Below are 115343 nucleotides of genomic sequence, written 5' to 3'. Positions count from 1 at the left end.
CTGACCGTCGTGCCGTACCAGAACGAGCCGAACCGCAAGTTCACCGGCCGCGTCAGCGGCGGGAACCTCAACTTCACCAACACGGCGGGCCAGCAGGTCGCGTCGTTCCAGCAGCCGTCCACACGTGACGTCTTCAACTGCGACGGGCGACTCGCGGCGCCGAACAACGACGTCGGCGCGATCTCGCGTTCGCTGTGCGCCGGGCTCAACCGCTCGACGTTCGGCTTCATCCACACCCAGCCGACCTACAACGCGGGCGACTTCTACACCCGCGCGACCACGAACCACTTCTCGAAGATCGTGCACCAGAACATGGCCGACGGGAAGGCTTACGGGTTCGCGTTCGATGACGTCGGCGCGTTCGAGTCACTTGTTCACGAACCGAACCCGCGTTCGGCGAAAGTCACGCTGACCGGATTTTAAACCGAAGCAATCTTGCTTTTGATCGACTTTCACTCCACTGTGTGAGACGCCGTCGCCGCGGCTCTCACACAGTGGAGTCGTTGTGTGCGTACGGGTCCTGCTGGTCGAAGACGACGAGCGAATCCGGCAGGCGTTGAGCCTTGCCTTGTCCGATGAGGGTTTCACCGTTGACGAGGCAGGTTCGGGCGAAGAGGCGTTACAACGTTTGGAGACGGAATCTTTTGACGTGGTGCTGGTCGACCTCACGTTGCCCGGCATGGACGGCCTGGAGGTCGTGCAGGCTCTCCGATCACGCGGTGACCTGCCGATAATCGTGGTGACGGCGCGAACGGACGCCCGTGACGTGATCGCCGGGCTGGAGGCGGGAGCGGACGACTACGTCACGAAACCGTTGATGGCCGGAGTTCTCGCCGCCCGCATCCGCGCGTTGTTGCGCCGACGCGGGCCGGGGCGTGAAGCCGTTCGGATCGGGGAACTGGAAATCCGTCCGCAGGAAGGGCTCGTGCACCGAGCGGGGGAACGCGTTCATCTCACCAGGACGGAATTCCGGCTGTTGCTGGAACTCGCTGGTGCGAGCGGGCGAATCGTCACCAGGGAACAGTTGCTGCAAAAGGTTTGGGGATACGACTACTTCGGTGACACCCGGCTGCTCGACGTGCACATAAGGAGACTTCGCCGCAAGATCGAGGCCAACCCGGACGATCCCGAGCTGGTGCTCACCGTGCGCGGCACCGGCTATCGGATCCGCTCGTGAGACTCACGCTGCGCTGCCGGGTCACCCTCTCGTTCGGTTTCGGCCTGCTGGTCGTCACGAGCGTGCTGGCGTTCGCGACCTGGAACCTCGCCTCCGGCTACATGCTGCGGCAACGGGAGGCGAGTGCGACCAGGCAGGCCGAGGTCAACGTGCGGCTGGTCGAGCGGTCGCTGGCCTCGCCGGGTTTCGACGAGCTGCTGACCGGCCTCACCACCGGGCCAGACTCGTCGATCCTGGTGATGAGCCCGGAGGGCCTGGTGACGGCGGGCCGCAAGGTCGAGCCGTCGCAGCTGCCGTCCGGGCTGGTGGAGCACCCGCCGGGCAAGGAGCGGATCACCGTGGACGGTCTGCCGATGCTCGCCGTCGCACGGCCGGTGGCGGGCAACGCCGTCTACGTCGAACTGTTCGGGCTGCAGCAGCTCAACCGGACGTTCGCGTTCCTGAGCGCGGTGCTGATCGCCGGGACGATCGGCTCGGCGCTGCTCGGGGCGGCGCTGGGGTCGTGGGCGTCGAAGCGGGCGCTGAAACCGTTGACGGAGCTGAACTGCGCGGCGGGCAGGATCGCCGGCGGTGATCTGCACGCCCGGCTGCCCGACCAGGACGACCCGGATCTCGCGGCGCTGGCGGCGAAGTTCAACTCGACGGCACAGGCGCTGGAGCAGAGAGCCCTGCGGGACGCCCGGTTCGCGTCGGACGTCTCGCACGAGCTTCGGTCGCCGTTGACGACGATGGTGAACGCGGGCGCGGTGCTGCGCCGGCGTCGTGAGCACCTGCCCGGCACGGCGGGAACGGCGCTGGAACTGCTGACCTCGGAGGTCGACAGGTTCGCGCGGATGGTCGTGGACCTGCTCGAGATCTCCCGGGCGGACCAGACCGACGACCCCGCGCCGGAGGAGATCGCGCTGGACGCATTGGTGCGCAATGTGATCGCGACCCGCACTCCCGTACCCCTGGACCTGGAACCCGTCGTCGTGCTGGGCGACCGGCGCAGGCTGGACCGGGTGCTGACCAACCTGCTGGACAACGCCGAGCGGCACGCCGGTGGCGCGGTGCTGGTGTCCGTGCGGACCGTTGGTTCTTTCGCGCGACTGGTGGTGGAGGACGCCGGGCCTGGCGTGCCAGAGGGGTTGCGGGAGGAGATCTTCGAACGGTTCGCGCGCGGGGTGATGGCGGGCAGCCGGGGTGACGACACCGGCAGCGGGCTGGGGCTGGCGCTGGTCCGCGACCACGTGCACCGGCTGGGCGGCCGGGTCTGGGTGGAGGACCGTGCGCCGTGCGGCTCCCGGTTCGTCGTCGAAATGGTCTTACGGAGTTCTGACGGCTGACGCCTGGGGCACGCCGGGGCGTCACAAGAGTCCTACGGTCGGTGGATGCGAGTACTGATCACCGGCGGGGCCGGGTTCATCGGGTCGCACGTCGCGGACGAGCTGACCTCCCAGGGCCACGAATGCGTGGTGCTCGACGCGTTGCTGCCCGAGGCGCACAGCGCTGTTCCTTTGCTGGACCACGAACTTGTCATCGGCGACGTGACCTCGCCCAACGTGCTGCGGCCGTTGCTGTCCACTGTGGACGCGGTGTGCCATCAGGCGGCGATGGTCGGGCACGGCGTGGATCCGTTCGACGCGCCCTCCTACGCGCGTCACAACGACCTGGGCACGGCGGTGTTGCTGGCCGAGATGTACCGGGCCAAGGTGTCGCGGCTGGTGCTGGCGTCGTCGATGGTCGTCTACGGCGAGGGGCGCTATCGATGCCTCTCCCACGGGATCGTGCGGGCCGAACGGACTGCCGCCGACCTCGCTGCGGGCATGTACGAGCCGCGGTGCTTCTGCGGCGACTTCGTGGTCTCCGAACTGGTGCCCGAGGACGCTCCGCTGGAGCCTCGCAGCACCTACGCGGCCACGAAGCTGGCGCAGGAGCACCTGGCGGTGGCGTGGGCCCGGCAGACCGGCGGGAGCGTGTGGGCGTTGCGCTACCACAACGTCTACGGCCCGCGGATGCCGCGCGACACCCCGTACGCCGGGGTCGCGTCGATCTTCCGGTCGGCGCTGCAGAACGGCGTCGCGCCTCGGGTGATGGAGGACGGGCGGCAGCGGCGCGACTTCGTGCACGTCACGGATGTGGCTCGGGCCAACGTCCTCGCTCTGTCGTCACCGCGTCCTGGCTTCGAGGCCGTGAACGTCTGCTCCGGCACCCCGCACACCATCGGCGACCTGGCGTTCGCGCTGGCCGACGCGTGCGACGGGCCGACGCCCGAGATCGTCGGCGGGGCGCGGCCGGGCGACGTCCGGCACGTCGTCGCCTCGCCCGCGAAAGCCTTGGACGTGCTGGGTTTCGAGGCTCAGGTCGGGTTCGAGGAGGGCGTGCGGGAGTTCGCCTTCGCCTCGCAACGGGAGTCAGTCACCAGTTCGTGAGCACGAGGTGGTTCACCGCCAGGGCTGTGATCGCCTGGGCGGTGAGCCACCTCTTGCGGTGGTCCAGCTTCGCGGTGCCGACCATGAGCCACACCGCGAACGGCAGCCAGATCCGTTCGGTCTCGGCCTTGCTCAGCCCGGACAGGTCGGCGGCCAGGATCGCGATGCCGGCCGCAACGACCCACTTGTCCTTGCGCAGCCCTTTGATGCCCGCCGGGCCGATGACCAGCGCGAGTGCCGCGAGGTTCGCCCACACCCAGTACCAGTACGGCCTGGTGGCTCCGATGCCCTGGTAGTAGCGGAGTTTCACGAGCTCGTAGCCGTCGAGCCACCAGAACCCGCTCAGTACGAACGCTCCCACGACCGCGAGCGCGCCCGCGACGGCCCAGCCGATCCTCCAGCCGGCCTTCCAGCCGACCGCGACGATCGCGAGCGGTGCCAGCAACACCAGTCCGTAGGACAGGAACAGGCACCAGCCCAGTACGACGCCGCCCAGCACCGGCCACCGGGTGAGCAGGTAGAGGCCGACGGCCGCGACGCCCATGAACATGCCGTCCGCCGACGCGCCGACCCACACCGCGCCGGGGAACAGCACCAGGAACGGCAGCACGGCGTTGTTGTCGATGGCCTTGGGAATCGCGACGACCGCGAGCGACCCGACCAGGACGCAGAAGATCGACGCCGCTGCCCCTCCCCCGAGCCCGACGCGGTCGAGTGCGACGAAGGTGAGCAACGCGCCCGGCGGGTGACCGGAGACGTGCGTGGTCCACGAGTCGGGCTGGAAGTCGGGGATGCGCGCGGCGAACCCGCGCAGCATCGCCGGGATGTCGGTGACGCCGGGGACCTCGTGCAGGTACTCGTCCTCGGTCGTCAGCCTGGTGACGAACCGGCCCCAGCCGTCGATCATCGCGAGCGAGAAGGTGAACGCCACCGAGGCCGCGTAGGCGATCGGCAGCGCGAACCTGTGCCCGGTGAGCTCGCGACCTTTGGCGACGACGAGGAACGCGATCAGGACCGCGAGCGGCGTGCCGGGGCCGACGTGCGGATCCCAGTTGCCGAAGATCGGTGCCGCCGAGGCGTAGAGGAGGTCCGGGTCGTGGGCGTTGACGACGATCCCGACGATGATGGCGGCAACGACGAGCAGTCCTGCGATGACTAGACGCACCGCGCCCAACCTAGGGGGTGTCGCGGGGGTCTCGCGGACCCCGCAAGACAATCGTAAGAACTCTTTCGTGCGTCATAATTCCGTAAGCACCACAACACTTTCCGATGGTCCAGGGTGGACACATGGATGTCGTGTTGCCCTGCCTGGACGAGGCCGCCGCACTACCCGCGGTCCTCGCCTCCCTTCCTACCGGATACCGCGCGATCATCGTGGACAACGGTTCTGTGGACGGCTCTCCTGCGGTCGCCGCTGCTCACGGCGCGCTGGTCGTGCACGAGCCCAAGCGCGGCTACGGCGCAGCCGTGCACACCGGTCTGCTCGCGGCCACCTCCGGCCTGGTGGCGTTCGCCGACGCGGACGGTTCGCTGGACCTGGCCGAACTGCCCGCGATGGCCGCTCTGCTGGCCGACGCCGACCTCGTCGTCGGACGACGAAGGCCCGTGCAACCGGGCGTCTGGCCGTGGCACGCGCGGGCCGGCAACGCCGTGATCGCGTCCCTGTTGCGGCGCAGGGGTTTGGACGTGCACGACATCGCGCCGCTGCGGGTGTGCCGGCGCGAAGCGTTGCTGGCACTGGACCTCCAGGACCGCGCCTTCGGCTACCCGCTGGAACTCCTGGTGCGCGCGGCCGAGGCGGGCTGGCGGGTGCACGAGGTCGACGTCTCCTACGGCCCGCGGGCGGCCGGCACGCGGTCGAAGGTGTCGGGTTCGGTGCGCGGCACGATGCGCGCCGCGCGGGACATGGCGGGGGTGCTGCGATGAGGTTCTGCCTGCTGATCATGGCCAAGTCGCCGATCCCCGGCCAGGTGAAGACCCGCCTGTGCCCGCCGCTGACCCCCGAGGAGGCCGCCGACGTGGCGGCAGCCGCGTTGCTCGACACGGTGGAGGCCGCACTGGCCACCCCCGGCGCCGTGCCGGTGGTGGCGCTGGCCGGAGTGGTGCGGCGCGAGGACGTGCGGGACGCGCTGGCGGAGTGCGTGGTGATCCCGCAGCGCGGCCTGACCTTCGCCGAACGCCTGGTGCACGCGCACGCCGACGTGGCGCGGTTCGGGATGCCGGTGCTGCAGATCGGCATGGACACGCCGCAGGTGACGCCCTCGCTGCTGGAGTCGTGTGCCGAGTTCGACGAGGCCGCGCTCGGGTTCGCGCTGGACGGCGGGTGGTGGGCGCTCGGGTTGCGGGATCCGCTGCGAGCCGAGGTGTTGCGGGACGTGCCGATGTCCCGCGCGGACACCGGGGCGCGGACGCTGGAGGCGTTGCAGGGCTGGAGGACGCTGGACGCGCCGGCTCCACACGAGGGCGGGACGACGCGGCCGCCGGACGCGCCCGACGGGATGCGGGTGCGCACGCTGCCGACCCTGTCCGATGTGGACACCATGGTTGACGCTCGCGCGGTGGCGGCCCAGGCACCGGGCAGCCGGTTCGCCGCGACGCTGATGGAGATCGCGGCGGTGCCCCGATGAGGCAGGCTCACGCAAGCGTCCCCGCGGAAGTCCTTCCGCTGCTGCTGTTCTCCCAGACAGCACCGACACTTCGCGGCCGCGAGCCGCGCGGTGGTCACGCGATGACGGACGATCGGCAGGCTCGCGCAAGGGTCCCCTCCGGAGGGGTCCCCTGGTTCAATTCTCCCAGCCGGCACCGACAGTTTTCGGCCGCGAGCCGCCCGGCGGTGGCGCGATGATGTTCGACCAGGCCCTCCAGGGCCGTCCCAGCTGGCTCGACCTCCCCGGCACCGCCCCTCGCGAGCTGAGCGTCGCCCGCTGGCAGGCGGACGCGGACGGCGGCGACTCCGTCCTCCTCGACGCCTGCTCCGGCCCCACTCTCGACGTCGGCTGCGGCCCCGGCCGTCTCGTGGCGGCTCTGCTGAGCCGCCAGATCCAGGCACTCGGCGTCGACGTGTCACCGGAGGCGATCCGGCGCACCACCGAACGCGGCGGCATCGCGATCCGCCGCGACGTGTTCGACCTGTTGCCCGGCGAGGGTCGCTGGCAGCACGTGCTGCTGGCCGACGGCAACATCGGCATCGGTGGTGACCCGGCCGCGTTGCTCCGGCGCGTGCATCAGCTGCTCAAGCCCAGCGGGACCGTCGTCGTGGAGGTCGAGCAGCCGGGTTCCGGGCTGACCATCGGCCAGGCGCGGGTGCGGACGGAAGGCACCAGGGGCGACTGGTTCCCGTGGGCCTGGAGCGACGCGGAGTCCCTGACCGCCGACGGGTTCTTCCTGCTGTGGCAGGTCGAACGCGCCGGGCGCTGGTTCGCGTGCTGGGAGCGGCTGTGAAGACCCCGGCGTTCAAATCCCCCGCGCACCACACCGGTGTGACCAGCCGGATCGGCACGTGGCTCGGCATCGCGTTCGGGCTCTGCTTCGTCACCGGGCTGCTCAGCCACGGCGTGCAGCACGACTGGGTGTGGCCGACCCGTCCGGTCGACCTCTACCGCGTCACCCAGGGGGTGCACGTGATCTCCGGGGTGGCGTCGGTTCCGTTGCTGCTGGCCAAGTTGTGGAGCGTCTACCCGAAGCTGTTCGAACGGCCGCTGGTCAAGAACGTGCCGCACGCTCTGGAACGCGGCACGATCTTCGTGCTGATCGCGGCGTCGTTCTTCGAGCTGATCACCGGGCTGTTCAACGCGGCGCAGAACTACCCGTGGTCGTTCTACTTCCCGACCGCCCACTACGCGGTGGCGTGGATCGTGATCGGCGCGCTGCTCGTGCACATCGCGGTGAAGATCCCCGTCATCCGGCGCACCCTCGAACCGAAGTCCGACGAACGGACCATCCTGTCCCGCAGGGCTTTCCTGCGCACGACCGCGCTGACCACGGGTGTCGCGGTCGTCGCGACGGCGGGCGTCACGGTGCCGTGGCTGCGCAAGATCTCCGTGCTGGCCTGGCGGTCGGACGGCGACCTGCCGGTCAACCGGACCGCGCAAGCCGCGAAAGTCGTGGTGCCACAGGACTGGCGGCTCAAAGCAGGCGCGAAGAGCTACTCGCTGAAGGAACTGCAGGCGCTGCCGCAGACCACAGTGGACCTGCCGATCGCGTGTGTCGAGGGCTGGAGCCAGAACGCGACCTGGACCGGCGTCCGCGTCTCCGAACTCGTCAACGGCGGCGACGTGCGGGTCGAGTCGCTGGAGAAGGACGGCCTGTACCGGGCGACCACGCTGCCCGAGGCGTTCGCCCAGGACCCGCTGACGTTGCTGGCACTCCAGCTCAACGGCGAGGAGCTCAGTCCGGACCACGGCTATCCGTGCCGGCTCATCGCCCCGAACCGGCCGGGTGTGCTGCAGACGAAGTGGGTCACGTCGCTGGAGGTCGAGAAGTGAGCACCACGACCGGCATGAGGTTCGCGCTCGGCGCGGCCGGAGTGGGGCTGGGAGCCTGGGGCGCCTGGCTCCTGCTCCCTCAGATCACCCTCGAACTGCTGCTGTGGCTGGGCGGGGGCGTGGTGCTGCACGACTTCCTGATCGCCCCGCTCGTCGGCGCCTCCGGACTCGTGATCAAGCGGCCGTCCATCGGCGTCGGCCTGACCGTCTCCGGAGTCATCACGCTGATCGCGGTCCCGTTGCTGTGGCGGGAGCACAGCGGTCCGGTCAACCCAGGCCTGCACGACCGCGACTACCCCACCGGAGTCGCGGTCGCACTGGGCGTGACCTGGGCCGCCGTGGCCCTATACGAGGTCGCGGCGCACCTTCAGAAGCGTCGCCGCGCCCACGAAGAACACGACGTACCCGGCGAGGAACAGCGCCGCGGTGGTGCCGCTGAGATCGGTCAGCACACCGGGAGCACCCGATCCGCCGACGGCACCGGCGAGGTTGCCGGCCGAACCACCGGGCAGGACCTCGGTCAGCGACTCGACCGGTCCGAGCAGGGAACCCACGCCCCGCAACAGGTTCTCCGTCACGATCGCCCACATCAGCCCGAGTCCGACGGCCAGCGCGGGCCCCTTGGTGACGACGCCGAGGAACACCCCGAACGCCGTCCACATGGCGGCGATCAGCAGTGACGCGCTCAACGCCTTGAAGACGCCGAGACCCGGCAGGCTCCAGTCCCAGCCCTCCAGCGACGCCACCGTGATGGACGCGCCGAGGTTCACGGCGAACGTCAGCGCCACCAGCAGCACCACGACGATCCCCAACGCGCCGAGCGTGCCGGCCATCGCCGAGACCCGGCGCGGGCCGGCGGTCAGCGTCGTCTTCCAGGTGCCCCAGCCATATCCGCTGCCGACCGCCAGCGCCGCGAGCACCAGGATGATCGACCCGCCGAACATGGGCAGGCCGCGCACCACGGCCGCGCCCACGTTCTCCGGCTGCATCGCGCTGATCAACTGCTGCTGCGAGAAGTCACGCGTGTTGGTGCCGCCGTTCAGAGCGAGGTAGTTGAACACGTAGCCGAACGTCAGCGTCATCACCAGCCAGACACCGATCAGCACCCAGGTCGCCGGCCACTTCCACAGTCGCAGCAGCTCCGCCTTCACGCTGCCCATCACGCCGCTCCCGTCATCTCGAAGAAGACCTCTTCCAGGGTCCGGCGCAGTGGCCGGACCTCCTGCACGTCCACGTCGGCGTGCACCAGCGTGCGCACCAACGCCCCCGCGTCCGTCTCGTTCACGTGCAACACGTCGCCGTGCACCGTGCTGCCCTCGATCAGCACGTGCGCCTTCTCGATCGGGTCGGCGCGGATCAGCAGCACGGTGTCACCGCGCAACTGGTCGACCGTGCTCTCCGCGATCAGCCGTCCCTGAGAGATCACCCCGACCCGGTCGCAGATCTCCTCGACCTCACCGAGCAGGTGGCTCGACAGCAACACGGTCTGGCCCTGTGCCGCCAAAGCCCGCACCAGGTCGCGCATGTCGGCCATGCCCGCCGGGTCGAGGCCGTTGGTCGGCTCGTCGAGGATCAGCAGCTCTGGCCGGCCGAGCAGGGCCGCGGCGACGCCGAGCCGTTGCTTCATGCCGAGCGAGTACCGGCGGAACTTCTCGCCGGCGGCACCGACGAGGTCGACCTGCTCCAGCGCCGCTTCCACATGGGTCCTGCCGACGCCCCGGCGAGCGGCGTGGACGCGCAGGTTGTCGCGACCGGACAGGTAGGGGTAGAAACCGGGCCCCTCGATCAGCGACCCGACCTTGAGCAACGCCTTGGGGGTGCCGGGCGTCTCGCCCAGCACCGAGGCGGAACCGCTCGTGGGCCTCACGAGCCCCAGCAGCATGCGGATCGTGGTCGTCTTGCCCGCGCCGTTGGGACCGAGGAACCCGTAGACCTCGCCCCGCCGCACGGACAGACTGACCTCGTCCACCACGGCGCGGTCGCCGTAGCGCTTCGTCAGCTGCTCCGTCGTCACGATCATGGCGACAATCGTGTTCCCGCGAGAGCCCCGGGTCGTCCGCTCCGGAGCGTCATGAAGATACGCACATCTGCGTACGTCCCGGGTCGTATGGTCGGCTTCATGCGCTTCAAATGGCAGGACATCGCGCTGACCGCGGCGCTGCTGTTCTTCGGACTCGCCGGGACGCGGTTCGCCGCGCGTCTCCAGACCGGGGAGTCACTCGACGTCCTCGCCTACGTGCTCATCGTCGTGGCGGCCTGCGGCCTGCTGTTCCGCTCGGTTCGTCCGCTGTGGACGGTGGCGGTCACGACCGTCGCCATCGCCGTCTACCTGGCTCAGGGCTATCCGTTCGGCCCGATCCTGATGAGCGGTGTCGCGGCCATGTACGCGGTGGCGGTGTACGCGCGCATCGAACTGGCTGCCGCGTCCGCGCTGGTCTACGCGCTGGCGATCCTGCCGTGGTGGAACGACTCGATCACCTCGTGGATCACCTGGTCGGCTGGCTGGATCCTGCTGCCGGTCGCGGCCGGCGTGCTGATGAAGCTGCGCAGGAAGTCCGCTGTGGACGTTCGCGAACGTGCCGTGATCTCCGAACGGCTGCGGCTCGCCCAGGAGGTCCACGACGTCGTCGGCCACGGCCTGAGCGTGATCGCGATGCAGGCGGGCGTCGCGCTCTACGTGCTGGACAAGGACCCGGCGAAGGCCCGCGCCTCACTGGAGGCCATCCGCGACACGTCGAAGGAGGCGCTGGACGGCCTGCGGTCCGAACTGGACACTCTGCGCGGCTCGGCTCCGCTGACACCGACGATCACCCTCGACGACATCCCTGCACTGGCCGCACGGATGCGCGAGGCAGGGCTTGAGGTGTCGGTCGAGGTCGCGGAAGTCGAACTGCCGGACACCTACCAACTCGCCGTGTACCGGATCGTGCAGGAGTCGCTGACCAACGTCCTGCGCCACTCCTCCCCCGGCGTCACCGCGTCCGTACGCGTCTACGTCGTGCGCGGCGAACTCGTCGTGCACGTGACCGACACCGGCACGCCCAGCACGTTCACGGAAGGCCACGGCATCACCGGCATGCGTTCACGGGCCGAAACACTCGGCGGCACGCTCCAAACAGACGCATCGCACGGCTTCGCGGTGATCGCCCGGATACCGTTGCCAGCATGATTCGCGTGGTGGTGGCCGACGACCAGCCGCTGGTCCGGATGGGACTGCGGACGTTGATCGAGACCGAGGACGGCGTCCAGTTCGCCGGAGAGGCCGCCGACGGCCGCGAGGCGTTGTCGCTGATCCAGTCCACCAAACCGGACGTGGTGTTCCTCGACATCCGCATGCCGGTGATGGACGGCCTGGAGGTGCTGCGCCGCGTCTCGGCCAACCCCGAACTGGGTGACGTGCGGATCGTCATGCTCACGACGTTCGACCTCGACGAGTACGTGTTCGAGGCGCTGCGGACCGGCGCGTCCGGGTTCCTGGTGAAGGACTCCGACCCGACCGACCTGCTGCGCGCGGTGCACGTGGTGGCCGATGGCGGTTCGCTGCTCTCGCCATCCGTCACGCGCCGGGTGATCGACCGGTTCGCGTCCGGTGCGTCGGCCAGGCCCGTGCCGCACCTGGACAAGCTGACCGAACGCGAGCGGGAGATCATGCGGCACGTGGCGTCCGGCGCGTCCAACGACGAGATCGCCGCCGTGCTGGTGATCTCGCCCGCGACGGTGCGCACGCACGTGTCGCGGGCGATGGTGAAGCTGGGCGCACGCGATCGCGCCCAGCTCGTCGTGTTCGCCGTTCAGTCAGGCCTCACCTGACCTGCAGATCGACCCCCGAGGTCTCCTGGCCCTCCTGGACGTGGACGAGGTCCGGGTGGATCTGGATCTCGTCCTCGAAGTTGCCGTGGAACTGCAGCTGCACGTCCTGAGTGGCGTAGCCCTTCATCCAGTACTCGTACTTGCTGTTGCGCGACGCCGACGGCCCGGCGTAGTCACCGGTCACGGGGTTCACCGCGAGCACCGTCGTGTACTCGAACGGCCTGGTGGCGTTCACGAGCTTGCCGCTGATCCTGCCGGGCTTCTTCAGCCGTGCGTCGACCGTGGCGGTGCCGCCGGATGTGACCTGGACCGGCGTCGCGCCGAAGCGGTCCGCCGCCCCACCCGACCACTGCCAGGCGTGGTCGCCGTACTCCGACGGGAACTGCACCTTCCACGCGTACGGGCCCAGACCGCTGATCTCGTAGCGGCCCTCGGTGTAGGTGCACTTCACGTTGCGCCCCTGGGAGACGTAGTAGTGAGACGGCGTCACCGACGGGCACAGGCCCGACACCGCGGCACCCGACTCGTCGTCGACGACGGAACCGCTGATGGTGCCCGCGCCGTCGAACTTCACCTGCACGGACGTCGTCTCGCCGCTGACGAACTCGAACCACTTGGCCTGATCGACGTCACCCGTGCCGCCGTTCTCCCCCACCCACTGGCTGCCGTGCGAGGCAGAGGTGCGCGGGTAGACGAAGAACCGCTCCCGGCCGGGCCAGTAGCCGTTCACCCGGAGCTTGCCGGTGCCGTCGTAGCCGCAGTGGCTCTGGTACCAGTCGACGACGTTGTGACGGTCGGGGTACACGGAGATGTAGCAGCCGTCGACCGGGGCGCCCGTGGCGACGTCGGTGAAGGTCAGCTCGAAGACGGCCTCGCGCTGCACCGTGTCGGTGGCGACCGCGGTCTCGTCCACCTTGACCTCGACGTCCTCGATCGTCTCGGACAGGTAACCCTCCGGCGGCGAGATCAGGAAGCGCCACTTGCCGGTGACCAGGTCCGAGTACCGCGCCTTGCCCTGCGCGTCGGTGGTGGCGCCGACCCCGCCGTACAGCCCTGAGGCGTCGACCCGCACGTTCGGCATCGGCTCGCCGGTCTCCCGGTCGCGGATGGTGATCTCGGCGCTGCCCATCGGCCGGGCGACCTGCTCGACGACGGTCTCCTCTCCGTCCCGCACGGTCAGCTGCTCGGACCAGTGGTCGGACGAGTACGGGAAGTAGAAGCGGAGCTTGCGCTCGCCGGTGCGCACGTGGTCGAAGCGGAACGTGCCGTCCGCCGCGGTGATCGTCCTGTCCTTGACGTCGTTGCCGTTGAGGTCGGTCAGCTGCACGCCGACGTTCGCGATCGGCTCACCGGGCTTGCGCAGGTACGTGCCGCGCACCGTGCCGTACGTGAACGGCTTCATCGCGATCGACACGGAGCCAGGCGCGGTCACCGGTTCGCTCAGGTGTTCTTCGTGCTCGCTGGCGTGGGCGAAGATCCGGTACTGCCGGCCCGCCGTGAGCGGGATGTCGAACTTGCCCTCGGCGTTGGTGAAGCCATCGCGCACCCAGCCGCCATCAGGCGTTTTCGCGATGACCTGGATCCCCTTCATCGGCAGCCCGGTCGCCGCGGACGTGACTGTCCCGTCGATCCCCGTCGGGCTGGCCGAGGCCGGTGTGCCGGAAATGAGCAGGCTGAAGACGGCCGCCAGCGCGGCCACTGTTCTGAACATCGTTCCCCCTAGAACGGACGGCTCCCCCTGAGCCGTCCGCTCGACCATAGGGCTTCGAAGTCAGGCCCGGATAGCGTCGAAAGCCTGTTTCAGGCCCTGCGCGATCTCCGGCGGGATCGAGTCGTAGGCGCGCGGCGGCTGCGGGTCGTACTCGATGCCGACCTGCACGGCCTGCGCGACCATCTCGCCGAACTCGGCCTCGACCAGCCGCAACGCCATGTCGATGCCCGCCGAGACGCCCGCGCCGCTGACGACCTTGCCGTCGAACACCACCCGGTCCGTCGACACCTCGACGCCGCGCACCTCCAGGTCCTCGCGCGCGGCCCAGTGCGTCGTGGCCTTCGAGACCAGCCCGGCCTCGGCGAGCAGCGTCGAGCCGGTGCACACCGACGTCGTCCACTTCGTCGTCGGGTGGACCTCCTGAAGCCACTCGACGACGCCGCCGGAGTCCCTGAGCAGCTCCTTCCAGTGCCCGGAGCCCGGCACGACCACGATGTCCGTCGACTTCAGCGAGTCGAACGTGTCGGTCGGCACGACGCTCAGCCCGTTGTCGGACTTCACCGGGTCGAGCGTGGCGGCGACGAACCGCGCCGTGATGATCGGCACGCTGCCGAGCACCTCGAACGGGCCGACGAAGTCGAGCGCGGTCATGTTCGGGTAGAGCACGAACGTGGCATCCATCAGGCAACCCCAGTGGTCCGGAAACGGGCGCGGTAACTGCCCGGCGACACGCCGAGCACGCGCAGGAAGGCCCTTCGCAGGGTCTCGGCTGAGCCGAACCCCGACTGGCGGGCGACGAGGTCGAGCGAGTCGCCGGTGCTGGCCAGCCGGTCGGCGGCGGCCTCGACGCGGGCTCGTTCGACGTACTGCGCGGGCGAGACGCCCACGTTGCGGGAGAAGACGCGGGCGAAGTGCCGCACGCTCATCATGGCCTTGCGCGCCATGACCGGCACCGTCCACTCCCGCGTCGGATCGGCGTGGATGTCGTCGAGCAACGCGCGCAGCGAGCCGTCCCGCACCGGCTTCGAGCGGGTGTGCACGCTGAACTGCGACTGGCCGCCCGAGCGCTGCAGGAAGACGACCAGGTACTGCGCGATCCTGCGGGCGAGCGCGGGCCCGTGGTCCTGCTCGACCATGGCCAGGGCCAGGTCGATGCCCGCCGTCACGCCCGCGGACGTGGACACCTCGCCGTCGCACACGAAGATCGCGTCCGGCTCCACGTCGACGCCGCGGTTCTCCAGCTCGCCGGTGAACGCCCAGTGCGTCGTCGCCTTCTTGCCCTTCAGCAGCCCGGCGCTCGCCAGCACCACGGATCCGGTGCAGACACCGGCGACCCGGCGCGACTTCAGCGCGAGCCGCCGCAGGTTGGTCATGAGCACCGCGTCGGACGCGGCCTCGTCGTAGCCCCAGCCGCCGACCACGATCAACGTGTCGATCGGACGGTCCAGCTCGCGCAGATCGGCGCCCGCCTCGATGCGCACGCCCGCGGTCGCGGTGAACGGTTCTCCCCCGAGCGTGGCGAGCGTGACCTCGTACCGCGGCTCGCCGTAGTTGGCTGCCTGGAACACCTCTATCGGTCCCGCCAGGTCCAGCAGCGCCGTGCGGTCGTAGGCGACCACGACCATCTCCCTCAGATTCCCCACACCTCCACTTTCCTCACCCCCGCCTGAGGCGGCAACGCCATATGCCCCTCGCATTCGGCCACCCACGTAAACTGGTGCGCGATGCGCAAAGTGCTCTTCTTCGCGGCGATCGGCCTGCTCACGATCCTGCTGGTCGTGAGCGACCACGTGTTCCCGCCACCCTCGGAGCCCGATCGCGAGACCAGGACCGCGGTCGTGGCGCTCGGCGACAGCACGATGTCCGGTGAGGGCGCCGGCGACTACGAGCCGGGAACCGACGGCGAGGACGGCGGCGACTGGTGCCATCGCTCGCGCGAGTCCGAGATCATGAAGACCGAGTTCCAGGCCGACCAGAAGATCAACCTGGCGTGCTCCGGCGCGAACTCGGACAAGCTGCGCAACGAGCAGTTGCCGAAGCTGCGCGCGATCGCCGGATCGAACCAGGTCGTCGCGATCGTCGTGGCCATCGGCGCGAACGACGACCCGAGGTTCTCCGAGATCCTCAACAAGTGCTTCGAGGCGTGGGGCAAGCGCAGTGACTGCACGTCGTCCGTGGCGCCGGAGTGGACCAAGCGCGTGCGGCGGATGATCCCCAAGGTCGAGAACACGCTCAACGCCATCCGCCAGACCATGCGCGACTCCGGCTACCTCGACTCCTCCTACCAGCTGGTCGTGCAGTCGTACGCGGCGCCGGTGTCGCCGAAGATGCCGCAGTCGCTGCAGAACCTGTCCGGCTGCCCGCTGCGCACGGCCGACCTGGAGTGGGTCGTGGAGGAGGCCGTGCCGGAGCTGTCGAACGGCCTGCGCACCGCCGCGGCGAAGGTCAACGCCCGTTTCCTCGACCTGGCACGGGCCGGTGAGGGTCACGAGGCGTGCGTGGGCGGCAGCAAGCCCGAGACGGAGTGGTTCACGCGGTTGACGGTCGACTTCGACGGCCTGAAGGACCAGAGGCGCGCGTCGCACGCGTTGCAGGAGTCGTTCCACCCCAACGCCCGCGGTCACGAGCAGATCGGCCGGTGTCTCACCGAGTTCCTGGCTTCGGACAAGCGCGACGGGGCGTGCGTGCCGCGGTTGAACGGCACGCTCGGTCTCACGACTGAAAGCTAGACCCAGCGCTTGAGTTCTGTGGCCGGCCAGCCGGGATTGCCCGTGCGGGCGAACCTCGCCCACGCCCGCGCGATGTCGCCGCGGAACATGTCCGGGACGTCGGCGCCGTGGTGTGCCGGCGTGCGGGCGTAGATCGAACGGAACGCACCGCCGTGCTCGTCGGCCAGCCGCATCGTCGGGCGCTGGAACAGTTCGGCGTCCTCATCGGCCGTGTGGCAGACCATCAGGTCCACGTCGTACGGGCCTTCCAACGGGCTGCGCGGCAGCGTGTCGCCGTCGACGATCGGCTGGTACAGCACGACTTCCGGGTCGGCTTGCCGTTGTGTTCGAACAGCTTCCTCGGGCGTGAAGAACCTTCCGGCGAGGCTGTGCGCGATCGCGCGGTGGAACAGGCCCTTCGCGGTGGGCATGACCATCAGGCTCGCGACCGTCTGCGCGCCGGACGACTGTCCGGCGACGGTCACGTTGGCCGGATCTCCGCCGTAACGCGCGATGTTGCGCTGGATCCAGCGCAGCGCCGAGACGACGTCGAGCAGCCCGCGGTTGTGCGGAAACCCTTCCAGGGCACCATAACCGTCGACCGCGAGCCGGTAGTCGCAGCTGACGAACACGATCCCGTTCGACGCGAGGAAGTCGCCCGCGTACTCCGGTTGTGCCGAGGTGCCGACGGTGTTCGCGCCGCCGTGGATCCAGAGGATCACCGGCGCCGGACCGTCCGTTGCAGACCAGACGTTCAGCGTGTGCCGGTCACCGAAAGCGCCCGCCGGCTCGCCGTCGCAGTCCACCGGTGGGTGGAGGCGCAGCGGGCCGACGGGCGGTTCGGCGTAACGGATTCCGAGGTTCAGGCCGTCACCTGGTGCGAGACCGGCAGCACGCGCAGGTTCGCGGCCGCCCGTTCCAGCTGGGAGAGCACGCTCGGCCGCATCCCCGCGATCTCCTGTTCCGACGCCGGCCCGGAGATCTCCTGCAACAGCACCTGCTGCGGGTGATCACCCTCGGCCTCGGCGACCGCGAGCACGCGGAACGGCGTGCCGGGAGCGAAGATCACGCGTTCCTCGGTGGCCACGGCGACTCGGTCGGTCACCTCGACCACGCGGCCGGTGACCGACCAGATCAGGTACTCGGTGACGCCCTCGATGCGCTGGGACGGGTTCGCGACGGCGTCCAGCAGGCCGTGCTCCACCAGGACCTCGCCGTGGCGGTAGCGCCGCGGACCCGTGGGGCCGCTCATGCCCCACACCGCCGCGATGCCGTTGTGCACGGGCAGGCGGTTCAGGCCGGAGACGATGCACGCGACGTACGGGCGCAAGCGGCCCAGACGTCCCATGCGGAGCGTTTCGACGACCATCTCCTCGTCCTGCGACACGCACGCCAGCAACGCCGTGAGGTCGGTGACCATGGCCTCGAACGCGGCCGGGTCCTCCTCCGCGTCCGGGCGCTGGGAGAGCAGGCGGACGACCGTCGCCGCGTGCACGCCGTAGCGTTCGCCGAGCGCACGGCGGACCGTGTCGCGTTCGGCGTCCGAACTGCTGTGGTCCACGGAGACCGTCTCGCGCTCGCCGTCGTTCTCCGGCGGGATCTCCCACAGGGCCAGCGGCTGCAACGGCAGCGGGCCGTCCACGCGGAACCTCACCGGGGCGGAGTCCGGGTCGTCCGAGGGGAACGCGGCCTCGTCCGGGTCGTCCAGCGCGTGCGACGTCACGGTCGCCATCGCCGGACCGGCGCCGATGCTCGCGTACGCGGACCGTTCCGTCTCGGGCTCGGCCGGCGTGACGGCGGTGAAGAAGCCGGCGCCGTTGTCCGACGAGTCACGCGTCGACAACGCGTGTGCCGGGGCTGCGGGAGGCTGAGCGGGCGGAGGAGGCGGCGGCGCGGTCACCTTGGAGTCGCAGAACACCAGCCGCAGGAGCTTGCGCACCTCGGGCTCCAGGCGTTCGACGAGGGCTGCGCCGTGCACCGCGACCGCGCCAGGCGTCGTGCGCCCAGGCGTGCCCACGGTCAGACGGGCCCACTCCGGGTCGAGAGGCTGAGTGCGCACTTCGGCCGCGTTGTAGGGCTCGTCCTGCTCACGCACCCACAGGCCGGAGGGCACGACTTCGAGCACGACACCGTCGCCGAGGGTGAACACACCGGGTGAGACCTCGGTCAGGCCCTGCACCGGCGTCCGGTAGCCCGACACGACGGGCACGGACTCGTTCGGCACGCACAGCACCTCGGTGACGAACGGCCGCCACGTCTGCTGCCCGCGCGGGTCGACCGCGATGACCGCGGGCCCGCCACTGCGCAGGTTGCCCACCGGCAGGCCGGTGAACATGGCGATCGGCTCGCCGATCTGGTCCGCGACCAGGCTTCCGATGCTCGCGTCGATGCCGTACGGGACGAGCCGCACGCGCGACCGGGCCGCCTGGGGCAGCGCCGTGAGCAGGCGGCACACCTCGTCGATCGGGATCGACGACTGGCCGGGGCCGCCGACGACGACCGTCAGCACGTTGTCGCGGCACGGCAGCGCCACGATCGGCCGTGAGTCCTGGGCGGCCGGCTCGAACGGCGGCTGCTGCGCGCGCAGCCAGAGTCCGCTCGGAATCGGCTCGGAGATGCCGATCTCGCCCGTCGGCCACGGCGAGTTCGGGTCCATCGCCTCCCACTGCGGCACCGGGAAACGGCGGCCGAACGGCATCGGGGACGCGTTCGGCTGGAACTTCACCCAGCTGCCGTAGCCCTGCGTGCCGACGACGAACGCGGCACCGGGCACCGTGGTCAGCACGCCGTCCGGCGCCACGACCTCGGTCTGGAGCTGCTCGGCGAGCCACTGGGCGGGCGCGGTCGGCCGCATCGTCCCGGCGTGCGACACCGCGAGCCGGAGGGGCCCACGGCCGTGCAACGCCGTCACGACGTGCGGCCAGAAAGTGCTTTGGTCTCCGCCGGGGAAGTCGACCACGACCACGGTCCGGCCGGTGTCGGCGGGAAGGGCGCGCGCGAGTCCCGTGGCGCCCTGACTGGGGCCTTCGGGATTGGAGACGACGAGCGTCGACCCCACCAGGTTCGCCGCGAACGGCGTCCTCTGGGGTACCGGCTCCGGCGGCGGCGCTGCTGCCGGGGGCTGCTCGACGGGATACAGATCCATGTCCTGCTCGGTGCTCGTAATCGTCTGAACCCCGAAAACGCTCTGGGCAGAACTCTGGGTCTGTGGTTGCTGGTCGCCATGGGCGGCGGCACGTCGGCCCATCAAGCGCCTGATCACCTCCGTGCCATCCCGGTCACTCGCCCTTTCGGCTTAATCGGGCAACGAGCGTGCACGCTATCAAGACGCACCGCACACTTGTCACCCAGTCGGGTTATTTGGCGTCATCCGATCGAGACCCACACGGCGCGTGCTCGTCCGCACACTCCGTCAGGGCCGATGATCGCGGACGCGGAGTAGGCCTTGCGTCCGTCCCGGCCAAGTTCCCACGCCAGGAGCACGTGGTCCACGCCCAGTTTCACCGGCTGCTCGGTTCGGGCCACGAAGGTGCCGAGCACGAACGCCGGTCCCCCGTCCGGTGCGACGGGCTGCGCGGACGGACAGTCGAGCGCCGCCCAGACGATCTCCGGCAGCACGCTGACCCCGTCGTTGGGCAGCACACCGGTCGGCGTCCAGACCCCGGCCCACTCGGTGCGGCCGTCGAGCGGGCCCAGCAGCGCGGCGATGCCGTCTTCCCTGTTGGGACCGCATCCGAAGCACGTCGGGAACGGGTGCCTGTCGCGCCACGGCACCTTCGCCGAGGCCTTCAGCGCCTCGTCCAGCGTCGGCGCGGCGGGAACCTCCAGGTCGAGCGTGGCGGGCTCGGCAGAGGCGATCACCGTCTCCCCGTCGAACAACTGCCCGTCGCGGACCTCCATCCCGCGGTCCAGCGGCACCGGTTTGCGCAACCGGACGCTCACCGTTTCCGCGTCGACGTGCGCGGCGAGCAGACCGGCGGAGTACCCGCCGTTGCCCATGCCGGGAGGCCCGTTGAACCTGCTCGCGACCGTCACCGTGCTCATTCCAGGCCCTCCGCGTACACCCACTGGCCGTTCTCCCTGATGAACTTGCTCCGCTCGTGCACCACGCCCCCGACGTAGTGCGCACGGAACTCCACCACACCCACGCTCTGCAGCAGACCGCCGTTCTCGGTCGCCAGAATTTCGAGCTTGAGCCAGCGGTCGGTCGAGTCGAGTCCGGCGCTCTTGGGGCGGTGCTTCGCCGCCCACGTGCGCAGCAGGTAGTCCTCATCGGACACCGCGAAAGCGCTGTAACGCGAACGCATCAGCTGCTCGGCCGTGGCCGCTTTGCGGGCTCCGGAGTGCAGCGCACCACAACAGTCCACATAGGACTGACCAGTACCACAGGGGCACAGTTTGTTGTTCACGCCGACATTGTGCCTGGTAAACCCATTAGAACCGATGCCGCACCCCGTACGTACCCCTTGTCAAGACTGACTTCGCGGGAGGCAGAGGAGACGGCAGTGAGTGTCGACAGCAGGACTGAGCTCGTACCGCTGCGAACGTGGTTCGGGCTCCGATGGCGCGGCTACGACCGCGACGAGGTGGACGACTACGTCGCCGAGCTGGAAGCCGAGCTTCGCCTGGTCACAGCCGACCGCGACGCCTCGGAGGCCCGCGCGGAGGCCCTGGCGAGCAGACTGGTCTCGGTCCAGGAGGAGAACGCCGCCCTGCAGGACGGCCTGCACCGAATCTGCCTGACCCCGATCGACCCGAAGGGCCTGCCCGAACGGCTCGCCCGCATGGTCGCCCTGGCCGAGGAAGAACGCCGTGACGTCGTCAGGGACGCGCAGCTCAAGGCGTTGATGATCGTGGGCGAGGCCGAGCAACGAGCCCGCCGCCTGGACGAGGAGGCGGCAGCGAAACGCGACGGGATCCGCGAGGACTTCCGGCTCGCGATGTCGGCCCGCCGCGCCGAGGCGATGCGCGCCCTGGCCGAACTGCGCAACGTGGCCCGTGACGAGGCCGAGCGCATCGTCGCGGAGGCGAAGGTGCAGAACCTGCACATCACGTAGGTCGCGAGATCTCGCGCGAAGCCCGGCCCGGGACCCCCCGAAAGTCCCAGGCCGGGCCTTCCCCCGTCGGCAACCTTGCACCGGTCGATCCGGGACCTGTCCCAACGCCACACGCAACGGGAGAATCAGGCAAGAGGACGAGAGCTTCGGTCTCCTACTCACCCTGCTCCCGCTGGTCTTATTGGTTCATCAGAAACCAAAGCAGACCAGAACAGGCGGTAGGAACATGTCAGTCGCAATCGTGACCGGTGGCAGCTCGGGCATCGGCTGGAGCACGGCCGTCGAACTGGCCCGGCGAGGCGCCGCGGTGATCCTCACCTACGGCTCCAACGAGACCGGCGCCAAGCAGGCCGTCTCCGTCATCGAGCAGAACGGCGGCAAGGCCGTCGCCCTCCCGCTGGACCTGGGCCGCAGCGACACCTTCCCGGCGTTCCGCGACCAGGTCACCGAGGTGCTCGGGGGCTGGGGCCGCGACACGTTCGACGTCCTCGTGAACAACGCGGGCTTCGCCCAGACCGCCCTGTTCCCCGACACCACCGAGGAACTGTTCGACAAGTTCTACCGCGTCCTGCTCAAGGGCCCGTTCTTCCTCACCCAGACCCTGCTCCCGCTCCTCGCGGACGGCGGCGCGGTGGTCAACACGACGAGCAGTTCCACCGAACAGGCCGAGCCCGGCTACTCCGGCTACGCCACCATGAAGGGCGCCCTGGTCGTGCTGACGCGCTACCTGGCCAAGGAGCTGAGCCCGCGCCGCATCCGCGTCAACTCCGTCTCCCCCGGCGCCACCCGGACCAGGCTGGGCGACGACGCCTTCGAGAAGTTCCCGGAGTTCATCCCGGCGCTGGCCGCGAAGACCGCGCTGGGCCGCGTCGGCGAGCCCGACGACGTGGCGGTGGCGATCGCGGCGCTCGCCGGTGAGGACGGCCGGTGGATCACCGCGCAGAACGTCGAGGTGTCCGGCGGATTCGGGCTCTGACCAGCGCGCTACTGCATGTTCGTGACGTGTCCGTGCTCGGGGAACGCGACGCACGTGTAGAGCTGCAGGTGGTAGCCGCGGCCGATCATCAGCATCGTCGGCTCGTGCGGAGCCGGGAACGGCGGATGGTCCGTCCCGGCGTCCTCGATCGGCTGCCAGCTCTGGTTGCCGTCCCACTCCGAGCTGGCGATGGTGAGCAACGGTTCGACGTCCGCGCCGCAGTCCGGGCAGGACATCGGGTACGGGTCGGAGAAACTCCACGGCGCGTGCCCGCCGACCTTGCAGCCGGTGGCGACGGACAGCTCGTACTGGTACTTCTGCTCTTCCCGCTTCTCCCACTCGTGCACCTGCCCGGCCAGTTCCTCGGGCAGGCAGTGCGGAGCCGGGTACTCCACGACCGTCTCCGGGTGCAGCACGCACGGCTGCGGCAGGTAGTTGTCCTCGACCGCGACCGGCAGCGGCGGTGCTGCCAGCGGGTCGGTCACCTCGGCGGCGACCCGCCAGCGCACCACGGTGCTCGGCACGTAGCCGTCGTCCTCGTGGTCGAACGGGCACCACAGCACCTGCACCAGGTCCGCGCCGTCCGGGCTGGGAAGACCGGGGACGTCCCGCGCGTACAGCTGCGCCACCGGCACCATCGGCGACGGTCCGTCCTGCGCGATCTCCGCACCGTCGTCCACGCGGTCGACGACGGCCTTCTCGTCCTCGGTCAGCAGGTTCGTGCCGCGCTCCCGCGGCCTGGCCCACGCCTGCGTCAGGATCCGCCGCCGCGCCATCACGTCGGGCACGCTCGCGCCTTCGAGAAACGGGCCGGCGTGCTCGGCGCACGTCGGCCACGGTTCCCGCGCCGGCCACAGCAACGGGCCGCCGATCGAGCTGTCCGACGTGGTCGGCTCGCCGGGCCGCGGGTGCAGCCGCACCGCGGTGCGGGCCAGTGAGGTGAAGGCGGGCAGGTGCGCTGTCAGGTCGACCGGGCGCGGTGGAGTGGTGCGGACCATGACGGGATCGTATTGGCAGCTTCAGTTCGCCGGACCTTCACTCCGCCGGACCTTCACTCCGCCGGACCGAATGCGCGGCGTGGAAACGGCTGGCGGACTACCAGATGAGTGCCATCACCGACACGATCGCGAAATGGCCTCCAGTGCAAGCGCCAGATTCACCCGATCCGCTCCCCCGAGCCTCGGCAATGGCACCAGTTTCTGCCCGACTCCTCAAGCATCGCGGTGACAAGGCCGTCCGTGAGGACGCGTTCGAGCCTGCCCAAGGTGGCCAGACGGATCGAACCGAACTCGTCGTTCCCTGCGCTGAATGACAGCCGCGGCGGTGAGGTCGCCCCCCTCTCGCTCAGCTCCGACCAGCAAGATGCGGGAGATCCTTGTGATGTCACCTGGTTGACCGGGTCCTAACCTGGTGTCCCGCTGAATCTACTCGTACGCCTCGATGCGCCCGCGCTGCAAGAGAGGGCGATGCGGACGGCGCAACGGTCCGCACCCCCGGTTGCGCCTTTCAAGACCGCAGGCCGACGACCAGCTCATCCGCGACCAGATCGTGCCGTTCAGAGGCGGACAGCCATCTGGCGCTGCTCGCCCCGCGTGTCTTCTCGACCATAAAAATGTTGCCGAAGTTGATCGCAACATCCCGCATGTGACTGATCACCGCAACCAGCCGACCGTCACCCGCGTTCCTGTGCAGCTCCTGCAAGGCCCAGCTCAACACGTTCGTGTCGAGCGTGCCGAACCCTCGTCGAAGAACAGCGCCTCGACCAGTGCGAGCGCGAGGCTCGCAAGGAACGTCTCGCCTCCGGACGGGGTCATGACGTCCCGCGCCTGGCCCGTGCTCATGTCGATGATCCGGAAGTCCTCCGCGAAGCCGAAGTGGTCGTCCGTCATCTTCCCGAAGATGGTTTTCGCCACCGCGAGCACCCGACGTTGTCTCTTGCGCACGACGCTGTTGACGAACTTCCCATCCGCGAGCTAGGTGGCCAGCTCGCGGAGCCCGTTCACGACGGCCGTGCTGCGCCGAGCCGTTCGTCCAGCTCCTGAGACACCGGCAGCGCGAGGTCAGCCGTCCGGCGATCGCGTTTGGCCAACGCCACGGCCACGTCGTTCTCGCGGATCAGCGACGCCGGCGCTTCGACGTCAGCCACGTCGACCTTGTCGTATGCCGCGGCGATTTCCTCCTGCGCCGCAACGATCTGAGCGTCCAATGCCTGTGCCTCGTCGAGGCAGGCCTTCATGGCCCACCTCGCGAACGCCCACACCTCAGCGGCCCATTTCGGGTCGTCGACGAGAGCAGGTTGCTGCGGACGAACCGGAACCTCACCCTGGTTCAGCAGCTCGGTCGCGGCCGACGTCCGTTCTGCGAGAACGTGCAGTTGCTGAACCAGATCGCCTCTTGGGCGTTCCACTTCGGCACGGTGTCGCTGTTCAAGCGCTCTGAACTCCTCGAGCAACGGTGCCGCTTTGCGGAGGAGACCCTTTCTGGCCTCGTCCAACTCATTCAGTTTGGTCTCCTGCGCCGCAGCCTGTCCGATCGCCGCCGCGATCGCCTCGGTGGACACGTCCTCGCCATCGTGAAACGTGACAGAAAGCCCACCGAAACCGGCCTCGATCGTCTGCCACCGGGCCGCGAGCGTGTTCGCCGCCGCCACCGCCTTCTCCGCGCTCTCAATCGCCTCCTTCGAGGCTTCGATGCGAGCCAACAGCTTCTCGTGAGCGGCGCGCGCCCGCTCGGTCTCTTCCTAGCGCGGACGTGGGAACGTTGGAGAAGTCCTTCGGGCACAACAGAACCACGTCGTGCGACACCACATCGGGATCGAGTCCCAACCGGCGTACGAAGTCCCGCATGGCCATCACGTACACAGCGGACTGGATCGCCGCTGCGGCGACTTTGCCTGGATCCGCGCTCCGGTCGATCACCGGGAACGACTTGATCTCCACTACGTGGAAGCGGTGCCTGCTCCGGAACGCGATCAGGTCGGGTTCGAGGTAGACGGCCCGGCTACCGACGTCCATGCGCAGCAACGGTTGGTCAAACAGGGTGCCGGCGTCCTCAGCGGACCGCGCGGCGCGGATAAGCAGTTGGGCGGACCGCTGGTGCCTCGTCTCGAGCGATTCACGCCCGGCGGCGGAATTCAGGTCGTCGTAGGCCACCTCGGGCAGTGGCAGGTCCAACTGCTCGCGCAGTACCCGGACCAGTTCCGCACAACCGTTGGCCTTGACGACGGCCTCGAACGCGTTGCCGCGTGCGAGAGCGAACGGGGACGCACCGAACGAGGCGAGCGCGCCCAGGTGCTCGGCGAGAGCTTTCTTATCGACACCTGCGGTGTCGAGGACGCGCCGGCGGGTGCAGCCGAGGTTGCTGATCAACGCGGCGATCGTCCTGGCGTTGTGCTTCGTCGGCTCGACCGGCCCCCGAATACCGTCCAAGCGCGACTTCTGTTCTGTCACCGTGCTTCTTTCTCGGGGACGCTCCGTGGGAGGTGCTTCAGAAGTCGGTCGCGGTACGACGCACGACCTTCAAACTGGAGCCGAACAGCTGACGGGTCTCGTCGAGCTAGGTACGGGCTCGTTCGGCCGCGGCCTCGCGGTGTGCGCGGTCCGCGTCCTCGTGGACACTCAGCTCAGCAGCAGCAGCAGCAGCGGCGGCGACTGCGGGCTGCATCACGTCGAAAGTGGCTGCGGCATCAGGGATGTTCGCAGCGAACTGCCACAGCAGCCGCAGCACCGGTGTGGTCGGCGCGACCATCCGCCCGACCTGTTCGGCAAGTGCGATGCCCGATCTCAGGAAGTCGACGCGCGCACTCAAAGGCCCCACCACACGACAAGCCATCGGCCACGTGGACACCGCGAGCAGGCCACGGACCGGAACCAGCAGATCAGCTGTGAGCGCGCTGCAAAGGTAGTACGGCCGGGCGTGGGGTGACGACTGGAACGACCGCCCTTCGTCACGCTTCAGACTGGTCAGCTTCGAACTCGTCAGGTCACCGGAGAACACGACCTTGTGCACCGAAGCGATCAGCTTCGGCGCGGACGGGACACCCAGCAACACGAGCGCCTGGTGGACCTGTTCCCGCACTGGGAGGATCGACTCGGGCTCCGGAACCTCGTCGAGGTCAGCGGTGGGCGCGGTCATCGCAGCCAGCGCCTGGTCCCACGCGTTCTCCGCCTTACGGAGTTCTCGCACCCGCACCGGATCCCCGGCCATCGCCGCGCGACGCACCTCGGTGCGAAGTTGCTCGATGTGCCGTTCGAGATCTTCCGGTGCCTCCGCCATGAGCAAGACCGCACCACGTCTTCCAGTAAATTCCAGCAGCTACCACGCTTATTGAGCTCCGTTTACTCGGCGTGTCAGACGCTGATCACCGGAATAACCGTCTGACCTGCGTGGATGTAGTGCCGCAACAGCCGAGCCGTCGTCCGCGCATCAGCCAGCGCGCTGTGCTGCCGACCGTCCTGCTCAAAGTCCCCGACGCCCACTGCCCGGCAGCAGTCGCGCAACGAGCGCCGCCCCGACCGGTGCACGTACTCGTCAATTTGCATGGTGCACAACGAGGGGCCGCCGCCGAACTTCTTGCCAGCACGGGAGAACTCCGCATCGAGGAACCCCCGGTCGAACGGCAGGTTGTGACCGACGAGAACCGCACCGTCGAGTTGCTCCGCGACGAGCACCGCGATGTCGGCGAACCGTGGTGCGCCCCGGAGATCCTCTCCGCGCAGACCGTGCACGGACGTGGCGCCGGGGCCACGTTCCGGGTTGACGAGGCTGCTCCACTCCCCCTGCACAGTTCCGTCCTGGGCAAGCCGGATCACAGCGATCTCGACGATGCGGTCGCGGCGCCGGGCCGCGAAGCCCGTCGTCTCGACGTCCACCACAGCGAACGGCATCCCTTCTACACCAGCGGCATCCGGTACCGGCCTGCCCGCGATCGGGTCGAGGTCGGCGGACGGCAGCGTCTCCTGGAGCTCGGACAGGACTTCGGCCGCTCTGGCAATGTCGAGGTGGCCGTGGGAATAAGCGAGGTGCCGCAACGCGTCGCCGAGATAGGGGTCGTACTTCTCGACGGTCGTGTTGGGCACCGCGGCGGCCAGTTCGAGGCCGGACGGGACGCCACTGTCGAGCATCTCCCAGATCGCGCGGCCGAGCTGTGCAGGCGTGCAATGAGAGATGGTGAGTGCCACGCCGTCTCGGCCGGTCTGGAAACCGGCGGTCGTCAGCCATACGGCCAGGGTGTCGAGCAAGCGGTCGCCGAGCCATGGGAACAGGACGGTGTCGTCGCCCCAGGCGAGTGCGGGGACGGTGCCGAGTTCCAGGCGCCGGTAACTGCTGCGCCCTTCCTCCAAAAGCCTGCGCGCTGTGGCGTCGAGATATGCCGGCACCTCGTCCGATTCGTACCAGGTTCGCATCCTGCGCCGCACGACGTCGCTGATCTGTGCGGGCGTCCCTGCGAACAAGGGTGCCCGGCCACCGCCTGCCAGGGAGAGCTCAATCAGCTTCGCGCGGTCGTCAACGACCCGGACCTGCCAGCGGCGGCCCGCGAAGATCATCATCTGACCGGGGAGCACGGGGTGCAGGATCGGGATCGTGCCCAGCGTTCGGCTGCCGCTGACCATGCGGTACTCCTCGGACGTCGCGAACGCCGCGTAGAAGCTGTAGTGGTTGACGATGCCCTCGCCGACGCGGCCGAGGAGCATCAGACCGTCGGGTTCCTGCTGGATCAGCTCTGCGCGGCCGAGGTCACGCAAGACGTCGCCGAACATGCGCTGGTCGACGTGCGCGAATGGCCCGCCCTGGCACAGCACCCGCCAAATCTGGACGGGCTGGGCACCCTGCTGCTGGGCGATGATCGACAGCACCTGCTGGATCAACGTCGAGAGGTGCAGCGACGACGAGTCCGGAGGCTCGTACCAGCGTTCGAGCAGCAGGTCGACCATGGCGACCGTCTGGAACAGCTCGGCGCGCAGCTGATCGGAGGGCGGGGTGTCCGCGGTGATCTCCGGTTCCGCCACGTACATCCGCAGCACCGCCGCCTCGCCGCGACGACCGGACCTGCCGAGGCGCTGCCGCAGACCGGACACCGTCGGCGGCGCCCCGATCTGAGCCACGGAGGCCACCGAACCGATGTCGATGCCCATCTCCAGCGTGGAGGTGCAGATCGCGGTCGTTGGTCTGGTGCTCTTGAGCTGTTGCTCGACGTGCTCGCGAACGTCCTTGGCGAGGTTGCCGTGGTGTGGGAAGAACTCGTTGGGAACGTTGACTTTCTCGCTCATCAGCCGGAGCCGGTCGGCATAGCGCTCAGCTTCCCCGCGACGATTGACGAAGACCAGGTGGTTCTTCCCGCGCAGGGTTGTGAACAGGTGCTGAGCGATCGCCAGTGAACTCTCCGCGGCGTCGTCCTCCTGCTCGTTGGTGGGCACCGAGTCGTCCAGGTAGCCGCGCACCTGGAGCCTGAGCTCGCCCCTGTCGTCGTTCGACTCGACGACTGTGACCGAGTTCCCGCTGCCGGGCCTCAGGAACTCGGCCGCACCGCCCATGTCACTCAGCGTCGCGGACAAACCGACACGGGGCACCTTCCTGCGCAACGACAGCTCTAGCCGATGCATCAGCGACTGGAGCTGGGCACCGCGGGGAGTGCCGATGAACGAGTGCATCTCGTCCACCACCACCCAGTCAAGGCCCGCGAACACCCTCGCGATCTCCAGGCCGCGCAGCACGAACAACGCTTCCAGCGACTCGGGTGTGATCAGCAGAATGCCGTCCGGCCGCGCGAGCACCTTCGCCTTGCCCGCGCTCGCCACGTCGCCGTGCCAGCGGTGCACCGGCACGCCGAGGTGCTCGCACAGCTCGTCGAGCCTGCGGTGCTGATCGTTGATGAGCGCCTTCAGCGGAGACACGTAGAGCGCTCGAACACCCGCCTTCTCCTCGTGCTGCAACAACGTCGAGCAGATGGGCAGGAACGCGGCCTCGGTCTTGCCCGATGCGGTGGCCGCGGCGATGATCACGTCACGGTCCGCCGCCGTGATCTCCGGGATCGCACGTTCCTGGGCGTCGCGCAGCTCCGGCCAGCCCTGCGCCCAGACCCATCGCTGCACCTTGTGGTGCAACAGGTCGAAGCTGGACGACCGGGCGTGCTCAGAGCCGGAACGAGGCGAGGTCGTCATCGCTTGCCCTGGGTTGTTCCTGGACCTCGTCCAGCGGTTCGAGGTCGGGGTTGGTCTCAGCTTCCAGCCGGACGGCGCCGAGCAGGTGCCGCCAGTCCTCCCCCGGGTTGCTCTCCAGGATCGCCAGCAGGTTGAGGAACTCCTTGATGGTCGTGCGCGGCGTGCGGAAGTAGGCGTCGCCGATGCGCTGCGAGCAATGCTGCATGAACGCGGTCAGGGCGTCGTCAGGCACCAGGTGCGCGGCGGGGTCCCCGGAGGCGAACACGTCGCGCAGCTTGGTGAGCAGGACGTAGAAGTCCTCCTGGCTGAGGCCGGCCAGCCGCAGCACCGGACCGGAGTTGTCGACCAGACCGTTGGTGGCAAAGGTGTTCTCGGCCAGCCTCGACTGCAGGGCCTCGTAGGAGTAGAGACCCCGGCGGGTGTCCATGAGGAACTCCGGGGTGCCTCCGAACAGGAAGCCGAGGTGAGCGGAGGTGCCCTGCAGGCTGTCGTTGACGATGCGCAGGATCTGCTCGTAGTTGGCCGAGCGCGCCTGGGCGGAGGTGAGCTTGTAGAGGTTCACCATCTCGTCGAGGCACACCAGCAGGCCGGTGTAGCCCGCCATCCTGACGAACCGGGACAGCAGCTTGAGCTGGTCGTAGAAGTTCGCGTCGTCGACGATCGTCCGGACCCCGAGCGCGGCGCGGGCGTCGGTCTTCGTGCTGAACTCGCCGCGCAACCAGCGCACCGCGTCCGACTTGAGCTGCTCGTTGCCGGTGTCGTGCCCACGCCAGTACGCGGCGACAACCTCGGCGAAGTCGTAGCCGCCCACGAGTTCCGACAGCTCACCGAGGCGTTGGCGGATAACGGCTTCCGTGCTCGTGCTCCGCTCCCTGGCGGTGGTGAGAGACTGCGACACGAACCGTTCCACGACCGCACCGAGCGCTCCGCCGTCCGGTTTCGCCTGTGTCGAAGTGTTCCTGGTGAGCTCGGCGTACAGGCTGCGTGCCTGTCCGCCGGTCGCGTGCAGCCTGCGGTCAGGTGCGAGGTCGGCGTGCATCGTGACGAGCTTCTGCTTGAGCGCCACGGATCGGATGAGGTGCAGGAAGAACGTCTTGCCCGCGCCGTACTCGCCGATGACGAACCTGGTGGTGGCTCCGCCGTCCACGACGCGTTCGATGTCGCGCACCAGCGCGCCCACCTCCTGCGCCCGCCCGACCTGGACGTGCTGCTGCCCGCTGCGCGGCACCACACCGGCCCGCAGCGACTGGATGATCGCGTCGCGCTCGCGCGGGCGAATTCGGTTGGAGGCGGTCGTCATACCAGCAGTTCTCCTCGCGCGTACTCGTTCAGACGGTAGTCGTCGCCGTCGTCTTCGATCAGTGGTTCTCCGGCGACGTCCACGGCCGCCTCGTTCACAGTGTCCAGCGCACCTTCCACCAGCAGGTGCAACTCACCGCAGAGCAGTTCCAGCTCCGACCGCGTCCAGAAGGGACGTTCGGCCAGCGTGCGAGCGAGGTTTGAGTGCGGTCCGTCCAGTCCTTCGACCGACGCGACGTCCGGAACGGAGGGCGCTACGACGGCCACGATCTCCTCTTCCTCCTCGGCGAACAGGTCGGCGAGCAACGCGGACACCGCCGCCGTCTCCGCGAGTTTCGCCTCGATGAGGGCTCGGTCGAGCTCAAGGCCATCGGTCCGTTCTTCCTTGGACGGCGAAGGGATCGCGAAACCCGCCGGTCCTGGTGCGGCCGCACGGACGGTGACGGGCTCGGACGCAGGCTGGGCCAGCGACCGGTGCAGGCTGGTGTGCACCGTGTCCGGGTCGAGCTCCAACAGCGAGTAGATCTTGCGCAGCGTCTTCACCTCGCCCGGCGAGATGTGCCCGTCGATGGCCGCCACCGTGGTGAGGAAGTCCGCGACCGCGCGCCGCTGCGGGATGGTGAGCGCCGCGAGCCGCTTCTTGAGGCTGGTCAGCTTGAGCTCCGAGGCGAGCAGCCAGAGCAGGTGCGCGGTCAGCCGCTCCCGCTCGCCCGCCGACAGGTGCAGGGCGGACTCGAGGTGGTCGGCGAGGTGCGTCCGTTCGACCTCGGACACCTCGTCGTCGGCCGCGCTGACCACGGCGGCGAGGTGGAGCAACGTGGTCGCCGCCGCGTATTCGGCGCTGGCCGAGGTGGGCGGCGCCTGCGTGATGGGGAAGAGCACCGCGGGTCCGGTGCCGAGCACGGCTCCTCCCATCCGGACGTCCGGTTCGACCCCGACATCGAGCCGATGCAGGAGCTGGGCGAACGCGACGGCGTCGGCTTTGCCGAACTTGCCTGGAGTCCGCTCCGGCCACAACGCCGCGAGCTCTTGCCCGTCGACCACGGCTGGCCCTGCGGCCAAGTGCTTTGCCACGAACTCACGAACCGGCATCAGCTCAGGAAGATCCGGGTCGAGCAGTTCGGCGGGCAGGACCGCAGCAGCCGCCAGCGTGCCTGCCGCGTCCGGTTGCCGGCCCAGCAACCTGCTGTAGGCGTCCAGGTCGTTGGTACAGCTCTCCACCAGCGTGGCCAAGGCCTTCGTCGGGACGGCCGCAGTGAGCACGTCCGGGATACTGGTCGGAATCTCGATCTCGCTATAGCGGAACGCCGAGCTCGCCGGGCCGTACTCGGCCGTGACCGTGCGCTTCAGCGGCCGCACGACCATCCCGTCGCCGTACTTGTGCCGGTAGCGCGCGGTGAAGAGCCGCCGGAACTCCTCTGGGCACCGCTCCGCCGGTGTGCGCGGGTAAATCTCCGGGTGCAGCACTGCCCAGCTGTACGCCCAGTCCGCGGGCACCGGCCGAGCGTCACGAGCAAGCTCCCCGATTCCGAGCTTCAGCATCAGCGGCGGATCCCAGCGGTCCTGCTCCGCCGGGTCCGGTGGGCGGCTGTCGCACACCAGCCGTTGCTCGACCAACAGGATCCTCAGCGTGTCGCAGAACTTCGTGGCATACGAACGGAACGAGTTGTTGTCACCGTAGATGTGCAGCAATCGGGTCACCTCGGCGAAGATCTGCCGCAGTTCCCTTTGCGCCGCCATGAGGCTGGCGCGCGCATCGACCAGCGCTCGCCTTTCCAGGCCGTAGAAGTAAAGGAACACGTAACCAATACACGCGTCCGGCGCGTTCTTCCCGCTCGCGAGCCAGTACAGGTAGGCGCTGCGGGAGCCGGGCGGGATCGAGTGGTACGAAGGCCAGTACTCCATGCCCTGCCCGGCGTGGTCCGGGTTTCGACTGTCGACGGGCAGGCGCGGGTCAATGCACTCGACCCGTTCATCGCCACCAGGCTCGTCCCACGACGGCGATCCGACGTAGATCAACCCACCAGGGATCGTGTACCCGTGCACCGTGACAACGACACCTGCCGGCATCCACGTCGGAGGCGACCAGTTCCTGAGCGGCGATAGCGGCGGCGAGGACCGCGCCACGTAGCCGGGTGCCGGCGGAGCGGCGGAACCGGGCATCGGCGCTGGACTCACCGCACGCCGGAGCCGATCGAACAGACTCACCCGCTGGTCCCCCTTGAGTTGTCTCGCGCCCGACGGGCACTACGTCGCACCCGCCGCCTCGCGCGTTACGCCCATTCGCCCGATCAGGTAATCTCAGCGAAGCGCACTCGCTCACCGCTGCTCAGCGGCCAGTTCCTCTTTGCGTGTGACCGATTCGGTAGATTCACCGTCCGCCGCCCGGAACATGTTCTTCACGACCATGAGCCACAACGACTGGGCCTCGCTCTCGCCCAGTCCAGCCACGAACGGCCGTGCCGCAGTCATCGCGAGATAGATGGTTCTGGCCTTCCTCGACTCCCCTGCGGTGCTGACTGGCCCAGCGAGTGGCGTAGCAGAAAGTGAAAGTGGGCGCCATCGCGAGCGTGAGGAGCGCTTTGAGCATCGTGGACGCGGCGGCCAGCCCGTGTCTGGCGACCAGCGTGTCCGCAGCTCGAGCCCAGTGGCGCAGGCACACGCCGACGAGCAGGTCGGGATGATCGACCGCGGCGCCGAGCAGTCGGGTTCGGCGGCCGAGCTCGTCGAGCGCCACCTCGACCTCGGCCGCGAGGGCGTAGTCGCCAGCGATTTCTCATGAGTGTTCACGTCCGGCGACTCCACCGACGTGCTCGTCGTCCATGCGAATTGCACCGAAGAACACCACGTACGCCTGCGCCAGGATCCGCCGCCGCGCCATCACGTCGGGCACGCCGACGCCGTGCAGCGTCGGGCCCGCGTGCTCAGCGCAGGCCGGCAACGGTTCCCCCGCCAGCCACAGCAACGGGCCGCGGGTGCAACCGCACCGCGGTACGGGCCAGCAAGCCCATGGCGGGCAGGTGCGCCGCGATGTCGACCGAGCGCTGCGGAGCGGCACGGACCATGGCGGAATCGTAGTGGCGGCGAGTGGTCGCCCTCGCCGACGCGGGCGGTCGGTCCCGCGGAACCGGCGGGGTCTTCCGCCTCGCTCAGAGGTAGATCGCCAGCGCGACGGTCACCACCCAGGCGAGTCCCAGCGACTGCAGGACCCGGTCGGAGCGCGCCAGGTCGTCCGGTGCGCCCGCCTTGCCGCTGTCCACGTCGACGGCGTAACGGAGAACGGCGATGACGAACGGGACCATGGACAGCGCGGCCCACGGGCTGCCGGTGCGCTGACCGAGTTCGAACGCCCACAGGCCGTAGGTCATGTTCATGACCGCGGCCGACGTGGCCCAGACGAACCGGAGGTAGGTCTCCGAGTACCTGGTCAGCGAGTGGCGGATCGCGGCGCCGGTCTCGTGGAAGAGCTTGATCTCGGCGTACCGCTTGCCCGCCACGATGAACAGCGACCCGAACGCCGTGACGAGCAGGAACCACTGGCTGGGCTCGATGTTCGCGCCCATGCCGCCCGCGATGGCGCGCAGCAGGAACCCGGAGGCGACCACGCACAGTTCGAGGACGGGCTGGTGCTTCAGGCCGAAGCAGTAGCCGAGCTGGACCGCCAGGTAGACGGCCATGAGCACGAGCAGCTTCCAGCCCGCCACCGCGCCGATCGACAACGACGCGGCCATCAGCACACCGGCGGTGCCGAACGCGAGAGGAACGGGGACGATGCCGGCCGCGATCGGGCGGTGGCGCTTCTTCGGGTGGGCCCGGTCGGCTTCCGCGTCCTTCGCGTCGTTGACCAGGTACACCGCCGAGGCCGCGCAGCAGAACGCCGCGAACGCCAGCGCCGCCGACCGCAGCACGACGGGTTCCGTGATCCTGCTCGACGCGAAGGGCGCGGCCAGCACCAGGACGTTCTTCACCCACTGGTGCGGCCGGGCGGTCCTGATCAGTCCTCGAACGACCGATGGCCGTGTCTCGGCCGCCACGGTCATCGACGACCCCACACCACGCGCCGCACGCCGCGTGCCACCACGGCGCCCAGCACGGCACCCGCCAGCACGTCGGTCGGGTAGTGCACGCCCAGCACCAGCCTGCTGACCATCATGGGCGGCACCAGAAGCGGCACCAGCGGCTGGTTCGTCAACGCGCCGTATGCCACCGCGGCGGCCGTGGTGGAGGACGCGTGCGACGACGGGAAACTCAGTTTGCTCGGGGTTCCCGCCAGCACCTGGACCTCCGCGTGGTGCGGACGCCGCCGCCGCACCACGCGTTTCACCACGATCGACGCGGCGTGCGCGGCGACGACCGACGTGGCCGCGACCGTCCACTCAGGACGACGCCGCCGGTCCACCGCGGCGCCGGCCAAGCCCAGCAACAGCCATCCGGCGCTGTGCTCGCCGAAGAACGACAGCAGCCGGGCCACGTGCACCACGGGTGGTCTCGCCAGCGCCGTCTGCACGGCCACCAGCGCCTCCGCTTCACGATCGCTCATCGAACGCCTTCCCAACCCATGCGGGTCTGGGTGTCGCGGGTGGTGGTGTACCGACCGGCCTCGTAGAGCGGGGTGGCCCGGTAGACCTGGATCGGGTACGGGCGGGTGGAGTCCCGCAGCCGTGCCGGCAACGCGGTGACCTCGTGCGTGGTGAGGACGTCCCCGAACAGCGCCCCACGAACGGGTTGCCAGGTCGCGTCGGACAGGCCCAGCGCCTGCGTGTCGCCCCACTGCACGGCGTAGGAGACCGGTTCGATCACGCCGTCCTGGACGCGCGGCTGACGCTGGCAGGGGAACAGGAACGCGATCTGCCACGCCACCGCGACCGCCGGTTCGCGGGGCAGGAACTCCCGCAGCCGCACGTACTTCTGCGCGGCCGGCTGGGTGAACTCCCCCTCGCCGGTGAGCCGAACCTGCGTCGCGCCGGCCGGTGCCGGTGGCAGCAGGAGGGTGCGCCGCCACGTGCTGTCCACGTTGTCGGTGATCTTGCCGGTGCCGAGCACCTTCGCGTCCGAGGTCGCGTACTCGTAGGTGACGGGCGCCGGCCTGCCGGTGACGACGGTCGCGATCGGGTCGGTCTGGATCGCGAACCACCTGTCCGGCAATGAGACCAGCGGCTGTGGCGCCGCGACCTCGACCGCGTCCGCCGCGACGCACCGTTGCGCCAGCGGGTCCTGGACGTTCGCGGCCCACGGCGACCACGTGTCCAGCGTGTTCACGGTCGCGACGGTGAAACCGCCCACCAGATAAGCGATGTTGGCGACGAAGAACATCACGACCACGACCGGTATCGCGATGACCGGCGCGAGAGAACCCTTGCCCCGCCGGTACAACACGACCGCCACGATCACGATCAGCACGAGCCACCAGTACGGCTTGTCGAACTTGAGAACCGACACGTGCGGTGGAACACCGGTGGACGGCAGTCCGAGGTGCCACGAGTACGGCCACAGGTTGGCGCCGTGCCCCGCGAGACCCAGCATCGCGACGACGCTGACGATGCCGCCCAGCAGCACCGGAACCGGCATGCGGCGGTCGCTGGTCAGCTCACGCACCAACGGCACGGAGCACAGCAGCATCAACGCGACGAACACCGAGCCGATCCCCGCCAGACTGCCGAAGTGGTGCGTCCACTTGCTGGGTGTCAGCCACAGCAGGAAGAACGCGAACAACGTCGACCAGCCCGCCAGCGCAAGCCTTGATGGCACGTCGATACGGCGCGCCCGTGCGGCCGTGACGAGCACGACGAACCAGACCAGCGCGACGACACACACCAGCACCGGCGCGCGTTTGGCGTAGTTCGCCATGGCGTCGCCCTGGTTCAGCAGGAACATCCACCGCGCGAACTCCGTGTACCAGGACTCCGACCCGGCCATCTTCTTGAAGATCTCCTGTGCGTACAGGAAATCGCGCAGGGTTCCGTCACCGAACGCCATGATCATCGCGATCGCACCGGGAGAGAGCACGGCGAGCGTCCTCGCCACGACCGTGCGCCAGCCCGCGTCCTTCGTGAGCAGCTTCCACGCGAACGGCAGGCCCGCCAGCAGCGGCGCGAGAGTCGTGAAACCCGTGGGGTGCGCGAAGAAACCGATGCCCGCGACACCCACGGCCGCACCCAGCAACGCCAGCCGCCCACGTTCGACCGCGGCCGTCACCGCCAGCAGCGTGAGCATGCCGCACATGGTCACGACACCCTCCGGCCGCACACCCATGTCGAGCGGCAGCCACCACGCCAGGAACGCCGCGCCGAGCACGACCCCGCTGAACTTTCCCGACACGTAACGACGTGCGGCGAACCACGTCACCAGGCCGAACAGCAACGCGGGGATGCGCAGAACCACGGGGGCGAAGCCGAAGACCTGCCACTTGGCCAGGAAGTAGTAGAACCAGGAGAACGGCGTGAAGCCCTGGTTGAGGATCTGGTAGTAGTTCCCGACATAGCCCTCGAACGGCACGTTCCTGGCCATCGCGCTGTAGTAGCCGTCGTCGTCGGACATCGGCGCCAGGAACAACCAGAGGATCATGATCGCGGGGACGACCAGGTCGACGAGGCTCAGCCGCCACCGGAACCTGGCCGGCTCACGGGACACGCGCCGATCCAGCAGCACGAGACAGGCGAACGCGGTCGCCGCGCACAGCGCGAGAAGCACCATCAGCACGATCTTGAACGGCGCCGGGCTGGTGCTGAACTGGTCGTCCACCCTGATCCGCACGGACAGGTCGGCGGCCGTGGTGATCGAGGTCGCGAGCACGTGCACGTCCGGCATGGTCGCGGACCGGCCGATCTCCTTGCCGTCACGCAGGATGCTCAGTCCGTCGCGGTCGCCGCGGATCTCGTACGAGCAGTCGCCCGCGGGCACCGGCTCGTCCAGCGTGGCGACACCACTCACCAGCAGGCGGTCGTTCTCCACCTTCACGACGAGACCGCGCGCCGGGGCCGACGGCGTGATGGTCGAGAACACCACACCACCACTGGCCTGCGCGGCACGTGCGGTGGCGCAACCGAAGCGCGCGTCCATCTCAAATGGACGGTAGGCGCTCAGCGCGAGCATCGTGGACCGCGGCGCCGACGCGTTCTCCGGCCAGGTCACGGTGGGATCGTTGATCGTCACGGGCGCGAGCGGCATCAGCGCCGACAGCAGCACCGTGAGCGCACCGGACACGACGGCGACGGCCAGCAGCCGTCGTCTCCTCCCCGGCGCAGGCCCAGTGGTGATGGCAGGCGTTTCAGGAGCGAGCGAAATCGTTTCTGTCGTCACGCGCCGATGTCCTAAGGGGGTTCGGAATGGGCGAGGCGTCAGAAGCTAGCGACCGCCCGTTACGCGAAGAGCCCAGGCGACCCGCGCATTGCTACGTCTGCGTTGCCATACCCCGGAATCGTGTTACGGAGGCGAAAATCGGCACACCGCGGCCGATATGGTCCCGCCCATGGTTCGTGCGCTCGGTTTCGTCGGGGTGTGCATCGTCCTGTCCGGACTGCTGGTCAACGCCTACCTCGCGATCGTCGCGCGCAACGTCTCGCCCGCCGAGTACAGCGACTTCGGCGCGTTCTGGTCGATCGCCCTGCTGGTCGGGTTCGGTGCTTTCCTTCCTGTGGAACAGGAACTGGCCCGCCTCGGCCCTCGCGCGCTGCGTTCGGCCGCCGTCGTCGCGGCCTGCATGGCGGTCGTCGAGTGCGCGCTGGCCGTGTTCGTCTCCCCCGCCGTCGTGGTGCTGTGCTTCCTGTCCGCGGCGCAGTTCCTGGTGCGCGGCGCGTTGATCGGCAGCGGGAGACTGACGTGGCACGGCGGCCTGCTGGTCGCCGACACCACCCTGCGCGTGGTGTTCGCGCTGCTCGCCGGCTGGCTCGGAGCCACCACGAGCGCCCAGTTCGAATGGACGCTCGTGGCGGCGGTCGCGGTGGCGCACCTGCCCGTGCTGGCCGCCATCTGGTGGCAGGGAGAGGGCGAAGTGCCCGTGCGCGAGTTCGCCCGCGCGGTCTCCCCGTTGCTCGTCGGTTCCCTGTGCGCGCAACTGCTGCTCAACGGCATCCCCGTGCTGGTGACCGCGATCGCCACACCGGCCGAACGGGCTCAGGCCGGGGTGTTCCTCGCGGCCTTCCTGCTCGCCAGGGTCCCGCTCTTCGTCGCGGTTCCGTTGCAGACAGCGCTGTTGCCCGTGCTCGCGGGCAAGCAGAGGCGCACCGTCGTGACCCGTCTCGCCGCCGTGCTCGCGGCGGCGGCAGGTGCCGGCGTCGCCGTGGCGGTCACGATCGGACCGTGGCTGGTGCGACTGGTGTTCGGTCCTCTCTACGTCGTGTCCGCCGCGGACCTGACGCTCATCGCGCTCGGCGTCGTCGCCCACCTCGGGTTGATCGTCACCACCCAGGCCCTGGTCGCGGACGCCCTGCACAGCCGGGTCGCGTGGAGCTGGGTCGTGGGCGTCCTGACGGCGGCGGCGACGTTCGCCCTCATCCCAGATCTGTTGCTGCGCGCCGAGATCGCGTTCCTCACCGGGTCCCTCGCCGGACTGCTCGTCGGGCTCCGGCTGCTCACTTCCCCACGACAGGAGAGCGAACTGTGCTCGACGACCTCGTCATCGCCCTGACCTACTACTCGCCTTACGTGTCAGGGCTGACCAACTTCGCGCGGGACGTCGCGGAGGGGCTCGCCGAGCGCGGCAAACGCGTCCGCGTGATCACCACCCGCCACGACCCCTCGCTGCCGCACGAGGAGACGATCAACGGCGTGCGCGTGAGCCGCGCACCCGTGCTCGCCCGGTTCGGCAAGGGAGTGATCAGCCCGGCGTTCGCCTCGATGGTGCGCGAGGCGTCGGCGAACGCCCGAGTGCTCAACCTCCACCTGCCCATGCTGGAAGCCGGCCCGGTGGCCGCGCTGGCGAAGTGCCCGGTCGTCGTGACCTACCACTGCGACGTAAGCCTGCCTCCCGGCCTGGTGAACACGGTGCAGGGCAAGGTGATCGACGCGTCCAGCCGCCTCGCGATGCGCCGCGCGGTGGCCGTCGCGGTGACGAGCGAGGACTACGCGCGGGAAAGCAGGCTGTGGCCGTCCATCCAGCCGCACATGGCCGCCGTACCCCCGCCCTGCCGCCCGGTTCCCCCTGGCACGCCACGGTTCCGCGACGGCGACGGCCCGCACGTCGGATTCCTCGGCCGCATCGTCGAGGAGAAGGGCGTCGAGCACCTGGTCGACGGATTCCGCGCACTGGAGGATCCCTCGGCACGACTGCTGATCGGCGGCGACTTCGGCAACGTCGCCGGCGGCAGCGTCATCTCCCGCGTCCGCGAACGCATCGCGGACGACCCGCGGATCAAGCTGCTCGGCTTCGTGCCCGACGAGGACCTCGGCGACTTCTACGCCTCCCTCGACGTGTTCGCCCTGCCGTCGGTGAACGCGTTCGAGGCCTTCGGCATCGTGCAGGTCGTCGCGATGCTAGCGGGCGTACCGGTGCTGGCGAGCGACCTGCCCGGCGTGCGCATCCCGGTGCGGGAGACGGGTTTCGGCATCATCGTGCCACCCGGCGACGCGGCGGCCATCACCGCCGGACTGCGGTCCCTGCGCGACGAACCACCGGTCCCGGACGGAACGGCCGCGGCGAAGTTCAGCGTCCCGGCCGTGCTCGACGCCTTCGAGGCGCTCTTCGAGAAGCACGCCCGGTAGCGGCACGCGGGGACCGGTACCGAACGGTTCTGCCAGGCTCGGCGGATGAGTCGACGGATCACCTCGGCGTTGCTCGTCATGGGACTGCTCAGCGGGTGCACCACCGCGAAGGCCGCGCCGAACGTGATCGTGCTGGAGGTGACGGGAACGGCCACCATCTCGTCGCTGACTCTCATCGTCGACGGAACTTCCAGCGAGGAGACGTCCGTAGCGCTCCCGTGGAACAGGACTCTTGAGTTCCCGGCAGAGAGCGGCGGCCACGAGTGGAAGCTCGTCCTGCGGCACAGCGGCGGGAGCGTGCTCGCGACCTGCACGGCGAACGGAGAGTTGCTGACGCAGACCGCCGGAAGCAGCTCACCCGGCAGCGACAGCTCCGCCCAGGTGTCCGGCAGCATCTCTCCATGACCCCGGTGAGGACGTGGCCCGTCCTCACCGGCGCCGCATTAGTCCCGTTCGATCAGGTGCCCGATGACGTCCGGGCCCGGATGCGCGTGACCGGAGCCGTCCCGGCGCGGGTCCACCTCCGGCAACTCCACCGGCGTGCCCTTGTCGTCCGCACCCGCCGGCCTGCTGCCGATCCACGCGAGCACCAGATGGTCCTCGCCCTTGAGGAAGCGCTGCGACCGCACACCGCCCGTCGCGCGGCCCTTGGCCGGGTACTCGCTGAACGGCGTGACCTTGACGCTCTGCCCGGACGAGGTGACGACCATCGGTTCCCCGTGCTCGTCGTCATCCGTGCGGATCGCACCGAAGAACACCACGTACGCGTCGCCACTCAGGTTGATACCCGCCATACCGCCGCCCTTGAGACCCTGCGGCCGCACGAGCTTCGCGTCGTAGCGCAGCAGTGACGAGTCGGAACTGACGAACGCGATCGTCTCGCTGCCGTCCGTGAGCCAGGTGCAGCCGACGATCTCGTCGCCGTCCTTGAGCGAGATGACCTCGAACTCGTCCGAACGGACCGGCCACTCCGGCACGCACACCTTCACCGTGCCGAGCTTCGTGCCCAGCGCCATACCGGGTGAGTCCTTCGGGTCGAGCGGCGCGATGCCGACGACCTTCTCGCCCTTCTCCAGCGGCACCAACTCACTCGCCGCCATGCCGCCGCGCAACGACACCGTGCCGCTCTGTTCCGGCAGCACGGGTAGTGGGAGCACGTCCGTCTTGAACGCACGGCCCAAGTTCGTGATCAGGATGACCTGACCTCGCGCCGTGGAGTGCGCCACGGCCAACACGGCGTCGTGCTTCACCCGGCCTGCCCGCCGTTTGCCCTCGGACGCCTCCTCCGACTCCGCCGCGGTGCGCGCGACGAGTCCGGCGGCACTCAGGATGACCTGGCACGGGTCGTCCGCCACCTCCAGCGGCCCGGCGGGCTTCGACGCCGCCAGCACCTCCTTGAGGTCGCCGTCGATGAGACTCGTCCTGCGCTCGCCGCCCAGTTCCTTCGCCACGTCCGCGAGCTCGGTCGACACGAGCTTCTTGAGCACGCCCTCGTCGTCCAGGATCGCGCTGAGCTCGGCGATCTCCTTGCGGAGCTTGTCCTGCTCGTTCTCGAGCTCGAGCTTGTCGTACCGGGTCAGGCGGCGCAGCGGCGTGTCGAGGATGTAGGTGGCCTGGATCTCCGACAGCTTGAACTGCTTCATCAGGCCGTCCTTGGCGGCAGCCGCGTTCTCGCTGCCCCGGATCAGCTTGATGACCTTGTCGATGTCGAGCAGCGCCAGCAGCAGGCCCTCGACCAGGTGCAGCCGTTCCTCACGCTTGCGGCGCCGGAACTTCGTGCGCCGCGTGACAACCTCGTAGCGGTGCCTGAGGAAGACCTCCAGCAACTGCTTGAGCCCCAGCGTCTGCGGCTGGCCGTCGACCAGCACCAGGTTGTTGATGCCGAACGACTGCTCCATCGGCGTAAGCCGGTACAGGTCCGCGAGCAGCGCCTGCGGGTTCACGCCGACCTTGCACTCGATGACGAGCCGGATGCCGTTCTCACGGTCCGTGAGGTCCTTGACGTCCGCGATGCCGGTGAGCCGCTTGGACTTGTTGACCTCGTCGGTGATCTTCTCGACGATCCGCTCGGAGCCCACGCCGTACGGCAGCTCGGTGACCGTGATGGCCTGCCGGCCCCTGGAACCCTCCAGCGGCCCGATCTCGACCTTGGCGCGCATCCTGACCACGCCGCGCCCGGTCTCGTAGGCCTTCCGGACCTCGTCAAGGCCGAGCAGGATGCCGCCGGTCGGCAGGTCAGGGCCGGGAATGAACTCCATGAGCTTGTCGAGGCTCGCGTCCGGGTGCGTGATCAGCCACCGCGCCGCACCCACGACCTCGCGCAGGTTGTGCGGAATCATGTTCGTGGCCATGCCGACCGCGATGCCGGACGTGCCGTTGACCAGCAGGTTCGGGAACGCCGCCGGCAGCACGACCGGCTCCTGCAGCGAGCCGTCGTAGTTGGGACGGAAGTCGACCGTGTCCTCGTTCAGCTCGCCGACGAGCTGCATGGCGACCGGGGACATGCGGCACTCGGTGTAGCGGCTCGCGGCCGGGCCATCGTCTGGGCTACCGAAGTTGCCGTGTCCGTCGATGAGCGGCTCGTTGAGGCTGAAGTCCTGGGCGAGGCGGACCAACGCGTCGTAGATCGCCGTGTCGCCGTGAGGATGGTATTTACCCATGCAGTTGTGCACGACCTGGCCGTCAACGACGAACGCGTGCTCCTCGGTCGCGACCTGGATGTCGTAGGTCGTGTCCGGCGTGACCGGCTCGACCGACGTCACCTCGAGGAAGCTGAAGCCTGACAACGCTTCCAGACGTGCGGCCAGCGGCGAGCCGATCCGGCGCAGCTTGTCGGCCCAACCGTTCTCGTGGGCTCGCGCGAGCGGGAAGAAACGGTCCGCGAGCGCCTTGCCGTGGCGATCCTTGCCGTACCGGACGTCCTCGCCCAACGAGGCGCGGAAGGCCACGCCGTCGGTGTCACGGAACCAGCCGCCGCCCTGGTGCGCGGCGGAGAACTCCGCCATCACCGGTGCGCACGGCAGCCTGTCGTTGCCCTGCTTGCCGCCGTAGCGGTAGCCGATGGACAGCACCTGCCGCAAGCCGTCCTGCTTGTAACCGATCTTCGTCCACGGCAGCAGCGCCAGCGCGAGCGCGGCGGCGTCACGACCCGAGATCGACAACCCCAGCAACGTATTGTTCCCGGCCGGGCTGACGCGCGACCAGTGGTGGCCGTGGATGCCGGCGTCCGCGAGCATGCCGTGCAACTGGCCGATCAACCGCTGGCTGGTGCTGACCAGCACGATCTCGCGGTTCTGCTTGCGCACGTAGCCATCGCCGTCGAAGAACCCGGCGATGAACGGCGCCCACGCGGACCGGTCGGCCAGCACCCCCGGCGGCACGGTCTTCTGGTCACTGCGAGGAGTCGCCACCTCCAGCAGCGCCTCGTGGCGCGCGAACGTGAGAATGTGCTGGTCCTTGTGCTTCGGGTTCTTCGCCACGCGCTTGCCGCGCGAGACGTTGACCCCGTTGAGGATCGCCCAGCCGTGTGCGACGTCGAGCGGCTCTTCATCGACCATGTGGATGCGCACCCGGCCATCGGCGGCACGCTTGCGATCGACGGCGAACCCTTCGGCGACGATGAGGCCCTGCACGTAGGCGGCGACGTCACCACCGTCCGACGCGAGGCCTGCCTGCCGATCCGCGCCGTAGGCGATCGTCTGCCGCCCGGCCAGGTCCGTCGCCGCGGTCCAGCCGATCGACAGGTCTGACTCGACGGTCCGGAACCGCTGCCCCGGCGTGACGAGCATCGTGCGACCGTTCGACCAGGTGACCCGCACGAGGTCCGAGACCGGGTTCTCGTACACCTCGCTCACCCGCACCGGAGTGCCGTGACCGTCGAGCACGAGATCACCGATCTCGATGTCCTCGATCGGCCGCAGCCCGCTCGGCGTCGACACGAGCGCACCGCGAACGAAGCAGTCGCCTACGACGCGTGACGACTTCACGTACGCGTGGTTCGGCCGGTACCCCTGCTCGTGCATCGAGTAGAGGATGCGGCGGTGCACCGGCTTGAGGCCGTCCCGCGCGTCCGGCAGTGCCCGCGAGTGGATGACCGAGTACGCGTACTCCAGGTACGAGTCCTCGATCTCCGTCTTCAGCGAGTTGTCGAGCACCTTGGCGCCGGCCCGGTCGAACGCGGCTGGGTCGACCTTGGTCGTGGGTCCCTTGCGGCGTGCCATGACTTCGTGACTCCGTCTGTCTGTTGAGGCTTAGAGGTCGATGGCCGACTGGTCGACCCGTGCGGCGGACTCGACGAGCCAGTTGCGGCGCGGCTCGACCTTCTCGCCCATCAGGAGTTCGAGGGCTTCCTCGGCGGCTTCGACGTCGTCCATCGTGATGCGCCGCACGGAGCGGGTGGACGGGTTCATCGTGGTGTCCCACAACTCGTCCGCGTCCATCTCGCCCAGGCCCTTGAACCGCGGCACCGGTGTGACCACCGTCTTGCCGGCCTTCTCCAGCCGCGCGACGGTCTGTTCCATCTGGCGCTGGGTGAAGGTGAAGTGCGTTTCGGCGTTGCGGCCGCGCGTCATGACCTTGTGCAACGGGGGCATGGCCGCGTAGAGGCGGCCGTCCTCGATCACCGGGCGCATGTACTTGGCGAACAACGTGATCAGCAACGTCCGGATGTGGCTGCCGTCGACGTCGGCGTCGGCCATCAGGATCACGCGGCCGTACCGCATCTGCGGGAGGTCGAACGTGCGGCCGGTGCCGGCGCCCAGCACCTGGACGATGGAGGCGATCTCGGCGTTGCGCAGCGTGTCGGCGAGCGAGGCCTTCTGGACGTTGAGGATCTTGCCGCGCAAGGGAAGCAGCGCCTGGTACTCGGAGACGCGCGCCATGCGGGCGCTGTTGTGGACGAACACGCCGGCTTCGAGCGCGAAGTTGTGGTAGCCGTCGACGGTCAGGTCGTAGACGTCTTCCCGCTCCGGCAACGCCTCGACGGACGCGACGGAGTGGTTCACCATCGACGCCGCCTCGCGCAACCGCGCGAAGTCGTCGTCGTAGTGCGCCAGCACCTTCAGGAACTTCAGCCCGGTCTTGGCGTTCTCCCGGCGGTCGAGCTCGTAGGACAACGCAAGCTCGAAGTTCGACGGCGTGTCCAGCATCGGCGCCATGCGCTTGAGTGCGGCGGTCCGGCGGCCTTCGACCTGCCTGGCGACCCGCTCCGCGCGTGGCGTCGACTCCACGTACCGGCGACGGCCCTCCTGGATCCTCTCCAGGTGGCCGGTGGCGGCGTCGGCCATGCGATGCTTCATCCGGGACGAGTGCTCGCGGCCGAACTCCGGGTTGTTCTCGTGCCACGCGAGGACCGCGTCACGCTGGCGCTGACGCTCCGCGGGGTCTGAGAACTGGTCGATCGTGGTGCGGGAACGCCAGGCGAGCAGCTCTTCGTCCTGCCATTGCGCCAGGGACCGCTCGCTCCACTCTTCGCGCTTGCCAGGCTGCGCGAAGAACGCGCGCACCCGCTCGGCGGCGGCCTCGCGGTGCTCGGGCTTGGCCCAGTACTCGGCCTGCAGCGCGCGCAGGCGTTCGGCGTAGGCGGCCTTCTCGTCCTCGCTCAGTGCCGAGTACCAGTCGAGGAAGCCCTGCTCGATGCGAGCGCGGAATTCCGGGTCCTGGTTGCGTTCGGCGAGCCGGGCGAGGCAGGAGGCGCGGAACTCCGGGTTCTTCCACTGCTCGGACAGCATCGCGGACTTGAACTCGGTGCCTCCGGCCACCAGCCATGCGCGGTAGCCCTCGTGCACGTGCTCGCCCATCATCGCGGCGTGCAGTGCCGAGTGGGCTTCCCACGTCATGCGCTTGAGGTTGCGCGGGTCGTTGTTCCGCTTGTCGACGTCGACGTGGTGGCGGACGTTGCCGTCCTCGGTGCTGTCGAAGCCGTGGCGCAGGTTGTACGCGTCGGCCAGGTAGTGGGTGTAGACCCATTCCTGGCGGTCGTTCATCCAGACCCGTTCGTAGCCGTCGAGCTTGTGGCCTTCCGCCTTCGAGGACACCGACCGGTACAGCGGCATCAGCGAGTCGCCGGCCTGCAGGGCGTCCGCACGGTGGTAGGAGCCGTCACGCAGCCGGAACAGGTGGTCCGGCGTGCACCGCACGGACTCGCCGTTGTCCAGGGTGACGCGGACGAGCGGGGCGTTCTTCTTCGTCAGCCGCGGCTCGACCAACGGAACGACGACGACACGACCAGCCTTGTTGGTGGCGTAACCGAAGTGCGAGACACCGCGCTGCCAGTCCTCCACCAGTTCCAGGAACGACAACGACCTGCCTGAAGCCAATGCGACCCGAGTTTCGCCAACAAAACAACCCAACGCGCTGTCGCCCTCGACGAGGAAAAGCTCAGAACGAGCCACCCCGGTGGTGCGGCAGTCGACGAGCTTCGCGGGCATCGCCGCGCCCTCGAGCGCGGTCTTGCGGCGCGCCGCGTCCTTCTGCTGCTTCTGCGTGAGCCGGACGCGGGAGGCGTCGACGACCTTCTGCAGGACGGTCTTGGCTTCCATCTTGGACTTGCGGTCTTCTGTCCACGCGCGGATCTGCTGGTCGACGATGCCCTGCAGGACCTTGGTGATGCCGGCGGTGGAGAGTTCGTCCTTGGTCTGCGAGGTGAACTGCGGTTCGGGGATGCGGACGTGGATGACGGCCGTCATGCCCTCGAGCACGTCGTCGAGGGTCGGCATCTCCTCCTTGGGCTTCAGGAGCCCTCGGGTCTTCGAGATGGCGTCCTGGATCGACTTCACGACCGCGCGGTCGAAGCCGCGGCGGTGGGTGCCGCCGTGCACGTTGCGGATGGTGTTGGTGAAGCATTCGACGGTGCGTTCGTAGCCGGTGCCCCAGCGGAGGGCGACCTCGATCTCGGCCTGACGCTCCACTTTGGACCGCATCACGCCGTTCTCGTCGGCGGCGTTCTCGAAGTAGGTGCCGTTGCCGGTGATCACCAACGTGCCGGAGACCGCGCGGTCGCCGTTGGGGGCCAGGAAGTCGACCATGTCCGTCAGGCCGTGCGGGTAGTGGAAGACCTCTTCGGAGATGGTCTCTTCCAGCGCCGAACGAAGAACGTAGGTCACGCCGGGGACCAGGAAGGCGGTGTTGCGCATCTTCTGGCGGACGACGTCCACGTCCAGGACGGCGCCGTTCTCGAAGTAACGGGCGTCGTACCAGTAACGGGTCGAGGTGCCGGTCGACTCGTTGCGCTTCATCTTGCCGACGATGCTCAACCCGTTCTGGCGGGTGAACTTGGCCTTGGGGCCGGGGCCGTCGAAGACGCCGGGAACGCCGTGGGCGAACGACATCTCGTGGACCTTGCCGCCGCGGCGCACGGTGACGTCGTAGCGGTGGGAGAGGGCGTTGACGGCGGAGGCGCCGACGCCGTGCAGGCCGCCGGAGGTCTTGTAGCCGGAGCCGCCGAACTTGCCGCCGGCGTGCAGCTTCGTGAGCACCAGTTCCACACCGGACAGACCGGACTTCGCGTGCACGTCGGTGGGGATGCCCCTGCCGTCGTCGTCGACCTGGACGCTGCTGTCCGCGTGCAGGGTGACCACGATCTTCGTCGCGTGTCCCGCGACGCCCTCGTCGGTCGAGTTGTCGACGATCTCGCTGAAGAGGTGGTTGATGCCCCGGCTGTCGGTCGACCCGATGTACATGCCTGGCCGTTTGCGTACGGCCTCCAGACCTTCCAGATGGGTGAGGTCGTCGGCCCCGTACAGGGTCTCTGCGGTCACGGGTACTGCTCCCTGATTGTGTGCGGACTGCCAGCAGGGTATCCGTCCCGACCGACAATTTTTCGCAGGACGCCCGTCACGGAAGTGGAAACCGCCCTGAATGGTGCGTCACACCTGCGCGTCAGGCACCCGCGCAGCCCTGCTGACCTGCGGAAGCGTCCACAACTGTCCCAAACGAGATCGGTCACGCGAGCGGTTGGCCTACATCACGCGCGCGAGCGGGACTCGAGGCCGGGTACCCGGGCACGTGCGCGGCCAATCCCAGAGGCCGGATCAGGTCAGTTCTTCTGTCCTAAGTGGACGCGAGGCCGCCGGAGAGGCAGGTCGGCGACGGCACAGGCCGAGGTTGCGCGCGAGACCGTTCCGAGACCTTCCCGAAACGGACCCGTGAACCGGGATGAACGTCGGCACGTATGCCCCGGTGTCGGAACCGGATCGAAGGACGGAGTGGTCGCGTGCGGCATGGTGTGGACTCGGGTCTCTTCCAGCAGACCGCGCACAGCCCGTCCTACTTCGAGTTGTCGCGGACGGGTGCGGGTGAGCTCGTCGACTTCTGCATCCCGTGCAATCCGTACTTCCCGACGCCGGAGATGTTCGAAGAACTGTCGAAGAACCTGGAGTCGATCCTCAAGTTCTACCCGAGCGATTCCAGCAAGATCGCGGACCAGCTCTCCAAGGTGCTGGGGCTGAACCCGGCGACGCTCGCGATGTCGAACGGCTCGACCGAGCTCATCACGTGGATGGACCACCTGTGGATCCACGAGAGCGTCGCCATCCCGATCCCCACCTTCGGCCGCTGGACCGACCAGCCGATGGAGAGCAACAAGCGCGTCGACATGTTCCTGCTCCAGGAGAGCAACAACTTCGAGCTCGACATCGACGAGTACATCAAGTTCATCCGCACGCGGGGCAGCAGGGTCGCGGTCATCTGCAACCCGAACAATCCGGACGGCGGCTACCTGCCGCGCCGGGAGATCATCCGGTTCATGGACGAGCTGTCCGACCTCGATCTGATCGTGATCGACGAGTCGTTCATCGACTTCGTCGAGGTCGAGCGCAATCCGTCGGTCGCGGCCGAGGCGTCCATCCGGCCCAACGTGGTCGTGTTGAAGAGCCTCGGCAAGAACTTCGGCCTGCACGGCATCCGGTTCGGCTATCTGGTCGCGAACCCGGGACTGGCCGGGAAGATGCGCAAGACGCTGCCGAAGTGGAACCTCAATTCTCTCGCGGAAACCGTCGTGTTCATGCTGGCCGAGCACGAGGCGGAGTACGCCGAGAGCCTGCGGCTGCTGAGCCGCGACCGGTACCGCATGGGCATGGAGCTCTCGCGCATCCCGGACCTGACCGTCTACTCGTCGCAGGCGAACTTCCTGTTCGTGAAGCTCGGCGGAGGCATGGACGGCCGCGAACTGCGCGACCACCTGCTGGCCAAGCACCAGGTCTTCATCCGCGAATGCGGCAACAAGCTCGGCATGACCAGCAAGTTCGCCCGGCTGGTCGTCCGCCCCGAACAGGACGTGGAACGGCTCGTCGAGGGCATCCGCGACTTCACCCAGGCGAGGTGGACAAGCCACGCCGTTCATTCCAGCCATTCCAGCGAACCGTCGCTGCTCATGCACAGCGCCTGAACGAACGCACAGCACCCTGTATTCATCTCCGAAAGGTTGCCCACAAATGTCATCACCGCACGCCCTCAGCGGTCGGCGCGGCCAGGTGGCTGCGGCCGCGCTGGTGGCCGCCACACTGCTGAACGCGGCCATGTTCGGCGGTACGAACGCCACGGCGTCGTCTCACCGTGAGGCTCCGCTCATCGCGGGCGACCCGGCAGTGGACAACACCGACCTGTACGCGTTCGTGAGTCCGGACCACAAGGACACCGTGACGCTGGTCGGCAACTGGTCCGGGTTCCAGGAACCCAACGGTGGCCCCAACTTCTTCCCGTGGGCCGAGGACGCGCAGTACGACTTCAACGTCGACAGCGACGGCGACGCCAAGCCTGACGTCACCCTGCGGTTCACGTTCGAGAACGACGACCGGCGCAAGAACAACACGTTCCTGTACTCCAACGGTGTCGTGGACTCGCTCGACGACGAGAACCTGCTGTTCCGTCAGCGCTACGACCTCGAGGCGATCTACCAGAACGGCCAGAAGGTCAAGCTCGCCGACAACGCCCCGGTGGCGCCGTCCCCGAACGGCCCGGCGTCGATGCCGGACTTCAAGAAGCTGCGCGACCAGGCGATCACGCAGGTCGCCGGTGGCGGCAAGATCTACGTGGGCCCGTCGGAGGACGCGTTCTTCGCCGACCTGCGGGTGTTCGACCTGCTCTACGGCGGCAACCTGAGCGAGGTCGGCCAGGACACGCTGCGCGGTTACAACGTCAACACGATCGCGATCCAGCTGCCCAAGCAGGCGCTGGCGTTGCGCAACGACGTGCACCGCAACCCGAACATCGGCATCTGGAGCACCACGCAGAAGCGGAGCCTGAAGCTCTCGCCGGGCAAGGCGGAGCCGCAGGGCGACTTCGTGCAGGTCTCGCGTCTGGGCAACCCGCTGGTGAACGAGGTCGTGGCCCCCGCGGGTCTCAAGGACGCGTTCAACGGCCTGCGCCCCGACCAGGACGCCGGCGTGAAGGAGCTCGTCGACCGGGTGGTGAACCCGGAGCTGCCGAAGCTCATCGAGGCGATCTACAAGATCCCGGCACCGCAGGGTCAGCGCGACGACCTGGCCGAGATCTTCCTGACCGGCATCACGAAGAAGCTCGGCGCGCAGATCAACGCCGACCTGAACTCGCAGGTCAACAACGCGGACGTGGACGCGCGGCGGTTCCGCCCGTCCGAGATGCTGCGGCTGAACATGATGATCGACCCGAACGCCAACCCGAACCGCCTGGGCCTGCTCGCGGGTGACACGCAGGGCTTCCCGAACGGCCGGCGGCTGACCGACGACGTGGTGGACATCGCTGTTCAGGCGATGGAGGGTGCTGCGGCGTCCGGCAAGCTCGTCGACGCGCTCGCCACGGGTGACAAGGTGGACGCGAACGACCAGCCTTTCGAGGCGAACTTCCCGTACGTCGGCCTGCCGCGCAACGGCACCGCCGTCAACGCCTCCGGCACCACGGCCGAGGTCGCGGTCAACCCGGTCGGCAAGATCGGCAACATCGACCCGATGGCCATGACCACCGCGGTGGGCTCGGCGTTCGTGTTCGGCGCCGGTTTCTTCCTGTGGCGCAAGCGCCAGGCATCGATCCGCAAGTACGGGTCGCACTCGAAGTGAAGTACCAGCAACGGCAGGCCGTCGCGGTGGTTCTCCTGGTCACCGCGGCGCTTGCCTACCTCGCCGCCTCCGGTCCTGCCGACAGCAGGGCCGGGGGCGCGCCCCCTGCTCCCCCTGTTCCGGCGGTGGCGCAGCAGAACCAGATGCACCGCGTGGTGCACCAGCTGCAGCAGCGGCTGCACGAGCTTCCGCAGGACAAGGACTCCTGGGCCAGGCTCGGTTCGTCCTATGTGGAACTGGCACGGGTCACGGCCGATCCGGCGTACTACGCGAAAGCCGAAGGCGCTTTGAAGAACGCGGGTGACACGGGCCTGGCCGCGATCGGCATGGGCACGCTGGCCAACTCCCGCCACGACTTCCCCACGGCCCGCGACTGGGCTCAGAAGGCCATCACCGCATTGCCGTCCTCCTCGGAGGCGTACGGCGTGCTGGCGGACGCGTTGACGCAACTGGGCGACGACGCGGGCGCGCAGGACGCGGTGCAGAAGATGCTGGATCTCAAGCCCAACACGGCGTCGTTCGCCCGCGCTTCCTTCCACTTCGAACTCCACGGTGACGTCGACGGCGCCCGCGACGCGATGCAGCGCGCGCTGAAGGCCGCCACGACGCCCGAGGAGATCGCGTTCTGCCGTTACCGGCTGGGCGAACTCGCGTTCGACCACAACCGGCTCGACGAAGCCGCTCAGCACTACGAGCAGGGACTGGCGGCGAGAGGAGACGACATGACTCTCACTCAAGGCATGGCCAAGATCACGGCGGCACGGGGCGAGATCCCGGTGGCGATCGAGAGCTACCGCAGGCTGGTGGCCCGCGCTCCCCTGCCCCAGTACCTGCAGGAGTACGCGGAACTGCTGGAGGCCAACGGCCGCACCGATGAGGCCGCGCGGCAGTACGACGTCCTTTCCGAGCAGCAACGGCTGATGGAGTCCCAGGGTGCTTCCGACGATCTGGCCGCGGCCCTCGTCGCCGCGGACCGCGGTGATGGCATGCAGGCGCTGCGCCGTGCGGAAACCGAGTGGAGCCGCCGGCAGAGCGTTTTCGTGGCCGACGCGATGGCCTGGGCGTTGCACGTGAACGGCAGGGACGCCGAGGCGTTGGACTACTCCGACCGCGCGGTGGCGATGGGCTGGCAGAACGCCACGTTCTCCTACCACCGCGGCATGATCCTGGCCGCTCTCGGCCGCGTCGCTGAGGCCCAGGAGGCTCTGGTGCAGGCGCTGCGGCTGAACGCGAACTTCTCCCCGTTGCAGGCGCTCAAGGCCGGCCGCAAGCTCGCGGAGCTTCGAGGCGGCCGGTGAGTCTGTCCAACTGGGTGGTGCGGCCCGTCCTGGTGGCGGCGCTGCTGCTCGCCGGCATCTTCTTCATCAACGGCGAGGCGTCCGCCCACCCGTTGGGCAACTTCAGCGTCAACCACTACCACGGGCTGCACCTGCACCCGGACCGGATCGATCTCAGATCCGTGGTCGACGTGGCGGAGATCCCGACGCTGCAGGAGAACCTGAAGACCCGCGACGCGAAGCAGTGGTGCGACGAGGTGTCCCGCACCGATCGCTCCACTGTGGACGGGCGGCAGATCTCCTGGACGCTGGCGAGTTCCACCAAGGAGCATCCGGTCGGCCAGGCCGATCTCAGCACGACCCGGCTGGTCTGCGAGTTCACCGCCAGGGTGGACCTGGACCGGCCGGCCAGGCTCGAGTTCCACGACGAGTCGAACGCCGACCGGGTCGGCTGGCGTGAGATCACCGCCGCCGGCACCGGGATCAGGATCGCGGACTCTCCGGTGCCGACCGAGAGCATCAGCGACGAGTTGCGGACGTACCCGGAGGACCTGCTCAGCAGTCCGATGGACGTCCGCTCCGTCGCGTTCAGCGCCGAACCGGGCACCGGGTCCGAGCCGAAGAAGGCCACCGGCTCCCCCATCCAGTCCTTCAGCGTCACGGCGGCCAAGCTCAACGACATCCTGGGCAGCGACGACCTCACGCCGTGGCTCGGGTTTTTGGCGTTGTTGCTGTCGTTGGTGCTCGGCGCGTCGCACGCGGCGTTGCCCGGTCACGGCAAGACGCTCATCGCGGCCTATCTGGCCGGTCGTCAGGGCACGCCGAAGGACGCGTTCATCGTCGGTGCGTCGGTCACGGCCACGCACACCGGTGGCGTGCTGATCCTCGGCTTGATCATCAGTGCCTCCAGCGCGTTCGCCGGTGAACAGGTGCTGCGCTGGCTCGGGCTGGTCAGCGGCCTGCTGATCGCGGTGATCGGCGTGATGCTGCTGCGCTCGGCCCTGTCGACGACCCGCGAACCCGCGCTCGCCGGTGCTCTGACCGGTCATGGGCACGGCCACGGACATGGGCACGGTCATGGCCACGGACACGGTCATGGGCACGGCCACGGGTACAGCCGCGCGAGCCTCATCGGCATGGGCGCGGCCAACGGCCTGGTCCCCTCGCCGTCCGCACTGGTGGTCCTGCTGGGCGCGATGGCCCTGGGCCGCACGTGGTTCGGCGTCCTGCTGGTCCTCGGCTACGGAATCGGCATGGCCGGCACGCTCACCGCGGTCGGCCTGCTGCTCGTGAAGGCGCGGGAACGCGTCGAGAGAATCCTGGACGGCCGTGCCACCCGCATGTTGTCGCATTACGCACCTGTCGGCACAGCCGCGATGGTCATCGTCGTCGGCGCCTGGCTGACATTGCAGGCGGTCTAATTACACCAATGCAAGTCGAAGGCCCCGGATTCTTGAAGAATCCGGGGCCTTCGTCCGTTTCCGTCCTTACAGGTTCGCCACCACGAACTGCTTGCCCTCGGTGTTCTCGACCGCGATCGACTGCACCTGGTCCGGCGGGACGCTCACCACGCCTCGCACGGTGGCACCCTCGGCCTTCGCCTTCTCGGACGAGGTCCAGGCGAACGCCTCCGTCTTGGAGCCGTCCTTGCCGATCACGACCAGCTTGCACTTCTGGAGTGCGGGCAGGCCGTTGACCTCGGCCGTGACCATGTACCGGTCCTGAGACGAAGGCGCGATGTTCGCCTTCAGCTCGATGCCGCCGTTCGCCTTGCCCTCGCCCGTGCGAGGTCCGGCGATCGTCGACTGCGGTGCCTGGTTCTGCATGAACACCGCCGCACCCCCGAACGCGACCACCGCGGCGACAGCCGCGGCGACGAGATAGCCCGGCCAGCGCCGTGGCCTGGCGTGCTGCGGTTCGGGGAGGTCCTCCACTGGCAGTGGAGGACTCGCTCTCGGGCGTGGGGCGGACTCCCGCTGCTGCGGAATGACCGACTCCTGCCTGATCTGCCGCAGCGTGCGCTGCAGCAGCAGGTCCGAAGGCATGGGCAGGTCGTCCTCGAGCTCGTGCAGAAATGCCTCACGTGGCACGTCGTCAAGTGCTGTGCGGATCCGATGGAAGTCGGCGACCTGCGCACGGCAGGACGGACAGCCCCGAAGGTGCTGCTCCACGCCAAGACTCTCGTGCGCGTCCAGAACGCCGAGCGCGTAGCAGCCAAGGGTGACCGCGTCGTGCGCGCCAGCTGTCATACGACCTCCTCGTCGTCCCGATTCGACCCCCGCGGCGAAACGGTGTCACGAAGGAAAACGGGCAGATAGGAGTGGTCGGTTCAGCTTGCGAACGAGTTCATTCTGATTGCGCATAACAATGGCATTACGTAACCGCCCAACTACGGTTCCGGCCCTGCCTGAGCTGCGCTTTTCACTCGATCGGACGACTCAAGGTGTCTCGAATGCTACAGGCACGTCTGTGGACGAACCAGCGGCCGGTCCTCCGTCTCAATGAACACCGCGAGGCCGTCCAGGACCCTGGCGAGACCGAACTCGAAGTCGTCGAGCATCCGCTCGAAGCCGCCCGAGTTCCAGATGTGGGTCATCATCGGCAGCCGGTCAGGCGTGAAGTGCTCCCAGAGCGCCTCCCTGCCGTTCCACCAGTCCTCCTCGGACACGCCGGTCTCCCGTTCGGCCTGGACGCGGTCCGCCATCGTCCGGCCGACGCCGACGACGAAGTGGGACACCGCCGTCGCCACCGCCACGATCTCCTCGGTCGCCAGCCCCAACTCGGACACCACGGCGTAGGCGGCGTCCTGGCGCGTCATGGCCTGCGGGCCGGGCATCCGCCGCGACGCCGTCAGCTGGAGCATCCACGGGTGCGCGCGGTACATCGCCCACATCTGCCGTGCGAAGAACTCCAGCCCGGCCCGCCATGGGCCCCGCGGCGTGTGCTCGGTCTCGCCCCACACCGCGTCGACCATCAGGTCCAGCAACTCGGACTTGCCCGGCACGTGCCGGTAGAGCGACATGGTGGTGAAGCCCAGCGTCTCGGCGACCCGGCGCATGGTGAGCGCCTCGACCCCCTCGGCGTCGGCCACCTTGATGGCCGCCTCGACCACCCGTGACTGACTCAGCGCGGCCTTCGGCCCCCTGGTCGGCTCGGCCGGCGGCTCCCACAGCAGCCGCACGCTCCGGTCCCGATCGCTCTTCACCCAACCCCCTCGTTCACAACCGCTTGCATGTGAATCCTAGAACCGTGTACAACGTACACCCGGTGTACAACATAAGCAGTTAGCTGTGGGGGTGAAGGCGTGGGACACGCGGTGCTCGCGGAAGGCCTGCGGAAGATGTTCGACAAGAAGGCGGCGCTCGACGGGTTCGACCTGGCCGTGCCGGCCGGAACGGTCTGCGGGCTGCTCGGCCCGAACGGCGCCGGCAAGACCACGGCGGTGCGCATCCTCGCGACGTTGCTGCGCCTGGACGGCGGCCGCGCCGAGGTCGCGGGCCACGACGTGGCACGGGAGGCGCCGGCGGTGCGCCGGCAGGTGGCGTTGAACGGTCAGCAGTCCACCGTCGACGACGTGCTGACCGGCAGGGAGAACCTGGTCATGTGGGGGCGGCTCTACCACCTGGGCAAGCGCCAGGCCGAAGTCCGGGCGGACGAGTTGCTGGAGCAGTTCGGGCTCACCGACGCGGCCGGCAAGCGGGCCAAGCTGTACTCGGGCGGCATGCGGCGGCGCCTCGACCTGGCGTCGAGCTTCATCACGAGGCCGTCGGTGCTGTTCCTGGACGAACCGACGACCGGCCTCGACCCGCGCAACCGCGGCGAGGTGTGGCGGGAGGTGAAGCGGGTCGTCGCGGAGGGGACGACGGTGCTGCTGACCACGCAGTACCTGGACGAGGCCGACCAGCTCGCCGACCAGATCGTCGTGATGGACACCGGCCGGGTGGCGGCGCAGGGCACGCCGGACCAGCTCAAGTCCAAGCTCGGCGGCGACCGGATCGAGGTCGTGGTCCGCAACGCCGACGAACTGCCGGTGGTGCGGGACGTCCTCGGACCGGACGCCGAGGTGGACGCCGACACGTTCCGGGTCAGCGCGGCGGTGGCCGACCAGGTGGCGGCGCTGACGCGGGTGACGTCGGCGCTGGCCGCGCACGGTGTCGAGGCCGAGGACATCGCGCTGCGGCGACCGACGCTGGACGACGTCTTCCTCGCCATCACCGGCCACAAGGCAGTCTCGGAGGTGCGGGCATGAGGTACGCGGCCGTCGACTCGTGGATCGTCGCCAGGCGGGACCTGATCCACTGGGTGCGCGAGCCCGTCAGGGTGTTCGCGAACCTCGCCTACCCGATCATCTCGGTGCTGATCTTCGGGCTGGTGTTCGGCAGCGCGATGAACGTCTTCGGCGGCGGCGACTACATCGAGTTCCTGCTGCCGGGCATGTTCGGCCAGACCATCGCGTTCGGCGTCGCGAGCACGATCATGATGGTGTCGATGGACGCCGACCGCGGCGTCACGGATCGGTTCCGCGCCTCGCCGATGTCGCAGACCGGCGTCGTGGCCGGGCGCAGCATCGCGGACCTGGTGAACTCGTCGCTGGAACTGCTGGTGCTCGCGCTGTGCGGGCTGGTGATCGGCTGGTCGTTCCACGACGGGCTGTTCAACGCGCTGCTGGCGTTCGCGCTGTTCCTGTGGCTGCGGTTCGCGCTGGTCTGGGTGGGCATCTACCTCGGCCTGCTGGTCAAGCCGGAGGCGGCGCAGGCGTCGTGGATGTTCCTGTTCCCGCTGACGATGTTCGCGAACACGTTCGTCTCGCCGGAGCTGATGCCGGGCTGGCTGCGGGTCGTCGCGGAGTGGAACCCGCTGTCGTCGACGGTGGCGGCGGCGCGGGAGCTGTTCGGCAACCCCGGTGTCGGCGGCGACTCGTGGGCCGCGCAGAACTCGTTGCTACTCGCTGTGCTGTGGCCTGCGGTGTTCGTGGCGATCTTCTGGCCGCTGTCGGTGCTGAAGTACCGCAACCTCAGTCGCTAGACCGTCACTTTCCAGGATGGCGGTCCGGAGCTGGTCGGCGAGCCACTGCGCGAGCAGTCGCCGCCAGTTCCGGACCCTGGCCAGCAACTCGGGCCGGAGTGTCCGGTCGTCCTCCCACTCCTGCCAGTCCTCGCTCGCGAGCCAGCCGATGCAGCCCGCGATCCGGTGCACCCGCAGCAGGGCAGGGTCCGGCCGGGTCCCGTAACCGATCCAGAACGCCTGGGGCAGCACGGTTCCGTGCAGGTAGAGGTGCTCCTCGAACGCCGCGAGCTCGTCGAGCGGGTTGCCCTGGCCGGGGTTGTCCCAGTCGATCAGCGTGGCTTTGCCTTCTCCGACAATGATGTTGTGGAGGTTCACGTCGTTGTGCAGCAGGCCGACGTGGTGGATCTTCCGGAACGCCAGGCCGATGCTGTGCCAGACCTCTTCGGACACCGGCAGGGCGTCCGCGAGCGTCCGGCCCTCGACATACTCGACCAGCACGTCACCGCGTCCGTTGTGCGCAAGGACCTCCGGCGCGCCGGGCACGACGAACTTCGGCAGGTCGCGCGCGACCTTGGGTTGCCGCAGCACGGCTTTGCGCCCGTCGGCCAGGGTGACGAGGTGCAGGACGTTGGTGAGCCCCTCCCCGTGGAGGGGCTCGACGCGGACGGCTGTCCGCAGCAACGGGAACATGGGCTCACCTCCGAATGGCCCATGGTCTAACACGCGACGGGTCAGGCCGCGGTTAACGCCAGAGGTCGCATCGGTGATCGATCGGTGCAACCGGCTCGGTCGCGAAGAGCCGGACGTCCTGGCGTGCCCAGCCGGGATGTCCGGTCCGCGCGAACCGGGTCCACACCCGCACCATCTCCTCGGAGAGCTTCTGCTGCTTCCCGGCGAGCTCGACGCCGGCGTACCGCATCAGGAACGGCAGCTCCGAGCCGTGGTAGGCGCCGTACGGGAAGTCCGGCATGCCCGGGAAGATCATCGGCGGCTCGGGTTCGGCGAACTCGTAGCCGAACGCGTGCGTCTGCGCGCGCAGTTCGGCGGTCGGGCAGGCCGAGGTCATGTCCGAGAGCGCAGCGGACAACGGCACTCGTTCGTCGCCACCGCGCGGTGGGTAGGCGGCCAGGATCCGCTGCGCCTTGGCCGCGCCGAAGCCGTCGACCAGCGCCTGCTCGTATCCGGCGGCGTCCAGCGGTGGGTAGAACATCGCGGCGAACACCGAGAACTCGTCGCGCGCGGTGCCCGCGAGCACCGGGATCCGGTGGAAGCGGCCTTCGCGGAGCGCCGTGATCGGGTTCTCCGGCAACGCTTCCGTGCCGTACGCGGGCGATGAGAACTGCGGTGTCAGCGCTCTGACCTTCTCGACCGTGAGCCGGCGCAGGCACGCGATGTCGGCACAGCCCGATGCCTGGGCACCGGCCCGTTCGACGTCCTCGCGTTTGGCCCAGGTGTGCTGGACGTTGTTCTCGCCCGCCGGGACGCCGAACTGGCACGGTCCACTTTGGATGATCGCCCGGTGGAACAGGCCGCGAGCCTTAGGCGAGGTCAGCTGCGCGCAGGTCGACAGCCCGCCCGCCGACGCGCCGAACAGCGTGACGTTGTGCGGGTCGCCACCGAACTGGCGGATGTTGCGCTGGACCCAGCCGAGAGCGGCCTGCTGGTCGCGCAGGCCGAACGCGCCGGAGCCGTCGAGTCCCGGGAAGCCGAAGTACCCGAACGCGCCGAGCCGGTAGTTGAGGGTGACGACGACAGAACCGTTGCGCGCCAACTGGTCTGCGCCGTAGTCGGAGCCGGCGCCGCTGGTGAAGCTGCCGCCGTGGATCCAGACCATGACCGGGCGGTTCGTGGCGTGGGCCGGCGCGGTGACGTTGAGGTACAGGCAGTCTTCGTCGGTCTCGCAACGAGGACCGGGCCTGTCTGCCTTGAGGACGCCCTGCCAGGGCTTCGCGGGCTGCGGATCGCGCCAGCGGTTCTCCCCGATCGGCGGTGCGGCGAACGGGATGCCCTGGAACGAGCGCTGGGCGTCGATGATGGTTCCCGACACAGATCCGGTGTCGGTGCGGACGATTCCCGCGGCGTGGGCGGGAACAGCGGTTGCGGCAACGAGCACGGCCGCCATCAGTGTGGTTGAGGTTGAACGCATGTCACGATCAACCTAACCACCACCGCAACAGCTTTAGACGACAGCCTTGGTGCGGGACAACAACCGTGCCGCCACCGCCGCCGGCAGGTACATCAGCACCCCGTACACGGCGGGCGGGATCGCCATCGTCTCGTCGTTCAGCACGGTCAGCGCCAGCGTGATCGCGATCGTGGCGTTGTGGATGCCGATCTCCATCGCCGACGCGATCGCCTGCTTGCGCTCGACCTTGAACGCCTTGGGCACGTAGTAGCCGATCAGCAGGCTGAAGATGCTCAGCAGCAGTGCCACCGGGCCGAGCGTGCCGATGTTGTCGATCAGCTGCTGGTAGGCCTGTGCGATCGCCGCGATGATGACGAGCACCAGCACCACGACGGACGCGATGCGCACCGGGTCGTTCATCTTCAAGGCCCACGCCTCGAACTTGCGCCGCACCAGCATGCCGATCGCCACCGGCACCAGCACGATCGCGAACACCTGCACGAACTTGGCCGGCTGCAACCCGACCTCGGCGCTGTCCGCCATGAAGTGCGCCATGCTCAGGCCGACGACCAGCGGCAGCGTGAACACCGCGAGCACCGAGTTGATCGCGGTGAGCGTGATGTTGAGCGCCACGTCCCCGCCTGCGAGGTGGCTGAAGAGGTTCGCCGACGTGCCGCCCGGCGACGCGACGAGCAGCATCATGCCGACCGCGAGCACGCCCTTGAGCCCGAACGCGAGCACCAGCCCGAGGCAGATCGCGGGCAGGATGATCACCTGGCAGGTGAGCGCGATGACCGCGGCCTTGGGGTACTTGGCGACCCTGGCGAAGTCCGCGACCGTGAGGGTGAGACCGAGTCCGAACATCACCAGGCCCAGTGCCAGCGGCAGGAAGATCTGTACGACTAGCACGGTGGCCTCCGCGGATGTCCAGCTTGTGCAGTTTGATCTGTTCGGAAGATCCTGGCGTTACGCCCGGCCCGATGGAATCGGCCAGGTGGCGGCACCGCCCCCGGATCCGTGATAGTTCTGTAGAAAACCTTCTGGGGGCAGAAATGATCGCGGCGGTGCTCGGGGCGACCGGCAAACAGGGCGGTGCCGTGACGCGGCACCTCGTCGCGGCGGGCTGGGAGGTCCGCGCGGTGAGCCGCGACCCTTCGGCACAGATACCCGGCGCCTCGACCGTCGTCGCTGATCAGGGCTCTCCGGACTCGTTGACGCGGGCCTTCGCCGGTGCCGGTGCGGTGTTCAGCGTGCAGCCCGCGCCGCACGACCCGCGCTCTCCGCAGGGCTACTCCCCCGCCGTGGAGACCCGATGGGGCCGCAACGTCGCCGACGCCGCGCTGGCCGCCGGTGTCCCGCACCTCGTGTACGCGTCGCTGGTGGACGCGGCCACTGAGACGGGCGTCGCGTCGTTCGACAGCAAGTGGGAGGTCGAGCGGCACATCGCGGACGTCGGCCAGCCCGTGACGGTGCTGCGGCCGACGACGTTCATGGACGGGCTGTACGCGCCGGGCCTGCCGAAGCTGAGGCACCTGCTGCACCCGTCGGTCCGCTACCACCTGATCGCGGTGGACGACATCGGCGCGATCGCCGCACACGTCTTCGCCGACCCGGCGCGGTTCGTCGGCTCGTCGCTGACGCTGGCCGGGGACCTGCTGACACCGGTGGAGATCGCCGGGCTGATGGGTGTCGAGTACGAACAGTTCCAGGTGGACGATCCGGAGTTGCGGAAGGTGTTCCGCGACCGCGCCGAACCGCCCGTCGACATCGAGGCGTTGCGCGCCCTCCACCCGGGTCTGCGTTCGTTCGCCGACTTCCTGCGAGCACACTGAGGAACGTGCAGATCGGCGTCTTCACCGCGGGCGGCCTCCAGCCTTCGGAGATCGTCACCCTGGCGATCGCGGCCGAGGAGGCAGGTCTCGACGTCTTCGCGGTCGGCGAGCACCACAACCCGCCCTACAACTCGTCCTGTCCCGCCACGCTCCTCGCCCACATCGCGGCTCGGACGACTCTGCGACTGTCCACCGCCACCACGCTGATCACCACGAACGACCCGGCCCGGCTCGCCGCCGAGTACGCCACGCTCGCCCTCCTCGCCCCCGCCAGGACCGACCTGGTGCTCGGCCGCGGCAACACCGCGAGGGTGTTCGGCTGGTTCGGCAAGGAGATCGAGTACAGCCTGCCGTTGACGGTCGAGCACTACCTGGCTTTGAAGGCGCTGTGGCCCGACCGGCCCTACCTCTGGCACGCCTGCACGCGGTCGCCCGAGATCGCCGATCTGGCCGCGGAGCACGACGACGGGCTGTTCGTGTTCGCCGACCAGACCGAGCACGTCGCCCGGTACCGCGACCAGGCCGCGCATCCCAGGATCGGCGTGCTGGCGACCGGACTCGACGAGGGTCTGGCGTGGCAACCCGACCGCCTGCTCGTGAAAGTCAGCAGCACCGCGGACGTCGAAAAGCTAGGGTCGGCGGCGTGTTCAGCCTTGCCACACCGCCGCTCTTCGCCAGACTCCACGCCGCACAGAACGTCCTGATCGCCGGGGCGGGCGGCGGCTTCGACGTGTTCGCCGGCATCCCGCTCGGCGTCGCGTTGCGCGGCCAGGGCAAGCGCGTGCACTACGCCAGCCTCAGCTTCAGCGACCTCGAACGCCTCGACCTCGACGCGTGGCTGGAGCGCGGACTTGCCGCCGTCGCACCGGAAACCTCCGGCGAGGACGCGTACTTCCCCGAACGCGAGCTCGCGCGATTCCTCAACGACACCGTCTACGCGTTCCCGCGCATGGGCGTGCGCCCGTTGCGCAGCGCCTACCGCACGATCATCGAGAAGCACGCCATCGACGCGGTCGTGCTCGTCGACGGTGGCACGGACATCCTGCTGCGCGGCGACGAACAGCACCTCGGCACGCCCACCGAGGACATGACGAGCCTTGCCGCCGTGACAGGCATCGACGGCATCGTGAAGATCGTGACCAGCCTCGGGTTCGGCATCGACGCGCACCACGGCGTGTGCCACGCGCACGTGCTGGAGAACCTGGCGGCACTGGACAAGCAGGGCTCCTACCTCGGCGCGTTGTCGATCCCGTCGGACAGCCACGAGGCCCGCGCCTACACGACCGCGGTGCAGCAGGCGCAGGACGCGACACCGTTGTCGCCGAGCATCGTGAACGGGCAGATCGCGGCCTCGTTGCGCGGCGAGTTCGGGAACGTGCAGTTCACCACCCGCACCGAGGGCAGCGAGCTGTTCGTGAACCCGTTGATGGGCGTGTACTTCAGCGTGGATCTGGACGCGCTGGCCCGTGGCGTGCACTACCTGCCGGCGTTGGAGAACACGCGGACGGCGTTCGACGTGGCGCTCGCGATCGAGGAGTACCGCGAGGGCATCGATGACCGACGCCCTCGCCGCGCACTCCCCCACTGAGCCTCATCGGCGTCGGATCACCACCGCCACCACCAGGACCAGCACACCGATGGCGATGGCCGAGCCCAGCACCCACAGTCCGTAGACCGCGAACGCCACGAACTCCGAGCCGATCGCGGCCACGGACGTGACAGTCGCACGGGAATCGGACTCGATCCGGTGCTGGAGCTCGGTTTCCACGTGCACCAGCACGAACCGGTACAGGCCGTAGAACAGTCCCAGCAGGACGATCGCCGGCGGCACCGCCAGCCACGCGGCCACGATCAGCAGCGCACCGGAGGCGAACAGCACCCAGCCGCGGAAGGGCAGTCGTCCAGCCAGCGAGGCGCCGGCCGCACCCATCAGCGGTATGCCGATCGTCGCCATCGGCACCCACACCGTCGGCACGTCCCAGTCCTGGGCCAGCAGCGTGAAGTACTCCTCGAACGCGTCGAGCGCGTACACCAGAGCCACTGCCAGCACGGCACGTCTGATCGGAATGGCCTCGCGCAGACCGGTTCTCAGCGTCGCGAAGTAGCCGGGCTCGTCATCGTCCTCGGAGCCGCGTTCAGGTTCGGGGAACCTCAACGCGATCACCGACGACGCGAGGCACATCGCGACGGACGCCCAGCCCGCCAACTCGTAGCCACCGAAGGAGAACAGCGCGGTGGCCACGACCGCGACCGGTACCTGAGCGATCAGCTCGATCGTGTCGACACGGGCGTTGAGCCGTCCGTACCGGTCCTCGTCGCCGTTGGCCGCCAGCCCGTCGTACAGCAGGGCTTCGAACGCGCCCGAGGTCAGCGTTCCGCCGAGACCCCACAGCACGAAACCGGCCGCGAAGCCCCAGAAAGACGGGAACAGCACCCAGGCGCCGTACCCGGCGGCCTGCAGCACACCGGCGACCACCAGGGAACCGCGCCGCGAGAACCGGTCGGCGAGAGCGCCGGACGGCACCTCGAAGACCACCGCGGTCAGCGACCAGATGGCGAGCAGCACCGAGATCTGGGCGTCGGACAGCCCGCGGTCGGCGAAGAGCAACGCGTACAGCGCGTAGATGGGGATGAGGTGCGAACACCACGCATACGCCGTCGCGGTTCGGGTCAGATCAGTTGAAGATCAATGTCGTCGTCGCATGGCACCAGACTAGGCCGCCAGTGCCACCGATTAAATGGCACTGACGGCCCGTAGCCGGTCACCTACCTGACGTGGCTAGAAACCAGCGGTGATCTTCGTGAACGCCAGGTCGGCCTGCTGGATGCCGGAGCAGCCCGCGGACACCTGGCCGTCGCAGCCGCCGCGGTCGCGGTTGACCGACCAGAAGGCCAGTCGTCCGAGGCCGTTGGCCTTCGACCAGTCGCGGATCGCGGTCCAGTCGTCGACCGTGGTCAGCTCGCGCTGGTCCGACAGGCCGTTCATGCCCGAGATGCCGACGTGCTTGAACGCCTCGGCGTCGCTCCAGCCGAAGGTCGACTTGAGCTTGTTCTTCAGCCCCGTGGCCGCGCCGATGGTGTCGGTGCGGATGTTGGAGCTGCCGAAGTCGAACGGCATGAGCGTGAACACGTCGATGTTCGCGTTCAGCGCCTTGGACTGGTCGATCAGCCGGTTGCCGTAGAAGTTCGGGCCGGTGGTCGACGTGCCGAAGGTGACGATCGTCTGGATGCCGGGGTTGTTCTGCTTGACGATCTTCAGGGCCGTGATGATCCGGTCCTGCACGACGGTGTTCTCGAACTCGTCGGAGTTCTCGATGTCGATGTCGATCGCCTTGAGCCCGTAGGCGTTGATGACCTGCTGGTACGCGCCGGCCAGCGCCTCGGGGGTCGAGCAGTTCGGGCCCAGCTTGTTGCCGCTCCAGCCACCGAACGACGGCACGATGTCACCACCGGCCGCGCGGATGGCGTTGATCGTCGTCTGGTCGGCGCCACCGGTCAGCGGACGCTGACCGTCCCACGCCGGGTTGCAGCCGCCGCTCGACAGCACGAACGCGAGCGTGAACCACTTGACGCCGGTGTCCTTCATGACCTGCGTCGCGTTCTGCGGGTCGCCCCAGCCCAGGTACAGGTAGGGCGCGCCCCGTCCGTTGCCGGGCAACGGCGGGTTCGACGTCGTCGTGGTGGTGGTGGTGGTCGTCGGCGGGTTACCGGTGCCGTCGCACGAACCGCCGTTGACCGTGCAGTTGGACGGGCTCGCGCCGGAACCCTTCACGGTGAAGCCGAAACTGGTGCTGCCACCGACCGGAACGTTGCCGTTCCACGTGCTGCGGACGGTGATGTTCTGGCCATTGGCGGCATAGCTGCCGTCCCACAGCGACGCGATCGACTGCCCACTGGGCAGCGTGAACTCGACGGTCCACGACGAGAGCGCGGACCCGCCGCTGTTGGAGATCGTGTACTTGGCCTCGTAGCCGCTGCCCCAGTCCGACGTCTTGGTGAACGCCGCCGTCACGCCCGACGCGCCACTCGCGGGCGCGGCGACAACGCCTCCGACCACGGTGGCTATCGCCAGGCCGAGGGTCAGGATCTGCCAGCGAAACTTCTTCATGGTGCTCCATTCACGTGCAGGGGGTACGTGATGGCAGGCACGTTAACTGGTCTAAACCACCTGTTCAAGGGGATGAACCGGACATCGTTCGCCCTCGTCAGGGCGTTTCGAGGGAACGCTCTCACGCTCAGTCCACTTGACATGGTTGTCAGTTGACCACTGACGAAAGTCCCTGACGTGGGCGAAACCGGTACCGCGACCGGGACCGCCTCAGGTGGCTCGTTCGAGGTGTTCGCGGGCGGTCGTCCAGACACGTTCGAACTCGCCGGCGGAGATCTCCTCGACGCCGGGCCAGGCTCCCACTTCCTCCTCGGACGCGGCGCCCTCGGCCAGGACGCCGAACCTCTTCTCGTACGCGATCACCGCTTCAAGGCCACCGGTGTCCCGTGCGTGCAGCACCTCGGCCAGCGTCGCCGCTGTCAGCGGGCTCAGGTCCGTGCCGCGCAGATCGACCTGACGGCAGACCCACCCCTCGTCGTCCACCTCGTAGTGGAACCAGACGTCCTCGTCGGCGAAGTAGTGCCGAAACCACCCGATCACGCCGGAATCATCGCAGGCGGCTAGACCCGCTCCGCCCGTTCCCGGTCGCGCTCCTCCAGCAACTGCAGAAGTGCGTAGGTCGCCTGCCGCTGCTCCTCGACGAGCTTCGTGAGCCACGATCCGAAGTAGAGGAACCCGCCGACCCCGATCAGCCCGACCCCGAGGATCCCGCCTGACACGACGTAAGGGATCTGCTCGAACGTGTACCCGGTGTGCGCGACGCCCCACCAGGCGAAGAGGATCGCCGCGATGCCCGCCGTCATCAGCATCGTGCCGACGAGGCCGAGTCCGCTGCGCATCTTCGCGCGGCGCCGGTCCTGGATCGTCATGGGTTCACCCGCAGGTCGGGGACACCGGTCGGGTGTCCGGAGGGACAGGGGGCGCCGCCCAGCAGGAAGGTGCCGAACGACTTCATGCCGAACGCTCCCGCCGCGGCGACCCCGAGGCCGGTGAGCACCAGCAGCGCCGGTACGCCGGGGAAGTCGAGCAGTGAGCGCGGCCTGGTGCGGGCCGAGGCGACCGGGGTGACCGACTTCGATGGCGGGTTCACGCCCGCGACCGGAGGTGTGCCCAGGCCAGGAGGTGGCGGTGCGTCAGCCAAAGGCGGCGGGGGCACGACCGGTGCCGGTGCGTCTGGTGGGGTCAGGGGTGCGGAGACGGAGGCGTTCGCGACGGCCTCGGTGTCGCCGACGATCACCACCATCTTGCGCAGCGGGTTGAGCAGCGGCGCGAGTTCCTTGGGCAGCAACGGGGCCACGACGCCGTCCAGGATGCCGCCGAGGCCCAGCTTGGTGCGCAACGCCAGCACGTCGACGGTCAGGGTCAGGCCGCGGCTGGAGGACGTCGCCGACGTGGCTTCGAGTTTCGTGGCCGCCGTGGGCCAGGTCAGGGTGATTCCCAGTGGTTCCAACGCTTTCAGGAGCCCGTCCGGTGGCGCGTCCGGGGCCTTGACCGGGAACTTCTGGCCCAGCACGGTGAACTCGGCGACCGAGAACGTGCTGGTGCCGCTGCCCTTGCTGCCGTCGCTGACGGCCACGGACTCGAAGCGGACCCCCGACATCACGACCACGCCGGCCAGCAGCGAGATCGTCTGCGCGGACGTGACGGCCGTGGAACGGGCCTCGGACGCGCTGACCGCGCTGACGCTGCTCGACGACAGGCCGTCGGCGGTCAGCAGGAACGGCACCTCCTGCTTGGCGCCCGCGTAGGACTCTGCTTTGGCGGCGCCGGCCGCGGCGCGCATGCCCGGCTGGGACTGGTCGGCCGGGCCACCGGGGTGCGCCGCGTTGGCCTGCACCGGGTAGGCGAAGCCGAGCAGTTGCGGCAGACCGGTGCCCACGGCCGCACCCGGCCACAGGGAACTGGCCACCGACCGGCCGATCGGGCCCGCGCCGAGTTCGGTCTGCGTGTAGGAGAGGTGCACCTCTCCCTGCGGTTCGGCCGGCACCGGAATGAGATCGGTGTGCAGCAGCACGGAAACCGGTGCGGCGTGGGCGGACAGCGTGAAGCCGCCGATGTCGGACGCCCGAGCGGGCGCCGGGGACAGCAGGAGGAGCAGCAGGACGAGCGCGTACCTCATGACGTCCCTCCGAAGTAGACGGTGGCGAGGTCGGAATCGGCGGAGATCTCGCCGTGCTTCATCACGACGACCTGGTCGGCGACGGCGGAGGCGGTCTCGGCGAACTGCTCCACGATCAGCATCGTGACGCCCGAGCGAGCCAACTCCCCCACCACCTCGTACAGCTCGGCGACGATCACCGGTGCCAGTCCCATCGAGAGTTCGTCGATCACCAGCACGGCCGGGTCGGTGATCAGCGCGCGGGAGAACGCGAGCATCTGCTGCTCGCCACCGGACATCGAACCCGCGAGCTGCCGGTGGCGCGCCTTGAGCTTCGGGAATCGCGCGTAGACCACGTCGGCGTCTCCGCGCATCAAGCGGAGGTTCTCCGCGACGGTCAGGTTCGGGAAGATCGCGCGGCCTTCCGGGATCGTGCACAGGCCCACGCGCGCCAGCTCGTCGGGCGCGGCGTCGTTGACGTGCACGCCGCCCAGGTGGACGTGGCCGGACGTGGCCCGCAGCTGTCCACTGAGGACTTTGACCAGCGTCGACTTGCCGGCGCCGTTCGGGCCCAGCAACGCCGTGACGGTCCCGCGCGGCACGTTCAGCGACACCCCGCGCAGCACCTCGATCCGGCCGTAGCCGGCGTGGACGTCCGTCAGATCGATCATCCGAGATACGCCTCCCGGACACCCTCATGTGCACGAACGACGTCCGGCGTTCCGGACACCAGCAGCCGCCCCAGGTTCAGCACGTGCACGTGGTCGCAGTAGCCCATCACGAGATCCATGTCGTGCTCCACCAGCACGACCGAACGGCCCTCCGCGCTCAGTTCCTGCAACAGCGAGCCGAACGCGTCGGTCTCCGCGCGGTCGAGCCCGGACGACGGCTCGTCCAGCAGCAGCAACACCGGGTCGGTGGCCAGCGCGCGAGCCAGTTCCAGCAGGCGCGCGGCGCCGGTCGGGACGGTGTCGGCCTGTTTTCCGGCGAACTCCGCGATCCCGACCCGTTCCAGCAACTCCAGCGCGAGCTTCGCTGGCCGCCGCCTGCTTTCCAGCGCCACCAGGACGTTCTCCGAGACCGTCAGCGACCCGAAGACCTCCAGTCGCTGGAACGTCCGCGCGACACCGAGTCTGGACCGCTGGTGCGGGCCGAGCGAGGTGATGTCCGCGTCGTCCAGCGTGACCCGGCCGGACGACGGCTTCCGCAGGCCGCTGATCACGTCGAACAACGTCGTCTTGCCCGCGCCGTTGGGCCCGATCAGCCCGGTGACCCCGGGTTCGACGACCAGCGACACGTCGTCGACCGCGGTCACCTCGCCGAAGCGGACCGTCACGCCCTCCACCCGCAACGTGCTCATGCGCGCCGCCAGGACCAGGCCCGGAAACCCCAGCTGACCAGTCCGTTCGGATCCCGCGCGAGCCCGGCCGCAGCGACGCCGAGCAGCACGACCGCCACCCCTGCGAACGCCGGGAAGCCGCTCTGCAGCACGGGAAGCAGCATCAGCAGCACCCCGCCGAGCAACGCGCCGGACACCGACGTCACGCCCGCGATCACCGCGAACAGCAGCAACGGCAGGTTGTTGAACAGCTGGAAGTCGCTCGCGGCAACGGTTTCCCGCAGCTGCGCGAACAACCCGCCCGCCAGTCCCGCGATCGCCGCCGACAGCGAGAACACCCAGACCCGGATCCAGCGCACGTTCAACCCCAGCGTCGCGCACGCCGCCGAACTGTCCTTGACCGCGATCATCCGCCGCCCGAGCCGTCCGCGCCGGACGGCCAGCACACCGATCCCGACCAGCACGAACACACCCGCGGCCAGCAACAGTTGGCCCGTCGCGGACTCGACCATCCGCGGCACCTGCAGACTGCCCCGCACCCCGAACGCGACCGGCGACTGCAGCACGAGCTTGTCCATGAGCTGCGCGAATCCCAGCGTCGCCAGCGCCAGGTACAACCCGCTGACCCGCAACGCCGTCAACGCGATCAGCGCTCCGACCGCCGCCGCGACCCCCGCCCCGATGAGCAACGAGAGCGGAGAGGCCGATCCGAGCCGCGCCACCGTCACCGCGCCCACGCCGACGAACGTGAACTGCCCCAGCGACACCACCCCGCCGTACCCGGTGAGCAGCACCATCGACAGCAGCACGATCCCGAACACCAGCGCCAGCGCGAGCTGCCCGGCCACCACCGAGTCCACCAGCAACGCGAGCGCGACGACCACCCCCGCGAACAGCCCGGCGCCCACACCGGTGGTCAGCGCGTTCGGCACAGCCACCCCGCGCGTCCCTCTGACGCCGCCGATGCGCAACGGCGACTGCGGCATCGCGAGCAGCACGACGAACAGCAGCAACGCCGGAATCGCCGCCCGGAACGAGATCCAGAACGGCGACGACGGCAGGTAGGCGACGGCGTAGGACTGCACCAGCCCGAGTCCCAAAGCGCCCGCGAACGTCCACGGCAGACTCGTCAACCGCCCGACCAGCGCGGCGGTGTACGCGGTGATCACGAGCAACGTCATCGTCACGTAGTCGAGCTGCACGACCGGCGTCAGCAGAATCCCGCCCAGCGCGGCCAGCGCCGACCCGATCGCCCAGCTCAGCGCCGAGAGCCGGTGAGGCCGCGTCCCGTAGAGCGCGGCCAGTTCCGGTGCGTCCACGCACGCCCGCATCGCGAGCCCGGTCCGCGTCCGGTTCAGCAGCACGTACAACCCGCCCGCGACGAGCACCGCGCAGGCCAGCGTCACCAGGTCGTGCCCACTGACGAACGACTGCCCGATGTGCACGCCGAGCTGGTCGAGGAACGGCCGCACCGGCCGCGCCTGCGGCGGCCAGATCACCTGCGCCACCCCGATGAGCCCGACCAGCACGCCGACCCCGGCCACCAGCGTGATCCCGACCGGCGCGCCCGCGAGCCGTCGCATGATGAACCGCTCGATCACCAGCCCGAACAGCGGCGCGCACACCCCCACCACGAGCAGCAACGCGAGCCACTGCGGCAGGCCGCGGTTCTCGGCGAGTTCCCAGTAGAGGAACGCCATGACCATGCCGATCGCGCCGTGACCGACGTTGAACACCTTGGAGGTGCTGTAGGTCAGCACGAGACCGCCGGCCACGACGGCGTACGCGCCGCCCGTGACCAGGCCGAAGATGGTGTAGGCGAGGAGTGCCGTCATCCGCCCACCCCCGTGTCGATCAACGTGCCGCACGAGTAGCCGGACGCCGGAGCGAGCCGCGACCACGCCCCGCCCTTCAGCCGCACGAGCGTCATGCAGGCCGAGGTGCGTTTGCCACCGACGTCCTGCGGCGCGACCATCCCCTCGGCCGTGAAGTCGTGCACCCCTCGCACCGCCTCCAGCATCGCCTTGCGGGTCAACTGAGGCCCGACCTTCGCGGCCGTGGTGACGAACAACCGCGCCGCCGACCAGGCGAACATCCCGAAGTACGAGGGCGCCGCTCCGGGAGCCACCCGGCCGAGCCACTGCTTGTACAGCGCCACCTGGGCGTTCGACTCCTCGAAGAGCGCGCCGTTGGTGTAGACGACGGTGCCGTCGACCGCCGCCCCTCCCTGCTTGATGTACTGCGGGTCGTAGGCGGACGGGTCCGTGATGAACGCCTCCGGCGTGTACCCCTGCTGCCGCATGGCCTGCTGCAACCGCACCGCGTACTGCGCCGACCCGATCCAGTAGACGATCTTGGTGCCGGTCTCCTTCAGCTTCGCCACGTACGGCGCGTAGTTGACGTCGGTGATGTCGATGGCCTGCGAGTAGACGAACTTGATCCCGCGCGCCTCCGCCGCCTTCTGCATGCTCTTGGCGTTCTGCGCGCTCGCGTCGGCGTTGAGGTAGAGGTACGCCGCGGCGTTGATGCCGCCGGGGAAGCTCGACTTGACCAGGTCCGGCCCGGCCGACGACACGAGGTTCACGACGTTCGAGGCGACACCGAAGCTCACGGCCGTGCGCTGGCGTTGCGCGGTGACGGTCGAGGCCCGCAGGTCCGGGATGCCGCACCCGGCCGCCGCCGGTCCGCCGCCCTGGTCGAACGCCGACATCGAGCCCACCAGCGCGAAGGCCTGCTCACAGGCCTGGGAGGTGGCCTGCTGGTCGCCGCCGCTGTCGGTGCGGGAGTCGAACGAGACGAGCTTGAGCTTGCGGCCGCACACCGAGCCCTGGGTGGCGTTGAAGTACTCGACGAACGCCTTGGTCGCCTGCTGCGCCGACTGGAAGAGGCCGGGCACCGGGCCGCTGATGTCGGAGATGTTGGCGATCGTGATCTCGCCGGCCGTGACGCCCTTGTCCGTGGCGCCGCCGGTGCCCTGGCACCCGCCCGCGATGCTGCCCGGCGGGTTCGGCTGCTTGTTCGGCTCCTGCGGGTTCGCGGCGCCCGGTTGCTCCGCGGTGCCCTCGGACACGGCGCCGTCCTCGCCGGTCACCACGCCGTCCTGAGTGCCTGCCGTTCCTCCTTGAGGCACGACGAGTGCGGCCCGTTGCTCGTCGGTGAGCCTGCTTCCGCATCCGGCGAGCAACGCGCAGATCGTGAGTGCGATCAGTGCGGTCCTGCGACGCATGCGCACTGACGTTAGGGATCTGCATCCATCCAGACCCAAGCAACTTCTAGAACGCGTTCTATCTGCAAAGAATCGCGCGGAAAGCCGTCACCAAAGCGCGGTCGCCTCGTTAGAAGCGACCACACCAAGGAACACGTTCTACTTACGACGGCGGCAGCAGCTCCGGACGGCGCGCCCGGATCACGTCCCCGGAGGACTCCCCGCGCACCCGCCGCATCACCCACGGCACGACGTGCTCGCGGGCCCACTGCCAGTCCTCTGCCCGCCGCGCGCGACGGTCGACCAGCGGAGCCACGCCGAGCAGGGTCCGCTCGAGCGCGTGCTCGACCCCCAGGCCCTCCAGAACGGAGATCGCGACCTCGGTGTGCCCGAGCGAGTTGAGGTGCAGCCGGTCCGCGGACCACATGCGGCGGTCGCGCAGCTGCCGCATGTTCCACATGTCGCCCAGCACGCAGTCGTGTTCGGCGGCGATCGCGCGCACGTGCTCGTTGTAGATGGCCACGCGACCACGCATCTTGCGGAACACCGGGTCGTCACCACCGTCGACGCCCGTGAACAGGATTACGCGCGCGCCCGCGTTGACCAACCGTGCGACGGCCGCGCGATAGCGGCGCATCAACGTGTCGATGTCCACCTTCGGACGCATGAGGTCGTTTCCACCCGCGTAGAGCGAGACGAGGTCCGGCTTCATCGCGAGAGCGCGTTCGAGCTGCTCGCCCAGCACCTGCGGCAGCAGCCGGCCGCGCACGGCCAGGTTGGCGTAGGCGAACTCGGGGTCCGCCGCGCCCAGCACGTCGGCGACGCGGTCGGCCCAGCCCCTCACACCGTTCGGTCGACTGGCGTCGTCATCGCCCACACCCTCGGTGAACGAGTCCCCCAACGCCACAAAACGCTTGCTCATGCTCACGACCCTATGTGGGGCATTCGGCGCAGACATGGCCGGGGTTGCGGCCGCCGCGATAACGTTTCGATAACGGAGACGTCTCGAACTGAGGCGCTCTCCCATTCCTGGCCGTATCCCCGGTCGTGCGACTCTCCATGGATCTGGCGAAGCCGACGCGACTGATGGTCGCGCTGGCCGGCTGTGCGCTGGCGGTGCTCCTGAACACGGGGAGCGCGGTCGGCCAGCCCAGCACGACGCCGTCCACCCCCATCTCCACCCCGCCGCCCGGCAGCGGCGGGACGGGCGACGAGGTCGTCCAGACGCAGTGGGGGCCGCTCGGACCGGCCGACCGGGACTTCATGAACCGGGTCAAGCAGGCCGGGCTGTGGGAGAAGCCCGCGGGCGAGAAGGGCAAGGCCAAGCGCGCCGACCAGCCCAAGATCCAAGAGGCCTCCAAGCACCTCATCGAGGGGCACACGCTCTTGGACAACGTGGTGAACCGGGCGGGCGTTCTGCTCGGCCACACGTTGCCCGCGGAGGCCTCGGACGAGCAGAAGGGCTGGCTCGCCGAGATGGACGCGGCGAACGGCGACGAGTTCGACGCCGTTTTCGCCAACCGGCTCCGCGCGGCGCACGGCAAGGTCTACGCCTATGCCGCGCAGATCCGGGCGGGCACCAAGAACGAGCTCATCCGCATCCTTTCCACGCAAGCGATGATCACCGTCTTCGACCACATGAAGGTGCTCGAGGAGACCGGTCGCGTCGACTTCGCCGGACTGGAGTCACCACAGCCACTCGCGCCACCGCCGCCTGCGGACAACACCGGGGCACCGGACGCGACAGGTGACCAGCCTGCCGACCAGTCAGCGAACCCGACCGACGGCGTGATCCCGACCGTGCCGGAGGGCACCAGGTTCACCCGCACCGCCGAGCAAGGCGTGTTCGGGGACAACAACGGCGTCTTCTTCGCCGCCATCGGGGTGCTCGCGCTCGCGCTGGTGGGGATGCGAATGATATCCCGATCGAAGAAATCACGGCGGAAATCTCGTTCGTTTTAAAAAACAGCACACCCAGGTTCAATCCCGAAGATAGCGGCCCCATACCGCCGTCAGCTTCACCATGCCGTTTTATCGGACTACCACGAGGTGGCAAATGGCTATTCACCGGAGGAAATCCACGATCTGGCTCACCGCCGCTGCGGCGGCGATGGCCGTGGTCGCGGGCGGTGCCGCGGTGGTGGCCATCAGTTCTTCTGATGGCTCCGCGCTCGCCGACGGTGCGGACAAGAGCTTGTTCGTCGACATCACCAAGGTGAAGCCGAACGTCAAAAAACCAAAAGCGGAGAACGACGCCACCACAGGCACGTTCACCGTGAACTGCGGGCGGAACGAGAACGGGCACTTCAACCCGGACAACTTCATCGCGCAGCCTGGTGTTCGCAACGGTGCCCAGCACCTGCACGACTACGTCGGCAACCTCTCCACGAACGCGGACTCGAACAACCAGTCCCTGCAGGCGGCAGGCACGACCTGCAAGAACGGTGACAAGTCCGCGTACTTCTGGCCCGTCGTGCGCATCATCGACGAGGAAGCGGAAGAGGCCGCACCGGCCGAGGAGCAGGCCCCGCCGAAGAAGGACGACAAGGCCCAGCAGGACAAGGACAAGGCCGCGAAGGCCGCGCCCGCGCTCGAGTGCCCCGACGTCGCGTCGCTGCTGCCCGAGGACGTGCCGGACGCCGCCCAGGCGGAGATCGACAAGGAACTCGAGAACATCGAGAAGGTGACCGAGGAAGCGGAGAAGAAGGTCGCTTCGGTCAAGGCGCAGGACCGCGACAACATCATCGTCGGCCCGACGCGCGAGAAGCGCGCCGCCATCCTGAACCGCATGATGCTGGCGTTCAGCCGCCAGGGCAAGCAGGCTCCCGACCTGAACCCGGCCGCCGCCTGTGCGGTCAAGGACAAGGCCGCGGGTGAGGAAGGCCTCGACAACGGCGGCGAGAACGCCGACGCCGCCCAGGCAGAGGGCACCGAGGCCAAGAAGAACCAGAACAACCCGGAGGAGAACGCCGAGAACGAGCTCGAGGGCAACGAGGGCGAGATCCAGCGCCCCGCCGTCGTCGACCTGCAGTTCCGCGGCAGCCCGACCGGCAAGGTCGTCGCGATGCCGAAGTTCCTCCGCGTTCTCTACGGTGACGCGAAGGCCGGCCAGAACGGCCCGAAGAACGCCAAGGCCTCGTGGACCTGCTCCGGCTTCGAGGACAAGGTCCTGATGGACAAGTACCCGATCTGCCCGCAGGGCGCGAAGGTCAAGCGAGTCCACGACTTCCCGAGCTGCTGGGACGGCAAGAACATCGACTCGGCCAACCACCGGGACCACATCGTGTTCCCCGACCAGAACGGCAAGTGCAAGCAGGGCTTCAAGGCTGTGCCGCAGCTGCGGATCTCCCTGACCTACAACATCCCGCTGGACGTCCAGAAGGACGGTCGCTACCTGGTCGACTCCTTCCCGGAGGAGGAGCACAACCCGCTCACCGACCACGACGACTTCGCCAACGTGATGTCGCAGAAGATCATGAACCGCCTCGTCAACTGCGTCAACACCGGCAAGAAGTGCCGCGAGTGACGCTCTGACCACGTAGTTCAGATAGGCGAAATCCCCCGGTGCCCCTCCCGCGCACCGGGGGATTTTCGTTGCCCGGCCTGGGTTTGTTCACCACCGTGAATCTTGTTCCGGAATGATTGACCGCAAAGGTATAGACCACTAACACTGACCGCATGGTCACCCGCTCCTGCACGGTGCTGATCGCACTGCTGGCATCCCTTCTGGTCCCGGTCACCGGCTCGGTCTCGGCGGCACCGGCGACGTTCGTCCACCCGGGAGTCGTGGTCTCCCGGCCACAGCTCGACTTCATGCGCACCAAGGTCCAGGCCGGCGCGCAGCCGTGGAAAACGGCCTACGACCGCATGATGGCGACGAAGTACGCCGACCTGAACCGCACTCCGAAACCTCGCGCCGTCGTGGAATGCGGTCCCGTCAGCAATCCCAACAACGGCTGCACCGACGAACGCGAGGACGCGCTCGCCGCCTACACGCTCTCCCTGGCCTGGTACGTCACCCGTGACGCCAGGTACGCGACCAAGGCGATCCAGATCATGGACGCCTGGTCCAACACGATCCGCGACCACACCAACTCGAACGCCCCGCTGCAGACCGCGTGGTCGGCGTCGAGCTGGCCCAAGGCCGCCGAGATCATCAAGCACGTCTACGGAACCTGGCCCAACAGCGCGAGGTTCGGCACGATGCTGCGCAACGTCTACCTGCCCGAGATCCAGAACGGCCGCGCGAACACCAACGGCAACTGGGAACTCAGCATGATGGAGGCGTCGATCGGCATCGCCGTGTTCCTGGAGGACAAGGCCGCCTACGACAAGGCGATCGGCATCTTCCGGACGCGCATCCAGGCGTTCATCTACCTGACCACCGACGGCGCGCTGCCGAAGACGCCGCCGGGCAGTGGCATCGACACCAGGGCCGAGATCATCTCCTACTGGCACAACCAGTCCACGTTCGTCGACGGCGTCACCCAGGAGACCTGCCGCGACTTCGCACACACGGCGTACGGGCTGAGTGCGGCCTCGCACCTCGCCGAGACCGCGTGGATCCAGGGCCAGGACATCTGGGGCGAGATCAAGGACCGCATGCGCCACGCGTGGGGCCTGCACAGCAAGTACCAGAACGGCGAGCCGATGCCGTCCTGGCTGTGCGGCGGCACGCTCAGCCGTGAGCTCGGGCCGACGCCGGAGGTCAGCTACAACGCGCTGAACACCCGGCTGGGCATCGCGATGGCGAACACCAAGATCTACACCGAGTCGAATCGTCCACACGGGACCGACAACCTCTTCATCGCCTGGGAGACGCTGACTCACGCAGCCAACCCGTCGTAAGACCGGCTAGCGTGCGCTCATGACCGAGACACCGGACGTGAAGCCACGCAGCCGCGACGTGACCGACGGCCTGGAGCGCACCGCCGCGCGCGGCATGCTCCGGGCCGTCGGCATGGGCGACGAGGACTGGGAGAAGCCGCAGATCGGCGTCGCCTCGTCGTGGAACGAGATCACGCCGTGCAACCTGTCGCTCGACCGTCTCGCGAAGGCGTCGAAGGACGGCGTGCACGCGGCGGGCGGGTACCCGCTGGAGTTCGGCACGATCTCGGTGTCGGACGGCATCTCGATGGGCCACGAGGGCATGCACTTCTCGCTGGTCTCGCGCGAGGTGATCGCCGACAGCGTCGAGACCGTGATGATGGCCGAACGGCTGGACGGGTCGGTGCTGCTCGCGGGCTGCGACAAGTCGTTGCCCGGCATGCTGATGGCGGCGGCACGGCTCGACCTGGCCAGCGTGTTCCTCTACGCCGGGTCGATCCTGCCCGGCCGGGTCACGCTGACCGACGGCACCGAGAAGGAGGTCACGATCATCGACGCGTTCGAGGCCGTCGGGGCCTGCGCGCGCGGACTGATGAGCCGTGAGGACGTCGACCTGATCGAACGCGCGATCTGCCCCGGTGAGGGCGCGTGCGGTGGCATGTACACGGCGAACACGATGGCCAGCGCGGCCGAGGCCCTCGGCATGTCGTTGCCGGGCAGTGCCGCTCCCCCGGCCACCGACCGGCGCCGCGACGGGTTCGCGCGCCGCTCCGGCCAGGCGGTGGTCGAGATGCTGCGCAAGGGCATCACGGCGCGGCAGATCATGACGCGCGAGGCGTTCGAGAACGCGATCGCCGTCGTGATGGCGTTCGGCGGCTCCACCAACGCGGTGCTGCACCTGCTCGCCATCGCGCACGAGGCCGGCGTCGAACTGGACCTGGACGACTTCAGCCGCATCGGCGCGCGCGTGCCGCACCTGGCCGACGTGAAGCCGTTCGGACGGCACGTGATGACGGACGTCGACCGCATCGGCGGCGTGCCCGTGGTGATGAAGGCGCTGCTGGACGCCGGTCTGCTGCACGGCGACTGCCTCACCGTCACCGGCCGCACCGTCGCCGAGAACCTCGCCGACATCGACCCGCCCGACCCGGACGGCCTCGTCCTGCGCGCGCTCGACAAGCCCATCCACCACACCGGCGGCATCACGATCCTCAAGGGCTCGCTCGCTCCGGAGGGCGCCGTGGTCAAGTCGGCGGGCTTCGACTCGGACGTCTTCACCGGCACCGCGCGGGTGTTCGACCGCGAGCGCGCCGCGATGGACGCGCTGGAGGACGGCACCATCACCGCGGGCGACGTCGTGGTCATCCGCTACGAGGGTCCCAAGGGCGGGCCGGGCATGCGCGAGATGCTCGCGATCACCGCGGCGATCAAGGGCGCCGGCCTCGGCAAGGACGTCCTGCTGCTCACCGACGGCCGGTTCTCCGGTGGCACGACGGGACTCTGCGTCGGGCACGTGGCACCGGAGGCGGTCGACGGCGGGCCCATCGCGTTCGTGCGCGACGGCGACCAGATCACGCTGAACGTCGCCAAGGGCACGCTCGACGTCGACGCCGACCTGGACAGCCGCAAGGACGGCTGGGCGCCGCTGCCTCCGCGCTACGAACGCGGCGTGCTCGCCAAGTACGCCAAGCTGGTCGGCTCGGCCTCGCGCGGAGCCGTCTGCGACTAGAAACTGAGTTTGGCCGCCGAGCGAACCAGTGACTCCACTGGCGCGCCCGGCGGCCAGGCGAGCAGCGTCGTGACGTCCGGCGCGTCCACGACGGGCACCGCGACGTGTTCCGGCCACTGCCAGGCGCGGCTGGAGGCGGGGATGACGAGCAGGGTCCTGCCGAGCGCCACGAGCTGGGCGAGCTGCGACTGGGTGCGCACCTCGGGTCCCGGCCCGTCCGGGTAGGTCCCGTCGAGCCGGGGCCAGCGTGCGATCGGCAGGTCCGGCACGTGGCTGACCTCCGCCATCGTGAGGCTCTCGCTGGCCGCGAGCGGATGCGCCGCCGGGACGATCGCCACCTGACTCTCGGTGTGGAGGTCGGCGGTGTCGAACCCGGCGAGGTCGTCGAACGGGCGGTGCATCAGCGCCACGTCGGCCTGCCCGTCGCGGAGCCGGTGCGCCTGCTCCCCCACCTCGCACAGCAGGACCTCGACCGGGTCGGCCAGCACGTCGAGCAGCGCTCGCAGCAGCTCGTGGGACGCTCCGGCCTTCGTGACGAGCACCAGCGGGCGTTCCGGGTCTCCCGCACGACGGGTCCGGCGGGCGGCGGCCGCGACCGCGTCGAGCGCCGTTCTGGCCTCTCGCAACAACACCCGGCCCGCGTCGGTGAGCTCCGCGCCGCGCCGGTCCCGGTCGAGGAGCCGGACGCCGAGCCGTCGTTCCAGCTGGGTGATCGCCCGCGACAGAGGCGGCTGGGCGATCCCGAGCCGGGTGGCGGCACGTCCGAAGTGGAGCTCCTCCGCGACGGCCACGAAGTAGCGAAGCTCGCGGGTCTCCAGATCGTCCACGGACCAAGCCTAATACCCGGTAGGTATCAGAGCTTACTGAATCGATCTTGGACAGCACGCCCACAGCGAGCAGAGCATGAAGGCGTGAACAAGAAGACCGCGCTGGTCACCGGCGCGAACAAGGGAATCGGCTTCGCCATCGCCCAGGGGCTCGGAGCGCTCGGCTTCAGGGTCGCGGTGGGCGCACGGGACGACGTCCGCCGCAAGGAGGCCGTCGAACGCCTGCGTGCCAACGGAATCGACGCGTTCGGGGTCGCGCTGGACGTCACCTCCGACGACAGCGTCGCGGAGGCCGCGGCGGCGATCGACCGGCTCGACGTGCTCGTCAACAACGCCGGCATCGGCGGGCGCACCGACGCGGGAGCGCAGGACCCGACGACGCTCGACCTCGACGTCGTCCGCACCGTCCTCGACACCAACGTGTTCGGGGTCGTCCGGGTCACGAACGCGATGCTCCCGCTGCTGCGCCAGGCCACCTCGCCGCGGATCGTCAACGTGTCGAGCAACATGGGGTCGCTGGCGTTGCGGACCGGTCCGATCATGGCGGCGTACGCGCCGTCGAAGTCGATGCTCAACAGCATCACCGTCCAGTACGCGCGGACGTTCGACGGCACGAACGTCATCGTGAACGCCTGCTGCCCCGGCTACGTCGCGACCGACTTCACCGGCTTCGCCTCACCGCGGACGCCCGAGCAGGGCGCCGCGATCGCGCTCCGGCTCGCCACTCTGCACGACGACGGGCCGCGCGGTGGTTTCTTCGACGACGAGGGCGTCATCGCGTGGTGAGGGGTCGCCCAGTCGGCTGAATTCGCCACGCGGGCACGGTAACCCGGTCGGTGGGCACCCGCGATTGAGCTCACAGCGGCGGGTACTTCGCGTTCACAGGCAACAGCCAAACGCGGAGGGACGACACCATGATCGATCAGACGCACGTTGAGGCTCTGTACGACTGCGACGTGATCGACAACCGGGGTGAGAAGATCGGTTCGGTCAAGCGGGTGTGGCTCGAGGACGGCACCGGCAAGCCGATGTGGGCCGAGGTCCACACCGGACTGTTCGGCATGAAGGAGAGCTTCGTCCCGATCCAGCAGGGGCAGGTGGCGGGCGGCGCGATCACCGTCCCCGTCACCAAGGAGCAGGTGAAGGAGTCGCCGAGCATGCACACCGACGGCGACCACATGTCGGACAAGGAGCAGGAGGCGCTCTACCGGCACTACGGGATGACCCCGCAGGCCAGGAGCGGCGACCACGACCGGCTCGACGGCAAGGGCGGCAACGGCAGGCAGGCCGCGGGACAGCAGGCCACCGGGCAGCGCGGGCAGCAGGCTGCCGGGCAGCGCGGCACCGCACGTGGTGACGCGGCCGAGGTCACGCTCTCGGAGGAGAAGCTCGACGTCGGCACCCGCAGCGTCGAGACGGGCCGGGTCCGGCTGGTCAAGCACACGGTCACCGAGCAGCGCAACGTCACCGTGCCGGTCACGCACGAGGAGGTCCGGGTCGTCCGCGAGCCCGCGGAGGGCAGCACCGGCAAGGCGTTCGCCGACGAACAGGCGGAGATCACCTTGCACCGCGAGGAACCGGTGGTGCAGAAGCGCACCGAGGCCGTGGAACGGGTGCGGCTGGAGAAGGACGCGGTCACCGAGCAGAAGGACATCAAGGGCGAGGTCCGCAAGGAACGCGTTGAGGTCGAGCGCGACGACGAACCGCGCGGCCGCCGCTGACGAACGTCGTGCGAACCGCCCACCACTTCCGCCGGTGGGCGGTTCGCCGCGATTCCAGGCGACACCGAAACATTCACCCGAAGCGGTTGATCACCGCAAGAACGCCGGCCGGCCTGCCGATCCCGAAGTCGATCACCAGTTCGTTGACATCAGAGGGAAAAATGACGCAGGCACTGCTGGATCGCAAGTGGGACAACTTCTTCAACCACTTCGACGCCAACGGCAACGGGTACGTCGAGCACGAGGACTTCGTGCAGCGCGGCGAGGAGATCGTCACGGCGTGCGGCTACGACCCTGCCTCCGAGCGCGCGAAGTCGGTGTCCGACGGGTTCCAGCAGGTGTGGACCTCGCTGGTCGGTTCGCTCGACACCGACGGTGACGGTCGCGTCTCCCGCGGCGAGTTCGTCGCGGGCATGGCGGTTCTCGCCGAGAGCGACGGCTACGACACCATCTTCCAGCCGGCCATCGACGCGCTGCTCGTCATCGGCGACGAGGACGGCGACGGCAGGCTGAGCATGAACGACTGGCTGCGGCTGCAGGGCGGCTACGGCACTCCCCTGCCCGCGGCCGAGGAATCGTTCCGCCTGCTCGACACCGACGCCAGCGGCTACCTGACGCGCGCCGAGATCTCGGTCGCCACCAGGGAGTACTTCACCAGCACCGACCCGCAGGCCGCGGGCAACCACCTCTACGGCCCGCTGGTCTGATTCAGTACAGGCTGTCGAGAACGTCGGAGTAGCGCTTCTCGATCTCGCGACGGCGCGGCTTCAGCGACGCGGTCAGCAACCCGTCCTCGACGCTGAAGTCGTGCTCCAGCACGGCGAACCGCTTGATCGTCTCGTGCCGTGCGAGCTGCGCGTTGACGGTCTGGATGGCGTTGTCCACTTCGGACTCGGCATCCTTGAGCCCCGCCGCGGTGTCCGGGTCGAGCGTCACGAGCGCCACGCAGTACTTGCGCCGGTCACCGTGCACGATCACGTTGCTGATGTACGGCGACGCCGCGTTGATCATGCTCTCGATCCGGGTCGGCGCCACGTACTTGCCGCCCGAGGTCTTGATCAGTTCCTTCTTGCGGTCGGTGATCTTCAACCGGCCCGCGTCGTCGAGTTCGCCGATGTCACCGGTGTGCAGCCAGCCGTCGACCAGCGACTCGGCGGTGGCGTCCGGCCTGTTGTGGTAGCCGCGCATGACGCCGGGGCCGCGCAGCAGCACCTCGCCGTCGTCGGCGATCTTGACCTCCATGCCGGGGATCGGCGGCCCGACCGTGCCGATCCGGATCATGCCCGGCCGGTTGAAGAACGTCGCCGCGGACGACTCGGTGAGCCCGTAGCCCTCCAGGATCGTGATGCCGGCGCGCTCGAAGAACTCGGCGATCTCCGGCGCGAGCGGCGCCGAGCCCGACACGAAGTAGCGGATCCGGCCGCCCACACGGTCGCGCAACTTGCGGTACACCAGGCGATCCGCGAGCCAGCGCGTCGCGGGGCCGTGCTCGCGGTCGGCCCACCGGAAGATCTTCTCGGTGACGCCGCCCTTCTCCCGCGCTCCCGCGACGATCCGGCCGTGGATCTTCTCGAAGATGCGCGGCGCGGCGGCCACGATGGACGGCCGCAGCTCGCCCAGGTTGTCCACGATCCGCTCGACGCTGCCGTCGACGGCGGTCGGCACGCCCGCGGCGATCATCGCCATCGTCAGCACCTTGCCGAACGCGTGCGACAGCGGCAGCCACAGGAAGTGCAGATCGGTCGGCTGAAGAATGCCCAGGGACGCAACGGCTTCCGCGGTCGTCAGCCAGTTCTCGTGCGTGAGCTCGACGCCCTTGGGCGTGCCGGTCGTGCCCGAGGTGTAGATCAACGTCGCGAGGTCGTCCTGCGTGAGCCCGTCGATCAGCGCGTCGTAGTCACCCGAGGCCTGGGGAACCGCGCCGAACCGCAGCACCTCGACGCCGTCCGGCATCGACGCGGCGTGCTCGTCGGTCTCCACGACGACGATCCGGCTGCCGGAGTCGCCGATGATGTGCGCGACCTCCGCGGCCGTGCTGTTCGGGTAGATCGTGGTGGTGGCGCCCCCGGCGGCGAGCACGGCGAGGTCGGTGACGATCCACTCGATGCTCGTGCGGCCCATCAACGCCACGCGGTCGCCCTTGCGCAGGCCCTTCTCCGCCAGTCCGAACGCCTCCGCGGCAACCCGTTCCTGCAGCTCGGACCACGTGAGCGAGGCCCAGCCACCGTTGTCGCGGTACCGCATCGCCTCAGCGTCGGGCGTGCGGGCGACCCGGTCGCGCAGCAGGCCGGGAATCGACAGCGCCATTGCTCTCCCCTTCTCTGGAGCGTCGCTCCAGAGCGGTACTCTAACCCTCATGTCCGACCGACGACAGTCTCTCCTCGACGCGGCGCTCAAGCTCGTCGAGGAAGGCGGCCTGGACGCCGTCACGATCGCGGCGCTGACCGAGCGGTCCGGCATGTCGAACGGCAGCATCTACCACCACTTCGGCAGCCGCGCGGGCGTGTTCGCGCAGCTCTACGCCGACAGCTACGCCCGGTGCGTCGCCGCGATGCTGCCCGCCCTGAAAGCGGATACCGCAGCCGCGGGCGTGCGCGCCCTGACCCTGAGCTACCTCGACTGGGTCATGGCGAACCCCAGCCGGGCGCGCTTCCTCTACGCCGCGCCGGACCACGCCGATCCGGCGGCCAAGACGGCGGAGTTCGCGCCGGTCCTGGCCTGGTTCCTCGACCGGATGGCGTCCGGCGACCTGCGCGCGGTCCCGCCGTGGGCGTTGGAGCCCGTGGTGATGGGACCGGCGCACGAGTCGGTGCGCAGGTTCCTGCTCGGGGTGTTCGACCTGGCCGAGGCCCGCGAGATCGTCGCGGACGCCGTGTGGGCCGTGCTGAAGCCCTAGTCCGCGGAAGCCTTCGGTTCCGGGAAGACGACGATGCCGTTGACACTTCCCAGTTGCACGACGGTGCCGAACACCGTCCCGCTGATGATGCTGGTGGTCCGTTCAGCCTGCACTACCTCGTCGTCATCCCCAGTCATGCCGTCATTATCAGCTACGAACGACCTTGCTTGGCCATAGAACACCTGTTCGATTATGCTGCGGTCCATGCGCCAGGGATCACTGTTCGACCTGGACGCGGAGCCGGAACTGGCCCCGCTCGCCCCGCGCCGCACCGAACTCGGCCACGGCGCGTGGATCGACGTCCAGCCGGGCTGGCTGGCGGGCGCCGACGCGTTGTTCGACCAGCTCGTCGACGAGGTGCCGTGGCGCGCCGAACGCCGCCAGATGTACGACGCCGTGGTCGACGTGCCGCGCCTGCTCTGCTTCTACAGCGGCACTTTGCCGTTCGACGTCCTCACGACGGCCCGTGACGCACTGTCCAAGCACTACCTGCCCGAGCTGAACGAACCGTTCACGACCGCCGGGCTCTGCTACTACCGCGACGGCCGGGACAGCGTGGCGTGGCACGGCGACACGATCGGTCGCGGCCAGACCGAGGACACGATGGTCGCGATCCTGAGCGTCGGCACCCCGCGTGCCCTGCTGCTGCGGCCGCGCGGAGGCGGCGAGACGCACAAGTACGCGCTGGGGCACGGCGATCTGCTCGTGATGGGCGGCTCCTGCCAGCGCACCTGGGAGCACGCCATCCCGAAGACCTCGAAGGTCGTCGGGCCGAGGATCAGCGTGCAGTTCCGCCCGCACGGAGTCCGCTAGCGACCAGTTCCTCGGACACCCGCCACACCCGCTGGGCCTCGTCCGTGCCGCGCAGACGGCTGTAGAGAGCCTGCTCGGCGGGCGGCCCGCTGAGGTGGCCGAAGCGACTCGGGCCGTAGAACGTGCCGGCCTCCGGCGCCGTCGCGGCGAGCAGTGCCGGGAGCTGGGCGGACTCGACGGTGCCGAGGATGCCCACGCTCGAAAAGACCCGCACCGCGCGCACACCGAGCGTGTCTTTGGCGCGGCCGACCTCGGGACGGGCCGCGAGCAGGTTGGTGGGGGCCACACCGGGATGGGCGAGGTTGCTCGTGATGCCCCAGCCACCGGCCTCGCTGCGCCGGGCGAGCTCCAGTCCGAACAGGCCGAAGGCGATCTTCGACTGGCTGTAGGCCTTGCCGCCGTTGTACGAGCGCTCCCAGTTCAGGTCGTCCCAGTTGATGGCGTTCTGGTTGGCGGCGACGCTGATCTGCGAGGTCACCCGCGCACGACCGGCCTTCAGCAACGGCAGCAGGTGGCCCACGAGAGCGAAGTGGCCCAGGTGGTTGGTGCCGAACTGCAGCTCGAACCCGTCCGCGGTCGTCTGCCGTTCGGGCGGGGTCATGACGCCCGCGTTGTTGACGAGAACGTGGATCGGCTTGCCCTCCTCCAGCAACACCGAACCCAGGGCCGCGACCGAAGCCAGCGAGGAGAGGTCGAGCGAACGCAACGACACGTCGGCGTCCGGGGTCTGCCGGCGGATCGCGGCGATCGCCGCCTCGCCCTTGCGCTGGTTGCGGACGGGCATGACGACCTCGGCCCCGGCCTCCGCGAGCCGTCCCGCGATGCCGAGTCCGACACCGTCGCTGGCACCGGTGACGACCGCCCGCCTGCCGGTCAGGTCCGGGACCTCGACGTCGAACTTCCTGCTGGCCATCGCGCACTCCCCTGCTCGTTGTGGTGTCGTCCTCCACAGTGGCCGGACCAGCATGACCGCATCCAGGACCTCTCGCTCCGTGGCTACGACGGCGCGCGCACGTTAGAAATCAGGGGGACGAGAGGAGCCGACGTGGCGATCGACCGAGCAGGCCTGGCGGCGTTCCTGCGGCACCGCAGGGAGGCGTTGCAGCCCGAGGACATCGGACTCCGGCGCGGACCGCGACGCAGGACCAACGGCCTGCGCCGCGAGGAGGTCGCCGCCCGGTGCAACATGTCCACCGACTACTACGCGCGCCTGGAACAGGAACGCGGAACGCACCCGTCCGAGCAGATGATCGCGGCCATCGCCCAGGGCCTGCACCTGTCACTGGACGAGCGCGACCACCTGTTCCGGCTCGCCGGGCACAGCCCACCCCACCGCGGCTCGCTCAGCGAGCACGTCACTCCTGGCCTCGCGCGGATCTTCGACCGCCTGCAGGACACCCCGGCCGAGATCGTCACCGAGCTGGGCGAGACGCTGCGCCAGACCCCGCTCGGCATCGCGCTCACCGGGGACGCGACCCGCCACACCGGTCCGGCCAGGAGCCTCGGCTACCGCTGGTTCACCGACCCGGCGGCCCGCGCGCTGTACGACCCCGCCGACCACGCGTTCCTCGGCAGGATGTTCGCCTCGGGCCTGCGCGAAGCCCTTACGCGACATGGCCCCGGCTCCCGCGCCGCGCACTACACCGACCTCCTGCTCGCCCGCAGCGAGGAGTTCCGGACCGTGTGGGACGCCCAGGAGATCGGCCTGCGCCCGAAGGAGTTCAAACGGTACGTCCACCCGAGCATCGGCGCGCTGGAACTGCAGTGCCAGACGTTGCTCGACCCCGACCAGAACCACTTCCTGCTGGTCTACACCGCCACGCCCGGCACCGAGAACTACGAGAAGCTGCGGCTGCTGGCCGTCATCGGATCCGCTGCGCCAGCGGGCTGACCAGCAACAGCAGCAGGCCCCAGTAGCTGATGAACGGCGACAGCACGAGGGCGATCAGCAGCACGACGGTCGGGGTGATGGCCCGCAGCACCACCGGCCGGGAGAGTCCTTGAGCCTCGACCGCCAGCTCCGGGCTGCCGTGCACGAGCAGCGTGATCGCGGTCAGCAACATGCTGCTGACGGTGATCGTGCCGATGTAGAAGAACTGCGTGAAGTGGTCGTCACCCGGCCTGCCGACGAGCTCGGTCGGGAACGGCAGGATCACGATCGTCAGCAGCCACGCCATGTTCAGCGTCACCAGCGTGCCGTTGTACTGCTTCACGTTCTCGAACAGCCGGTGGTGGGTGAACCACAGGTGCGCGATGACCGCGAAGCTCAGCAGGAAGCTGAAGATCTGCGGCCAGTGGTGGGCGACGAGCTCGCGCGCGGGCTCGGAGCCCGGTTCCGAGGTGATCTCCACCAGTGGCAGCACCAGCAGCGTGATCGCGATGGCGACCACCGCGTCGGTGAACAGGACCAGGCGGTCGGGCTCGCGCTTCATGGACACCCGACCACCGTAGTCCTGAGAGGACTCAGATCACGTCCACGAACACCGGGTTGGCGTAGAACCACAGGTCGGCCCACGGGTCCGAGTTGGCGATCTCGTCGACCACCGGATCACCGGACGACGTGAGCCGCTTGCCATCACTTCCCCGCAGCCGCAGGTAGAACGACCGCTCGACGTTCTTGAACGTGTGCGTGAACCGGATCTTGCCGGTGCGCGGCACCTCGAACGTCTTCGCGACCGCGGTCTCCGGCGCCAGGAACAGGTCGCGGTCCGCGGACGGACCGGTCACCGGGCCCGAGATCAGGTCGACCTTGGCCAGCACGGGCTTGGAGCCGGAGAAGTTCGGGCCGTCGGCGCGGTCGATCTCGATGGTGATCTCGACATCGCCGCCACGGCGCACGAACGTCCGCCCGCCCAGCGTCACGCCGCGCAGGTCGTCACGCGACCGCACGCGCAGCTCCAGGCCGTCGATCAGGCGGCCGTGCACGGTCAGCACCTTGCCCGACTGCAGGCCGCGCATGATGTCCACATAGGACTTCGACCGCGCACCGACGACGTTCGCGCCGTACTGGCCGGGAAAGAAGTCGCCGTAGGCCGTCTGCTTGACGCCCGAGTCGATCGGCGCGCCCTTCGAGCCGGTCGTGGCGTAGTCCTGCTTTCCCGGCGTGAGGGTGTCGTTGAAGACCTGGTGCACGTCCGAGTTCGCGGTGATCCACCACGGGCGTCCCTCGGCGAGCAGCGAGTCCCACAGGCCGCCGACCTTGGCGGTCATCCAGTCGAACCCGCCGTGCGTGCGGTAGGACTCCGCCGGATAGCCGGGGAATGACTCCGGCAACGGGGCGGCGGTGTCGTAGTAACCGCGGGCACGACCGGAACCGCCCGCGGACTTCGGCGTGCCGGCGGCCTGATGACCGGGCGCGCCCTCCATGCCGACCGCGACGCCGGGGGCCGCGTCGCGCCAGCCGCGGATCTCGTGCGGGCTGTCCACGCCGCGCCGTGACGGGTGGTTCGCGAACATCAGCGCGATCTCGGTCCGTCCGGAGAGGACCTGCGCCTCCAGATATCGCAGCGCGGCCAGGGCGAGCGACTCGGTGTTGTTCGCGATGCGGCCGTCGTAGGACAGCTCGAACGCTTTCAGGATGTCGACGGTGTGCTTGCCGGGCGGCATGAACACGGTGGCGTGCTCCGCGCCGGGGATGTTCCACTCGAGGCCCTGGTACACCAGCACGTCGCGCTGGGACCGGCGGACGCGCTCGATGTCCGGCGTGATCTGGTCGATCGAGAACTTCTGGTGCGCGACGCCGCCGTGGTCGGTGATCACGACCCAGTCGAGGCCGAACTCGTGCGCCTTCCCGACCTGCTGCGCGATCGTGTACTGGCCATCGTCGGAGTACTGGGTGTGGATGTGGTGGTCGCCCGCGTACCAGCGCTCACCGCCGCCCCAGGGGTTGACCGGGACGTGCGCCTCGGCCTTGCCCGTGCCGGCGGCCACGGCTCCGACGGCGCCGGCCGCGATGCCCAGGCCGGCGAGGAACCTGCGGCGTTCGACCGACGACGGACGGTCGTCCCCGGGATCGAGCCAGCTGCCCTCCACCGGCTCTACCTCGTGGTGGTGGGTGTGATCACCGTGCGAGTGATCGTGAGAGTGGGACATGCGCAGATCTCAACCGGTCAAGCTTGCGTGGCAAACGAACGGACGATGAACGCTTGTACCGGGAATTTCACTCACACGGCCTGGACAGCCAGCAACGCCAGGTCGTCGTGGTCGTCGTGGTCCAGCCACTTGAGCACGACCTGCTCGCAGTGACGCGCGATCTCCTCCGCCGACAGTCCCTTGCACTCCTTCAGCAGCGCCTTCATCCGCTGCTCGCCGAACAGCTCCGTGCGATCGGTGTGCGCACGTGCCTCGGTGAACCCGTCGCTGTAGAGCACGAGCGTGTCCCCCGGCGCCAGCGTGACCTGCTCGCCGGAGAACCGGACGTCCGACAGGATGCCGACGATCGCACCGGGCGCGCTCACCTCGTGAACGCTGCCGTCCGCCCGCAGGATCATCGGTGCGGGATGGCCGCCGGACGCGAGCGACAACCGCGCGCCGCCGTTGGCCAGCGGCACCAGTTCACCGACGACGATCGTGGTGAAGAGCTTCGAACCGGTGGCGCGCAACGAGGTGTTCAGCAGGTGCAGCAGCCGCACCGGGTTCGTCTCGACCAGGGACAGCGCCTGCAGGGACTGCCGGACGCGTCCACTGTGGACCGCGGCTTCCAGGCCGTGGCCGCAGACGTCGCCCAGCGCGAACGTCGCCGAGCCGTCCGTGCGCGGGTGCACGTCGTAGAAGTCGCCGCCGACCATCGCGCGCTGGTGGGCGGGGATGAACACCGAGGCCATTGTCACACCGCGCACCTCGGGCAACGGCAACGGCAGCAACGCCGAGCGCAGCACCTCGATCGTCCGCTGCTGCTCGGTCAGCCTCGACGACGACTCCAGCGCCATGGCGGCGTGCTTGCCGAACAGCCGGACGCGTTCGACGTCGTTCGGCGCGAAGTCGCCCTTGCGCGCCACGACCAGCGCACCGCCGACGCCCAGCGGCACGGCCAGCGCGCAGCCGAAGTCCTCCGGCACACCCCAGCTGCCTTCACCCAATGTGGTGATCCTGGTCAGCGCCGCCGTGCCGGTCAGCACCTCGGCGATCTCGGAGGCCCTGCGCGGCGTGCGCACGACCGTCGGTTCGCCGCCGCCGCACCGCCACCACTCGAGCCGGTCACGGGTGGCGGGCACCACGGCGACGCAGTGCTCGCCCAGCAACTCCGCCGCGAGCTGCACGATCGTCTTCAGGGTCAGTTCCCGCGACGTGCCGCCGGCGAGCCGCAGGTGGGCGTGATCGAGCGTGGAGTCCGTGAAGTACCAGGCACTCCAGCCCTCGCCGAGGTCGTGCTGACGGCCCGCGACGTGCACGTCGAAGTGCCCGCCGAGACCGAGCCGGGGGAACCGGTCGGCGGCCGCGGCGTTGCGCACGCGCACCACACCTGCCGGGTCCACGACGAGGACGGCCTCGCGCAGCCCGTCCACGAGCCGCTGCCAGCCTTCGAGGTCGATCCCGACGGCGCTGCTCATCGGCAGTCGCCCAGCGCAGCCGGCCGAATCATCACGGCCTCCTGCGGATAGTTGGCGTGCATAGCGGCATCAAGTTACCTCGCTCCCAACCTAACGTGGCAGGCTTGGCCGCGACCACCGAGGCACGGAGGCTTGGAGTGACCACGGCCAACGAAGAGACGGACGCGACCCTCGAACGGGTTCTCTCCGCCATGAGAGATCTGCGGGACGGCAACTTCCGCCGCAGGCTCGTCGTGCCGGGAAACGGGCCCGTGTCGGCCCTCGCGGACGTGTTCAACGAGATCGCGGAGCGCAACCAGTGGCTCGCCGGTGAGCTGGGCCGGGTCCGCCAGGCGGTGGGTCAGGAGGGCAGGCTCACCGAACGGGTGGCGCCCGCGGGCACCGCCGGTGGCTGGTCGCTGATCGCGGACTCGGTGAACGGCCTGGTCGAGGACCTGATGCGGCCGACGAGCGAGCTGAGCCGCGTGCTCGCCGCCGTCGCCGAGGGCGACCTGACCAAGCGCATGTCGGACCAGACGCTGCGCGGTGAGTTCGCGACGCTCGGCTCGACGGTGAACGGCCTGGTGGACCAGCTGTCGAGCTTCGCCGACGAGGTCACGCGTGTCGCCCGCGAGGTCGGTACGGACGGTCGCCTGGGCGGTCAGGCGAAGGTGCCCGGCGTGGCCGGCACCTGGCGCGACCTGACCGACAACGTGAACTCGATGGCGAACAACCTGACCAACCAGGTCCGCAACATCGCCCAGGTCGCGACGGCGGTGGCCAACGGCGACCTGACGCAGAAGATCACCGTGGACGTCTCCGGCGAGATGCTGGAGCTCAAGAACACGCTGAACACGATGGTCGACCAGCTGTCGTCGTTCGCCGACGAGGTCACCCGTGTCGCCCGTGAGGTCGGCACGGACGGCAAGCTCGGTGGTCAGGCGAAGGTTCCCGGCGTCGCCGGCACCTGGCGCGACCTGACCGACAACGTGAACTTCATGGCGGACAACCTGACCACTCAGGTCCGCAACATCGCCCAGGTCACGACGGCGGTGGCGCTCGGCGACCTGACCCAGAAGATCACCGTCGACGCCCGCGGCGAGATCCTGGAGCTCAAGACCACGATCAACACGATGGTCGACCAGCTGTCGAGCTTCGGCGACGAGGTCACCCGTGTCGCCCGCGAGGTCGGCTCGGACGGCCGCCTCGGCGGTCAGGCACAGGTGCCGGGCGTCGCGGGCACGTGGCGCGACCTCACCGAGTCGGTGAACGTCATGGCGAACAACCTGACCACCCAGGTCCGCAACATCGCCTCGGTCACCACCGCCATCGCGCGCGGCGACCTGACCCAGAAGATCACGATCGACGCCCGCGGCGAGATCCTCGAACTCAAGACCACGATCAACACGATGGTCGACCAGCTCTCCTCGTTCGCCGACGAGGCCACGCGTGTCGCCCGCGAGGTCGGCACCGAGGGCAGGCTGGGTGGTCAGGCGACGGTGCCGGGCGTCGCGGGCACGTGGCGCGACCTGACCGACAACGTCAACTTCATGGCGAACAACCTGACCAACCAGGTCCGCAACATCGCGCACGTCGCCACCGCCGTCGCGAACGGCGACCTGTCGCAGAAGATCACCGTCGACGCGCGCGGCGAGATCCTGGAGCTCAAGTCCACGCTGAACGTGATGGTCGACCAGCTGTCGTCGTTCGCCGAGGAGGTCACGCGTGTCGCGCGTGAGGTCGGCACCGACGGCCGGCTGGGCGGTCAGGCCCGCGTGCAGGGCGTCGCCGGCACGTGGAAGGACCTGACCGACAACGTCAACCTGATGGCGGACAACCTCACCAACCAGGTCCGCAACATCGCCGCCGTCGCCACCGCCGTCGCGAACGGCGACCTCTCGAAGAAGATCACCGTCGAGGCGAAGGGCGAGGTCGCGGCTCTCGCCGAGACCCTGAACGGCATGGTCGACACGCTGCGCGCGTTCGGTGACGAGGTCACCCGTGTCGCGCGCGAGGTCGGCACCGAGGGCATCCTGGGCGGCCAGGCGCGCGTGTCCGGCGTCGCCGGCACGTGGAAGGACCTCACCGACTCGGTGAACTTCATGGCGGACAACCTGACCAACCAGGTCCGCAACATCGCCCAGGTCACCACCGCCGTCGCGCAGGGCGACCTGACGAAGAAGATCGACGTCTCGGCGCGCGGCGAGATCCTGGAGCTCAAGACCACCATCAACACGATGGTCGACCAGCTCAGCTCGTTCGCCGACGAGGTCACCCGTGTCGCCCGCGAGGTCGGCACCGAGGGCAAGCTCGGCGGCCAGGCCGAAGTCGACGGCGTAGCCGGCACGTGGTCGAAGCTGACCGACAACGTCAACCAGCTCGCCTCGAACCTCACGACCCAGGTCCGCGCGATCGCCGCCGTCGCCACCGCCGTCACCGCGGGCGACCTGACCAGGCAGATCACCGTCGACGCGTCCGGAGAGCTCGCGGAGCTCAAGGACAACGTCAACCAGATGATCGCGAACCTGAAAGAGACCACGCGCGCCAACCGCGAGCAGTACTGGCTCAAGACCAACCTGGCCCGCCTGTCCGGCCTCATGCAGGGCCACCGCGACCTGCGCGCGCTGGCTTCGTTGATCATGAGCGAGCTGACGCCGCTGGTCAGCGCCCACCACGGCGCGTTCTTCCAGATCGAGGAGGACGAGTCCAAGCAGTCCCTGGAGCTCACCGCCTCCTACGGCTTCCGCCTGGACTCCGCCCGGATGACCCGCGTGGCCATGGGCGAGTCGCTGGTCGGCCAGTCGGCGCTGGAGAAGAAGACGATCCTGGTCACCCAGGTCCCCGGCGGCTACCTGACCGTCGCCTCCGCGCTGGGCGAGTCGGCCCCGGTCAACCTGGTGATCCTGCCGATCCTGTTCCAGGGCGAGACCCTCGGCGTGATCGAGCTGGCGTCGCTGAACGAGTTCTCCGACGTCCACCTCGACCTCCTGGACCAGCTCAAGGAGGCGATCGGCGTCAACGTGAACACGCTGCTCGCCAACTCCCGCACCGACGCCCTGCTGGTCGAGTCCCAGCGCCTCACCACCGAACTGCGCGCCGGTTCCGAAGAACTCGAGGACCGCGCGCGGCAGCTCCAGACCGCCTCGAAGTACAAGTCCGAGTTCATGGCGAACATGTCCCACGAACTCCGGACTCCGCTGAACTCGTTGCTGATCCTGGCGAAGCTGCTCGCCGACAACCTCGACGGCAACCTCAACGCCAAGCAGGTCGAGTTCGCCCGCACGATCCACTCGTCCGGCTCCGACCTGCTGCAGCTCATCAACGACATCCTCGACCTCACCAAGGTCGAGGCGGGCCACATGCAGCTGCACGAGGACCCGGTCCGCCTGGACGAACTCGTCCGCTACGTCGAGACCCTCTGTCTCCCCCTGACGGCCGAGAAGAACCTCGAGTTCTCCGTCCGCGTGGACCCGAACGTGCCGGAAACCCTGCACACGGACGAACACCGGCTCCAGCAGATCCTGCGCAACCTGCTGTCCAACGCCGTGAAGTTCACCCACGACGGCGGCATCCGCCTGCACGTGCGCATGGACGACCCGTTCACCGTGGCGTTCGACGTGCACGACACCGGCATCGGCATCCCGGCCGAGAAACTCGCCGTCATCTTCGAGGCCTTCCAACAGGCAGACGGCACCACGTCCCGCAAGTACGGCGGCACGGGCCTGGGCCTGTCCATCAGCCGTGAACTCGCTCAGCTCCTGAACGGCGCCCTGCGCGTCCGCTCCGAGCCGGGCATCGGCTCGACGTTCACGCTCTGCCTGCCACTCGGCAAGGTCATCTCGGACAGCTTCGTCCTGCCCGAACCGACCCCCATCGTCATGCCCGCCCCGGTTCTGGCCGCCTCCGGCTCAATGCGCTTCCACGGCGAGAAGGTCCTCGTGGTGGACGACGACCTGCGCAACGTCTTCGCCCTCACGAGCGTGCTGGAACTGCACGGCCTAGAGGCCATCTACGCCGACAACGGCATAACGGGCGTGCGAGCCCTCGAACAGTACGACGACGTGGCCATCGTCCTGATGGACATCATGATGCCGGAGCTGGACGGCAACGCGACGATCTCGGCCATCCGTGCCATGGAGCGCTACGCGGACCTCCCGGTCATCGCCGTCACCGCCAAGGCGATGAAGGGCGACCGCGAGAAGTCCCTGGCTTCCGGCGCCACCGACTACGTAACCAAGCCAGTCGACACCGAACACCTCATCCGCCTGATCGCCTATTACCTGGGAATTTCAGGAGAGGCGTGACAAAATGGACCACCGCCCGCGCGGAATGGGCAATGGCGAAGCCGAGGCGTGTGAACCATGCCCGCCTGATCAGCGGTGATGACGCAACCAATCCGGCGATTGGGGCTTGACTTTGAGTGCGAGATGCTACCGTTGAAGGGATCGGCCGGGCACTTATGCCCGGCCTTTTAAGGTCGATAATGCATCTCGCAAGAGGCTCAAAGTCAAGCCCCAATCGCTATCGTCGCGAAGCGGTGATGAATTGACCCGGCCCGGTACTGCCCGCGCAACCACCCTCGCAAGGTGACTGATCGCACGGCAGGCGACCACCCCGCTGGAACGCGACATGCCAACGCAAGCCGACCCGCGATGCCCCCGGAGAGCAGCCCTCACCGAGTGGAGTCGACGGCTTCCTGAACAGCCAGGTCCACCGACTCGTGCAAGCTCAACACCTCAGCCACATCGGCCAGCTCGAACAACCGCCGAACCGGCCCCTGAGCGGCAGCGACCCTCAACTGCCCCCCACCCTCGGCCAGCCGCCGATGCCAGTCCAGCACCAGCGCCAGCCCGGTCGAGTCCATGAAGGCCAGTTCGGACAGATCCAGCACGGCGTGGACCCCGGTGACATCGGAATCAAGCCGCGCGGACAGCAAGGGGACGGTGTCGATGTCCAGCTCACCGGCGACGGCGAGAACACGCCATCCCCGCTGGACCTCGCTGCCGACGTTGAGCTCCATCGTCGCCGTTCCTTCCGCCACGCCCGACTCGTGCGACCCAAATCGTGCAGCACGATGCTCGACCATGCGACCACCGGGGGGCTGAAAGATCCGAACGGCGCGCCGGATGTGCGACGATGCGCCTTGTGTTGAACGACCCACTGGCCGAGGTGCGGGTGATCCTGACCGCCGAGGGTGGCTCGTGCGCTCGCGCACGTCAGGTGGTGCGCGAGGCCGCTACCTCGTGGGAGTTGTCCGAGGACCTGACCGACGACGCGCAGCTCGTCGTGACGGAGCTCGTGTCCAACGGCATCGATCACGGTGAGGGACCGATCACACTCACGGTGAGCCGGAAGGCGGGCGGCATGCTCGTCGAGGTGCACGACGAGTCGTCGAAGCTGCCTCAGCTCAGACCCGTGGACCCCACCAGCGCGCGTGGCCGGGGCATGCAGCTCGTGCAGGCGCTGAGTGTCCGCTGGGGCACGACACCGCAGCGCGACGGCAAAGTGGTCTGGGCGCAACTGGAAGCCTGACGACGGGTGTCCGAGCCCGTATGACGATCAAGATGTGCTGACCTGCTGAAACCCGGTTCGGCTTGTGACGATCCGGCGGTCACGCGTACGGTCGGTGCGGACGGGAGTCCTTATGAACCAGCTTCGACAGAGAACTACCTACGTCCAGTCCATCCCGATCGTCTCGCTCACGGGCGAGATCGACATGTTGTCGTCGGCCCCGGTGACCAGCAGGCTCGCCGAGTTGCTCGACCGCAAGCCGCCCGCACTGGTCGTGGACCTGCGGGAGGTGCGCTTCTTCGGCTCCGAGGGAATCCGCGCGCTCGTGGAGACCCAGGCCCAGGCCGACGAGCTCGGCATCAGGTTCGGCGTCGTCAGCGACACGAGAATCGTGTTGCGTCCGTTGGAGATGACGGCCGTCGACCAGTTGTTGTTGCTGTTCAACGACGTCGACGACGCCGTCACCGCGCTGAAGAGTTTCTAGGCGGCGGACGAGTTCCTCGCGCGAGAGCGCTCCACCAGCGAGAGCAACAGCCCTTCCTTGGTGGACCACGGCGAGATGTCCACGACGTCGTGGCCAGAGACCTTCATCAACCCCTCCGCGACCACCGCGCCCGCCAGCGACTGCTGGGCCCGGTGGCGGGAAATCCCCGGCAGAGCGGCGCGTTCGCGCACCGAGAGCTTCGCGAGGCGCGGAATCCACTTCTCCAGGTCCTTGAGCCGCAACTGGCGCGGCGCGTAGGTGCCGTTGCGCGCGCCGGCGAGGCGGGCCAGCTGTTCGAACACCTTCGAGCACCCGACCGCGCGAGCGCTCTCACCCCAGGGGAACGCGGACTCGAGCCGCTCGGCCACCTCGGCGCGCATGTCCGTGACGGTCAGGCCGGTGCGGGTCAAAGTCCTTGCCCCCAAAGGCAACGACACCGCGCGCTCGGGTTCCGCTCCGGAGCCGGCGGCCAGTTCGACGGTCCCGCCGCCGACGTCCAGCACGACCATGGGGCCCGCGCTCCAGCCGAACCAGTGCCGGGCCGCGGCGTACGAGAAACGTGCTTCTTCCTTGCCGGACAACACTTTCAGGTCGACGCCGGTGCGTCTGGCGACCTTGCGGATGACCTCGGCGGAGTTCGAGCTGTCGCGCACGGACGAGGTGGCGAAGGGCAGGAACGGAACGTCGCCCGCCTCCTTGCGCGCGGCCAGCACGGCGGCGCAGAGCGACTCGACGCCGTCGCGGCTGATGGCCCCGGCGGCATCCAGTTCCCGGTCCAGCCGCAGCCGGACCTTGTGGGACACCAGCGGACGCATCAGGTCTCGTTCCACGACCACCAGGTGTGCGCTGAAGCACCCGACGTCCAGAACTCCGACCGTCATCCGCCACCTTCCTTCTACCAAGTGTTCTTTACCTCATCGGCGCCCATTGTGCGGAACTGAGCACCCGAACGCGCAATCTTGCCCTGATGAGATGCGTTACAGTCACCGAATGTCACTGGCGGAGATACCTTCCCGGCTCGAACACGCCCTCGGCAAGGCTCGATCCGGCGTAATCGTGCTCGCGGTGCACGGTCTCTCCTCGGACGTGGCCAAACAGTCGTGGTTGTCCGCCTCCGTCTCCACGCTGTCCTCGACGGTGCCGTCGGCGTCCGCGACGGCGCTGCTGACCGCGCTGACCGGCGTCCCCGCCGACGTCCACCGCGTGCCGGGAACGGTGTACCGCAACGGATCCGGCCTCGTGCACGCCATCAAGGGCATGCCGGCGATCCCGAACCTGACGACCGTGCTGGAACGTCACAGCGCGACCGTGCTGGCCCGCGAGCTCGACCTGCTCGAGGGAACCTGGGCGCAGGCCCTGCTGCGAGGGTGCACCCGGATACCCGCGCACGCCCCGCACAAACTCGCCGCCCAGGCCGAGGACCCGCCGCTGCTGGTCGCGAACGTCGTCGCCGACCTCGACAAGGCGCTCAAGGACTCCAGGTTCGTCTGGACCTACGTCAACGTGGGCGACCACGTGCGCCGCCACGGTTACGACGAGTCGGTGCACGAGGCCATGCTGCGCCTGGACGCCCACGCTTCCCGTTGGGCCGCACAGGGTTGGACCGTCGTCGCGCATTCGGACCACGGCATGGTCCCCGTCGACCCGGACCCGGAACTCGTCGAGGCCTGGGACGCGATCGTGCGCGAGGAGTGCGTGATCCCCTCCGGCGGCGCGGGACGCACGCGGTGGCTCTACCCGAAGGCGGACCGCCTGGAGGTCGTTTTCGACCGCGTGGCAACGACTCTGGGCGACACGGCGACCGTGCACCACGCCACCGATCTCGGGCTGCCCCAGCCGGAGGCGGGCCCGGTCGTCGCGGTGGCCGCGTCGCCGAGGTTCCCGCTCCCGGATCCGTCCGTCCGCTACGAGAACGGCGGCCTGAGCCGCGACGAGATCGACGTCCCCTTCGCGGTCTGGCAAGCCGTACAGTGACCGTGTGCACGTCGAATTCTCCAACACCATAAGGGAAATCGATTCTGCCGATTGGGACTCCGTGGTCCGCGACGCGGGCGCGCCGGTCTTCTACCGACACGCCTACGTCAGTGCCTACGAGCAGTCGCCGCTGACGACGGTCGACGCCTTCGCGTACTTCGTGGTGCGCCAGGGCGACAAGCCGGTCGCGGTCATGCCCGCCTACCTCCAGACGGCCGCGAATCCGTTGCGCCGCCTGCACGAGGCCTATCCGGACGCGGCCGGCCAGCCGGCGCTGCTCAGCCACACCTGGCACTGCTACGACGCGCACGTGCCCGCCACCGCGGAGGTGCTGCCGAGACTGCTGGACGCCATGGTCCTCACGGCGTCGATCCTCGGTGCGCGCTGGTGCGGGTTCATGAACGTCCAGCGCGGCAACGCTTTGTCGCACGCGCTGAGAGCGGCCGGGTTGCCCGCGCGTCACCTGACCGACCGGTGGGCCACCGGCCTCACCACCTACGAGCACTACCTCGCGAGCCTGAGCCTGCGCGCCAGAGCGAACGTGCGGCGCAACGACCGAAGAGCGGCAGAGGCGGGCGTAGCGATCGAGGTCCTGCCCGTCCACCACGCCTCGCTCGACGAGATAACCCTGCTGTGCGTCAAGACCGCCAGCCGCTTCGAGAACAACGGCTACTACCCGGGCAAGGCCTTCGCCAGGTTCGTGACGGCGCTCGGCGACCTCGCGCACGTGATCGAGGTGCGGCAGCACGGCAGGCTCGTCGCGGCCGGCGTCTGCCTCACCGACGCCACCCGGTTCCACACCTGGACCTGCGGCGTCGACTACGCCGTGGACGGCAACTACAGCCCGTACGGCGTGCTGTTCGCGGAGTCGGTCCGGCTCGCGATCCGCCTCGGCAAGTCCACGCTGGAGGGCGGGCGCGGCAACGCCGCCTTCAAGCGGCGGCACGGCCTGAGGCCATGCCATCTGGACGCCGTTCTCCACCGCGTCTGAACGGCGAATTGTTCACAAGGATGAACAATGGGTTTTACAACGTCGGATTCCAGGAAGTTCATATATCTGATCAACTCGGATGGGTGCCCTTTACGCTGTTCAGCGGCCCAGAGCAAGACAAAGGAATCAATTTTTGACGCACCTTTACACGCGTTGATCCGATCTGGCATCGTGGCGCCGGGCGCAAGACAATGAAAGGGACTGGACGGTCTCGTGAATCTGTCTCGACGCACCCTTCTGGCGTCCGCAGCGGCCACTCCCCTGCTCACTGGAGCAGGAGTCGCCATCGGTGCGGGAGAAGCCGCAGCTTCGCCCGCGAAACTCCGTGCGGCCCTCGACTACGGCAACAGCAAGCTGAAGGCGGTCGCACCGGGCATCACCTCGTTCCCGGAGATCACCAGGGCCGAGAAGTGGACCTACGTCGCCGACGGCGGCTGGATCGGCGGCTTCTGGCCGGGCACGCTGTGGCTCGCGCACCTCGACAGCGGCGACGCGCAGTTCCGCGCTCTCGCCGAAGCCGCCAACGACAGGCTGGCGCCCAGAAGGCTTCAGCCGCGCGACCACGACCTGGGGTTCCTCTTCTACCCGTCCTGGGTCACCGCGTACCGGCTCACCGGCGACACCAGGTGGCGGGACGGCGCCATCGACGCGGCGAACACGCTGATCCAGCGCTGGAACCCGGTCGGCAAGTACATCCGCGCGTGGGGCGCGCTGGGCACGCCGGGCAACGCGGGCCGCGTCATCATCGACACGATGATGAACCTGGACCTGCTGGCCTTCGCCACCGAGCAGACCGGCGACCGCAAGTTCCTCGACATCGCGATCGCCCACGCCAGGACCACCCAGACGCACTTCGTCCGCCCGGACGGCTCGACCCCGCACGTGTTCGACTTCAACCCGGACACCGGCGCGGCGATCGGCCCGAACACGGTGCAGGGCTACAGCCCGACGTCGTGCTGGGCGCGCGGTCAGGCGTGGGGCATCTACGGCTTCACGACGATGTACCGGCGCACGGGCCTGCGCGAGTTCCGCGACACCGCCCGCAAGCTGTCCGACTACGCGCTGTCGGTGCTCACGCCGGACAGCGTGCCGGTGTGGGACTACCGCACGCCGTTGGGCGTCAACGACATCAAGGACTCGTCGGCGGGCGCGATCATGGCGTGCGGCCTGCTCGACCTGGCCAAGGCCACCGGCACCGACCGCTACCGCGACCGGGCGCTGAAGATCCTCGACGGCCTGGTCGGCACGTGTCTGACGACCAGGTCGACGCGGGCTGAGGCGATCCTGGCGCGCGGCACCCGCAACCGCCCGTCCGAGGACGGCGTGGAGATCTCGCTGCCGTACGGCGACTACTACCTGTACGAGGCGATCCTGCGCGTGCTCAAGCCCACGCAGATCTCCAAGGCCATCGGCCTGTAGTCACTGCTCGACCACCTTCGCCGTCGGCCCGTTGTTCCAGGTGGCTTCCAGCCTGGACAACCGGCCGGCGGCGTTGCGGAAGTTCACCACCAGCGGCCCGCCTGGCTGTTCCACCGACACCGAGTACCCGTCCGCGGGGGTGGCCGACAGCGCCTGCACCCCCTGCGGCCGGTAGCGCACGACCACGTCCCCGCCCTGCAGGTGGAACGCGTGGACGTAGGAACCGTCCGACTGCCATTCCCCCTGCGGAAGTTGAGCCGAGGAGGGACGCGCATCCGTACTACTGGGAGGAGCCGGAACAGCGGACGTAGTGATCTCAGGAGGCCTGGTGGACGACGGCGTGGCAGGCGACGTACCGACGGAGGGACCCGATTCGGGCGGCGGGACGCTGATCGAGGTGACGGTCGGCATCGGCAGGACGGCCGACCCGGTCGTGACCTGCACGGCGGCGACCGGGGCGGGTTCCATCGCCCATCGGATGCCGAACCAGGACAGGCCGATGGCGACCGTGGTCACCAAAGCCCAGGCGACCAGGTATCCGACCGACCGTCTCACTGCGACAATCCTCCTGTAGCGGCTCATGGCATCAGTACTGCTCGTCGAGGACGACCCGGTGGTGCGGGCGGCGATCACGCGCGCCCTCACCGGCCAGGGCCACATCGTGCACGGTGTCGCGCTCGCGATCGAGGCCCTGCGCGAAGTCACCGCCAACTCCTACGACGTCGTGGTGCTCGATCTCGGGCTCCCCGACCTCGACGGCGGTGACGCGCTGCGGATGATCCGAGGCGTCACGAACACCCCGGTGGTCATCGCGACCGCCCGCGACGACGAGGCCGAGATCATCCGGCTGCTCAACGCGGGCGCGGACGACTACCTCGTCAAACCCTTCTCCAGCGAGCACCTCGAAGCCCGCCTGCAGGCGGTGCTGCGACGCGCCCGCGACAGCAAGCAGCTCGTCATCGGCGGCCTGGAGATCGACGTGAACCTCCGCAGGGCCACTGTGGACGGCCAGGAGCTCTCGCTGACGCACAAGGAGTTCGAGCTGCTCTCCTACCTCGCGGCACGACAGGGGGAGGTGGTGCCGCGGGCGGAGATCCTGGCGAGCCTGTGGCCGTCCAACCGCGACGACCAGACGCTCGACGTGCATCTGTCCTGGTTGCGCCGCAAGCTCGGTGAGCGGGCCGCACAGCCTCGTTATCTGCACACGGTGCGAGGAGTCGGCGTGCGCATGGTCGCTCCGCAATGAGGCGGTCACTGGTGCTGGTCGCTCTCGCGGCGACCAGCATGGTGGCACTTGCGTTCCTCGTCCCGCTCGCGATCGTCGTGAAGAGCTCCGCGTACACCCGCGCCCTGAGCGAGGCGGAGAAGCAGGCCAACGCGATGACGCAGACGTTGCTGATCACCCGCAACCCGCAGGAGATCCGCAAGGTGATCAGGAGCACCCGGTACGGCGGTCAGCAGCGGCTGGCCGTGCACCTGAGTGTCCCGGCCGGCACCTACGGCTACTCGCACATCACGGCGGCGGACCTGGACGAGGCCCGGAAGCTCGCGACGGCGTCCACGGTCGAACGCCCCGATGGCGTGGCGTATCTGCAACCGCTCGCCAACAGCGAGAGCGGGCTCGCGATCGTCGAGGCGTTCGTGCCGCACGAGCAGCTCACCCACGGCGTCATCGGCACGTGGTGGGTTCTCGCCGGCGTCGCGGTCGGCCTGGTCGCCGGGTCGGTGCTCGTCGCCGATCGCCTGGGCGCACGGGCCGTCAAAGCCACCAGGGCGCTGGCCGAGGGCGCGCGCCGGATGGGTCAGGGCGACCTGACGGTCCGCGTTCCGGTGAAGGGACCGCCCGAGATCAAGGAGGTCGGCAAGGCCTTCAACGCCATGGCCGAACGCGTCCGGCACCTGCTCGCCGCCGAACGCGAGGTGGTCGCCGACCTCTCGCACCGCCTCAGAACGCCTCTCACGGCCCTTCTCCTGGACGCGGACACCCTCGGCAGTGGTCAAGGGGCGGATCGGGTCCGCGAGGCCGTCCACGGCCTGGAGAGGGAGGTCGACGAGATCATCAAGACGGCCCGCTCCGGCCTGCAGCCCGACAACTCCGGCACCGACGCGGCCGGTGTGGTGCGCGACCGGCTGGTGTTCTGGTCCGCGCTCGCCGACGACCAGGAACGGCCGTGGACGGTCCGCGGCGCCGACAAGCCCGCGCCGGTACCGCTCACCCGCGCCGACCTCGCGGCCGCGCTGGACGCCTTGCTGGGCAACGTCTTCCGTTACACGCCGGAGGGCACGCGGTTCGCCGTGACGCTGGTGCACCAGGCCGACCTGGTGGCGCTGGTGGTCGAGGACGCGGGCCCCGGCATCGCGGACACCGAACGGGCGGTGCGGCGCGGCGCCAGCGGTGGCGGTTCCACGGGGCTGGGGCTCGACATCGCCCGCCGCGCCGCGGAAAGCACGGGTGGCTCTCTCCACGTCGACCGCGGGCCGCTGGGTGGGGCTCGCGTGCAATTGAGGCTCCGGAGGCTCTAGGGCGCCCTTCTCGGGAGCCGAAAGACGAACACCGCCGGCGGCGCGGACCGTGGGACGGATCCGACGCCGCCGGCGGGCACCGGCCGGCCGCGCTACACCGCTGCCGCACCACCGAGTCCCGAGCAGGAGGGAGGAACCCGATGAGCAGTGCGCGCTTGCCTTCCCACACCGGTGAAACGAGGTGGATCTGCCGGGGCTCTCGGCGCCAGGTGTGGGGTTCCGGTGCATTCAGTGGAGCTGGGTGATCTTTTTGCGATCTGACATGAAGTTAGCCGACCGCTGATCGTCGCCAATCCACCGTTCAGACGATTAATCCGTTTTAAATATATTTAAGTTCGCCCGGTCGGTCGTCCACGACTTAAGTCAATTTAAGATAACGTCACCCGCACGCCGCCATCCCCGTTCGAAATTGAAAGGCCACTCATGCTCAGTGCGATGGCTGCTACGGGTTTGGCACTCTCCCTCCTCGTCGCCCCCGAGGCGCGGGCCGACGAGGTTCCGCCCGGCAAAATCACGGTCGACGTCGTCACGGTGAACGGTTCCGGCTGCCCCGCCGGAACGGCCGCGGTAGCGGTTTCGGACGACAACACGTCATTCACGGTGACGTACAGCGACTACACCGCCCAGGCCGGTTCCGGATCGACACCGACGCAGTTCCGCAAGAACTGCCAGCTGAACCTGCGCGTGCACTACCCGCAGGGCTTCACCTTCGGGATCGCGAAGGCCGACTACCGCGGGTTCGCGCACTTACCCAGAGGGGCGCGCGGCATGCAACGCGCCAGCTACTACTTCGCCGGCCAGTCGGCCACGGTCACTAGCACGCACAACATCGCGGCCCCGACGAGCGACAACTGGCAGTTCACCGACTCCACCGACGTCGCGGAGATCGTCTTCGCGCCGTGCGGGGCGGTGCGGCACCTGAACGTGAACACCGAGGTGCGGGCGTTCACGAACGCGTCGAACCAACCGTCATTCGTGTCGATGGACTCCACCGACGGCAGCGTCAAGACCCGGTACCAGTTCGCCTGGAAGCGATGCTGACCCGAAATGATCACGGAGAGGGCCCGGCGCTATACTCACAGTGAGCATCGGGCCCTCTCTTCGTGACCCGCACGTGACTTTTGACGGGTGAGTCAACCGGACCATTGCTTCCCGCGTATACCCATGTAGATTCCCGCTCACCGTGACGGCCATTCGGGTGACTGTCGCGGACTCGCGCGCCGCACGCGAAACGGAGGCAGCATGCAGGCGAACGCCCAGACCGCCCAGGTCGACGACCTGACACTCATCGCGCTGCCCACCGCGGTGAACTGCGCGGATCTGTTCGTGCGCTTCACCCTGGGTGAATGGCGCCTTCGGAACATGACCGCGGAGTGCTCGGCCGTGGCTTGCGCACTGGTCGAGGCAGCCATCGAATCGGCAGATCCCAAGACCTCGCGGCTCATCACGCTGCGACTGCGACTGAGCGGCGACTACCTCGTCGTCGAGCTGGAGGCAGCCAGGTTCATCATGCCGCCCACCTCGCCTGACCTGCGCACCGGCGAACTGCAGCTCGGTGGCGGCATCAAGCTGATCTGGTGCGAGATGCAGCTGCCGACCGGCGTGAACGCCAACGCGGTGCCGCTGCCCCGGCGCGAGAAGCGCCGCTCCCCCGCGGCCGAGGCGCTGGGCGACGAGCCGGACGTCGATCCCGAGCTCATCCAGCGCATCCTGTTCGGCCTCGGCGGCTCGATGGGCAACGGCCAGCAGCGCTGACCAAGGTTTCACCCGCGAGGGCGCGTCCGTCAGTGGACGCGCCTTTGTTGCGTTTTCGTCAGGTTCACCGCGTGGACGCTTCACGAATTGATTTTAGGGTTCCTGAACAGCATTCCCGCGACCTGGGTGGCAATTAACCGACGAGCGCGAAGAAGTATTCGTGAGCACGTTCTCACGGCAATGTTGCTCTGGTTGGCGGACGGTTCGTCAACAACCTTTCCGATACGGTCTCGTATCACGCCGCCCGAACTGTCCTGCACATTCGGAAAGGTGTCCCATGATTAGCATGCTGGCCGCAGCCGGCCTGGCTCTGTCCACCATCGTCATTCCCCCGGCAGCGGACCCGCCCCCGACGGGCCAGATCACCATCGACGTCGTCACGGTCAACGGCTCCGGCTGTCGTGCCGGCACGGCCGCCGTGGCGGTCTCCCCGGACAACAAGGCGTTCACGGTCACCTACAGCGACTACCTGGCGCAGGTGGGCCCGGACTCGCGGCCGACCGATTTCCGGAAGAACTGCCAGCTGAACCTGAAGGTCAACGTTCCTGGCGGATTCACCTTCGGCATCGCACAGGCCGACTACAGAGGTTTCGCACACCTGGAAAAGGGCTCGAAGGGCACCCAAAAAGCGAGCTACTACTTCCAGGGAATGTCGGACACCGACCAGCGCTCGAAGACCTGGAACGGCGCGCTGAGCGACGACTGGCAGGTCACGCACAAGACCGACGTCGCCTCGATCATCTACCACCCGTGCGGCGCCAAGCGGAACTTCAACATCAACACCGAACTGCGGGTGGACAAGGGCACGTCCGACCCGAAGAAGACCAGCTTCATGGCGATGGACTCGACGGACGGCTCGATCGAGACCATCTACCACTTCGCCTGGAAGACGTGCCCCAGATAGTCCGGTAGATCAGGTACACGGCGCCCTCGCACAGCAAGGCCGGAGCCCAGGAGGCATGGGCTCCGGCCTTGCTGCTTCCCCAGATCAGATGTTCTGGTTCGCGAAGCCCTTGGTCGCGATCTTCGACAACATGCCCTGCCACACCGAGGTGCTGGTGTGCGGGTCGCCGGTCACACCGAGCGCGGACTTCAGGCCGTTGAACGCGCTCTGCGTGTTCGGGCCCCAGATGCCGTCGATCGCGAGGCCGGACGCGCGGAAGTTGTTGCAGGTGCCCTGGACGAACTTGGTGTCGGCCTCGGAGTCCTTGAGCACGCGCACCGGCATGCCACCGAAGTCGGAGTGGATGTGGTCGCGGTGGTCGGCGTTGTACCAGCCGTCGAGCACGTAACGGAACCGGCGGCGGCACACGGCCTCCGTCGCGAGGTAGCGCTTGCGCAGCGCCGCGGTGCCCGACGCGTGGTGCTGGTCGAGCGGCGAGGTGACGTTGCCGTTGGACCAGCGCACGTGGTCGAGGTCCATCGCGGTGCCGGCGCCGTGCTGGCCCGCCTTGTCGACGTAGAAGCCGGCGGAGACGATGTAGCTGATCGAGCCGTAGCTCGACGAGAGCGAGCGCAGGTCGCGGACCCAGGCGACGAGCGCGTTGTAGAACGCGTCGGTGGCCTGCCAGTTGAGCGCGGTCGTGTTGCCGCGGTTGGAACGCCAGTAGTAGACGGGAGTGCCGTCGATCTTCTGGAACGTCATCATCGCCAGCGCGCCGACCTCGGCGGCCTCGATCTCCGCGGGCGAGTGCTGGTCGTTGGGCGTGGGGGCGGCACTGGCCAGCCCCGGAGCGATGGTGGACAGGCCGGCGAGCCCGGCGACGGCCGCCGCGCCCGTGACGAAGCCGCGCCTGGTGACGTTGTTCTCGAACACCCCAGTACTCCCTCTGCGTCCAAGCCGGTGGCGGCAGGACGAAGGGCCTGTCTCACCTACCGGCCCGACGGAGTCTAGGGATCACGTCCGAATGGCGGAATCGCGCCTGACCTGCGTTTTTCCGATGTCTTTACCGCACCGGCCCCAGCACGCGGACCAGGTTCTTCTCGGTGTCGTTGCCCAGCTTCTCCAGCGCGAGCTTCGCGACCGGCGCCCCGAACCGCGCGAGCCCGTTGAACTCGACGTGGGCGCGGTAGGCGATCCTGGCCGTGCCGGGCGCGTCGCCGGCGCTGATCGTGATGTCGTCGGTGGAGGTGGCGGTGTCGTTGCGCCCCACGAACTGCAGGCCGTGCGCGTCGTCCCTGGTCAGCTCGTAGACGAGCTCTGTCTTGCGGCCGAGGAACTGCGACACGTTGCGCCAGCGCGAACCGATCTCGACCGGGCCGTCGTCCAGGCGCGTGCACGACACGGTGCCCGGATCCCACTGCTCGGCGCGGGAGAAGTCACGCAGGTACTCGACCACGCCTTCGGGGGTGGACGCGACGGTGAAGGTGCGCTCGACGTCCACACCGGACACGTGCGGTGCGTTGAACGCCTGCGGCGCGAGGTGGAGCCGGTACTGGTCGACGAGTGCGGCCTGGCTCACGGCGCGGCTTTCCAGCCGTTCCAGCCGCGTGTCGTCGAAGCTTCCCAGCTGCCGCAGCGTCCGCCACAGCGAGGTCTTGCCCTCGATGCCGACGCGCAGGGTCTCCAGTTCGAGGACGTCGCTCAGCGGCGAACGGCCGAGCACCCTCCCGTTGAACTTGAGCCTGCCCGCCTTCTCGGTCAGCCAGCCGAGCGCCTCCTTGTGGGGACGCGACTCGACGCCGGTCTCGCGCATGAGGTCGAGCAGTTCCTTGCGGTCCGCCTCGATGTCGTCGGCGAGGACGCGCAGCTCGGGATGGGTGCGGCTGATGCGACGGGCGAGCTCGGTGCCCGCCATCGCCCCGGCCAGGTGGTCGTTGAGGTAGATGCCCAGCAGCTCCGTGTTCACGCTCTCCGGTTACCCCTGGCCAAACCTCTCACGGGCCTGCCGGACCCAGCTGGTAGCCCTGGTTCCACAGGGTTTTGATCACCAGGCCGAGCGGGGATATCCGCCGCCGCAACCGCATGATGTGCAGGTGCAGGGCGTTGCTGGTGTCGCCGTCCTTGGTGGGCAGGCAGAGCAGCAGGTCCTCCCGTGTGGTCAGCGAACGGAAGCGGCGCAGGAGCTCGCCGACCAGCGCCCGTTCCGTCGGCGAGAGCACGACGGACCGCGTGCGGAACCGCAGGATGCCGGACATGTCCAGTTCCGGCACGGCGTAGCGGGCCGCGCGGGCTCTGAGCATGGCGATGCGCACGGCCAGGTCCTGATGCGCCACCGGCGCGCGGACCCAGTCCTCCCGCATGTCCGTGAGCACGGGCGCGGGGACGTTCTTCTCCAGCACGAGCAGGCACAACGTCCCACTGCGCTGGCACGCCTCCCGTGCCGCCGCGTCCACCGGCCAGCGCACGACCTCGACGGGCAGTTGGTTCACCAGGTTCGACATACGTCCACTTCCGCTTGTCCACCACGGAGAGCACCGAACCAGCCTTCGGCTTCGGGTGGACGCTAGCGGCGGCCGCTATTTCCGCTCTATCGCCTGCACCGGTTCGAGGATGATCGGCTGCGCGCGGCGGCCGGTGACCAGGTTCCAGCCCCATTGGGTGAGCACCGCGATCCGGTTGCGGAAGCCCACCAGGAACGCGATGTGCACGACCGCCCACGCCACCTTGCCGATCAGGCCCTTGAGCCGCAGCTTCCTGATGTCCGCGACCGCGTCACCAGGCGAGATGGTGGCCATCGTGCCGAGGTCGAGGTACCGGAACGGCTGGGCCCTGCGCCCCTGCAGGCGTGCTTTGATCACGCGGGCGACGTGATGACCCTCCTGGATCGCGGGCTCCGCGATGCCCGGCAGGTCGTTCAGGTTCACCATGTCACCGATGGCGAAGACGTCGTCGGTGACCGAGCAGTCCACGGGATTCACGACGATGCGGCCCTTGCGATCGGTCTCGGTGTTCGTCGCCTCGGCGAGCTTGCGCGCGAGCGGCGAGGCCTGCACACCGGCCGCCCAGATGATCGTCCGCGCCTCGACCCGATCGCCGTCCTTGGTGGTGAGACCGGCGGCGTCGATCGACTCGACCATGGCGCTCGTCATCACCGTGACGCCGAGCCGTTCCAGCTTCACCCGCGCGTGCTCGCGCAGTTCGGCCGAGAACGGTGGCAGCACGTGCGGCACGGCGTCCAGCAGAGTGATCCGGACGTCACGGGGATCGATCTCGCGGAACTGCCCCTTCAACGCCCGGCGCGCCAGGTCGGCGATCTGCCCGGCCAGCTCGACCCCGGTCGGTCCCGCGCCCACCACCGCGAACGACAGCCACTGCTTCGGATCGTCGGCCGCCACCGCCGTCTCGAACGCCCTGAGCAGCCTCGACCGCAGGTTCACCGCCTGTTCGAGGGTCTTCATCGGCGGCGCGGACTCGGCCCACTCGTCGTGCCCGAAGTAGCTGTCGCGCGAGCCGGCCGCCACGACCAGGGTGTCGTACTCGACCTGGCGCGACCTCCCGTCCGTCAGGTCGACGTGCACGCGCTTGGCGGCCGTGTCGAACCCGGTGACCTCGCCCAGCAGGACGTGCGCGTTGCGTTGCCCGCGCAGGATCGCCCGGAACGCCGGCGCGATGTCACCGGCGGGCAGCAACGCCGTCGCCACCTGGTAGAGCAACGGCTGGAACAGGTGGTGGTTCGCGCGGTCGATCAGCGTGACCTCGGCGTCCGCACGTTTGAGCCCGCGCACGACGCCCAGGCCGCCGAACCCACCTCCGACAACGACTACCCGATGCTTGCCCATGGAGATCGCATACCCGCTGAAGGCCGCGGGTATCCACCGCCATGACCACCACCGCTGACCAGTCGCTCTGGCTCGCCGCGCTCCCGGCGACGGCCCGTCCCCCGCTGACCGGCGCACACTCGTTCGACGTGGCCGTGGTCGGCGGCGGCATCACCGGCCTCACCACCGCGTTGCTGCTCAAGCGCCGCGGCCTGCGCGTCGTCGTGCTGGAGGCCGACCGGGTCGCGTCGGGTGTGTCCGGCAACAACACCGCCAAGGTCACCGCCCTGCAGTCCACCGTGTACTCGCGGATCCGGAGCGCGCACGGCCTGGCCGCCGCGACCGACTACGCCACGGCGTCCCTCGCGGCCGTGGCCCAGGTCGCCGAACTGGCCAAGGGGATCTCCTGCGACCTGCGCCGCGCACCGGCCGTCACGTACGCCTACACCGAGTCCGAGGTGCGCGACGTCGACCACGAACTCATCGCCGCCCGCCAGGTCGGGCTCCCGGTCAAGGCGATCGGTGACGTCGACCTGCCGTTCGAGGTGCACGCGGGAGTCCGGCTGGACGACCAGATCGCGCTGCACCCGGTGAAGTACCTGCAGGGTCTGGCCGACGCGATCGACGGCGACGGCAGCCTGGTGTGCGAACACAGCCGCGTGCTCGACGTGAGCGGGCACCGCGTGTCCACAGCGGACGGTCGCGTCACCGCCGAGAAGATCGTGATCGCCACGCACTACCCGACGCTGGACCGCGGCCTGTACTTCCCCCGCCTCGAACTCACCCGCGCCTACTGCGTCGCGGCCCGCGTCAGCACACCTCCACAAGCACTCGCCATCAGCACAGGCAGCCCGTCGTGGTCCATCTCGGCGCACGAGGACAAGCTGATCCTCGCCGGCCAGAGCCACCCGACCGGCAAACCCGTCGTGGAACCGTTCCGCCGCCTCGAGGACTTCGCCAGGAGGCACTGGCAGGTCGAGGAGATCACCCACCGCTGGTCGGCGCAAGACCCGACGTCCTACGACCACCTGCCGATGATCGGGAGCTACACGCCGGGCAACACCACGCTGTTCACCGCCACCGGCTACATGAAGTGGGGCCTGACCAGCGGCACGTTCGCCGCGGCACTGCTCGCGGACCTCGTCACCGGCAAGCCGAACGACCTGGCCGAGCGGTTCAGCCCGCACCGGGTGTCGCTGAAGTCGTTGCCCACGCTGATGAAGAAGAACGCCGAGGTCGCGCTGGAGATGGTCGGCGACCGCGTGCTGCCGGCCGACGCCACCTCCAGCGAGAACCTGCCGCCCGGCCAGGCCCACGTCGTCCGCGACGGCCTGGGCAAGATGGGCGTCTACCGCGACAACGACGGTGAGCTGCACGGGGTGTCGATGCGCTGCACGCACCTCGGTTGCTTCGTACGGTTCAACGCCGCCGAGCGCAGTTGGGACTGCCCGTGCCACGGCTCGCGGTTCGACGTCGACGGCGAGGTGCTGGAGGGACCGGCGACCCGGCCCCTCCCCCGCAAGGAACCGCGTTAGTTCTTGGCGACAAGAGTCAGCACGTCGTACTTCGCGACCGACTCGCCCTTCTGGTTCGCGACGTCCGCGTCCCAGCGGACCTCGCCGTACTCCTGGTCCTCGCGCGGCGTGATCTGCTTGACCGTCAAGGTCACCGTCAGCTGGTCGCCGGGGAACGTGGGCGTGACGAACCGCAGGTTCTCCAGCCCGTAGTTGGCCAGCACCGGTCCGGGCTCCGGCGAGACGAAGAGTCCCGCCGCGAACGACACCACGAGGTAGCCGTGCGCGACCCTGCCGCCGAAGAACGGGTTGGCCGCAGCGGCTTCCTGGTCCATGTGCGCGTAGAACGTGTCGCCGGTGAACTCCGCGAAGTGCTCGATGTCCTCCAGCGTCACCTCACGCGGCCCGGCCACGACCGTGTCGCCCAGGCGCAGTTCGGCGAGCGTCTTGCGGAACGGGTGCACGGCGTCCTCACGGCGAGGCGCACCCGTCACCCAGCGGTTCGTGATGGCACTCAACGCGCGCGGGCTGCCCTGCACGGCCGTGCGCTGCATGTGGTGCAGCACGCCGCGCATGCCGCCCATCTCCTCACCGCCGCCGGCCCGGCCAGGTCCGCCGTGCACCAGCATCGGCAGCGGCGAGCCGTGCCCGGTCGACTCGCCGGCGTCCTCGCGGTCCAGCACCAGCAACCGGCCGTGCCACGGCGCGACGCCGATGACGACGTCGCGCACGAAGTCCGTGTCGGCGGAGACGATCGAGCCCACCAGCGAACCGGCACCGCGAGCGGCCAGCGTCACGGCGTCGTCGATCGAGTCGTACGGCATGAGCGTCGACACCGGCCCGAACGCCTCGACCTCGTGCGGCTGCACGGCATCGGCGGCGGCGCGCAGCAGCATCGGCGACATGAACGCGCCACGTTCGGCATCAGCGTCCACAAGGGACAGAGCGCCGTCGCCGTAGACGACCGAGGCGTTCTCCCGCAACGCCTTCAGCGATCGCAGCACCTCTTCGCGCTGCTCCAGGCCGGCCAGCGCGCCCATCTTCACCGACCTGTCGGCGGGGTTGCCGATCACGACCTCGGCCAGCTTCGCCGCCACCGCCTCGCCGACCTCGTCGATCAGCGACGCGGGCACCAGCGCGCGCCGGATCGCCGTGCACTTCTGCCCGGCCTTGGTCGTCATCTCGGCCACCAGCTGACCGACGAACAGGTCGAACTCGGGCGTGCCGGCGACCGCGTCCGGGCCGAGGATCGAGCAGTTGAGCGAGTCGGCCTCGGCGTTGAACCGCACCGACGACCGGATCACGGCCTGGTGCGTGCGCAGGTGCTGGGCCGTGGACGCGGAGCCGGTGAACCCGACCAGGTCCTGCTCGGTCAGGTGGTCCAGCAGGTCGCCCGCCGAACCGCAGACCAGCTGCAGCGACCCCTCGGGCAGCAGCCCGGAGGCGAGCATCAGCTCGACCATCTTCTCGGTCACGTACGCCGTCTGGGACGCGGGCTTGATCAGCGTCGGCACCCCGGCGATGAACGCGGGCGCGAACTTCTCGAGCGGCCCCCACATGGGGAAGTTGAAGGCGTTGATCTGGACCGCGACACCGTGCAGCGGCGTGCAGATGTGCTGGCCGACGAACGTGCCGCCGCGCCCGAGCGGCTCGACGGGCCCGTCGACGTAGACCTTGTCGTTCGGCAGCTCGCGCTTGGCCTTGGACGCGTACCCGAGCAGCACGCCGAAGCCGCCGTCGATGTCGATCCACGAGTCGGACCTCGTCGCCCCGGACCGCGCGGACAGCGCGTACAGCTCGGCCTTGTGCTCCTTCAGGTACAGCCCGAGGGCCTTCAGCAGCTGCGCGCGCTGGTGGAAGGTGAGCTCGCGCAACGCGGGCCCGCCGACCTCGCGCCCGTGCCGCAGCGCCGCCCCCATGTCGACGCCCGCCGACGAGATCCGTGCGATCTCCTCGCCCGTCACGGCGTCGTGCAACGGCGCGCCCTCCACCGAAGGCGTGTGCCATCCACCCGACACGTAGCTGCGCAGCAAGCTCATCGAGCCAACCCTTCTCGCTGGGCGCTGGATCTTCAGCGACCCGACCACCAGGCAACGTATCAGCCGATCACAGGTGATTCCCGGCGCCGAGTCCGAGGTAGCTCACCCCGGTGAGCCGTTGCGCCTCCGCCCAGAGCCGCCTGCCGATCTCCGGATCCGCGGCCTCCCTGCCGAGCTTGGCCTCGGTGACCCGGCCCCGCGTCTCCCCCAGTGCCGCCGGGCCGAAGAACTGACCGCCGCGCGCTTGCGGGTCCGTCGCGGCGCGCAGCTGCGGCAACGCGCCCTGTTCCAGCGGCTGGGCCATCAGCAGTCCGACCCTGGCCAGCACCTTGCCGCGCCGCCCGAGGTGTTCCCAGGCGCGGGGCGTCAGGTTGGTGCGGGTGATTCCGGGGTGGGCCAGGGTCGCGACGACCGCCGACCCGGCGGCGCGCAACCGCCGGTCGAGTTCCAGGCCGAGCACGGTGATGGCGAGCTTCGAACGTCCGTAGGCGGCGGACGCGCCGTAGTCGCGCTCGAACATCAGATCGTCGAAGTCCAGGTGTGCCCGCTTGTGCGTGATCGAGCTGAGGGTCACCACCCTGGCCCGTCCTGCCGCGATGAGGACGTCGAGCAGCAACCCGGTCAGTGCGAACGGGCCCAGCGCGTTGGTGCCGAGCTGCAGCTCGAAGCCGTCGGCGGAGGTCCGGCGCGGCCCGAGCAGGACCACGCCCGCGTTGTTGACGAGCAGGTCGATCGCCGGGTGGTCGGCGGTGAGCCCGTCCGCGAAGGCGCGCACGGAGGTGAGGGAGGCCAGGTCCAGTTCGCGCACCTCGACGTCGCCGCCGATCCGGCGGGCCGCCTCCTCACCCGCGGCGGTGTCGCGCACTGCCAGCACGACGTGGGCGCCACGCCGGGCCAGCTCGGTGGCGGTCACGAGGCCGAGCCCGGAGTTGGCGCCCGTCACGACGGCGACTCGGCCGGTCTGGTCGGGAATGCGGTCGGCGGTCCATGCCGTCATCGGTGACTCCTGGAAGAGGTCGGGAACGTGTCACCGGCGACGCTAGGAGCGATCGGAGGCAATTCGGTCGGCCTCGGGCGCCTAGGTCTGGCAGACCTACCTCGGGCGATCGCGCCGAGGGCACACTGGCGACATGGACAGTCCTCACCCGTACGTCCGCGAGCTCGGTGACTTCCTCCGCGCCCGCCGCGGCCGGCTGAGCCCCCACGACGTGGGGCTGGAGCCCGGCGCGCGGCGCAAGGTCACCGGGCTCAGGCGCGAGGAGCTGGCACTGCTGGCCGGGCTGAGCACCGACTACTACCAGCGGATGGAGCAGGGCCGAGAGGTTCGCCCGTCCGACGACGTGCTGGACGCCCTCGCCGTCGCGCTCGGCCTCGACGACGGTGAACGTCGGCACCTGTTCGCGCTGGCCCGCGCCGCCCGGCGGCCGGTGCCCGACCGGATGGACCGCCGTCCGGAGCGGGTGCCGGAGAGCACGCGGCGGCTGTTGCGGGTGATGGACACCCCGGCGCTCGTACTCGGCAGGCACCTCGACCTGCTCGACCTGAACCCGATGGCGGAGGCGCTGCTCGGATCCCCGC

107 protein-coding genes (2 of these 107 running past the window's edge) are annotated in these 115343 nt (G+C 68.8%); 49 read left to right on the top strand and 58 right to left on the bottom strand.

The features are described 5' to 3' along the window. From OG205_RS01615 to OG205_RS01600, 4 genes are all read left to right on the top strand, one after another. Nucleotides 1-423: the 3' end of a beta-1,3-glucanase family protein gene (locus OG205_RS01615; RefSeq protein ID WP_330274416.1), read on the top strand. It extends 747 nt beyond the left edge of the window; the window shows 423 of its 1170 coding nt (coding positions 748-1170); the start codon falls outside the window, past its left edge; it ends in the stop codon at nt 421-423. An 82-nt stretch (nt 424-505) separates the two neighbouring features. After that, nucleotides 506-1177 (top strand): response regulator transcription factor, encoded by a 672-nt coding sequence (locus OG205_RS01610; protein ID WP_330274415.1) that lies wholly within the window; start codon nt 506-508, stop codon nt 1175-1177. Beyond that, nucleotides 1174-2502, top strand: coding sequence for a HAMP domain-containing sensor histidine kinase (locus tag OG205_RS01605; RefSeq protein ID WP_330274414.1), 1329 nt, complete (start codon nt 1174-1176; stop codon nt 2500-2502). Before OG205_RS01610 ends, OG205_RS01605 begins: the two co-directional genes overlap by 4 nt. A 45-nt stretch (nt 2503-2547) precedes the next feature. Further along, nucleotides 2548-3588 carry an NAD-dependent epimerase/dehydratase family protein gene (locus OG205_RS01600; protein WP_330274413.1) on the top strand — a complete coding sequence of 347 codons (1041 nt, stop codon included), beginning with the start codon at nt 2548-2550 and terminating at the stop codon, nt 3586-3588. On the opposite strand, the gene OG205_RS01595 is transcribed toward OG205_RS01600, so the two are convergent. Next, nucleotides 3575-4753, bottom strand: a complete 1179-nt coding sequence (locus OG205_RS01595) for a hypothetical protein (RefSeq protein ID WP_330274412.1) — start codon at nt 4751-4753, stop codon at nt 3575-3577. The genes OG205_RS01600 and OG205_RS01595 overlap by 14 nt on opposite strands. A 122-nt stretch (nt 4754-4875) precedes the next feature. On the opposite strand from OG205_RS01595, the gene OG205_RS01590 reads away from it, so the two are divergent. The 4 genes from OG205_RS01590 (at nt 4876) to OG205_RS01575 (ending at nt 8072) form a co-directional block, all read left to right on the top strand. After that, complete coding sequence (locus OG205_RS01590; RefSeq protein WP_330274411.1) at nt 4876-5514, top strand: glycosyltransferase family 2 protein; 639 nt, start codon at nt 4876-4878, stop codon at nt 5512-5514. Next, nucleotides 5511-6215 (top strand): TIGR04282 family arsenosugar biosynthesis glycosyltransferase, encoded by a 705-nt coding sequence (locus tag OG205_RS01585; RefSeq protein ID WP_330274410.1) that lies wholly within the window; start codon nt 5511-5513, stop codon nt 6213-6215. Before OG205_RS01590 ends, OG205_RS01585 begins: the two co-directional genes overlap by 4 nt. A gap of 214 nt (nt 6216-6429) precedes the next feature. Continuing rightward, on the top strand, nt 6430-7029 hold the full coding sequence (locus tag OG205_RS01580) for a class I SAM-dependent methyltransferase (RefSeq protein ID WP_330274409.1): 600 nt from the start codon (nt 6430-6432) through the stop codon (nt 7027-7029). After that, nucleotides 7026-8072 carry a molybdopterin-dependent oxidoreductase gene (locus OG205_RS01575; RefSeq protein WP_330274408.1) on the top strand — a complete coding sequence of 349 codons (1047 nt, stop codon included), beginning with the start codon at nt 7026-7028 and terminating at the stop codon, nt 8070-8072. Before OG205_RS01580 ends, OG205_RS01575 begins: the two co-directional genes overlap by 4 nt. Before the next feature lie 344 nt (nt 8073-8416). Here the strand turns inward: OG205_RS01575 and OG205_RS01570 are convergent, their stop codons facing one another. Next, a complete protein-coding gene (locus tag OG205_RS01570; RefSeq protein WP_330274407.1) occupies nt 8417-9232 on the bottom strand; it encodes a hypothetical protein in 816 nt (271 codons plus the stop codon). Continuing rightward, complete coding sequence (locus tag OG205_RS01565; RefSeq protein ID WP_442916729.1) at nt 9232-10092, bottom strand: ABC transporter ATP-binding protein; 861 nt, start codon at nt 10090-10092, stop codon at nt 9232-9234. Before OG205_RS01565 ends, OG205_RS01570 begins: the two co-directional genes overlap by 1 nt. 99 nt (nt 10093-10191) lie before the next feature. On the opposite strand from OG205_RS01565, the gene OG205_RS01560 reads away from it, so the two are divergent. After that, complete coding sequence (locus OG205_RS01560; RefSeq protein ID WP_330274406.1) at nt 10192-11241, top strand: sensor histidine kinase; 1050 nt, start codon at nt 10192-10194, stop codon at nt 11239-11241. Beyond that, nucleotides 11238-11882, top strand: a complete 645-nt coding sequence (locus OG205_RS01555) for a response regulator transcription factor (RefSeq protein WP_330274405.1) — start codon at nt 11238-11240, stop codon at nt 11880-11882. Before OG205_RS01560 ends, OG205_RS01555 begins: the two co-directional genes overlap by 4 nt. Here the strand turns inward: OG205_RS01555 and OG205_RS01550 are convergent. Genes OG205_RS01550 through OG205_RS01540 form a run of 3 tightly spaced genes read right to left on the bottom strand, consistent with a single transcriptional unit; the run spans nt 11875 to nt 15236 of the window. Beyond that, nucleotides 11875-13593 (bottom strand): MSCRAMM family protein, encoded by a 1719-nt coding sequence (locus tag OG205_RS01550; RefSeq protein ID WP_330274404.1) that lies wholly within the window; start codon nt 13591-13593, stop codon nt 11875-11877. The genes OG205_RS01555 and OG205_RS01550 overlap by 8 nt on opposite strands. A gap of 60 nt (nt 13594-13653) precedes the next feature. Then, nucleotides 13654-14274 carry a DJ-1/PfpI family protein gene (locus tag OG205_RS01545; protein WP_330274403.1) on the bottom strand — a complete coding sequence of 207 codons (621 nt, stop codon included), beginning with the start codon at nt 14272-14274 and terminating at the stop codon, nt 13654-13656. Further along, nucleotides 14274-15236 carry a GlxA family transcriptional regulator gene (locus OG205_RS01540; protein ID WP_330274402.1) on the bottom strand — a complete coding sequence of 321 codons (963 nt, stop codon included), beginning with the start codon at nt 15234-15236 and terminating at the stop codon, nt 14274-14276. Before OG205_RS01540 ends, OG205_RS01545 begins: the two co-directional genes overlap by 1 nt. A gap of 81 nt (nt 15237-15317) precedes the next feature. Here OG205_RS01540 and OG205_RS01535 point away from each other — a divergent pair, with 81 nt between their 5' ends. Next, a complete protein-coding gene (locus OG205_RS01535; protein WP_330274401.1) occupies nt 15318-16322 on the top strand; it encodes a GDSL-type esterase/lipase family protein in 1005 nt (334 codons plus the stop codon). Here the strand turns inward: OG205_RS01535 and OG205_RS01530 are convergent. The 4 genes from OG205_RS01530 to OG205_RS01515 form a co-directional block, all read right to left on the bottom strand. Further along, a complete protein-coding gene (locus OG205_RS01530) occupies nt 16319-17107 on the bottom strand; it encodes a carboxylesterase family protein (protein WP_330274400.1) in 789 nt (262 codons plus the stop codon). The genes OG205_RS01535 and OG205_RS01530 overlap by 4 nt on opposite strands. A gap of 56 nt (nt 17108-17163) precedes the next feature. After that, on the bottom strand, nt 17164-19446 hold the full coding sequence (locus OG205_RS01525) for a hypothetical protein (protein ID WP_330274399.1): 2283 nt from the start codon (nt 19444-19446) through the stop codon (nt 17164-17166). Nucleotides 19447-19667: 221 nt separating this feature from the next. Then, nucleotides 19668-20345 carry a hypothetical protein gene (locus tag OG205_RS01520; RefSeq protein WP_330274398.1) on the bottom strand — a complete coding sequence of 226 codons (678 nt, stop codon included), beginning with the start codon at nt 20343-20345 and terminating at the stop codon, nt 19668-19670. Then, nucleotides 20342-20710 (bottom strand): YchJ family protein, encoded by a 369-nt coding sequence (locus tag OG205_RS01515; RefSeq protein WP_330274397.1) that lies wholly within the window; start codon nt 20708-20710, stop codon nt 20342-20344. The genes OG205_RS01520 and OG205_RS01515 overlap by 4 nt, the downstream gene beginning before the upstream one ends. Before the next feature lie 96 nt (nt 20711-20806). Here OG205_RS01515 and OG205_RS01510 point away from each other — a divergent pair, with 96 nt between their 5' ends. Further along, nucleotides 20807-21358, top strand: coding sequence for a DivIVA domain-containing protein (locus OG205_RS01510; RefSeq protein WP_319981151.1), 552 nt, complete (start codon nt 20807-20809; stop codon nt 21356-21358). 226 nt (nt 21359-21584) lie between these two features. Beyond that, nucleotides 21585-22334 carry an SDR family NAD(P)-dependent oxidoreductase gene (locus tag OG205_RS01505; protein ID WP_330274396.1) on the top strand — a complete coding sequence of 250 codons (750 nt, stop codon included), beginning with the start codon at nt 21585-21587 and terminating at the stop codon, nt 22332-22334. A gap of 8 nt (nt 22335-22342) precedes the next feature. On the opposite strand, the gene OG205_RS01500 is transcribed toward OG205_RS01505, so the two are convergent. The 10 genes from OG205_RS01500 to OG205_RS01455 all read right to left on the bottom strand — a co-directional run bounded on the left by OG205_RS01500 (nt 22343) and on the right by OG205_RS01455 (nt 33265). Then, nucleotides 22343-23332: a hypothetical protein gene (locus tag OG205_RS01500; protein WP_330274395.1), complete on the bottom strand. Its 990-nt coding sequence runs from the start codon at nt 23330-23332 to the stop codon at nt 22343-22345. A 508-nt stretch (nt 23333-23840) separates the two neighbouring features. Beyond that, nucleotides 23841-24035: a hypothetical protein gene (locus OG205_RS01495; protein ID WP_330274394.1), complete on the bottom strand. Its 195-nt coding sequence runs from the start codon at nt 24033-24035 to the stop codon at nt 23841-23843. Between the two features lie 8 nt (nt 24036-24043). After that, nucleotides 24044-24247 (bottom strand): hypothetical protein, encoded by a 204-nt coding sequence (locus tag OG205_RS01490; protein WP_330274393.1) that lies wholly within the window; start codon nt 24245-24247, stop codon nt 24044-24046. 86 nt (nt 24248-24333) lie between these two features. Next, nucleotides 24334-25035, bottom strand: coding sequence for a hypothetical protein (locus OG205_RS01485; RefSeq protein WP_330274392.1), 702 nt, complete (start codon nt 25033-25035; stop codon nt 24334-24336). Next, nucleotides 25001-25762, bottom strand: coding sequence for a hypothetical protein (locus tag OG205_RS01480; protein WP_330274391.1), 762 nt, complete (start codon nt 25760-25762; stop codon nt 25001-25003). The genes OG205_RS01485 and OG205_RS01480 overlap by 35 nt, the downstream gene beginning before the upstream one ends. A gap of 127 nt (nt 25763-25889) precedes the next feature. After that, nucleotides 25890-26609, bottom strand: coding sequence for a hypothetical protein (locus OG205_RS01475; protein WP_330274390.1), 720 nt, complete (start codon nt 26607-26609; stop codon nt 25890-25892). A gap of 74 nt (nt 26610-26683) precedes the next feature. Further along, nucleotides 26684-29494: a DEAD/DEAH box helicase gene (locus OG205_RS01470; RefSeq protein WP_330274389.1), complete on the bottom strand. Its 2811-nt coding sequence runs from the start codon at nt 29492-29494 to the stop codon at nt 26684-26686. Next, nucleotides 29466-30794, bottom strand: coding sequence for an ATP-binding protein (locus tag OG205_RS01465; RefSeq protein ID WP_330274388.1), 1329 nt, complete (start codon nt 30792-30794; stop codon nt 29466-29468). The genes OG205_RS01470 and OG205_RS01465 overlap by 29 nt, the downstream gene beginning before the upstream one ends. Then, nucleotides 30791-33001 carry a tellurite resistance TerB family protein gene (locus tag OG205_RS01460; protein WP_330274387.1) on the bottom strand — a complete coding sequence of 737 codons (2211 nt, stop codon included), beginning with the start codon at nt 32999-33001 and terminating at the stop codon, nt 30791-30793. The genes OG205_RS01465 and OG205_RS01460 overlap by 4 nt, the downstream gene beginning before the upstream one ends. Nucleotides 33002-33112: 111 nt before the next feature. Then, nucleotides 33113-33265 carry a hypothetical protein gene (locus OG205_RS01455; RefSeq protein WP_330274386.1) on the bottom strand — a complete coding sequence of 51 codons (153 nt, stop codon included), beginning with the start codon at nt 33263-33265 and terminating at the stop codon, nt 33113-33115. A 175-nt stretch (nt 33266-33440) separates the two neighbouring features. Between OG205_RS01455 and OG205_RS01450 the strand changes: the two genes are divergently transcribed. Next, nucleotides 33441-33575: a hypothetical protein gene (locus OG205_RS01450; protein ID WP_330274385.1), complete on the top strand. Its 135-nt coding sequence runs from the start codon at nt 33441-33443 to the stop codon at nt 33573-33575. Here OG205_RS01450 and OG205_RS01445 read toward each other — a convergent pair. The 5 genes from OG205_RS01445 to OG205_RS01425 form a co-directional block, all read right to left on the bottom strand. Further along, nucleotides 33570-33734, bottom strand: coding sequence for a hypothetical protein (locus tag OG205_RS01445; protein ID WP_330274384.1), 165 nt, complete (start codon nt 33732-33734; stop codon nt 33570-33572). The two genes, OG205_RS01450 and OG205_RS01445, sit on opposite strands and share 6 nt — an antisense overlap. Further along, the gene (locus tag OG205_RS01440; RefSeq protein ID WP_330274383.1) at nt 33718-33858 is read right to left on the bottom strand and encodes a hypothetical protein; all 141 of its coding nucleotides are present in this window, start codon (nt 33856-33858) and stop codon (nt 33718-33720) included. Before OG205_RS01440 ends, OG205_RS01445 begins: the two co-directional genes overlap by 17 nt. An 84-nt stretch (nt 33859-33942) precedes the next feature. Further along, on the bottom strand, nt 33943-34833 hold the full coding sequence (locus OG205_RS01435; protein WP_330274382.1) for a decaprenyl-phosphate phosphoribosyltransferase: 891 nt from the start codon (nt 34831-34833) through the stop codon (nt 33943-33945). Beyond that, nucleotides 34830-35333: a phosphatase PAP2 family protein gene (locus OG205_RS01430; protein ID WP_330274381.1), complete on the bottom strand. Its 504-nt coding sequence runs from the start codon at nt 35331-35333 to the stop codon at nt 34830-34832. Before OG205_RS01430 ends, OG205_RS01435 begins: the two co-directional genes overlap by 4 nt. After that, nucleotides 35330-38092 carry an arabinosyltransferase domain-containing protein gene (locus tag OG205_RS01425; RefSeq protein WP_330274380.1) on the bottom strand — a complete coding sequence of 921 codons (2763 nt, stop codon included), beginning with the start codon at nt 38090-38092 and terminating at the stop codon, nt 35330-35332. Before OG205_RS01425 ends, OG205_RS01430 begins: the two co-directional genes overlap by 4 nt. A 169-nt stretch (nt 38093-38261) precedes the next feature. On the opposite strand from OG205_RS01425, the gene OG205_RS01420 reads away from it, so the two are divergent. From OG205_RS01420 to OG205_RS01410, 3 genes are read left to right on the top strand one after another with little or no spacing between them, the layout of a single operon-like run. Continuing rightward, the gene (locus tag OG205_RS01420; RefSeq protein ID WP_330274379.1) at nt 38262-39419 is read left to right on the top strand and encodes a lipopolysaccharide biosynthesis protein; all 1158 of its coding nucleotides are present in this window, start codon (nt 38262-38264) and stop codon (nt 39417-39419) included. Further along, nucleotides 39392-40492 carry a glycosyltransferase family 4 protein gene (locus tag OG205_RS01415; RefSeq protein ID WP_330274378.1) on the top strand — a complete coding sequence of 367 codons (1101 nt, stop codon included), beginning with the start codon at nt 39392-39394 and terminating at the stop codon, nt 40490-40492. Before OG205_RS01420 ends, OG205_RS01415 begins: the two co-directional genes overlap by 28 nt. A 45-nt stretch (nt 40493-40537) precedes the next feature. Beyond that, nucleotides 40538-40897, top strand: a complete 360-nt coding sequence (locus tag OG205_RS01410) for a hypothetical protein (protein ID WP_330274377.1) — start codon at nt 40538-40540, stop codon at nt 40895-40897. 38 nt (nt 40898-40935) lie between these two features. Here the strand turns inward: OG205_RS01410 and OG205_RS01405 are convergent, their stop codons facing one another. Beyond that, on the bottom strand, nt 40936-44712 hold the full coding sequence (locus OG205_RS01405) for a DNA topoisomerase (ATP-hydrolyzing) (protein ID WP_330274376.1): 3777 nt from the start codon (nt 44710-44712) through the stop codon (nt 40936-40938). Nucleotides 44713-44742: 30 nt separating this feature from the next. Next, nucleotides 44743-48249: an ATP-binding protein gene (locus OG205_RS01400; RefSeq protein ID WP_330274375.1), complete on the bottom strand. Its 3507-nt coding sequence runs from the start codon at nt 48247-48249 to the stop codon at nt 44743-44745. Between the two features lie 455 nt (nt 48250-48704). On the opposite strand from OG205_RS01400, the gene OG205_RS01395 reads away from it, so the two are divergent. The 4 genes from OG205_RS01395 to OG205_RS01380 are packed head-to-tail and all read left to right on the top strand — an operon-like array spanning nt 48705 to nt 54220. Next, the gene (locus OG205_RS01395) at nt 48705-49877 is read left to right on the top strand and encodes a pyridoxal phosphate-dependent aminotransferase (RefSeq protein ID WP_330274374.1); all 1173 of its coding nucleotides are present in this window, start codon (nt 48705-48707) and stop codon (nt 49875-49877) included. Nucleotides 49878-49923: 46 nt separating this feature from the next. Then, nucleotides 49924-51522 carry a DUF4331 domain-containing protein gene (locus OG205_RS01390; protein ID WP_330274373.1) on the top strand — a complete coding sequence of 533 codons (1599 nt, stop codon included), beginning with the start codon at nt 49924-49926 and terminating at the stop codon, nt 51520-51522. Continuing rightward, nucleotides 51519-52820 (top strand): tetratricopeptide repeat protein, encoded by a 1302-nt coding sequence (locus OG205_RS01385; RefSeq protein WP_330274372.1) that lies wholly within the window; start codon nt 51519-51521, stop codon nt 52818-52820. Before OG205_RS01390 ends, OG205_RS01385 begins: the two co-directional genes overlap by 4 nt. Beyond that, nucleotides 52817-54220 (top strand): nickel/cobalt transporter, encoded by a 1404-nt coding sequence (locus OG205_RS01380; protein WP_330274371.1) that lies wholly within the window; start codon nt 52817-52819, stop codon nt 54218-54220. Before OG205_RS01385 ends, OG205_RS01380 begins: the two co-directional genes overlap by 4 nt. Before the next feature lie 66 nt (nt 54221-54286). Here OG205_RS01380 and OG205_RS01375 read toward each other — a convergent pair whose 3' ends face one another. Further along, nucleotides 54287-55048 carry an anti-sigma factor family protein gene (locus OG205_RS01375; protein WP_330274370.1) on the bottom strand — a complete coding sequence of 254 codons (762 nt, stop codon included), beginning with the start codon at nt 55046-55048 and terminating at the stop codon, nt 54287-54289. Between the two features lie 206 nt (nt 55049-55254). Further along, nucleotides 55255-56004, bottom strand: a complete 750-nt coding sequence (locus tag OG205_RS01370) for a TetR/AcrR family transcriptional regulator (protein ID WP_330274369.1) — start codon at nt 56002-56004, stop codon at nt 55255-55257. 135 nt (nt 56005-56139) lie between these two features. Here OG205_RS01370 and OG205_RS01365 point away from each other — a divergent pair, with 135 nt between their 5' ends. Together OG205_RS01365 and OG205_RS01360 are read left to right on the top strand one after the other, a co-directional pair. Continuing rightward, the gene (locus OG205_RS01365) at nt 56140-57048 is read left to right on the top strand and encodes an ATP-binding cassette domain-containing protein (RefSeq protein WP_442916799.1); all 909 of its coding nucleotides are present in this window, start codon (nt 56140-56142) and stop codon (nt 57046-57048) included. Next, nucleotides 57045-57824 (top strand): ABC transporter permease, encoded by a 780-nt coding sequence (locus OG205_RS01360; protein WP_330274367.1) that lies wholly within the window; start codon nt 57045-57047, stop codon nt 57822-57824. The genes OG205_RS01365 and OG205_RS01360 overlap by 4 nt, the downstream gene beginning before the upstream one ends. On the opposite strand, the gene OG205_RS01355 is transcribed toward OG205_RS01360, so the two are convergent. From OG205_RS01355 to OG205_RS01345, 3 genes are read right to left on the bottom strand one after another with little or no spacing between them, the layout of a single operon-like run. Next, nucleotides 57741-58496 (bottom strand): lipopolysaccharide kinase InaA family protein, encoded by a 756-nt coding sequence (locus tag OG205_RS01355; protein WP_330274366.1) that lies wholly within the window; start codon nt 58494-58496, stop codon nt 57741-57743. The genes OG205_RS01360 and OG205_RS01355 overlap by 84 nt on opposite strands. 52 nt (nt 58497-58548) lie before the next feature. Beyond that, entirely contained in the window at nt 58549-59952 is a 1404-nt protein-coding gene (locus tag OG205_RS01350) for a carboxylesterase/lipase family protein (RefSeq protein ID WP_330274365.1), read from the bottom strand. Between the two features lie 33 nt (nt 59953-59985). Then, complete coding sequence (locus OG205_RS01345; protein WP_330274364.1) at nt 59986-60840, bottom strand: bile acid:sodium symporter family protein; 855 nt, start codon at nt 60838-60840, stop codon at nt 59986-59988. 143 nt (nt 60841-60983) lie between these two features. Here OG205_RS01345 and OG205_RS01340 point away from each other — a divergent pair, with 143 nt between their 5' ends. From OG205_RS01340 to OG205_RS01330, 3 genes are read left to right on the top strand one after another with little or no spacing between them, the layout of a single operon-like run. After that, the gene (locus OG205_RS01340; RefSeq protein WP_330274363.1) at nt 60984-61763 is read left to right on the top strand and encodes an NmrA family NAD(P)-binding protein; all 780 of its coding nucleotides are present in this window, start codon (nt 60984-60986) and stop codon (nt 61761-61763) included. A 5-nt stretch (nt 61764-61768) separates the two neighbouring features. Beyond that, nucleotides 61769-62467 (top strand): LLM class flavin-dependent oxidoreductase, encoded by a 699-nt coding sequence (locus OG205_RS01335; RefSeq protein WP_330274362.1) that lies wholly within the window; start codon nt 61769-61771, stop codon nt 62465-62467. After that, nucleotides 62407-63351 (top strand): DUF1152 domain-containing protein, encoded by a 945-nt coding sequence (locus tag OG205_RS01330; protein ID WP_330274361.1) that lies wholly within the window; start codon nt 62407-62409, stop codon nt 63349-63351. The genes OG205_RS01335 and OG205_RS01330 overlap by 61 nt, the downstream gene beginning before the upstream one ends. Nucleotides 63352-63354: 3 nt before the next feature. On the opposite strand, the gene OG205_RS01325 is transcribed toward OG205_RS01330, so the two are convergent. From OG205_RS01325 to OG205_RS01280, 10 genes are all read right to left on the bottom strand, one after another. Next, nucleotides 63355-64389 (bottom strand): MFS transporter, encoded by a 1035-nt coding sequence (locus tag OG205_RS01325; RefSeq protein ID WP_330278079.1) that lies wholly within the window; start codon nt 64387-64389, stop codon nt 63355-63357. Nucleotides 64390-64542: 153 nt separating this feature from the next. Then, the gene (locus OG205_RS01320) at nt 64543-65871 is read right to left on the bottom strand and encodes a cellulose binding domain-containing protein (RefSeq protein WP_330274360.1); all 1329 of its coding nucleotides are present in this window, start codon (nt 65869-65871) and stop codon (nt 64543-64545) included. 210 nt (nt 65872-66081) lie between these two features. Further along, nucleotides 66082-66411, bottom strand: coding sequence for a hypothetical protein (locus OG205_RS01315; protein WP_330274359.1), 330 nt, complete (start codon nt 66409-66411; stop codon nt 66082-66084). Nucleotides 66412-66431: 20 nt separating this feature from the next. Further along, nucleotides 66432-66740 carry a hypothetical protein gene (locus OG205_RS01310; RefSeq protein WP_330274358.1) on the bottom strand — a complete coding sequence of 103 codons (309 nt, stop codon included), beginning with the start codon at nt 66738-66740 and terminating at the stop codon, nt 66432-66434. After that, a complete protein-coding gene (locus OG205_RS01305) occupies nt 66737-67990 on the bottom strand; it encodes a choice-of-anchor P family protein (RefSeq protein WP_330274357.1) in 1254 nt (417 codons plus the stop codon). The genes OG205_RS01310 and OG205_RS01305 overlap by 4 nt, the downstream gene beginning before the upstream one ends. Further along, on the bottom strand, nt 67987-68640 hold the full coding sequence (locus tag OG205_RS01300; RefSeq protein ID WP_330274356.1) for an ABC transporter ATP-binding protein: 654 nt from the start codon (nt 68638-68640) through the stop codon (nt 67987-67989). Before OG205_RS01300 ends, OG205_RS01305 begins: the two co-directional genes overlap by 4 nt. Further along, entirely contained in the window at nt 68637-69329 is a 693-nt protein-coding gene (locus tag OG205_RS01295; RefSeq protein WP_330274355.1) for an ABC transporter ATP-binding protein, read from the bottom strand. The genes OG205_RS01300 and OG205_RS01295 overlap by 4 nt, the downstream gene beginning before the upstream one ends. Beyond that, nucleotides 69326-71143, bottom strand: coding sequence for an ABC transporter permease (locus tag OG205_RS01290; protein WP_330274354.1), 1818 nt, complete (start codon nt 71141-71143; stop codon nt 69326-69328). The genes OG205_RS01295 and OG205_RS01290 overlap by 4 nt, the downstream gene beginning before the upstream one ends. After that, nucleotides 71140-72534 carry an ABC transporter substrate-binding protein gene (locus OG205_RS01285; RefSeq protein ID WP_330274353.1) on the bottom strand — a complete coding sequence of 465 codons (1395 nt, stop codon included), beginning with the start codon at nt 72532-72534 and terminating at the stop codon, nt 71140-71142. The genes OG205_RS01290 and OG205_RS01285 overlap by 4 nt, the downstream gene beginning before the upstream one ends. A gap of 142 nt (nt 72535-72676) precedes the next feature. Continuing rightward, nucleotides 72677-73435, bottom strand: coding sequence for an SGNH/GDSL hydrolase family protein (locus OG205_RS01280; protein ID WP_330274352.1), 759 nt, complete (start codon nt 73433-73435; stop codon nt 72677-72679). 137 nt (nt 73436-73572) lie between these two features. Here OG205_RS01280 and OG205_RS01275 point away from each other — a divergent pair, with 137 nt between their 5' ends. From OG205_RS01275 to ilvD, 4 genes are all read left to right on the top strand, one after another. Beyond that, nucleotides 73573-74475, top strand: coding sequence for a DUF4142 domain-containing protein (locus OG205_RS01275; protein WP_330274351.1), 903 nt, complete (start codon nt 73573-73575; stop codon nt 74473-74475). A gap of 94 nt (nt 74476-74569) precedes the next feature. Continuing rightward, nucleotides 74570-76039 (top strand): DUF1996 domain-containing protein, encoded by a 1470-nt coding sequence (locus tag OG205_RS01270; protein ID WP_330274350.1) that lies wholly within the window; start codon nt 74570-74572, stop codon nt 76037-76039. Nucleotides 76040-76191: 152 nt separating this feature from the next. Next, the gene (locus OG205_RS01265) at nt 76192-77361 is read left to right on the top strand and encodes an alginate lyase family protein (RefSeq protein WP_330274349.1); all 1170 of its coding nucleotides are present in this window, start codon (nt 76192-76194) and stop codon (nt 77359-77361) included. Nucleotides 77362-77380: 19 nt separating this feature from the next. Then, the gene (ilvD, locus tag OG205_RS01260) at nt 77381-79069 is read left to right on the top strand and encodes a dihydroxy-acid dehydratase (RefSeq protein ID WP_330274348.1); all 1689 of its coding nucleotides are present in this window, start codon (nt 77381-77383) and stop codon (nt 79067-79069) included. On the opposite strand, the gene OG205_RS01255 is transcribed toward ilvD, so the two are convergent. Then, nucleotides 79066-79896: a LysR family transcriptional regulator gene (locus OG205_RS01255; RefSeq protein WP_330274347.1), complete on the bottom strand. Its 831-nt coding sequence runs from the start codon at nt 79894-79896 to the stop codon at nt 79066-79068. The genes ilvD and OG205_RS01255 overlap by 4 nt on opposite strands. 84 nt (nt 79897-79980) lie before the next feature. Here OG205_RS01255 and OG205_RS01250 point away from each other — a divergent pair, with 84 nt between their 5' ends. From OG205_RS01250 to OG205_RS01240, 3 genes are all read left to right on the top strand, one after another. Next, nucleotides 79981-80682: an SDR family oxidoreductase gene (locus OG205_RS01250; RefSeq protein ID WP_330274346.1), complete on the top strand. Its 702-nt coding sequence runs from the start codon at nt 79981-79983 to the stop codon at nt 80680-80682. Between the two features lie 128 nt (nt 80683-80810). After that, entirely contained in the window at nt 80811-81617 is an 807-nt protein-coding gene (locus tag OG205_RS01245) for a PRC and DUF2382 domain-containing protein (RefSeq protein WP_330274345.1), read from the top strand. A 161-nt stretch (nt 81618-81778) separates the two neighbouring features. After that, the gene (locus tag OG205_RS01240; protein ID WP_330274344.1) at nt 81779-82324 is read left to right on the top strand and encodes an EF-hand domain-containing protein; all 546 of its coding nucleotides are present in this window, start codon (nt 81779-81781) and stop codon (nt 82322-82324) included. Nucleotide 82325: 1 nt separating this feature from the next. Here OG205_RS01240 and OG205_RS01235 read toward each other — a convergent pair whose 3' ends face one another. Then, a complete protein-coding gene (locus OG205_RS01235) occupies nt 82326-83924 on the bottom strand; it encodes an AMP-dependent synthetase/ligase (RefSeq protein ID WP_330274343.1) in 1599 nt (532 codons plus the stop codon). 49 nt (nt 83925-83973) lie between these two features. Here OG205_RS01235 and OG205_RS01230 point away from each other — a divergent pair, with 49 nt between their 5' ends. After that, nucleotides 83974-84513 carry a TetR/AcrR family transcriptional regulator gene (locus tag OG205_RS01230; RefSeq protein ID WP_330274342.1) on the top strand — a complete coding sequence of 180 codons (540 nt, stop codon included), beginning with the start codon at nt 83974-83976 and terminating at the stop codon, nt 84511-84513. Here OG205_RS01230 and OG205_RS01225 read toward each other — a convergent pair. Beyond that, nucleotides 84510-84650, bottom strand: coding sequence for a hypothetical protein (locus OG205_RS01225; protein WP_330274341.1), 141 nt, complete (start codon nt 84648-84650; stop codon nt 84510-84512). The genes OG205_RS01230 and OG205_RS01225 overlap by 4 nt on opposite strands. A gap of 67 nt (nt 84651-84717) precedes the next feature. Between OG205_RS01225 and OG205_RS01220 the strand changes: the two genes are divergently transcribed. Beyond that, the gene (locus tag OG205_RS01220) at nt 84718-85326 is read left to right on the top strand and encodes an alpha-ketoglutarate-dependent dioxygenase AlkB (RefSeq protein ID WP_330274340.1); all 609 of its coding nucleotides are present in this window, start codon (nt 84718-84720) and stop codon (nt 85324-85326) included. Here the strand turns inward: OG205_RS01220 and OG205_RS01215 are convergent. After that, nucleotides 85292-86239, bottom strand: coding sequence for an SDR family oxidoreductase (locus OG205_RS01215; RefSeq protein ID WP_330274339.1), 948 nt, complete (start codon nt 86237-86239; stop codon nt 85292-85294). The genes OG205_RS01220 and OG205_RS01215 overlap by 35 nt on opposite strands. Nucleotides 86240-86377: 138 nt before the next feature. Between OG205_RS01215 and OG205_RS01210 the strand changes: the two genes are divergently transcribed. Further along, nucleotides 86378-87217 carry a helix-turn-helix transcriptional regulator gene (locus OG205_RS01210; RefSeq protein WP_330278078.1) on the top strand — a complete coding sequence of 280 codons (840 nt, stop codon included), beginning with the start codon at nt 86378-86380 and terminating at the stop codon, nt 87215-87217. On the opposite strand, the gene OG205_RS01205 is transcribed toward OG205_RS01210, so the two are convergent. The 3 genes from OG205_RS01205 to OG205_RS01195 all read right to left on the bottom strand — a co-directional run bounded on the left by OG205_RS01205 (nt 87189) and on the right by OG205_RS01195 (nt 90875). Beyond that, nucleotides 87189-87758 carry a TMEM175 family protein gene (locus OG205_RS01205; RefSeq protein WP_330278077.1) on the bottom strand — a complete coding sequence of 190 codons (570 nt, stop codon included), beginning with the start codon at nt 87756-87758 and terminating at the stop codon, nt 87189-87191. The genes OG205_RS01210 and OG205_RS01205 overlap by 29 nt on opposite strands. Nucleotides 87759-87789: 31 nt before the next feature. Beyond that, complete coding sequence (locus OG205_RS01200; protein WP_330274338.1) at nt 87790-89418, bottom strand: PHP domain-containing protein; 1629 nt, start codon at nt 89416-89418, stop codon at nt 87790-87792. 71 nt (nt 89419-89489) lie between these two features. Next, nucleotides 89490-90875, bottom strand: a complete 1386-nt coding sequence (locus OG205_RS01195) for a PP2C family protein-serine/threonine phosphatase (RefSeq protein ID WP_330274337.1) — start codon at nt 90873-90875, stop codon at nt 89490-89492. Between the two features lie 137 nt (nt 90876-91012). On the opposite strand from OG205_RS01195, the gene OG205_RS01190 reads away from it, so the two are divergent. Next, on the top strand, nt 91013-95158 hold the full coding sequence (locus tag OG205_RS01190; RefSeq protein ID WP_330274336.1) for a HAMP domain-containing protein: 4146 nt from the start codon (nt 91013-91015) through the stop codon (nt 95156-95158). A 368-nt stretch (nt 95159-95526) separates the two neighbouring features. Here OG205_RS01190 and OG205_RS01185 read toward each other — a convergent pair whose 3' ends face one another. Then, the gene (locus tag OG205_RS01185) at nt 95527-95895 is read right to left on the bottom strand and encodes an STAS domain-containing protein (RefSeq protein ID WP_319981202.1); all 369 of its coding nucleotides are present in this window, start codon (nt 95893-95895) and stop codon (nt 95527-95529) included. 95 nt (nt 95896-95990) lie between these two features. Here OG205_RS01185 and OG205_RS01180 point away from each other — a divergent pair, with 95 nt between their 5' ends. Continuing rightward, the gene (locus OG205_RS01180) at nt 95991-96386 is read left to right on the top strand and encodes an ATP-binding protein (protein WP_330274335.1); all 396 of its coding nucleotides are present in this window, start codon (nt 95991-95993) and stop codon (nt 96384-96386) included. Between the two features lie 112 nt (nt 96387-96498). Beyond that, nucleotides 96499-96849, top strand: a complete 351-nt coding sequence (locus tag OG205_RS01175; RefSeq protein ID WP_319981204.1) for an STAS domain-containing protein — start codon at nt 96499-96501, stop codon at nt 96847-96849. On the opposite strand, the gene OG205_RS01170 is transcribed toward OG205_RS01175, so the two are convergent. Further along, nucleotides 96846-97730 (bottom strand): Ppx/GppA phosphatase family protein, encoded by an 885-nt coding sequence (locus OG205_RS01170; RefSeq protein ID WP_330274334.1) that lies wholly within the window; start codon nt 97728-97730, stop codon nt 96846-96848. The genes OG205_RS01175 and OG205_RS01170 overlap by 4 nt on opposite strands. Before the next feature lie 109 nt (nt 97731-97839). On the opposite strand from OG205_RS01170, the gene OG205_RS01165 reads away from it, so the two are divergent. The 3 genes from OG205_RS01165 to OG205_RS01155 all read left to right on the top strand — a co-directional run bounded on the left by OG205_RS01165 (nt 97840) and on the right by OG205_RS01155 (nt 101233). Then, on the top strand, nt 97840-98823 hold the full coding sequence (locus OG205_RS01165; RefSeq protein ID WP_330274333.1) for a hypothetical protein: 984 nt from the start codon (nt 97840-97842) through the stop codon (nt 98821-98823). Nucleotides 98824-98827: 4 nt separating this feature from the next. Beyond that, complete coding sequence (locus tag OG205_RS01160; protein WP_330274332.1) at nt 98828-99814, top strand: GNAT family N-acetyltransferase; 987 nt, start codon at nt 98828-98830, stop codon at nt 99812-99814. 213 nt (nt 99815-100027) lie between these two features. Continuing rightward, nucleotides 100028-101233 carry a glycoside hydrolase family 88 protein gene (locus OG205_RS01155; protein WP_330274331.1) on the top strand — a complete coding sequence of 402 codons (1206 nt, stop codon included), beginning with the start codon at nt 100028-100030 and terminating at the stop codon, nt 101231-101233. Here OG205_RS01155 and OG205_RS01150 read toward each other — a convergent pair whose 3' ends face one another. Next, a complete protein-coding gene (locus tag OG205_RS01150) occupies nt 101234-101788 on the bottom strand; it encodes a hypothetical protein (RefSeq protein ID WP_330274330.1) in 555 nt (184 codons plus the stop codon). It lies immediately after the preceding gene. Between the two features lie 25 nt (nt 101789-101813). Here OG205_RS01150 and OG205_RS01145 point away from each other — a divergent pair, with 25 nt between their 5' ends. The 5 genes from OG205_RS01145 (at nt 101814) to OG205_RS01125 (ending at nt 106415) form a co-directional block, all read left to right on the top strand. Beyond that, nucleotides 101814-102479 carry a response regulator transcription factor gene (locus OG205_RS01145; protein ID WP_319981210.1) on the top strand — a complete coding sequence of 222 codons (666 nt, stop codon included), beginning with the start codon at nt 101814-101816 and terminating at the stop codon, nt 102477-102479. After that, on the top strand, nt 102476-103756 hold the full coding sequence (locus OG205_RS01140) for a HAMP domain-containing sensor histidine kinase (protein ID WP_330274329.1): 1281 nt from the start codon (nt 102476-102478) through the stop codon (nt 103754-103756). Before OG205_RS01145 ends, OG205_RS01140 begins: the two co-directional genes overlap by 4 nt. Before the next feature lie 423 nt (nt 103757-104179). Beyond that, on the top strand, nt 104180-104797 hold the full coding sequence (locus tag OG205_RS01135; RefSeq protein WP_442916726.1) for a DUF4360 domain-containing protein: 618 nt from the start codon (nt 104180-104182) through the stop codon (nt 104795-104797). A gap of 201 nt (nt 104798-104998) precedes the next feature. Further along, entirely contained in the window at nt 104999-105511 is a 513-nt protein-coding gene (locus tag OG205_RS01130) for an ATP-binding protein (RefSeq protein WP_319981213.1), read from the top strand. A 277-nt stretch (nt 105512-105788) separates the two neighbouring features. Continuing rightward, a complete protein-coding gene (locus OG205_RS01125) occupies nt 105789-106415 on the top strand; it encodes a DUF4360 domain-containing protein (RefSeq protein ID WP_330274327.1) in 627 nt (208 codons plus the stop codon). 84 nt (nt 106416-106499) lie between these two features. On the opposite strand, the gene OG205_RS01120 is transcribed toward OG205_RS01125, so the two are convergent. The 4 genes from OG205_RS01120 to OG205_RS01105 all read right to left on the bottom strand — a co-directional run bounded on the left by OG205_RS01120 (nt 106500) and on the right by OG205_RS01105 (nt 110233). Further along, nucleotides 106500-107327 (bottom strand): extensin family protein, encoded by an 828-nt coding sequence (locus tag OG205_RS01120; RefSeq protein WP_330274326.1) that lies wholly within the window; start codon nt 107325-107327, stop codon nt 106500-106502. A 130-nt stretch (nt 107328-107457) separates the two neighbouring features. Then, on the bottom strand, nt 107458-108360 hold the full coding sequence (locus tag OG205_RS01115; protein WP_330274325.1) for an SRPBCC family protein: 903 nt from the start codon (nt 108358-108360) through the stop codon (nt 107458-107460). 28 nt (nt 108361-108388) lie between these two features. Beyond that, on the bottom strand, nt 108389-108895 hold the full coding sequence (locus OG205_RS01110; protein WP_330274324.1) for a helix-turn-helix domain-containing protein: 507 nt from the start codon (nt 108893-108895) through the stop codon (nt 108389-108391). 75 nt (nt 108896-108970) lie between these two features. Continuing rightward, complete coding sequence (locus OG205_RS01105; protein WP_330274323.1) at nt 108971-110233, bottom strand: NAD(P)/FAD-dependent oxidoreductase; 1263 nt, start codon at nt 110231-110233, stop codon at nt 108971-108973. Between the two features lie 41 nt (nt 110234-110274). Here OG205_RS01105 and OG205_RS01100 point away from each other — a divergent pair, with 41 nt between their 5' ends. Then, nucleotides 110275-111747: an FAD-dependent oxidoreductase gene (locus tag OG205_RS01100; protein WP_330274322.1), complete on the top strand. Its 1473-nt coding sequence runs from the start codon at nt 110275-110277 to the stop codon at nt 111745-111747. On the opposite strand, the gene paaZ is transcribed toward OG205_RS01100, so the two are convergent. Continuing rightward, on the bottom strand, nt 111744-113765 hold the full coding sequence (paaZ, locus tag OG205_RS01095; protein WP_330274321.1) for a phenylacetic acid degradation bifunctional protein PaaZ: 2022 nt from the start codon (nt 113763-113765) through the stop codon (nt 111744-111746). The two genes, OG205_RS01100 and paaZ, sit on opposite strands and share 4 nt — an antisense overlap. Before the next feature lie 67 nt (nt 113766-113832). Then, nucleotides 113833-114762 carry an oxidoreductase gene (locus OG205_RS01090; protein WP_330274320.1) on the bottom strand — a complete coding sequence of 310 codons (930 nt, stop codon included), beginning with the start codon at nt 114760-114762 and terminating at the stop codon, nt 113833-113835. 133 nt (nt 114763-114895) lie between these two features. Between OG205_RS01090 and OG205_RS01085 the strand changes: the two genes are divergently transcribed. Further along, nucleotides 114896-115343 carry the 5' portion of a helix-turn-helix transcriptional regulator gene (locus OG205_RS01085; RefSeq protein WP_330274319.1) on the top strand. It continues 428 nt past the right edge of the window, so 448 of the gene's 876 nt are visible here — the first part of the coding sequence; its start codon is at nt 114896-114898; its stop codon lies beyond the right edge, outside the window.

Source organism: Lentzea sp. NBC_00516 (genome assembly GCF_036346835.1).
Taxonomy (GTDB): Bacteria; Actinomycetota; Actinomycetes; order Mycobacteriales; family Pseudonocardiaceae; genus Lentzea; species Lentzea sokolovensis.
This window is presented reverse-complemented; position numbering and strand designations above follow the sequence as displayed.

Coding starts and splice junctions, on each gene's coding strand:
- OG205_RS01600 (WP_330274413.1), top strand. CDS start 2,548: ATGCGAGTACTGATCACCGGCGGGGCCGGGTTCATCGGGTCGCACGTC.
- OG205_RS01590 (WP_330274411.1), top strand. CDS start 4,876: ATGGATGTCGTGTTGCCCTGCCTGGACGAGGCCGCCGCACTACCCGCG.
- OG205_RS01585 (WP_330274410.1), top strand. CDS start 5,511: ATGAGGTTCTGCCTGCTGATCATGGCCAAGTCGCCGATCCCCGGCCAG.
- OG205_RS01580 (WP_330274409.1), top strand. CDS start 6,430: ATGATGTTCGACCAGGCCCTCCAGGGCCGTCCCAGCTGGCTCGACCTC.
- OG205_RS01570 (WP_330274407.1), bottom strand. CDS start 9,232: ATGGGCAGCGTGAAGGCGGAGCTGCTGCGACTGTGGAAGTGGCCGGCG.
- OG205_RS01565 (WP_442916729.1), bottom strand. CDS start 10,092: ATGATCGTGACGACGGAGCAGCTGACGAAGCGCTACGGCGACCGCGCC.
- OG205_RS01560 (WP_330274406.1), top strand. CDS start 10,192: ATGCGCTTCAAATGGCAGGACATCGCGCTGACCGCGGCGCTGCTGTTC.
- OG205_RS01555 (WP_330274405.1), top strand. CDS start 11,238: ATGATTCGCGTGGTGGTGGCCGACGACCAGCCGCTGGTCCGGATGGGA.
- OG205_RS01550 (WP_330274404.1), bottom strand. CDS start 13,593: ATGTTCAGAACAGTGGCCGCGCTGGCGGCCGTCTTCAGCCTGCTCATT.
- OG205_RS01545 (WP_330274403.1), bottom strand. CDS start 14,274: ATGGATGCCACGTTCGTGCTCTACCCGAACATGACCGCGCTCGACTTC.
- OG205_RS01535 (WP_330274401.1), top strand. CDS start 15,318: ATGCGCAAAGTGCTCTTCTTCGCGGCGATCGGCCTGCTCACGATCCTG.
- OG205_RS01525 (WP_330274399.1), bottom strand. CDS start 19,446: ATGGATCTGTATCCCGTCGAGCAGCCCCCGGCAGCAGCGCCGCCGCCG.
- OG205_RS01520 (WP_330274398.1), bottom strand. CDS start 20,345: ATGAGCACGGTGACGGTCGCGAGCAGGTTCAACGGGCCTCCCGGCATG.
- OG205_RS01505 (WP_330274396.1), top strand. CDS start 21,585: ATGTCAGTCGCAATCGTGACCGGTGGCAGCTCGGGCATCGGCTGGAGC.
- OG205_RS01500 (WP_330274395.1), bottom strand. CDS start 23,332: ATGGTCCGCACCACTCCACCGCGCCCGGTCGACCTGACAGCGCACCTG.
- OG205_RS01475 (WP_330274390.1), bottom strand. CDS start 26,609: ATGGCGGAGGCACCGGAAGATCTCGAACGGCACATCGAGCAACTTCGC.
- OG205_RS01470 (WP_330274389.1), bottom strand. CDS start 29,494: ATGACGACCTCGCCTCGTTCCGGCTCTGAGCACGCCCGGTCGTCCAGC.
- OG205_RS01465 (WP_330274388.1), bottom strand. CDS start 30,794: ATGACGACCGCCTCCAACCGAATTCGCCCGCGCGAGCGCGACGCGATC.
- OG205_RS01455 (WP_330274386.1), bottom strand. CDS start 33,265: ATGACTGCGGCACGGCCGTTCGTGGCTGGACTGGGCGAGAGCGAGGCC.
- OG205_RS01440 (WP_330274383.1), bottom strand. CDS start 33,858: ATGGTCCGTGCCGCTCCGCAGCGCTCGGTCGACATCGCGGCGCACCTG.
- OG205_RS01435 (WP_330274382.1), bottom strand. CDS start 34,833: ATGACCGTGGCGGCCGAGACACGGCCATCGGTCGTTCGAGGACTGATC.
- OG205_RS01430 (WP_330274381.1), bottom strand. CDS start 35,333: ATGAGCGATCGTGAAGCGGAGGCGCTGGTGGCCGTGCAGACGGCGCTG.
- OG205_RS01420 (WP_330274379.1), top strand. CDS start 38,262: ATGGTTCGTGCGCTCGGTTTCGTCGGGGTGTGCATCGTCCTGTCCGGA.
- OG205_RS01410 (WP_330274377.1), top strand. CDS start 40,538: ATGAGTCGACGGATCACCTCGGCGTTGCTCGTCATGGGACTGCTCAGC.
- OG205_RS01405 (WP_330274376.1), bottom strand. CDS start 44,712: ATGGCACGCCGCAAGGGACCCACGACCAAGGTCGACCCAGCCGCGTTC.
- OG205_RS01390 (WP_330274373.1), top strand. CDS start 49,924: ATGTCATCACCGCACGCCCTCAGCGGTCGGCGCGGCCAGGTGGCTGCG.
- OG205_RS01375 (WP_330274370.1), bottom strand. CDS start 55,048: ATGACAGCTGGCGCGCACGACGCGGTCACCCTTGGCTGCTACGCGCTC.
- OG205_RS01365 (WP_442916799.1), top strand. CDS start 56,140: ATGTTCGACAAGAAGGCGGCGCTCGACGGGTTCGACCTGGCCGTGCCG.
- OG205_RS01360 (WP_330274367.1), top strand. CDS start 57,045: ATGAGGTACGCGGCCGTCGACTCGTGGATCGTCGCCAGGCGGGACCTG.
- OG205_RS01355 (WP_330274366.1), bottom strand. CDS start 58,496: ATGTTCCCGTTGCTGCGGACAGCCGTCCGCGTCGAGCCCCTCCACGGG.
- OG205_RS01350 (WP_330274365.1), bottom strand. CDS start 59,952: ATGCGTTCAACCTCAACCACACTGATGGCGGCCGTGCTCGTTGCCGCA.
- OG205_RS01340 (WP_330274363.1), top strand. CDS start 60,984: ATGATCGCGGCGGTGCTCGGGGCGACCGGCAAACAGGGCGGTGCCGTG.
- OG205_RS01320 (WP_330274360.1), bottom strand. CDS start 65,871: ATGAAGAAGTTTCGCTGGCAGATCCTGACCCTCGGCCTGGCGATAGCC.
- OG205_RS01310 (WP_330274358.1), bottom strand. CDS start 66,740: ATGACGATCCAGGACCGGCGCCGCGCGAAGATGCGCAGCGGACTCGGC.
- OG205_RS01305 (WP_330274357.1), bottom strand. CDS start 67,990: ATGAGGTACGCGCTCGTCCTGCTGCTCCTCCTGCTGTCCCCGGCGCCC.
- OG205_RS01300 (WP_330274356.1), bottom strand. CDS start 68,640: ATGATCGATCTGACGGACGTCCACGCCGGCTACGGCCGGATCGAGGTG.
- OG205_RS01295 (WP_330274355.1), bottom strand. CDS start 69,329: ATGAGCACGTTGCGGGTGGAGGGCGTGACGGTCCGCTTCGGCGAGGTG.
- OG205_RS01290 (WP_330274354.1), bottom strand. CDS start 71,143: ATGACGGCACTCCTCGCCTACACCATCTTCGGCCTGGTCACGGGCGGC.
- OG205_RS01285 (WP_330274353.1), bottom strand. CDS start 72,534: ATGCGTCGCAGGACCGCACTGATCGCACTCACGATCTGCGCGTTGCTC.
- OG205_RS01280 (WP_330274352.1), bottom strand. CDS start 73,435: ATGAGCAAGCGTTTTGTGGCGTTGGGGGACTCGTTCACCGAGGGTGTG.
- OG205_RS01275 (WP_330274351.1), top strand. CDS start 73,573: ATGGATCTGGCGAAGCCGACGCGACTGATGGTCGCGCTGGCCGGCTGT.
- OG205_RS01270 (WP_330274350.1), top strand. CDS start 74,570: ATGGCTATTCACCGGAGGAAATCCACGATCTGGCTCACCGCCGCTGCG.
- OG205_RS01265 (WP_330274349.1), top strand. CDS start 76,192: ATGGTCACCCGCTCCTGCACGGTGCTGATCGCACTGCTGGCATCCCTT.
- ilvD (WP_330274348.1), top strand. CDS start 77,381: ATGACCGAGACACCGGACGTGAAGCCACGCAGCCGCGACGTGACCGAC.
- OG205_RS01245 (WP_330274345.1), top strand. CDS start 80,811: ATGATCGATCAGACGCACGTTGAGGCTCTGTACGACTGCGACGTGATC.
- OG205_RS01240 (WP_330274344.1), top strand. CDS start 81,779: ATGACGCAGGCACTGCTGGATCGCAAGTGGGACAACTTCTTCAACCAC.
- OG205_RS01235 (WP_330274343.1), bottom strand. CDS start 83,924: ATGGCGCTGTCGATTCCCGGCCTGCTGCGCGACCGGGTCGCCCGCACG.
- OG205_RS01230 (WP_330274342.1), top strand. CDS start 83,974: ATGTCCGACCGACGACAGTCTCTCCTCGACGCGGCGCTCAAGCTCGTC.
- OG205_RS01225 (WP_330274341.1), bottom strand. CDS start 84,650: ATGACTGGGGATGACGACGAGGTAGTGCAGGCTGAACGGACCACCAGC.
- OG205_RS01220 (WP_330274340.1), top strand. CDS start 84,718: ATGCGCCAGGGATCACTGTTCGACCTGGACGCGGAGCCGGAACTGGCC.
- OG205_RS01215 (WP_330274339.1), bottom strand. CDS start 86,239: ATGGCCAGCAGGAAGTTCGACGTCGAGGTCCCGGACCTGACCGGCAGG.
- OG205_RS01205 (WP_330278077.1), bottom strand. CDS start 87,758: ATGAAGCGCGAGCCCGACCGCCTGGTCCTGTTCACCGACGCGGTGGTC.
- OG205_RS01200 (WP_330274338.1), bottom strand. CDS start 89,418: ATGTCCCACTCTCACGATCACTCGCACGGTGATCACACCCACCACCAC.
- OG205_RS01195 (WP_330274337.1), bottom strand. CDS start 90,875: ATGAGCAGCGCCGTCGGGATCGACCTCGAAGGCTGGCAGCGGCTCGTG.
- OG205_RS01180 (WP_330274335.1), top strand. CDS start 95,991: ATGCGCCTTGTGTTGAACGACCCACTGGCCGAGGTGCGGGTGATCCTG.
- OG205_RS01175 (WP_319981204.1), top strand. CDS start 96,499: ATGAACCAGCTTCGACAGAGAACTACCTACGTCCAGTCCATCCCGATC.
- OG205_RS01170 (WP_330274334.1), bottom strand. CDS start 97,730: ATGACGGTCGGAGTTCTGGACGTCGGGTGCTTCAGCGCACACCTGGTG.
- OG205_RS01165 (WP_330274333.1), top strand. CDS start 97,840: ATGTCACTGGCGGAGATACCTTCCCGGCTCGAACACGCCCTCGGCAAG.
- OG205_RS01145 (WP_319981210.1), top strand. CDS start 101,814: ATGGCATCAGTACTGCTCGTCGAGGACGACCCGGTGGTGCGGGCGGCG.
- OG205_RS01140 (WP_330274329.1), top strand. CDS start 102,476: ATGAGGCGGTCACTGGTGCTGGTCGCTCTCGCGGCGACCAGCATGGTG.
- OG205_RS01135 (WP_442916726.1), top strand. CDS start 104,180: ATGCTCAGTGCGATGGCTGCTACGGGTTTGGCACTCTCCCTCCTCGTC.
- OG205_RS01130 (WP_319981213.1), top strand. CDS start 104,999: ATGCAGGCGAACGCCCAGACCGCCCAGGTCGACGACCTGACACTCATC.
- OG205_RS01125 (WP_330274327.1), top strand. CDS start 105,789: ATGATTAGCATGCTGGCCGCAGCCGGCCTGGCTCTGTCCACCATCGTC.
- OG205_RS01110 (WP_330274324.1), bottom strand. CDS start 108,895: ATGTCGAACCTGGTGAACCAACTGCCCGTCGAGGTCGTGCGCTGGCCG.
- OG205_RS01105 (WP_330274323.1), bottom strand. CDS start 110,233: ATGGGCAAGCATCGGGTAGTCGTTGTCGGAGGTGGGTTCGGCGGCCTG.
- OG205_RS01100 (WP_330274322.1), top strand. CDS start 110,275: ATGACCACCACCGCTGACCAGTCGCTCTGGCTCGCCGCGCTCCCGGCG.
- paaZ (WP_330274321.1), bottom strand. CDS start 113,765: ATGAGCTTGCTGCGCAGCTACGTGTCGGGTGGATGGCACACGCCTTCG.
- OG205_RS01090 (WP_330274320.1), bottom strand. CDS start 114,762: ATGACGGCATGGACCGCCGACCGCATTCCCGACCAGACCGGCCGAGTC.